This window comes from Pseudomonas sp. GW822-FHT02D10 (genome assembly GCF_058802345.1).
In genome coordinates, this window is sequence record NZ_JBXAOB010000012.1 from 1 (window position 1) to 110,400 (window position 110,400).

Here is a 110,400-nt window from a genome sequence, read left to right on the forward strand (position 1 = left end):
GGGGGCATCGCCTCCGGTCTGCTGCGCGACGACCTCCTCTCGATGTGTCCGGCTTCGCCGTACGGCGCTGCGCGCCACCCCCCTGATGAACACCTCCACTCGGCCTTCCGAAGGGGCGGGTGGATCAAGATCACAAGCGGCAGGCGAGCTAACGCTCGGCCTGTTGAGTGGTGAAGGTGAATTCGATTTCTGTAGGAGCTGCCGAAGGCTGCGATCTTTTGATCAAAGTTGGTATTCCGGCCGTTTGGCCAACCCTTCCTTCAGATAGTCCACCAATTTGCGCACCTTCGGCGACAGATGCCGTTGTTGCGGATACAGCGCCCAGACGGCGGTGTTCGGTGGTTGATGAGCATCCAGCAACGACACCAGCGTGCCCTTGTTCAGATGCTCCAGCACGTAATAGTCCGGCAGCTGACACAACCCAACACCCTGTAGCGCAGCGTCCAATACTGCTTGCCCACTGTTACAACGCCAATTGCCCTGTACTCGCTGGGAAAATTCTCTGCCGTCCTGCTCCAGTTGCCAGATGTCCGAGCTGCCGATCAGGCAATTGTGCCGACTCAGCTCGGACAAACTGTGCGGTCGGCCATATCGTTCCAGATAGGACGGTGAGGCGCACAAGTACATGCGTCGTGGCGCCAGGCGCGTAGCCACCAGCCGTGAGTCTTGCAAACGGCCGAGCCGGATCGCCAGGTCCAGGCCCTCATGCACCAGATCGAGCGGGCGGTTGCTCAACTCGATATCGACACGCAATTGTGGATAAAGCCCCATGAAGCTGGTCACCAGCGGCACGATGAAGCGCTCGCCGTACGCCACGGCACAGGTCATGCGCAGCATGCCTTTGGGTTCGCTGGTGAGGTCGCCGACCGCACGCAAGGCTTCTTCGCGGCCGTCCTGCAGGCGCTGACAGTGTTGCAGAAAGGTTTGCCCGGCTTCGGTCAGCGTCACCCGACGGGTGCTGCGGTAAAGCAGGCGGGTTTGCAGGCGCTCTTCAAGACGTACGATTTGTCGACTGATGTGCGAAGACGAAACCCCAAGGCGTTCGGCGGCAGCCGTGAACTGGTTGCATTCGGCGACGGCGACGAACTCATCGATGCCTTCCCAGCGATTTTCGGACATGAAGATTATCCCTGTGCAGCAATAATGTTTTGCTTTCGACTGGATTATTAATCGTCTGGCGGTGTTTTACACTCCCGGTCTCGTTTTTATTCGCTGGAGAGTCAGGATGATCAAGTCGCGCGCTGCCGTTGCCTTCGAGGCCAAGAAACCCCTTGAGATCGTTGAAGTCGATGTCGCCATGCCCAAGGCGGGTGAAGTCCTGTTGCGTGTGGTCGCGTCCGGCGTTTGCCATACCGACGCCTACACCCTGTCGGGCGCTGATCCGGAAGGCATCTTCCCGTCGATTCTCGGCCACGAAGGTGGCGCGATTGTCGAAGCCATCGGCGCAGGTGTGACCTCGGTCGCGGTCGGCGATCATGTGATTCCGCTGTATACCCCGGAATGCGGGCAGTGCAAATTCTGCAAGTCGGGCAAGACCAACCTCTGCCAGGCCATCCGTGCGACCCAGGGCAAAGGGTTGATGCCAGACGGCACCACGCGCTTCTCCTACAAAGGTCAGCCGATTTTCCACTACATGGGCACGTCGACCTTCTCTGAATACACCGTATTGCCGGAAATCTCCGTCGCGAAGATTCCTAAAGAAGCGCCACTGGAAAAAGTCTGCCTTCTGGGCTGTGGCGTCACCACCGGTATCGGCGCGGTCATCAACACCGCCAAGGTCAAACCGGGCGACACCGTGGCCATCTTCGGTCTGGGCGGTATTGGTCTGTCTGCGGTCATCGGTGCGGTCAAAGCCAAAGCCGGGCGAATCATCGCTATCGACATCAACCCGGCCAAGTTCGAAATCGCCAAGCAGTTGGGTGCCACCGATTGTGTGAACCCGAAAGACTTCGACCGTCCGATTCAAGACGTGATCGTCGACATGACTGATGGCGGCGTCGACTTTTCCTTCGAATGCATCGGCAATGTGCAACTGATGCGTGCAGCGCTGGAGTGCTGTCACAAGGGTTGGGGGGAGTCGGTGATCATCGGCGTTGCCGGTGCTGGCCAAGAGATCTCCACCCGTCCGTTCCAGTTGGTCACCGGCCGCGTCTGGCGCGGTTCGGCATTCGGCGGCGTGCGCGGTCGCACCGAGTTGCCAAGCTACGTGGAAATGGCCCAGACCGGCGAAATCCCGTTGGACACTTTCATCACCCACACCATGGGCCTGGAAGACATCAACAAGGCATTCGACCTGATGCATGAAGGCAAAAGCATCCGCTCCGTCATCCATTTCTGAGGTCGGTCATGAGTTTGGAAAACCTCTCATGCCAGAAGAGCTTCGGTGGCTGGCATAAACGCTACAAGCATCATTCCGAAGTGCTGGGCTGCGACATGGTGTTCGCCGTGTACCTGCCGCCGCAAGCGGAGCAGGGCGGCAAACTGCCGGTGTTGTACTGGCTGTCGGGCTTGACCTGCACCGACGAGAACTTCATGCACAAGGCCGGCGCCCTGCGCATGGCGGCCGAGTTGGGGTTGATCATCGTTGCACCGGACACCAGTCCGCGAGGCGCCGATGTTCCGGGTGACCCGGACGGCGCATGGGATTTCGGCCTCGGTGCCGGGTTCTATCTGAATGCCACGCAGGAACCTTGGGCCAGGCACTATCGGATGCATGACTACGTGGTGCAGGAATTGCCTGCGTTGGTCGAAGCGCATTTTCCGGCATCGGACAAACGCGGCGTCAGCGGCCACTCCATGGGGGGGCACGGCGCGCTAGTCTGTGCCTTGCGCAACCCTGGGCGGTATCAGTCGGTTTCGGCTTTCGCGCCCATCAACAATCCAATGGATTGCCCGTGGGGCCAGAAGGCGTTTTCGCGCTACCTGGGTGAAGAGCGTTCAAAATGGCGCGAATGGGATGCCAGCGTGCTGATCGCTGAGGCCAGCGAAAAGCTGCCGTTGCTGGTGGATCAAGGTGATCGCGATGACTTCCTGGCCACTCAGCTCAAGCCCGAAGCGCTGCAACAGGCGGCGAAACTTGCCGGCCATCCGCTGACCTTGCGTCTGCAACCAGGCTACGACCACAGCTATTTCTTTATCGCCAGCTTCATTGATGATCACTTGCGACATCACGCACACGCTCTAGGCGCCTAATGTCCGCCAAAGCAGGTAGAATCACGCCCTGACTAAATCGGGGCGTTTTTTTATGCGTATTGGCCACGGCTATGATGTGCACCGTTTCGCTGAAGGCGATTTCATCACTCTGGGCGGCGTGCGAATTGCACACAGCTTCGGGCTGCTCGCCCATTCCGACGGCGACGTCTTGCTGCATTCGTTGAGCGATGCCTTGCTCGGCGCAGCGGCGCTGGGTGATATCGGTAAACACTTCCCGGACACCGACCCGCAATTCAAAGGCGCAGACAGCCGCGTACTGTTGCGTCACGTTGTCGCACTGATCCACGCCAAGGGCTGGAAGGTCGGCAATGTCGATAACACCATCGTTGCCCAGGCGCCGAAAATGGCCCCGCATATCGAATCGATGCGCGCGCTGATTGCCGCGGATCTTCAAGTTGAGTTGGATCAAGTGAACGTGAAAGCTACCACCACCGAAAAGCTCGGCTTTGTCGGTCGCGAAGAAGGCATTGCCGTGCACTCCGTTGCCTTGTTGCTGCGCGCATGAATGAACTGCAATTGCTCGGCCCGCGTGCCTACGGTGAAGCCCTCGGTACCGCTGTACTGAAAGCCATCGCGGAAGATTTTCAGGTCGATGAAGTTCTCGACATTCCGCTGACCGGCGAAGGCGAACACCTGTGGATCTGGGTGGAAAAACGCGGTCTGAACACTGAAGAGGCGGCCCGGCGGATTGCCAAGGCTGCGGGCGTGCCATTGCGCACCGTCAGTTATGCCGGTCTGAAAGATCGCCAGGCATTGACCCGCCAGTGGTTCAGCGTGCAGTTGCCCGGCAAGGCCGACCCTGACTTGTCCGCTGCTGAAAACGACACGCTGAAAATCCTCAAGACTGCACGGCACAAACGCAAGTTGCAGCGCGGCGCGCATTCGGCCAACGGTTTTACCTTGCGCCTGACTCAGTTCACCGGTGACAAGGACGCGATTGACGCGCGTTTGCAACTGATCGCCAAGCAAGGCGTTCCCAACTACTTCGGTGCCCAGCGTTTCGGCCATAACGGCGGCAACGTGGTGGATGCCCGCGACTGGGCGGCACGCAAAGCCTTGCCGGAACAACGCAACGTGCGTTCGCGTTTGCTCTCAACCGCTCGCAGCTTTTTGTTCAATCAGGTGCTGGCGGCGCGAGTCGCCGATGGCAGTTGGCAGCGCGCCCAGGTGGGCGACTTGCTCGCATTCACCGACAGCCGCAGTTTTTTCCCGGCCGGTGTTGCCGAATGCAGCGATCCGCGTCTGGCGATCCTCGACCTGCACCCGACCGGGCCGCAGTGGGGCGAGGGCGAGTCACCCGCTGGCGGTGCGACTCATGAACTCGAGCAACAGGTCGCGGCACGCGAAGCGGATCTGCGCGATTGGTTGATAAACGCTGGAATGAGCCATGAACGTCGCATCCTGCGGCTGCCCATTGGCGGGTTGACGTGGCATTATCCCTCGCTGGACATTCTGCAACTGGAATTCGTCCTTCCGGCCGGATGCTTCGCCACCGTATTGGTGCGTGAACTCGTCGATCTGGTGCCGGTGGGGCAGACGGACAGCTCATGCGTATTCTGATTTCTAACGACGATGGGGTAACAGCACCCGGTCTCGCCGCGCTTCATGCTGCGCTGGCGGATTACACCGAGTGCGTGGTTATCGCCCCTGACCAGGACAAAAGCGGCGCCAGCAGTTCGCTGACGCTCGACCGTCCGTTGCACCCGCAAACCCTGGCCAATGGCTTTATCAGCCTTAATGGTACGCCGACCGATTGCGTGCACCTGGGCCTCAATGGTCTGCTGGAGCTCGAGCCGGATATGGTGGTTTCCGGGATTAACCTGGGGGCCAACCTGGGTGACGATGTGCTGTATTCCGGCACGGTCGCGGCGGCGCTCGAAGGGCGTTTTCTCGCGCTGCCATCCTTTGCCTTTTCGCTGGTATCGCGGCAAGTGGAAAACCTGCCGACGGCGGCCTACTTTGCGCGCAAACTGGTAGAGGCTCATGCCGAGCTTGATTTGCCACCGCGCACGGTGCTGAACGTGAATATTCCTAATCTGCCTCTGGATCACATTCGAGGCATTCAACTGACCCGCCTGGGCCACCGTGCCCGTGCAGCGGCGCCGATGAAAGTGGTCGATCCGCGTGGCAAGTCCGGCTACTGGATTGCCGCGGCCGGCGACGCGGAAGATGGCGGACCGGGTACGGATTTCCATGCGGTGATGCAGGGTTATGTCTCGATCACCCCGCTGCAACTCGATCGCACCTTCAATGATGCCTTTAGAAGTCTCGATGGCTGGTTGGAGGGGCTGCGCTGATGGCTCGCGAGCAAGACGATATTCTGCGTCGTGGTATCGGGATGACCTCCCAGCGCACGCGTGAACGGCTGATCCAGCGTCTGTATGAGGAAGGCCTGTCCAACGCCCAGGTGCTGGAGGTGATTCGTCGTACACCGCGTCATCTGTTTGTCGATGAGGCACTGGCGCACCGTGCCTATGAAGACACGGCACTGCCGATTGGCCATAACCAGACCATTTCCCAGCCTTATATGGTGGCTCGCATGAGCGAGTTGCTGCTGGAGGCCGGTCCTCTGGATAAAGTGCTGGAGATCGGCACCGGATCTGGTTACCAGACAGCAGTGTTGTCGCAATTGGTCGAGCGGGTGTTTTCCGTCGAACGCATCAAGGTCTTGCAGGATCGGGCCAAGGAGCGCCTGGTCGAGTTGAACCTGCGCAATGTCGTGTTTCGCTGGGGCGATGGCTGGGAGGGTTGGCCGGCGCTGGCGCCGTACAACGGCATTATCGTCACCGCGGCGGCAACCGATGTGCCTCAGGCGTTACTTGATCAGTTGGCGCCGGGTGGGCGTCTGGTGATTCCAGTGGGTTCAGGGGAGGTTCAGCAATTGATGTTGATCATCCGTGAAGAACAGGGTTTTTCCAGACGTGTTTTGGGGGGGGTACGCTTCGTACCATTGCTCCATGGACCACTGGCTTAAGCATTTATTTAAAAGCGCTGAATTCTGTTCAATTGCCTTGGTCTTACAGCGGCATCGATCACTTAAACGCGATTGAAGGGCGGTCAGCAAACGTGTGCGTGTGTCGATTTTGCTTTGCCGACGGTAAAGCCTGAACGGCCAGTTATACTGGCGACATTTCATGCCTGAACAAGGCGATTTTTTATCTTCAACCACCACAAAGGGAGCGGCGGGTGAGTCTCACAGTCATTGCGCAGCGTATTGGTACAACAAGCTTTCAGCGCCTGGTGACTGGCCTTGTCTTGAGTTCCTTGTTGGTCGGTTGCTCCAGCACGCGTTCGAGCGATGTGCGAGTGGTCGATCGTAATAACGCGGCGGCCCAGCGGCCCGCAGTAACCACCGGCCAATACGTAGTCCGTCGCGGCGATACCCTGTTCTCGATCGCCTTTCGCTACGGCTGGGATTACAAGGCCCTGGCGGCACGCAACAACATTCCTACGCCATACACCATCCATCCAGGTCAGACGATTCGCTTCGATGGGCGTTCCGGTTCAACACCGACAGAGGTGGTAACCCAGTCCGGAACAACGGCTTCTTCTTCGAGCAAATTTACCGTAACCCGGCGTCCGGCATCGGGTGCGAGCCCCGCCAGGGAGACAGCTACACCGTCCGTCGCAAACAAGCCAGCCCCCGCGCCACTGCCTCCGGCAGGGCCTGCACCGACAGGCTGGGGATGGCCATCTAATGGTATTTTGATTGGAAAATTCTCTTCAAACGGTAGTTTGAATAAAGGAATTGATATCGCCGGGGATTTGGGACAGCCTGTTTTAGCTGCGTCTGATGGGACGGTGGTTTACGCCGGGAGTGGCTTGCGGGGCTACGGCGAATTGGTCATCATCAAACACAGCGACACCTACGTCAGTGCCTACGGTCACAACCGAAGGCTGTTGGTTCGGGAGGGGCAGCAGGTCAAAGTCGGACAGACAATTGCCGAAATGGGGTCAACGGGTACAGACCGGGTGAAACTGCATTTTGAGATTCGCCGACAAGGTAAACCTGTAGATCCGCTGCAATTCCTGCCACGTCGTTGATTTGTTTCCAGCCTGTTCCGTCACGTAGAGGGAACAGGCTCCAGCGTTGCCAAGGATAAAGGCGCCGCTTGAGCTTGAGGTCGAACTCACCAAAGGACTATAACAATGGCTCTCAGTAAAGAAGTGCCGGAGTTTGACATCGACGATGAGGTTCTCCTGATGGAGGCCGGCGTCGCATCGGATGAGATGTCGAATGAGGGGTCAGCTACGCCTTCAGTTCGTGCCAAATCCAAGCACTCCGCAACACTTAAGCAGCACAAGTACATCGACTACACCCGAGCGCTCGATGCAACTCAGCTGTACCTCAATGAAATCGGCTTTTCCCCCTTGTTGTCACCGGAAGAAGAAGTTCATTTTGCGCGCCTGTCGCAAAGTGGCGATCCGGCTGGGCGCAAGCGCATGATTGAAAGTAACCTGCGACTGGTGGTGAAAATCGCCCGACGCTATGTCAATCGTGGGCTGTCACTGCTTGACCTGATCGAAGAGGGCAACCTCGGGCTGATCCGGGCGGTGGAAAAGTTTGATCCAGAGCGCGGCTTCCGCTTTTCGACTTACGCTACCTGGTGGATCCGCCAGACCATCGAGCGTGCAATCATGAATCAGACCCGGACTATCCGGTTGCCGATTCATGTGGTCAAAGAGCTCAACGTCTACCTTCGGGCTGCACGGGAGCTGACGCAAAAGCTCGATCATGAACCCTCACCCGAAGAAATCGCCAACCTGCTGGAAAAACCGGTGGGAGAGGTCAAGCGCATGCTGGGCCTGAACGAGCGGGTTTCTTCGGTCGACGTCTCTCTGGGTCCGGATTCGGATAAAACCCTGCTGGACACCCTCACCGATGATCGCCCTACCGATCCTTGTGAGCTGCTTCAGGACGATGACCTGTCGCAGAGCATCGATCAGTGGCTCTCGGAGCTGACGGACAAACAGCGCGAGGTGGTGATCCGCCGCTTCGGCCTGCGCGGCCACGAGAGCAGTACGCTGGAAGACGTAGGCCTGGAGATTGGCCTGACCCGTGAACGGGTCAGACAGATTCAGGTTGAAGGTCTGAAACGCTTGCGTGAAATCCTTGAGAAGAATGGCCTGTCGAGCGAGTCGCTGTTCCAGTAGCAGGAGCGCGTTCGCCTGATAGCAATAAGCCCCGTCTGTTTCGGGGCTTTTTGTTATTCGTATATTAATGCGCTGTTTAAGCTTTATAAGAGCTACTCGGACTCTTTCGCAGGTTAGCGTAAGCCATGGCTTACTCTTTCGTAAGAGTTCGGGTTTTCTACCGGGTAGTAGTCGTCTGTTCCTGTTGAGTTAATTTTATAACTTGTTGATTTTTAATGGTGTTTTTTATCGTTAAACACATCGTTTCGCCCGGGTTTACCCGTGGCAGGTGATTGCTCTTGTCAGGGAACTCTTTAATATCAGCCCTGTGTCGACGGATAGACACAGCCATCAAGGATGATGGTCAAGGAACATCGCAGGGACGTGATTCATCAGGACGATGAAAAGGAACACAAGGAATAGGGAAAAAATGTGGGCGGGTAATACCGCCCCTTTTTTTTGCCTGCGGAAAAGCTACGCAACCGCTGAAGCGCAAAAAGGCCCACAAGGGGCCTTTTCGAGAGCGTAGCAATGATCAGCGTTCGAGGTCTTTGATCTTGCCTTTGACACCATCAAACTCCGCCGCGTCTGGCAGCGGATCTTTCTTCTCGGTGATGTTGGGCCAGATCTCGGCCAGATCAACGTTCAGCTGAATGAATTCTTTCATCTCATCCGGGACTTCGTCTTCGGAGAAGATGGCCACAGCAGGGCATTCCGGCTCGCACAGGGCGCAGTCGATGCACTCATCCGGGTGAATCACCAGGAAGTTCGGGCCTTCGTAAAAGCAGTCCACCGGACACACTTCTACGCAGTCGGTGTACTTGCACTTGATGCAGTTGTCGGTGACGACGAAGGTCATTTCTAATTCTCTCCTCAGGCGGCGGCTTGCTGCGCCCCTTCACGGAGGGGTCGCCAGGTTTGGGAGCGATAGTCTGCAAGCAGGCTAAGCCTGCAGCATCCCAAACCGCGCGAGATTCTAACAGCTTGCAGGCAAGTACGTTAGACCCGTGTCTTTAATGTATAGAGCATTTCAAGTGCCCTACGCGGGGTCATGTCATCCAGGTCGAGCTTGGCCAGTTCATCCAGCACTGGATGCGGCAGGCTGGCGAACATATCGCTCTGTTGCGGCGCGGCCGGCTTGCCTTTGATTGGCTTCGCGGCTTCGTGAGGCAGTGCGGTAGCTTCCAGTCGACCCAGGTGCTCGCGAGCCCGTACGATCACCTCGGTTGGCACGCCGGCCAGTTGCGCAACCGCCAACCCGTAGCTCTGGCTGGCTGGGCCAGGCAGCACGTGGTGCAGGAACACGATGCGCTCGTTGTGCTCGGTGGCATTGAGGTGCACGTTGGCCACCAGCGGTTGGGCTTCCGGCAGTACCGTCAGCTCGAAGTAGTGGGTGGCGAACAGCGTGTAGGCGCGCAGCTGAGCCAAACGCTCGGCGGCTGCCCAGGCCAGCGACAGACCGTCGAAGGTGCTGGTGCCGCGGCCGACTTCGTCCATCAGCACCAGGCTGCGTTCGGTGGCGTTGTGCAGGATGTTCGCGGTTTCGCTCATCTCGACCATGAAGGTCGAACGACCACCGGCCAGATCATCGCTGGAACCGATCCGGGTGAAAATCCGGTCCACCAGCGACAATTCGCAACGGGCAGCGGGCACGAAACTACCGATATGCGCCAGCAACACAATCAGCGCGGTTTGCCGCATGTAAGTGGATTTACCGCCCATGTTCGGACCGGTAATCACCAGCATCCGCGTGCTGTCATCCAGGCTCAGGTCATTGGCCACGAACGGCGTGGTCAATACTTGTTCGACCACCGGGTGACGGCCCTGGCTGATGCGCATGCAGGGCTCGCTGACGAACCGTGGGCAGTTCAGGTCAAGGTTCAGCGCACGCTCGGCCAGGTTGCTCAAGACGTCCAGTTCGGCCAGTGCCGCGGCAGTGTCCTGTAGCGGTGGCAGTTGGCTGATCAGGTCTTCGAGCAGGGCTTCGTAAAGCATCTTCTCGCGAGCCAGCGCACGGCTCTTGGCTGACAGGGCCTTGTCTTCGAAGGCCTTGAGCTCTGGCGTGATGAAACGCTCGGCACCCTTGAGGGTCTGGCGGCGGATGTAATCGGCCGGCGCCTGTTCGGCCTGCTTGCTTGGCAGCTCGATGAAGTAACCGTGAATCCGGTTGTAGCCGACTTTCAAGTTGGCCAGGCCGGTACGAGCCTTCTCGCGCGCTTCGAGGTCAATCAGGAATTGTCCGGCGTTTTCGCTCAGCGATTGCAGCTCGTCGAGCTCGGCGTCGTAACCGGTTTTCAATACACCGCCGTCACGGATCACCGCTGGCGGGTTGTCGATGATGGCTTTTTCCAGCAGGGCGGCCAGCTCGGGATAGGTGCTGGTGGTCGTTGCCAGTTGATTGAGGTGCGGAGCTTCAAGCTCGGTCATCGCCACTTGCAACTCGGGCAGGGCACCGAGCGCATCACGCAGACGAGCCAGGTCACGAGGACGGGCATTACGCAGGCCGATACGTGCCAGAATTCGTTCGATGTCACCGATTTCTTTCAGCTGCGGTTGCAGTTTCTCGAAGCGATAACCGTCGAGCAGGCAGGTGATCGAGGTCTGGCGTGCCAGTAGCACGGTCAGGTCGCGCAGCGGGCGATTCAGCCAGCGGGTCAGCAAGCGGCTGCCCATGGCGGTCTGGCAACGGTCGACCACCGATTGCAGGGTGTTTTCGCGGCCACCGGCGAGGTTGGTGTCCAGCTCCAGATTGCGACGGCTCGCGCCGTCCAGCACCACGGTATCGTCCAGGCGTTCATGACGCAGGCTGCGCAAATGCGGCAGGGCGGTGCGCTGGGTTTCCTTGGCGTAGCTCAACAGGCAGCCGGCGGCACCGATGGCCAGGGTCAGGTTCTCACAACCGAAACCTTTGAGGTCCTGGGTGGAAAACTGCTGGCAAAGACTTTTCAGCGCCGAATCACGTTCGAAATCCCACGGTGCGCGACGACGAACGCCACGACGTTTTTCCGCGGGCAGGTCTTTTGGCCAGTCATCCGGAATCATCAGCTCGACCGGATTGACCCGCTCCAGCTCTGCCAGCAGGTTTTCCCAGCCTTTGATCTCCAGCACGCTGAAGTTGCCGCTGGTGATATCCAGCACGGCAAGACCGAACAGGCGCTCGTCACCCAGCACGGCGGCGATCAGGTTATCGCGGCGCTCATCCAGCAGCGCTTCATCGCTGACAGTGCCAGGGGTGATGATCCGTACAACCTGACGATCCACCGGGCCTTTGCTGGTCGCCGGGTCGCCGACCTGCTCACAGATCACCACCGACTCACCAAGCTTGACCAGTTTCGCCAGGTAACCTTCTGCGGCGTGATAAGGAATCCCGCACATCGGAATCGCCTGCCCAGCCGACTGCCCACGGGCGGTCAGGGTGATGTCCAGCAACTTGGCGGCCTTCTTCGCGTCTTCATAGAAGATCTCGTAGAAGTCGCCCATGCGGTAGAACATCAACTGATCAGGGTGCTGGTTCTTCAGACGCCAGTACTGCTGCATCATCGGGGTGTGGGAAGACAGATCGGAGAGTGCTTTATTCATCAGGTAATCAGGCGAATTCGTTGAAAGGGGTGGGGCAAAGGAGGGGCATCGGCCCGGCTTTTCCGCGATGGGCGCAAGGTTACCATGGGCAGTCCGACCTACGCAGGGATGAAAGGCCCACCACCCCATCGCTACTAACCCCTGCTGCCTGCGTTACGCTCGGCAACTGGCGGAACAAGCCAGGTTGCAGGGTGAGACGCTGAACCAACTGACTTTGGCGGCGGCGAATCAACAGCGCGCCGAACAGGACAAACGCCTGGCCCTGGAGCAACGGCTCCAGGCCAGCGATCAAACTTACTCGAAGGCTTTGAGCGATGCGCAACGTGATCAAGGTCGCCTGCGCGACCGTCTTGCCACTGCTGATCTACGGCTGTCAGTCGTCCTCGACGCCGGTGATGTTGCCAGTGACTGTGCAGTGCCAACCGCCACCGGCGCCAGCGGCGTGGTTCATGGAACCGTACGAGCCCGACTTGAGCCGGCGCATGCTCAACGAATTATCGGCATCACCAACGCAGGCGACCGCGGACTGATTGCCTTGCAGGCCTGTCAGGCCTATGTCAGAGCGCTTGCTCACTAACATTTTGATCTATCTCGTGTCTTGCAAGCGTGATTCGCTCGTGTACGGTAGAGCGCATGCCCGCCTGATCAAGGAGAGAGTCGTGAACGAAATCACCCAGCTTGCCGCGCAACTAGGCCGGCGTTTACAGGTTCTCAATGCCCACGTCAGCACGGCCGAGTCCTGCACGGGCGGCGGGATCGCCGAAGCAATCACCCGGATTGCCGGCAGCTCGGCGTGGTTCGAGGCCGGTTATGTCACCTATTCCAATCGCCAGAAGACCCAACAACTGAATGTGCCGGCCGAGTTGTTCACTCAGGTCGGGGCTGTCAGCCGTGAAGTGGTCGAAGCCATGGTGCGTGGTGCCCAGCACAAAAGCCGCGCGCGTTTTGCCGTGGCGGTCAGCGGTATTGCGGGGCCGGACGGCGGTACGCCGAACAAACCGGTGGGCATGGTCTGGCTGGCCTGGGGGGTTGGAGATGAGGTGTATTCGGAGTGCCGGCGCTTCCCCGGCAACCGCGACGAGGTCCGCCGACAAACGGTGAAGGCCGCGCTAGAGGGGCTGCTGCAACATGCCACCGGAGAAATCTCAAATCAGGGGTAGGCGATCCAGAAACGCTGTGGAATAATACTGGCTACTTATACAGGTGTTGGCCGTCAGGCCTTATTGATTACGTGAGGACTTTAATGGACGACAACAAGAAGAAAGCCTTGGCTGCGGCCCTGGGTCAGATCGAACGTCAATTCGGCAAGGGTGCCGTAATGCGTATGGGCGATCAGGACCGTCAGGCGATCCCGGCTATTTCCACTGGCTCTCTGGGTCTGGATATCGCACTCGGCATTGGCGGTCTGCCAAAAGGCCGTATCGTTGAAATCTACGGTCCTGAATCCTCCGGTAAAACCACGCTGACACTGTCCGTGATCGCCCAGGCTCAAAAAGCCGGCGCGACCTGCGCATTCGTCGACGCCGAGCACGCTCTGGACCCGGAATACGCCGGCAAACTGGGCGTCAACGTTGACGACCTGCTGGTTTCCCAGCCGGACACCGGCGAGCAAGCCCTGGAAATCACCGACATGCTGGTGCGTTCCAACGCGGTTGACGTGATTATCGTCGACTCCGTGGCGGCCCTGGTGCCGAAGGCTGAAATCGAAGGCGAAATGGGTGACATGCACGTGGGCCTGCAAGCCCGTCTGATGTCCCAGGCGCTGCGTAAAATCACCGGTAACATCAAGAACGCCAACTGCCTGGTGATCTTCATTAACCAGATCCGGATGAAAATCGGCGTGATGTTCGGCAGCCCGGAAACCACCACCGGTGGTAACGCGCTGAAGTTCTACGCTTCGGTTCGTCTGGACATCCGCCGTACCGGCGCGGTGAAAGAAGGCGACGAAGTCGTTGGCAGCGAAACCCGTGTCAAAGTCGTCAAAAACAAGGTGGCTTCGCCGTTCCGTCAGGCCGAGTTCCAGATTCTTTACGGCAAGGGCATCTACCTCAACGGTGAGATGATTGACCTCGGCGTGCTGCACGGCTTCGTTGAGAAATCCGGTGCCTGGTATGCCTACAACGGCAGCAAGATCGGTCAGGGTAAAGCCAACTCGGCCAAGTTCCTGCAGGACAACCCCGACATCGCTGCCACCCTTGAGAAGCAGATTCGCGACAAGCTGCTGACACCGACTCCAGACGTCAAAGCTTCGCCGGTCAAAGAGACCGCTGATGACCTGGCTGACGCTGATATCTGATTGATCCGATGACCGCCGTACTCGATACCCTCGTCGCGGTGCGGCGAACCGCAATGGACCTGCTCGCGCGACGCGAGCATGGTCGAGTCGAGCTGACGCGTAAGCTGCGTCAGCGCGGCGCTTCTGATGAGCTGATCGACACAGCGCTCGACCGTCTCACGGAAGAGGGCCTGCTGTCCGAGTCCCGATACCTCGAAAGCTTCGTTTCCTACCGTGCCCGTTCCGGCTATGGCCCTTTGCGCATCCGCGAAGAGTTGAGTCAGCGTGGCTTGCAACGTGCCGATATTGAACTTGCCCTGCGTGAAAGCGGAATCAGCTGGCAAGAAAACCTGGAAGACACCTGGCGGCGAAAATTTGCCGGGCATTTGCCGATAGACGCCCGCGAGCGCGCCAAGCAAGGGCGCTTCCTCGCCTATCGGGGATATTCCATGGAAATGATTGGCCGGCTATTTAGCGGCCGAGGAATGGATGACTGACTGAAAAGGCCCGACTATTGAAATAGTCGGGCCTTTTTTTTGATCAGGTGACCTTGATCTGTTCCCGATTGCGCTGTGGTGTCGGGGGCTGAGCCGTGGCCCAGTTTTCCGGCAGGTTGATGTAGTTGACCAGCTCACGCAGGCGTCCGTGATCGCGGGCGTTGAAGGCGAAGGCCAGTCGCGCCAGGTGACTGAACTGAGCCTCGTCGTGCTCCTCTCCACTGTAAGCATGTTGATGAAAGTGATCGCTCAGGCACAAGTCGGCAAAGGCCTCCTGCATATGCTCGAGCGCTTGGTCGTTGAGTTTGTGATTCATGCGAATTACGAACTGACGTTTCAGCCAGCGGCTGGAGTGGAAGTTGCTGTAGAACTGATTGATCTCCGTCACGGCTTCATCGACGTTGTACACCAGACGAATCAGCTTCAGGTCGCTCGGCAGGATGTAGCGGTTGGCCTCCAGTTGATTGCGGATGAAGTCCAGCGCCCCCTCCCAGAAACTGCCGCCGGGAGCATCCAGCAACACCACGGGAACCAGCGGGCTTTTGCCGGTCTGGATCAGGGTCAGCACTTCCAGGGCTTCGTCCAGTGTGCCGAAGCCGCCCGGACAGAGCACCAGCGCGTCGGCCTCTTTGACGAAAAACAGTTTGCGGGTAAAGAAAAAGTGGAAGGGCAGCAGGTTGGCGGTGCCGTCTACAGTCGGATTCGCATGCTGCTCGAAGGGTAGGGTGATATTGAATCCAAGGCTGTGATCCCGGCCTGCACCTTCGTGGGCGGCGGCCATGATGCCACCACCGGCACCGGTGATGACCATCAGGTTCGATTGGGCGAGTTTTTCGCCCAGTTCCCGGGCCAGGGCGTACAGCGGATGTTCAGCTGGCGTGCGTGCCGAGCCGAAAACGGTCACTTTACGTCGTCCCTTGAACTGCTCCAGCACACGGAAGGCGTGCTCCAGTTCGCGCAGGGCTTGCAGGGTGATCTTGGCGTTCCAGCGATTGTGGTCTTCTTGCGCCATGCGCAAGACCGTCAACATCATGTCGCGATAAATCGGAGTATTCGGGCTATTGGGTGAAACCAGGTTGAGTTGCTCTTCGATCTTGCTGGTGAGATCGACGCCGATGCTTTGAAAATGACGCACCAGAAGGTCATTCGGTTGGTAAGGCATTCAACTTCTCCTTCTACACAGAACCTTCGGCTCGAACGAGAAATTCGCCTGAGCCGCGACACTGCTTGTGTCGCTGTCAGCCCGCAAAGAGGGCTGGGCACTACACCCGACTCGACATGACCATGAAACGTTGAAGTGGCGGTCGAGTCATCCAGACGGGTTCTGTTTATCCCTTGGATGAAAGAAACGTTCGCACTACAGGACTCTGAATGGGCAGCCCCTTTTCTGCCTTGAACATTGAACATCAATACACTGAATCTAGACGCTCGCAGTGAGTTGCGCTGACTTGATCATGGTCCTCGAAAGTCTTCGCTGGCAATAACTGATTACGGGTTTGCGATCGACTTTCACCGCCCGTCAGTACCTGGGCCGGATGGCCAGAGCTCTGATTTACTAAATTACAGGCGCAACAAGACAGCATTGCGTCCAGGGCAAGGCGCAAGGCTTGAGGAGGTGTGGGGAGTCATCGCACAAAGGCAAAGAACGGCGCTCGCCTTATTTGCAGGCGCTGGCGGTAGAGTTGCGCGCCGATGATGAGCAACGACGCGCAGTGATTACTTTTTCTTTTGCGCAGTCTGCACAGGGCAATCCGATTCCTGGTAGCTGGCCGAGCCTACAGGCCGATTGGTTTTGTTTTCCGAGAAGTCGTAACGCATGATCGCGCCCTTGGCCATCAGCTTGCGGTAGTTCGCGTTGCGGCAAACGCTGGCGCCCAGTTGCAGATAAACCGCTTTCGGATTGGCACGCATCTCGTCGGCATAACCTGATTGCACGCTGATGTGGTCGATCAGCTGTTTGCCTTCAACCGTATAGCCTTGGTCGAGAAGGTTTTCGTTGATTTCCCGAGGCAAGCCGACGTTACTTTCCACAGCAACCTTTTCCAGCATCTTGCCCAGATTCAAGTCATTCAGAGAGGCCGCTTGAGCGCTGAAGGGCAGGGCCAGCAGAAGGGCAGCGGTGGGGACGATAAGGCGCAGCATGAAACTCTCCTGGTTCAGTGACTGGGGCTTCGACCAGCTACATGGCGATGCGTTCAGTGGCGGCGGATTATAGGCGAGCGGGGGTAGGCGGTACAGGCTTGGGCGGCCGCTCTGGTAAACTGTCGCGACTTCCTGCCCTGCCGAGTGTTTTTTGTGTCGATATCGCTTCCCTGCCGGTGCTGCCTGCGATGAGCAATGCAGCCTCACGTTTTGCCATGAACGCCGTAGCCCGTCTGCGCGATGAGCGAGAAGAGGAGAGTACCAAACCTTTTCTGGCCCGCGGTTCACGGGCGCCCCGTTGCCATACGTGCCGGGTGATCGAGAGTCACTGCTTGTGTAACTGGCGTCCCTTGGTCGAATCACGGGCCGGTGTTTGCCTGATCATGACCAGGAAGGAAGTGTTCAAACCGAGCAATACCGGCTGGCTGATCGCTGACGTGGTAAGGGACAACTTTGCCTTTATCTGGTCGCGTACTGAAGTCGATCCGCAGCTGATCGAGCTTTTATCCGACCCGCAATGGCAGCCTTATCTGGTCTTTCCCGGTGAATACGTTGCCGCCGAACGCGTGACTCATAGGGTTGAGGCAACGTGCGAGAAGCGCCCGCTGTTCATCCTGCTGGATGCCACCTGGACCGAAGCGAGAAAGATTTTTCGGAAGAGCCCTTATTTCGACGGGTTTCCGATTTTGAGCCTGCTTCCCGAAAAGCTCTCACGGTATCGCCTGCGAAGGTCTACCCGAAGCGAGCATCTGTGCACCGCCGAAGTGGCTGCGTTGTGTCTGGATCTGGCGGGGGATGTGGACGCTGCATCGGCACTGGACGCCTATTTCGATGTGTTCAGCCAGCACTACCTCGATGCTAAACATCAGCTGGAATTGAATGTCTCGACCCCTGCCCATACAGAACTGCTGCCCTTCGTTGAACACACAGTGCCGCTTATGTGCGATGAGTCACCCATACTGACAGACAACCCAGGGTTTGCGGCTTGACCACCCAGGCTTCGCTGGGCATCCTTGGCGCCGATTGGGGGCGGCCAAAGATTGAAACGTCGATTTTATGGGTTCTTGGCGTTGAACGTGCCCTATGGGTGCCGCTGTCTGGCGGTACCTTGAGTTGCTTTGGCAAGGCCTGAATGCATCAGGTCTGCCATAAAAAACAGGATCATTTGAAAAATGGCCACATACGAAATCCTGATCGCCGATGACCACCCTCTCTTTCGCAGCGCACTGCATCAGGCCGTGACTCTGGGCCTTGGCCCCGAGGTTCGTCTGGTAGAAGTGGCGAGCATTGCCGAGCTGGAAACCCGTCTGACCGAAAAGGCGGACTGGGATCTGGTGCTGCTGGACCTGAACATGCCGGGGGCGTACGGGTTTTCCGGGCTGGTGCTGTTGCGCGGTCAATACCCGCAGATCCCGGTGGTGATGGTTTCGGCTCAGGAAGAAGCGTCGATCATGGTGCGTTCCCGTGAATTCGGGGCCAGTGGTTTCATTCCCAAATCCAGTTCACTGGAAGTGATTCAGCAAGCCGTGCGCTCTGTGCTGGATGGCGACGTTTTCTGGCCACCGCAGGCATTTGAAGCGGTCAGCGTTTCGGACGAGGCCAAGGCTGCCAGCGAAGGCCTGGCCAGTCTGACGCCACAGCAGTTCCGTGTGTTGACCATGGTGTGCGAAGGTTTGCTGAACAAGCAGATAGCCTACGAACTGAGTGTTTCGGAGGCGACGATCAAGGCGCACGTGACAGCGATTTTCCGCAAGTTGGGTGTGCGCACCCGGACTCAGGCGGCGTTGCTCTTGCAACAACTTGAGTCCATTTCGAGCCACTGAAGGCGCTTTCATTCACGCTTTTTTAACTTCTGTTGATCTAGCTTTTCTACTCTTTCTGGTTCAGTTGCCTACTCTATGTCGCCTTTCAAAGGTCAAACCGGTCTCAAGCGCATTCTCAATGCGGGTGGTTATTCTCTCGACGGTCTGCGTGCGGCCTTCACCGGCGAAGCCGCTTTCCGTCAACTGGTCCTGCTCAATGTCATCCTGATTCCGCTAGCGTTTCTGCTGAGCGTCAGCCACGTCGAGCGTGCCTTGCTGATTGCTGTCTGTATGCTGGCGCTGATCGTTGAGTTGCTCAATTCGGCCGTGGAGGCGGCCATCGACCGGATTTCCCTTGAGCGGCACCCGCTGTCGAAAAACGCCAAGGACATGGGCAGCGCTGCTCAGTTAATGGCCCTGAGCATGATCGCGCTGGTGTGGGCGGTGATTCTGCTTTAAGCGATCGTCGGCAAAACGATCTCGTCGCTGCGCTGGACCCCTGCGGTGAAAGCGCGGCACAGTTCGAGAAACTCCCGCATGGCTGACGTCTGATATTTCTGTTTGTGCCAGATGAAATAGAACTGCCGCGCCAGATCCAGATCCGGCGTTTCCACCGCCACCAGACTGCCGCGGCGGAACGCGTCACGTAGCGCCAACCGCGAAATACAGCCAATCCCCAAGCCGGACTCCACTGCGCGTTTGATCGCTTCGGTGTGTTCCAGCTCAAGCCGGATATTCAATGCGCTACGGTGATGACGCATGGCCTGGTCAAAGGTCAGACGCGTGCCGGAGCCCTGCTCGCGAAGGATCCACGCCTCAAAGGTCAGCTCCTCCATGCTTGCCTGGCCACGGGCGGCCAGCGGGTGTTGCGGGGCGCAAAACACCACCAGCTCATCCTCGACCCAGCTTTGCACTTCGATGTCCGGGTGGCTGCAGTCGCCTTCGATTAGACCCAGATCAATTTCATAGTGGGCGACTTGTTGCACAATGTTGGCAGTGTTCTGCACGTGCAGCTTCACCTGGCTTTCCGGATGGCGCTGCATGAAGCTGCCAATCAGCAAAGTCGCCAGGTAGTTGCCAATGGTGAGGGTGGCACCGACCGCCAGCGAGCCGAAACCGGACTTGCCGTTGAGCAGGTCTTCGATTTCCTTGGCCTGGTCGAGCAAGGCCACCGCCTGTGGCAACAGTTGTTTGCCCATGGCGTTGAGGCTCAGCCGCTTGCCTGCGCGGTCGAACAATTGGCAGCTGGATTGGCGCTCAAGTTCGGTGATCGAGGTGCTGGCCGCCGATTGCGAAAGGTTGAGCAGACCCGCAGCACGAGACACACTCTCTTGCTGAGCGACGGCGACGAAGACTTGAAGTTGACGTAGAGTAAATCGCATATCTATATAACCGATAACCCTTATCTTAATAATCCATTTAACAGATATTGTCGCTGCCATTAGAATGCTATGCAATTGCGCTCAGCTCATTTGGCGCAGAGCATGCGCAGACAAATCTCCAGGAGTCCCCCGTACATGAGCAACATGAACCACGAGCGTGTCCTCAGTGTTCATCACTGGAACGACACTCTGTTCAGCTTCAAGTGCACCCGCGATCCGGGCCTGCGCTTCGAGAACGGCCAGTTCGTGATGATCGGCCTGCAACAGCCCAATGGCCGCCCGCTTATGCGCGCTTACTCCATTGCCAGCCCGAACTGGGAAGAGCATCTGGAGTTCTTCAGCATCAAGGTGCCCGATGGTCCGCTGACTTCCCAGTTGCAGCATCTGAAGGAAGGCGACGAGATCATCATCAGCAAAAAACCGACCGGCACCCTGGTGCTGGACGATTTGAAGCCTGGCAAGCATTTGTACCTGCTCAGCACCGGCACTGGTCTGGCGCCGTTCATGAGCGTCATCCAGGATCCGGAAACCTACGAGCGTTTTGAAAAAGTGATCCTGTGCCACGGCGTACGTTACGTCAACGAAGTCGCTTACCGCGAGTTCATCACCGAGCACCTGCCGCAGAACGAATTCTTCGGCGAGGCCCTGCGTGACAAGTTGATCTACTACCCGACCGTGACTCGCGAGCCGTTCGAAAACGAAGGTCGTCTGACCGACTTGATGCGCAGCGGCAAGTTGTTCAGCGACATCGGCCTGCCGCCGATCAATCCTGAAGACGACCGCGCCATGCTCTGCGGTAGCCCGAGCATGCTCGACGAAACCAGCGAAGTGCTCAACAGCTTCGGTCTGAAAGTTTCGCCGCGTATGCGTGAGCCGGGTGATTACCTGATCGAGCGTGCGTTCGTCGAGAAGTAAGCCTTTTCCTTTGGGATAGGGCTTTTGTGGGAGCGAGCTTGCTCGCGATGGCGATGTATCAGTCGACATTGATGCTGAATGTCTGACTGTAATCGCGAGCAAGCTCGCTCCCACATAAAAGCAAAAGCCCGCGTTGCCTGAGAAGGCAGCGCGGGCTTTTGCGTTTCTGGCGTTCAGGTTTTCGCGGGGATGACTTCGAGGACGCGGATCAGCCCGGCTTCCGGGTAGTGCCAGCGCACGTCCAGGTCCCAGAACTGTGCGCCGTACTCGCGTTCGGGTGCAGGCGTCTGGTAGGCCGGGCGTGGGTCCTGCGCCAGGCATTGCTCGATCAGCTCGACCAAGGGTTCTTCAAGGCGCTGAGCGTGCGTATGAGCCTGTTGCAGCGCTGCGTCCGCCCACCGCACCGGAATCAGCTGCGGCGCGGCGCTGGCGATCTGGTTGGACGCGGCCGGGATGATGTCGGCGTAGGGCACGTAGGGTTTTATATCGAGAATCGGCGTACCGTCCAGCAGGTCGATGCCGGAGATCCACAGTCGATTGGCTTCAACCTTGTCCAGTTTGACCACCGATTGCCCAATGCCATTGGGCCGATGGGTCGCGCGCGTGGCGAACACGCCCATGGACTTGTTGCCGCCCAAGCGCGGTGGGCGGACTTTGAGTCGCGGCTTTTCTTCCAGCGCCTGATGAAACAGGAACAGCAGCCAGACATGGCTGACCTGCTCCAGGCCTTGCACCGCATCACCCTGATCGAACGGCGCTACCAGTTCCAGAATGCCGCGAGCGGCCGGGGCCAGTTGCGGCTGACGCGGAATGGCGAACTTCTCCTTGAAGCAGGAGCGCACGAAGCCGATGGGGGAAACGCTGTAGGTCATTTTTCAAGCCTCAAGCTACAAGCTTCAAGCGACAAGACAAAAACTGGCAGCTTGAAGCTTGCGGCTGCTTAAGCTCTGACGCGCAGCGTCAGGCCCTTGAGGAAGTTGCGCAGCAACTGGTCGCCGCATGGGCGGTAGTTGGTGTGGCCGAACTTGCGGAACAGTGCGCTCAGCTCAGGCTTGGAGACCGGGAACTCGGCAGCCTTGAGGATCGCGTGCATGTCGTCTTCTTTGAGTTCGAAGGCCACACGCAGTTTCTTCAGGATGATGTTATTGGTGACCGGCAGCTCGATCGGCTGCGGCGGACGGCTTTCGTCCTTGCCGCGCTTGAAGAACACCAGGCCATCGAGGAAATGCGCCATGACGTCGTCCGGGCAGCGTACGAAGCCTTCCTCGTCTTCTTCTTTCTTGTCGAGGTACGTCAGCAGGTCGGGCAGGGTGACATCCATACCGCCGAGCTTGATGATCTCGATGACTTTCTTGTCGCTGATGTCGAGCATGTAGCGCACGCTGCGCAGTACGTCGTTATGAATCATGTGTGCAGTCCTGATATTCAGCAGTGGGCGCCGAGTAAAAAGCGGCGCCGAAATGTAGGGCGGCGTAAAAAGTCTTAGAACTTCTCTTTGCCGGAAAGATAGCGCCATTGCCCCAACGGCACTTTGCCAATGGAAACACCGCCGATGCGGATACGGCGGACGGCGACGACCTTCAGGCCGACGGCCTGGCAGAACAGGGCAATCACGCCCGGTTGTGGGTTTTTCATCGCAAAACGCAGGCGATTTTCGTTCTGCCAACTGGCTTTGACCGGCGGCAGTTCCTTGCCCTTGTAGGTCAGGCCGTGGTTCAAGCGGTTGAGGCCGTGAGCCACCATCTCGCCTTCAACCTCGACGACATACTCTTGCTCTATCTTGGCGGAGTCGGCGGTGAGCTTGCGCAGGATTTTCCAGTCCTGGGTAAACACCAACAAACCGCTGGCATTGGCCTGCAGGTCGGTACTGGCGGTCAGCCGCAGGAAGTGGCCCTTGAGCGGACGTTTGCTGAAGCGGTGTTCTTCGCTCAGGGTCTCGGCGCTGAGGGTTGCCATGGCTGTTTCCGCGTCCATGCCAACAGGCACGTTTAGCAGAATGGTCACAGGCTCCGGGGCGGTGGCCTTGGCTTCGGGGTCGAGTTCGACTTTCTGGGTGTCGACCTTGAACTGCGGCTCATCGATGACTTCGCCGTCCACGGTGACCCAGCCGCCCTCAATGAACAGCTCAGCCTCCCGACGGGAACAGCCGACGAGCTCGATGAGGCGTTTGGAGAGACGAATCGGGTCAGTCATGACAGGGGCCGTTACAAAAGGGGGGAGGCATTGTACCTGCCTCGCGCCGGTTAATCGCGGGTCCATTTTCTTCGTGACGCTTTTAGCCGCGCTGAGCCTGTTGATTGGCCTGCTTCAAACGCATGTGCAGCAGCGGATACGGCTGGCCCATGCCATCGACTTCCGAGCGTCCGATGATTTCGAAACCCTGTTTGAAATAGAACCCCAAGGCTTGCGGGTTCTGCTCGTTGACGTCCAGTTCATCGGCATTGAGGTGTTCCATGGCGTAGCGCAGCAGTTGTTTGCCCAGGCCCTCGCCGCGGTGTTCGGGGGCGATAAAGAGCATTTCGATCTTGCCTGCCGCAACCCCGGCGAATCCGGTGATGTGCTGGCGTCGGTCGCGGGTGCAGATCAGCATGACGGCATCCAGGTAGCGGGTGAGCACCAGATTCTTCAGCAGCTCGATGTAACTGTCCGGTAAAAAGTCATGCGTGGCGCGTACCGACGCCTCCCAGACCCGGGTCAGTTCTTCGTAGTCGCTGTGTTTCGGTGTGTGGATGACCGAATGATGGCGCATGCCCGCCTGCCCCTTGTGCCGTGAGTGAGGTTAAATCCTCTTGCTGAACAATACGATAGACGTAAAAAAGCCCCGCATCTCGTGAAGAGAGCGGGGCTTTTCATATTTTTTGCGTTTAGATCTGTTCAGCCCACAGGTCGTATTCGTCGGCGTCGGTCACTTTGCACCAGACCTTGTCGCCTGGCTTGAGGTTGCTGCCGTTGTCGATGAACACGTTGCCGTCGATTTCCGGGGCATCGAAGAAGCAGCGGCCGACCGCGCCTTGCTCGTCGACTTCATCGACCAGCACTTCGATTTCACGGCCGACGCGCATTTGCAGGCGCGCCGAGCTGATGGCCTGCTGGTGCGCCATGAAGCGGTCCCAACGGTCTTGCTTGACGTCATCCGGCACGATCTCCAGATCCAGATCGTTGGCCGGTGCGCCTTCAACCGGCGAGTACTGGAAGCAGCCGACGCGGTCGAGCTGGGCTTCAGTCAGCCAGTTCAGCAGGTACTGGAAGTCTTCTTCGGTTTCGCCGGGGAAACCGACGATGAAGGTTGAACGGATGATCAGGTCCGGGCAGATCTCGCGCCAGTTCTTGATGCGCGCCAGGGTCTTGTCTTCGAACGCCGGGCGTTTCATCGCCTTGAGGACTTTCGGGCTGGCATGCTGGAACGGGATGTCCAGGTACGGCAGGATTTTCCCGGCGGCCATCAGCGGGATCAACTCGTCGACGTGCGGGTACGGGTAAACGTAGTGCAGACGAACCCAGACGCCAAGGGTGCTGAGCGCTTCGCAGAGTTCGGTCATGCGGGTTTTCACCGGCGCGCCGTTCCAGAAACCGGTGCGGTACTTGACGTCAACGCCATAGGCGCTGGTGTCCTGGGAAATCACCAGCAGCTCTTTGACGCCGGATTTGACCAGGCGCTGGGCTTCGTCGAGCACATCGCCCACCGGACGGCTGACCAGTTTGCCGCGCATCGACGGGATGATGCAGAAGCTGCAGCTGTGGTTGCAGCCTTCGGAAATCTTCAGGTAGGCGTAGTGACGCGGCGTCAGCTTGATGCCTTGCGGCGGCACCAGGTCGATCAGCGGGTTGTGATCCTTGCGCGGCGGCACGACGTCATGCACGGCGTTGACCACTTGCTCGTACTGCTGCGGACCGGTCACGGCCAGCACACTCGGGTGTACGTTGCGGATGGTGCCTTCTTCGACGCCCATGCAGCCGGTGACGATGACCTTGCCGTTTTCCTTGATGGCTTCGCCGATCACTTCCAGGGATTCGGCCTTGGCCGAGTCGATGAAGCCGCAGGTGTTGACCACCACGACATCGGCGTCCTGATACGTGGACACGACGTCATAGCCTTCCATGCGCAGTTGGGTAAGGATGCGCTCTGAGTCGACCAGTGCTTTCGGGCAACCCAGGGATACGAAACCAACTTTAGGGTTGGCCGGCGTGGTGGTGGACATGTCTAACCTCGGTATAAGTAGCGCCTCCGGCCAAAAAGTGCGGGGCGGCAGACGGGCGCTTGACGCGCCTCTGATCAAAAAGTGCGCAATTCTAGCGATGGCCAGCGCACTTGACCAGCTTTATGCAGGGAAATACGACGAGTGCTGCGCTATGCTTCGCGCCGTTACACCCAGGCGTATTTTTTCCATTAATAATTCGTCTGTATCAATAAGTAAAACGGTGCATGCTGCACAGCAGTTTGCGCAGGTTGGCAAAGCGTAGGCGCTTGCTCGACGTCGTGCTTTTTATATGAAGCCCCGGTCTTGGTGGCAGGAGTGGTTGATGGGTCAGGCAAGTAGTCAGGCAGTAGGCTCAGGGCATTCCGGGGCAAAGCCCTTGGGGATGTTAGTAGCGGCGGTCGGGGTGGTTTATGGCGATATCGGTACCAGCCCGCTTTACACCCTCAAAGAGGTGTTTACCGGCGGCTATGGGGTAGCAGTCAACCATGACGGGGTGTTCGGGATTCTGGCGCTGATTTTCTGGTCGCTGGTCTGGGTGGTCTCGATCAAGTACGTGCTGTTCATTTTGCGTGCCGACAACCAGGGCGAGGGCGGGATCATGGCTCTGACCGCGCTGGCGCGGCGAGCGTCGGCATCGTATCCGCGACTGCAGTCGGTGCTGGTGATTCTCGGCCTGATCGGCGCAGCGCTGTTCTACGGCGACAGCATGATCACTCCGGCGATTTCCGTATTGTCGGCGATAGAAGGTCTGGAGCTGGCATTCGACGGGCTCGAGCGCTGGGTCGTGCCGTTGTCGCTGATCGTGCTGGTGGGGTTGTTCCTGATCCAGAAACACGGCACCGACCGCATCGGCAAGTTGTTCGGTCCGGTGATGGTGTTGTGGTTCGTGGTGCTGGGTGTCATGGGAGCGCTTGGCATCTCCCGGTACCCGGAAGTGCTGCAAGCGCTGAACCCGGCCTGGGGCGTACGTTTCTTCGTCGTTCACCCAGGCATGGGCATCGCCATTCTCGGCGCTGTGGTGCTGGCGCTGACTGGTGCCGAAGCGCTGTACGCAGACATGGGCCACTTTGGTCGCAAGCCGATTGCCCGTGCCTGGTTCGCGTTGGTGCTGCCGGCACTGGTGCTCAACTACTTTGGTCAGGGCGCCTTGCTGCTGGAAAACCCGGACGCGGCGCGTAACCCCTTCTACCTGCTGGCGCCGGGCTGGGCCTTGATTCCATTGGTGGTGTTATCGACGCTGGCGACGGTGATCGCTTCCCAAGCGGTGATTTCCGGTGCGTTCTCCCTGACCCGTCAGGCGATTCAGCTCGGTTACATCCCGCGCATGTACATTCAGCACACTTCAAGTGCCGAGCAAGGCCAGATCTACATCGGTGCGGTGAACTGGGCGCTGATGGTCGGCGTTATTTTGCTGGTGATCGGTTTCGGGTCGTCCAACGCTCTGGCCTCGGCCTACGGTGTGGCGGTAACCGGGACCATGTTGATCACCAGTATTCTGGTGGCGGCGGTGATGCTGTTGCTGTGGAAATGGTCGCCCATCCTGACAGTGCCGATCTTGATCGGCTTCCTGCTGGTGGACGGGCTGTACTTCGCCGCCAACGTGCCTAAAATCCCGCAGGGCGGTGCTTTTCCGGTATTGGCGGGGCTTGTGCTGTTTGTCCTGATGACCACCTGGAAACGCGGTAAAGAGCTGCTGGTGGATCGACTGGATGAAGGCGGTTTGCCGTTGCCGATCTTTATCAGCAGTATTCGCGTGCAGCCCCCGCACCGGGTCCAGGGCACGGCGGTGTTCCTCACGGCACGGGCGGATGCGGTTCCTCATGCGTTGTTGCACAACTTGCTGCACAACCAGGTGTTGCATGAGCGGGTGGTGCTGCTGACAGTGGTTTACGAGGACATTCCACGGGTGCCGGTACAGCGACGGTTTGAGGTCGACGCCTACGGTGAAGGCTTCTATCGGGTGATCCTGCACTTTGGCTTTACGGACGAGCCGGATGTGCCACAAGCGCTGAAGTTGTGTCCTCTCGATGAGCTGGACTTCAGTCCGATGCGCACGACGTATTTCCTCAGCCGTGAGACGGTCATTACCTCCAAGCTCGTAGGCATGGCCCGTTGGCGCGAGGTGTTGTTTGCTTTCATGCTGAAGAACGCCAACGGCAATCTGCGGTTCTTCAAGTTGCCGGTGAACCGGGTGATTGAGCTGGGTACACAGGTAGAAATGTAGGTCCGATCAAAAAAGCCCCCGTTGCCAGTTGGGTAACGGGGGCTTTTTCGTCTCTGTGCCTTTAGTTGCTTTCAGGCCGCTGGTCTTCAGATTTGGCTTTTGTCCGGGCAGGTCGCGGGGTCAGGACCTTTACCACATCATCAATCACTGCCTTACTCATTGCCGTCAGATAATGCGCGGCCCAGGCGTGGCGGTCAGTGTTTTTTGCGAAGGCGGCATCCTCGGCGAATGATCGGGCGAGGAACAGTAGATCGGAGGCCTGGGTCAATGCATCCGTTATGGGGACGCCACCGCGGACGTTGAACAGCGCCTGATCCGAGCAGTAAATGAGGGGGGTGAGACCGATGGTTTTCAGGTCTGAAGGTGAGGGGGAATCTGTTTTGGTCATGGTGTTACTCCTGGGTTCAAGGAGCCGCCACTTTCGTTTCCAAGCGAATGGGTGACGGCTGTACGCAGGTTGGAAAACCGGGAACCTAGGAACCGGCACGCCCGAAGGCGTCCCACGCACAGCCGCCATAACACAGGATTGCAGTCGTAAAAACCTCTGCAGTCATGGTGGGGTGCTGTTGCGCTACGGTTCGACGGGTTTCCAAGCCCGATCGCTGAATGGTCAGCGACGTCCGGAGAGTATCCCGTCGAAGAAAAGCGCAACAAGGCATCAAAGTGCCCAAACGCAAGATTCGGAGTGTGCCTACAAGGTCTGCGGCCGTCATCCGATATTGCGACACCTTAAGTAAACGAAAGTAAACGCGGCGAGCGATTTACAAGTCGTTGGGGGGCTTGCGCAGTTGTTTTTCCAGCGATAGTGCGTTGACGTTTCATTTGACCTAGGTTAGCGACTGTCCTTTGTCCTGGGACTGAGGACAGTGCTCATAAAATGGGTAAGTCACGAACGATTCGCTCGATGTGGGAGCGAGTCTGCTCGCGATGCAGGCGCCTCGATGTGTCAGGCAATCCAAGGTGATGCTATCGCGAGCAAGCTCGCTCCCACAGGTGAACTGTGTCGTCCGGTCGAGCCGGGCGTGGCATGAAAAAGCCCCCGTTACCTTGCGGCAACGGGGGCTTTTTGTTGGGCTCGGCTCAGGTCACTGTTCGGCGACCTTGTCCTTGGCCTGACGCTTCACGATGGCGTCGACCAGACGCTGGGCCAGAGCCGGGTAGTTCTCGTCGAAGTGGTGGCCGCCTGGCAGCTTCATGGTTTCGCCAACAGCGGTCTTGTCGGTGCAGCCACTCTCGGCGATTTCTTCTGCGCCGTAGATGCACAGCACCTTATCGGCCGGCAGCTTGGCCATTTCCGGGCCGGTGGCGGCTTCTTTACCGGCATTGCCGAGCCAGCCGTCGACCTGAATTTCAAAGCTGCCGGTGCGGGCGAAGGCCAGCAGGATGATTGCATCGACCCGCTGTTGCTCACTTTCCGGCATGCGGTTGTAGATCGCCGGCAAGACGTCAGCGCCGAACGAGTAACCCGTCAGGATGAAGCGTTTGGTGCCCCACTTCTGGCGGTAGTGCTGCATCAGTTCGGCAAGGTCGATGGCGCTTTGCTCAGGGCTCTTGTGCTGCCAGTAGTAGCGCAGGGTGTCGATACCGACCACCGGGTAGCCGATCTTCGCCATTTCACCGGCCACGTCACGGTCCAGGTCGCGCCAGCCGCCATCACCGGAGAGGAACAGGGTGACGGTGTCCTTGGCCTGGCCGGCAGGGACTTCGACCACCGGGATGTTCAGGCCGCCGTTGCCCTTGTCGGAGCCAACGAGGATTTTGCGCAATTCGTTGTTGAGGACCTGCGGCAGATTGATGTCGTAGTCGCTGATGCTGGTTTCGGCGTTGGGTTGATCGCGTACGAAACCGGCGCTGGTGTCGTCCGGGTTGTCGTTCCATGCGACCAGCCAATGACCGTGAGCTGCACTTTTCGGCAGCAGATGGGTGCAGCCGGGTTTTTCCAGGGCCAGGTCCACCGAAACGGCCTGGGACTTGTCGTCTTTTTGCTCGACCAGCCAGCGCCAGGCCAGGACGGCACCAGGGCCGATACCGCTGACCAGGGTCGCAGGGCCTTTTAGCTGTTGAAGGGCCGACTGCAGGGCGAGACCTTGCTGTATGCAATCTGTGGGCAGGATCACCTGAACGATTTGCGCGGCACCGCCACGGCTCAGGGTCATCAGTTGCTTGTCGCTGAGCTTCTGGTCTTGGTTTACCGCGACCACCACCTGGGCGCGCGGCGTGGTGCCGGGAATGACCCGGGTCATCGCCGGGCCATCGGTCGGCGTCAGCAGTTCAAGTGTGGGCTCTGGGGCCGGGCGGTTCCAGTACCAGTAACCGCCACCGAGGATCACAGCCAGCACCACCAGAGTGGCCAATACATACCGCCAGGAGCGTTGAATCATCAGCGTTTCACCAATCCAGTCAAGCCGCCCGCAATCAGGGCGGCAGTATCGGCCAGCGCCACCAGCGGATCGAGTCCGGCGGGCACGGCCATGTAACGAGGTTCCCAGTCAGGCTGGAATTTATCTTTGAAGCGGCGCAGCCCCTGGAAGTTATAGAGCTGCTCGCCACGGCGAAACACCATCGAGCCGAGGCGTTGGGTCAGTGGTGCGCCACGACGGGGTTGCAGACCCGACAGCGGCACCATGCCCAGACTGAAGCGTGTGTATCCATGATTTTTATAATGTTGAATCAGGCCGACCATCATGAACTCCATGGTCAGCTTGGGGGCGTCCGGGTGTGCACGCATCAGGTCGAGGCTGGCCAGGTCATGGCTATACGTCTCGAGCAGGTTGGCGAATGCCACCGGGCGACCTTCAAAATGAATGATCGCGATCCGGAAGTGCTTGAGGTAATCATCGCTGAAACGGCCGAGGGAGAAGCCTTTCTCTCGAACGTTCTTGCCGGTCAGCCAGGCATCGGAAATGACCCTCAGTTCTTCCATCGGTGCGTGACCCGGTTCGTAGATTTCCAGCGACAGGCCATCGCGGGTACCACGGTTCCAGGTGTAGCGCAGGTCCTTCATCTCTTTGCCCTTGGCTTCGAGATCAAAACGACGCAGGTCGACCCGGGCTTCTTCGCCCAGCTTGATCGCGGTCAGGCCGATGTCCATGTAGTACGGCAGGTTTTCGGCTCGCACCTGATAGAACACCGGACGGGCGTGATGAAGGTCGCAGAGGTCACGGAACTGCCAGATCATCTCCGCGCGTTGCTGGGTCGGTCCGATCGGGTCGTACAGGGCCACCAGACTGCGGCCACGACGCGCATACATCAAGAACGCTTCGTCGTCAGGGTGAAACAGCAGCGCCTTGTCACCCGTCAGGGCGAGGCCGCCGTCCGGTTGTGATGAGGACATCAGAATCTTCAGCGCCTTATCCAGCTCTTCGGTGTCTGGCAGGTGAATGATCGGGCGCGCGGTGCGCAGCAGCCAGGTCAGTGACACCACCACCAGCAAGACCGCCGCGCCGAGCAGCGAGCGCAGGCCACGTGGGGCATCGGAGTCCAGGGTGAACTGCCACCACAGTTGATGGCTGTACGGCACATCCTGGTAGGCGAACAGCAACAGCCAGATCGAGGCGCCCAATACGCACAGGCTGGCCACCAGGTACAGCGGCGAGAACGGCACCTCGGTCAAACGGCTTGGACGGTAGAAGGAGCGACGGAAGATCGCCAGCAGGCTGGCGGTCAGGATCATCAGGCAGGCTTCTTCCCAGTCGAACCCCTTGAGCAGCGAGAGCACGGCACCCATCATCAACAGAATGGTGGTCAGCATCCACGCGGCCGAGAGACGACGACGCAGGCCTTGAGCCAGCAGCAGGCAGAGCACGCCGATCAGGCTGGCACCGAAGTGCGAGGCATCGACCAGGCGATGGGGAATCAGGAAACCGATGTGCTCCAGGCGAGTGTCGATTTCCGGCGTGGCGCCAGAGAACAGCAACACGACGCCAGACAGGAACACCAGTATCGCCAGCACCGGCGCGGCCATGCCCGAGGCGGCGCGCAGCGATTGACGAGTGTTGAACAGACGTTGCGCTTCATTGATCAGCAGCAGGACACAGGCCACCAATAGCGGCAGAACCACATAAATCAGACGGTACAGCAACAGGGCGGCAGCCAGTGGCGCAGCACCGAGTTTGTCGGCAAAGGCCGCCAGCAGAATCGCTTCGAATACCCCGACACCGCCCGGTACGTGACTGAGCACGCCAGCGGCCAGGGCCAGCAGATAGACCAGCAGGAAGGCGCCGAACGGTGGCGCTTCCGGCAGCAGCAGATACAGCACGGTCGCGGCGGCTGCCACGTCCAGTGCGGTAATCACCAATTGCAGGAAAGTCAGGCGACGGCCAGGCAAGCGCAGCGTGCGTCGACCGGCGCGAACCAACAGGTTATCCGGGTACGGTTGATCCGGCAGGCGACGGCGGTAAATGCCGATGGCCAATACTGCGCAGAGCAGCAGTACCGCAACCGCGATCCCGCCCAGCAATGGCTGTGACAAATGCAGCGCGGTGGAGGCGGCCGGCAGGTCGCTGAGCGTCGCCAGGGCAGCGAGCGGCGGCAAAGCGCAGCCCAATGACAGGCTGGCAAACAGCGTCATGTGAGCGACTTCTGACGCCCCGAGACCGTGGCGGGCGTATAAGCGGTAACGCACCGAACCGCCGGACAACAGCGAAAGGCCAATGGCGTTGCCGATGGCGAATGCGGTGAAGCCACCCAGAATCATGGTGCGCGGCGGCAAGCTCACGCCAGCGTAACGCGTGGCTGACCACTCATAGCCGAGCAATATGATGAAGCCTGCAATGGTTGCGCCCAATGCGCCGAGCAGGGCCGGCTTCGGCACTTCCAGAATCGAGTCGTGCAGGGCGTAGAGATCGAGTTCGCTTAATAGATGGCGACAGGCAATCAACGCGATAGCGAACAATAGCAACGTGACCGCCAGGCCAATGGGCTGACGGTACTTGCTGACCAGATCCAGCCAATGCAGACGTGTGGCAGTAATCGGTTGTGTCGCTGTGACGGTGTCTTGTGAATCAGACGAGTTGGCGCGCATCAATCACCTCTTGGATTGTGCGCGACAGGATGGGGGTATCCAGCCAAGTTACCAATCCCTGTAGAAAAAAATAATCACAAATATTAACGCGTATCACCGAGCATCGGGGATTACGCACACTCAATAGTAGAGGGGCTTGCCTGCGACTCAGCATAGCCTGATCTGGTGGACCCTGAAGAGCGCCAAAGGTTCGTAGCACGTTGCCAGATCATTGTTGCGAAAGGACTTTTCTACAGATACAAAAAAGGCCGCTCTTTCGAGCAGCCTTTTTTGATGTTTGGTTGCGGGGAGCCGGATTTGAACCGACGACCTTCGGGTTATGAGCCCGACGAGCTACCAGACTGCTCCATCCCGCGTCTGTGTGGCGGCATTCTACAGGCGATCGCCTGAGTGTCAACCGTTAATGATCCGCTTGGTCAAATAAACATTAATTAGCGTCAAACGGTCGCTGGTCTTAAGTTAAGTATAAGAAGCGCAAAGTGTTTTTTCTCGGCTCTGGCGACGAGAGGGGAGGAAGAGAGACGAAAAACAGACGCGCACAAAAAAGGCCACTCTTTCGAGTAGCCTTTTTTGATGTTTGGTTGCGGGAGCCGGATTTGAACCGACGACCTTCGGGTTATGAGCCCGACGAGCTACCAGACTGCTCCATCCCGCGTCTGTGTGTCGGCATTCTACAGAGGATCGCTGGGCTGTCAATTGCTAATTCAGAAAAATCTGTTCCTGTTCAATCGCTTAGCGTATCAAGCAGGAACTCGAATAGGCCTGGAGGGCTTGCTGCACAAGGCTTTCAGCTCTATTGGCAGGTTGGTTTCGATTGAAAAAATAAATCCAGTGAAGGCGTTTCCTACGGCTAGTAGAGAAGAAACAAAGTACTGGTGCTATATACAGTTGTCGGTGAGATACTGGCGATTCGTTTCAAAATATCCCCTTTTCCTTCATTGAACACCGCCTTATATGACGCAGCGCAAAATCATCCACGTCGATTGTGACTGCTTCTATGCCGCCATCGAGATGCGTGACGACCCGACTCTGGCGAGCAAACCGCTGGCTGTGGGTGGCTCCGCGGATCGGCGTGGTGTTATCGCGACGTGCAACTATGAGGCGCGGGCTTATGGGGTGCGCTCGGCCATGTCATCACGGCATGCCTTGAAGCTGTGTCCGGACCTGGTCATCGTCAAGCCGCGCATGGATGCCTATAGAGAGGCGTCGAAAGAGATTCAGACGATTTTTCGTGATTACACCGACCTGATCGAGCCTTTGTCGCTGGATGAGGCGTACCTCGACGTGTCCGAAAGCCCGCATTTCGCCGGCAGTGCCACGCGAATTGCCCAGGACATCCGGCGTCGGGTCTCCAATCAACTGCACATCACCGTCTCGGCGGGTGTGGCGCCGAACAAGTTTCTCGCGAAGATCGCCAGTGACTGGAAAAAGCCCAACGGATTGTTTGTGATCACACCGGATCAGGTCGAAGACTTTGTCTCGCAGTTACCAGTGAGCAAGCTGCACGGCGTCGGCAAAGTCACCGCCGACAAGCTGGCGAAGCTCGGTATTGTCGATTGCCTTCAATTGCGCGACTGGAACAAGTTGGCGCTGGTGCGCGAATTTGGCAGTTTTGGCGAGCGTTTGTGGAATTTGGCGCGTGGGATTGATGACCGGCCGGTGCAGAACGATAGTCGCCGACAATCAGTGAGTGTCGAAAATACCTACGATGTGGACCTGCCGGATCTGGTCAGTTGCCTGGATAAACTGCCGGAGTTGCTGGAAACCCTGAGCGGGCGTATGGCGCGGATCGATAGCAGCTACCGTCCGGGCAAGCCGTTCGTCAAAGTGAAGTTCCATGACTTTACTCAGACCACGCTGGAGCAGGCCGGGGCAGGGCGGGATCTTGGCAGCTATCAGCTGTTGCTGACGCAGGCTTTCAATCGGGGTGGGAAGCCCGTGCGTTTATTGGGGGTTGGCGTGCGCCTGGAGGATCTGCGTGGCGGGTTCGAGCAGTTGGATCTGTTTGATCGGTAGTGTCAGGTTTTTGAGGTGGCGATGGATGTCAGGCCGCCTTCGTCGGATCGCCGCCCGGACCAAGCCCGCTCCCACAGGTGCTGCATTGTCCTTGTGGGAGCGGGCTTGCTCGCGAAGCTTTTCGCTTTTAATTCGGTCCTGGATCCGCCACCAGTCGCCCGGCATCCTTGGTCAGCGACTTGAGAAACTCGCTTTGCAACTCGGGATCGTTGCGGGTCAGTTCGATCAGGCTTTGTTCCAGCTCGCTGGCTTCTTCTTCCAGGCCCAGCTCCGACAGACGTTTGACCCGATGCACCCACTGGCTCACTTCGTCGTCTTCGAGGTCGTCGTAAATCAGTGCGTGAGCTTCCAGCAGCTTACTGCGCAAGGTGCTGCTGATCGTCAGGGATGAATCGGTATGCACGTCGTCCTGAGCATCTTCGACAGTGATCTGCAGTTTGCCGATATGACTCAGGTCCTGCTCCGCGAACGGGCTGTCGAGCAGGTTCAAGCGCAACACGCCGTTGCGGTCGGTGGTGAGCTCGAAGGTCTGCTTGCCGGCCTTGACCTCTACCGGGCGCTCGTTCCATGGCAGGCTCGAATATTCCATGCGTTTATCACGCTGGACTTCATCGATGCCGGCCAGGTTCTGTTGTGCGCGACCGTGGGATTGCACGTTCATGAACGGGTTCAGCCCGTCGACGCCAGTGCTGATCCAGTCCCTTGTCATGCTGTCTGGCAGGTTGCCCAGGGCGAACACGTTGACGATGTTCGCGCCGACGCCGGCCACCAAAGCCGCCGCGCCCAGCGGGATCTCGTAGACCTTGCGCCAGGGTTGGTACGGTGTGTAGCGATCGTAGCGACGAGTGACGTCGTACTCGGTGACTTCGAAAGTCTTCTGCTCGTGAATCCGTACCCGGCGTTGCGGCAGCTCAAGCACCTTAGGCTCGCCGACATCGATCTGCAGGCTGTGATCGAGCAGTTTGCGCTCGACGCGCTCCTCGTGCTCGCTGCGTTGTGACATCTGATTGGCACAGCCGCTGAGCAACAGGGTGCCGCACAGGGCGGCACCACCGAGGCTTAAGGTGTTTCGCTTGAACATGACTTCTCTATCTGGTGTCAGCGGCGGATACGAGCCTGGAGGAAAGGCAGGACGTCAGCGACCGGCAGCGCTTGCGGCTCGGCCTCGGTACGGCTCTTGTATTCCAGGTTGCCGTCGGCAAGGCCGCGGTCACTGACCACGATCCGGTGAGGAATGCCGATCAGCTCCATGTCCGCGAACTTGATGCCCGGGCTGGTTTTCTTGTCGCGATCGTCCAGCAGCACTTCGAAGCCGGCCGCAGTCAGTTCTGCGTAGAGCTTGTCGGTGGCTTCGCGAACCAGGTCGGTCTCGTAGCGCAACGGCACCAGGGCGATCTGGAAGGGGGCGAGGCTGTCGCTCCAGATGATGCCTTTCTCGTCGTTGTTCTGCTCGATGGCTGCAGCCACCACGCGGGAAACGCCGATGCCGTAGCAACCCATGGTCAGAGTGACCGGCTTGCCGTTCTCACCGAGAACCTGGCATTTCATCGCTTCGCTGTACTTGGTGCCCAGCTGGAAGATGTGCCCGACTTCGATGCCGCGTTTGATTTCCAGCGTGCCTTTGCCGTCCGGGCTTGGGTCGCCGCTGACAACGTTGCGCAGGTCGGCCACGGTCGGAACCGGCAGGTCGCGTTCCCAGTTGACGCCGAAGTAATGCTTGTCGTCGATGTTGGCGCCGATACCGAAGTCGCTCATCAGCTCGACCGAACGGTCGATGATGATGGGCAGCGGCAGGTTCAGCGGGCCGAGGGAGCCTGCGCCAGCGCCGATGGCGTCACGCAGCTCGGCTTCGGAGGCCATGACCAGTGGGCTGGCAACGCCAGGCTGGTTGGCGGCCTTGATTTCGTTGAGTTCGTGGTCGCCACGAATGATCAGTGCGATCAGCTTGCCGGCTTCTTCGGCGTGAACCACCAGGGTCTTGATGGTTTTTTCGATGGGCAGATTGAAGCCTTCCACCAGTTGCGCGATGGTTTTCGCGTTCGGGGTATCGACCAGTCGCAGCTCTTCGGAAGGTAGCGAACGTGAGGTTTCCCGTGGAACGGCTTCGGCTTTCTCGATGTTCGCCGCGTAGTCGGAGCCGTTGCTGAAGACGATGTCGTCTTCGCCGGATTCGGCCAGTACGTGGAACTCGTGGGAGCCGGCGCCACCGATGGAGCCGTTGTCGGCTTCAACCGGGCGGAACTTCAGGCCCAGACGGGTGAACACGTTGCAGTAAGCCTGGTGCATGCGGTCGTACGTGACCTGCAGCGATGCCTGGTCAGCATGGAAGGAGTAGGCGTCCTTCATGATGAACTCGCGGCCGCGCATCAAGCCGAAGCGTGGGCGGATTTCATCGCGGAATTTGGTCTGGATCTGGTACAGGTTGATTGGTAGCTGTTTGTAGCTGCTCAACTCGTTGCGGGCCAGGTCCGTGATCACTTCTTCGTGAGTCGGGCCGGCGCAGAAGTCGCGACCATGGCGATCCTTGAAGCGCAGCAGTTCAGGGCCGTATTCTTCCCAACGGCCGGATTCCTGCCACAGCTCAGCCGGCTGGGTGCTCGGCATCAACACTTCGAGAGAGCCGGCGGCGTTCATTTCTTCGCGAACGATGGCTTCAACCTTGCGCATGACTCGCAGGCCCATCGGCAGCCAGGTGTACAGGCCGGAGGCGAGTTTGCGGATCATGCCGGCGCGCAGCATCAGCTGATGGCTGATGACGACCGCATCGGAAGGCGTTTCTTTCTGTGTGGCGAGCAAATATTGACTGGTACGCATGGTAGGCCGTTGTCGGTTGCTGAAGACTAGAAATGACAGAGCATTGTACGGGCGAGATTTGCTGGCGTACAGGATTGCGGCTGGCGGCGTGGCTCGAGTGCGGGGAAACCCCCGCACCCTCGGGTGTTCTTATGATTCTTCGACGGCGGTGGTGGTCTGGACTGGCTCGGCTGGCTCGGGCGTTGGTGTCGGCCCTTCGCGGCGGCTTTCCTGGAACCAGTGCAGAGCAATCAACAGCAGGGTTGGCACGCCAAGCAGCGTCGTGATGATGAAGAAGTTGTGATAACCGAATTTCTCTACCATGACCCCCGAGTAACCGCCGATCAGGCGTGGCAACAGCAGCATGATCGAGCTGAGCAGGGCGTATTGGGTGGCGGAGAATTTGAGGTTGGTCAGGCTCGACAGGTAGGCCACGAAGGCCGAAGTGGCCATGCCTGAGCTGAAGTTATCCAGCGAGATGGTGACGATCAGCATCTCCAGGTTCGCCCCCATGTCGGCGAGCATCACGAACAATAGGTTGGTGGCAGCGGACGCGAAGCCGCCGATGAACAGAATCGGCAGAATGCCGAAACGCACGATCAGCAGGCCGCCCATGCCAGCGCCAATCAGGGTCATGATCAGGCCGAAGATCTTGCTGACGCCGGCGATCTGATCCTTGGTGAACCCCAGGTCGATGTAGAACACGTTGGCCATCACGCCCATGACGGTGTCGGACATCCGATAGGTGGCAATCAGGCCCAGCAACAGAAAGGCCTGCCAGCGGTAGCGCACGACGAAGTCGTTGACCGGTGTCAGCACCGGGGCCAGGCCGCGGCGACCCATGGCCGACAGGCACAGGGTCGTCAGGGTGATATAGAGAATGGCACGCAGGAACGCCCGGTCTTCGAGTAGCAGGTCGAGCGGGCTGATCGCGCCGGAAAGCACGCTGGCAAAATCGGTGTTGTAGAGCTGGGTGAACATCGCCGGGACTGAGACCAGCAACACGATCAGCACGAACACCGACACCAGTTGGTGGACGAAACTGTAACGACCGGCAGACAGTTGTGTGCGCAGTGGTACCGGTGGTTCACGCATAAAGAGGGTGGTCAGCAGCGCCGGGATCATCAACAGGCCGAACAGCGCATAGGTGCCGGTCCAGGCGGAGTGCTTGTAATTGAAGCCTGTGGAGCCGAAACCCTCGGCAATGAACAGTGCGCCGGCCGTTGCCAGCAGCGCGGCGACCCGATAGCCGGACATATAGCTGGCAGCCAATGCAGCCTGACGCGTGTCGTCGACAATTTCCAGGCGATAGGCATCGACGGCGATATCTTGGGTTGCGGAGGCGAATGCGACCAGAACGGCAATCGCAATCAGCCAGGACAGGTGTTTTTGCGGGTCGCAGAAGCCCATGCCGATCAGGCCGAGGATCAACAAGCCCTGCGCCAGGACGAGCCAGGAGCGTCGTCGGCCGAGTTTGCCGAGCAATGGCAGGCGCCATTGGTCGAGAAGTGGCGACCACACCCATTTGAAGGCGTAGGCCAGCCCGATCAGGCTTGCATAGCCAATCGTTTCTCGGGCCACGCCGGCTTCACGCAACCAGACGGAAAGCGTTGAGAATACCAGCATGTAGGGCAAGCCAGCGGCGAAACCCAGCAGCAACAGTACGAGCGTCGAGGGGCTGGCATAAGCGGCGAGCGCGGCGCGCCAGGTTTTACGGGGCATGGGCTGGAGTCTGCCTCAAAATTGCGAAAACAAAGCGCGCACTCTAACCGCTGTGCTCTACCGGACGCCAGCCATGACGCTGAATATCAACACGATTGTTCAGGATACTGACGCCTTCCAGGCGCAAGCGTGCCCGCTGTTCGTCGCCTGAGGGGCTCCCCACTGGCAAGCTGAGGCGACCGCCGGCACCCAATACGCGGTGCCAGGGCAGTTTGGTGTCGCCGGGCAACTGGCTCAATGTGCGCCCCACCCAGCGTGCGGCCCGCCCTAAGCCTGCCAGTTCGGCGAGCTGGCCGTAACTCACCACTTTGCCTTCCGGAACCTGGGCCAGGGTCAGATAGAGCGTGGCTCGGCGCATCTGTGCCGGGGTTTCGGTTGCGTTGTTGGCGTCAGTCACATTGCCGCTTCCTGATGAAGGTGTTGAGGCTTTCTCTAGAGTAAATCTTCGGGGAGCGAATGAGAATCTCGCCAATGGTGAGGTCGGCAAGACCCGTTACACCGCAGGGTTGGTGTGGTCTGTAAAAACAGGCGGGCACAAAAAAGCCCCGCTTTTGAGGGCGGGGCTTTTTACTGGATCAGGACAAGTTAGATAACTTGAACTTCTTCAGCTTGCATGCCTTTCTGACCGCGGGTAGCGATGAAAGAAACCTGTTGGCCTTCTTTCAGGCTTTTGAAGCCGTCGGATTGGATAGCTTTGAAGTGAACGAACAGGTCGTCACCGGATTGTGGAGTGATGAAGCCGAAGCCTTTTTCATCGTTGAACCACTTAACGGTACCGGTTTGGCGATTAGACATGGTGTAACTCCTTGAACAAAGATAACTGCGACTCAGGAAGAACCCTGGCCGAGACTGAGTGCAAAGAGCAGGAAAAATTCTTGTAGATGGTTGGATCGAAATTCAACATATCGTGTAGAGATTCTCAGTGACACAAGCAGCACAGTGACGCCACCTTAACCCTTTTTCCCGAACGTGCCAATGGTCTTTACGAAGGTTTCTCTGTTTTCATGACTGACGGTGCGCTGTATTGCTGCGAAGGCCTGGAAGTCGTGGGGGATCGGCGAGAATTGTCCCCCGGACTTTGAACCGGCGGCGCGCCCCGGTAAGATGCCGGACAGAATTTTTCCACCTCGCTATTCAGGACACCCGCCATGAGCATCAAATCGGACAAGTGGATTCGCCGCATGGCGCAAGAGCACGGCATGATCGAGCCCTTCGTAGAGCGCCAGATGCGTGGCGAAGGCGCCGACCGGCTGATTTCCTACGGCGTATCGAGCTACGGCTATGACGTGCGTTGCGCCGATGAATTCAAGGTGTTCACCAACATCAATTCGGCAACTGTCGATCCGAAAAACTTCGACGAGAAGAGCTTCGTCGACGTCAAAAGCGACGTATGCATCATTCCGCCAAACTCCTTCGCGCTGGCCCGTACCGTCGAATTCTTTCGTATTCCGCGCAACGTGCTGACGATCTGCCTGGGCAAGAGCACCTACGCGCGCTGCGGCATCATCGTTAACGTCACGCCGCTGGAACCGGAATGGGAAGGTCACGTGACCCTGGAGTTCTCGAACACCACCACGTTGCCGGCGAAGATCTACGCCAATGAAGGTGTGGCACAAATGCTGTTCTTCGAGTCTGACGAAGAGTGTGAAGTGTCTTACAAGGACCGTGGCGGCAAATACCAGGGCCAACGTGGCGTGACCCTGCCGCGCGCCTGAGTCAGCCGTCTGACAAACCGTTGGAATTCCTGAGCGGGGGGTACACTCTATGGAGTGTACTGCTCCGATTCGCGCAAGGCGGATCGGGCCATCGCTCAGGAGTGCTTCATGAAGATCGATCCGCGAATCAGTGCCGAACTGGCAAGGCTTGAGCCCAATCAAGTGGGCCTGCTGGCCTGGTCATTGCTGGCGCATCCGCCTGTCACGCTGGCCGGCGGAATTCCTGGTCAGCCCGACCCCGATACCCCGAACGAACAACCGACCGAACCTGGCGAGCCTGGCGAACCCACCTTGCCGGATAAGCCGCCTCCCGCGCCGGTTGCCTGATTTCCCCGCGATGAGCGATCACGCGGTTTACAAATAAACCGCGTCGCCCCCATCGCGGGCAAGCCACGCTCCCACAGGGATGCCGTGTTACTTGAGGTTGCCGCTCAGGAACTGCTTGAGGCGTTCGCTTTTCGGGTTGCCGAGCACGTCTTCAGGCGCCCCTTCTTCCTCCACCAATCCCTGATGCAGAAACAGCACCTGATTGGAAACCTTGCGGGCGAAGCTCATTTCGTGGGTCACCATGATCATGGTCCGGCCTTCTTCGGCCAGGCCCTGGATCACCTTGAGCACTTCGCCCACCAGTTCCGGGTCCAGCGCCGAGGTCGGTTCGTCGAACAGCATGACTTCCGGTTCCATCGCCAGTGCGCGGGCAATGGCCACCCGCTGTTGCTGGCCGCCGGAGAGGAACGCCGGGTACTGATCCGCCACACGGGCCGCCAGGCCGACCTTGTCCAGATAACGCCGGGCGCGATCTTCCGCGTCCTTCTTGCTGACACCCAGCACCCGGCGCGGGGCCATGGTGATGTTTTCCAGCACGGTCATGTGGCTCCACAGGTTGAAGTGCTGAAACACCATCGCCAGTCGGGTGCGGATCCGTTGCAACTCGGCTTCATCGGCCACCCGCATGCCGTGGTGGTCCTTGATCATGCGGACCGCTTGACCGTCCAGGCTCATGGCGCCGTCGTTGGGTTGTTCGAGAAAGTTGATGCAGCGCAAAAAGGTACTTTTGCCCGAGCCGCTGGCGCCGATCAGGCTGATCACGTCGCCGGTCTTGGCTTTGAGCGACACGCCTTTGAGCACTTCATGGTTGCCGTAGCATTTATGCAGGCCTTCGATGGTCAGTTTGTACATGGGGCATGCATCCTCAAGGCGAAAGTAGGTAACCGGTGCGATAGGCTTCGAGCCCCGCAACATGGGCGATCACCATGCCGGCAGTGGCCATCCGGCGAGTCGAACGGGCATAGAGCAGGCCGGCGTTGGCGCAATGAACCGGGGTCACGCGGTCGCCGATCGGGTCGATGATTTCGGCGATCAATTGTCCCGCCTCAAGGTATTCGCCGGGCAGCACGCTGTACACCAGCAATCCGCCGACCGGTGTCGCGACCGGCTCTACCGCGGCCAGCGGAGTGGCAGGGTAGGGCAGTTCGGGCAAGGGCGGCGCTTCGCCTTCGATGGCGCCGAAATGAATCAGATAGTCGATCAGTGCCTGGCAATCGAGGCTGGCCAGTGGATGATTGACGTCGCCCTGACCACGCAACTCGACGGTCACCGAGAAGCTGCCCAGCGGAATATCGAAGCGCTCACCAAAGCGCTCCTGCATTTGCCACCAGACCAGAGTGAAACACTCGTCGAACGAATGACCGCCGGAGTCGGTGGCCAGCAGGCTGGCTTCGGCGCCGATGTAACGCGCCAGTGGCTCGACCTGCGGCCAGGCTTCGGGCGTGGTGTAAAGGTGCGCGACGGCTTCGAAATCACAATGCAGGTCCAGCACCATGTCGGCATCGCAGGCCAGTGTTTGCAAAGTCAAACGCAGGGATTGCAGTTGCGTGCTGGCGGTTTGCCGAGCCAGCGCGTTGCGCAGGCCGCTGCGGATCAGCTCAAGATTGTGTTGCGGGTCGTCGTTCAGTTGCCCTTCGATCTCGTTGCCGATCTCTTCACCGAGGTCAACGAACCAGCGGTTGAAGTTCTGTCCGCTCTCCAGCTCGTAGCGGCCCAGGGGTACGTCCATCAGCACTTGTTCGAGGCCAATCGGGTTGGCCACGGGCACCAGCACGATCTCGCTGCGCAGACGGCCGGCGGCTTCGAGCTCCGCCAGACGCAGCTTGAGGTGCCAGGCCACCAGCATGCCGGGCATTTCGTCGGCGTGCAGCGAGGACTGGATGTAGATCTTGCCTTTGGCCTGGGTCGGGCCGAAGTGGAAGCTGTGGATCTGTCGTGCAGTGCCCGGCAGCGGGGCAAGCAGGTCATGGATCTGGTGGCGCATTTGCTTTTGTGTCCTGAAGCAGGAGAGCTAGTGGGTCGGCCCGAGAAAGGCCAGCCATCGGCGTTCAGCGAGGCGGAACAGGCCGACCAGCGCAAAGGTGACGGTCAGGTAGATCAGTGCGGCAATGCCGAACGACTGGAAGGTCAGGAAGGTCGCCGAGTTGGCGTCGCGCGCGACTTTCAAAATATCCGGGACGGTGGCGGTGAAGGCGACGGTGGTCGAGTGCAGCATCAGGATCACTTCGTTGCTGTAATACGGCAGCGAGCGGCGCAGTGCCGACGGCATGATCACATAGGCATAGAGCTTCCAGCCCGTCAGGCCATAGGCCTTCGCGGCTTCGACTTCGCCGTGGGCCATGCTGCGAATCGCCCCGGCGAAAATCTCCGTGGTGTAGGCGCAGGTATTCAGGGCAAAGGCGAGGATGGTGCAGTTCATCGCATCGCGAAAGAACGCATCGAGCACCGGTTGCGCACGGACCGCAGCCAGGCTGTAGATCCCGGTGTAGCAGATCAGCAACTGGATATACAGCGGCGTACCGCGAAACAGGTAGGTGTAGAACTGCACCGGCAAACGCACGTAGAGCTTGCGGGAAACCCGGGCAATCGACAGCGGGATCGACACCAGAAAGCCGATGAAGATCGAGGCGCTGAGCAGCCACATGGTCATCGCCAGGCCGGTGATGTGGTAACCGTCGGTGTAAAGGAACGGCCTCCAGTAGTCCTGTAGAAGTTCGATCATCGTATGGCCTCCCGGGCACCGGCGGCATAACGGCGTTCAAGCCTGCGCAGGAAATAATTCGACGCGCTGGTGATCAGCAGGTAGATCAAGGCGGCCAGCACCAGGAAATAGAACAGTTGATAGGAGCTTTTACCGGCGTCCTGCGCGGCTTTGACCAGATCGGCCAGGCCGATGATCGACACCAGCGCGGTGGCCTTGAGCATCACCATCCAGTTGTTACCGATGCCCGGCAGGGCGAAACGCATCATTTGCGGGAACACCACGAAGCGGAACCGCTGGCCGCGTTTGAGGCCGTAGGCAGTGGCGGCTTCGACCTGACCTCTGGGCACGGCAAGGATCGCGCCGCGAAAGGTCTCGGTGAAATAGGCGCCGTAGATGAAGCCCAGGGTGATGACCCCGGCGCTGAACGGGTTGATTTCGATGTATTCCCATTCCATCAAGTCGGTCAGGGAGGTCAGCCAGGTTTGCAGGCTGTAGAAAATCAGCAGCATCAACACCAGGTCCGGCACGCCGCGAATCAGTGTGGTGTAGACCTGAGCGGGAACCCGGAGCAGTTTGACGCTGGAGAGTTTGGCAGTGGCACCGATCAGGCCGAGCAACACGGCCACCAGCAGCGACAACACCGATAATTTGATGGTCATCCAGGTGCCTTGCATCAGCAGCGGGCCAAAGCCCTTCAAGCTGAAGGCAGAAAGCCCCAGGTTTTGTAATAGCTCTTCGAACATAAAATCTGCGACCTGATAACGTGAAAAAAGCGCCCATCACGAGGATGGGCGCCGGGCATTATTTGCCGCTGTACAGATTCAGATCACCGAAGTGTTTCTTTTGAATGGTCGTGTAGGTGCCATCATCGTGTAACGCTTTGATACCTTTATCGAGAAGGGCTTTGAGCTCTTTGTTACCTTTCGAGATACCGACAGCTGTTTTGGCTGGCAGCAAAGGATCGTTGACCGGCTTGCTGACTTCGTAAGCAGAACCTTGTGGCGACTTCAAAAAGCCCAGTTGGGCTTGCAGCATGTCCTGAATCGAGGCGTCCAGACGACCGGAGGTCAGGTCAGCGTAGACCTGGTCCTGGTTGGCGTAGGCCTGAGTGGTGACGCCAGCCTTGTCCAGCACGGCCTTGGCGTAGGCTTCCTGGATGGTGCCTTGCTCGTAGCCGACCTTTTTGCCCTTGAGCGAGGCCACGTCAGAAACGCCGGAGCCTTTCTTGTAGACCAGTGCGGTAGGGCCGGAGAACAGCTCGCTGGAGAAGTCGATGACTTTTTCGCGGGCTTCGGTGACGGTCATGGAGGAGATCACACCGTCGAATTTATTGGCCTTGAGGCCCGGAATCATGCCGTCGAAATCGCTTTCGACCCATTTGCACTTGACCTTCAGCTCGGCGCAGATTGCGTTGCCCAGATCGATGTCGAAGCCCACCAGGCTACCGTCGGCCGCTTTGGACTCGAACGGAGCGTAGGAAGGGTCAACGCCAAAACGCAGTTCTTTGTATTCCTTGGCCAGTGCGGAACCAGCGGCCATGCACAACGCCAGTGCAGAAAGGGTCAGCAATGCTTTTTTCATTATTCAATCCCTAAGAACCAATTTGAGCGCTTGTGGCGCGGAATTATTGTTACTGGAAAGCGTAAGACCTTATGAAAGTAGCAATTTCCGAACCAGAGTCCCGAACAAGCGTTTTAAAAGATGATTCAGGACACGTCTGGAAAGGAATTGTGCCCGAAAACGGGCGCTGACAGTTTGCTGCACCAAAGTAGAGCGATCTGTGGCGAAGAAGCAAGCCCTGCTGCCACAGATCACCGTCGCGTTACTTGCTAGGCACCAGCGTCAGCCGCGTCTTGCCATACACCTTGTCGAAGTTCTGCGGTTGCATTGGCAAGCTCATGTATTGGCCTTTGAGCCACGGGTCGATGCTGTCGATATAGTTCGGGCTGGCCGGGTTTGCGGATTGGCCGGTGCCGTTCTGGCCCATCAGCGGTTCTGCCTGGCCGAAGTCGACAATGAAGCGCATGGCCGGCACCTGCGTCACGTTGAAGTCCTGCCCCCACGTGTAGGCAGCAGCGTTCAGCGTTGAGTGGTCGCCTCCTGCAGATATGGCACTGCGTACGGTCTGGCCGCGGGTGCTTTTCCATTCGTAATGGTGCAGTTTTCCCCACTGCCAGGCTGTGTGATCGGCGCCCATCTGACGCTCGCCGGCAGTAATGGCCGCGGCCAGGCTGCGGGCGAGAATGGTCGGTTTGTCTTCTTTCTGCGGTGTGCGGATGTCATCCCAGAACGGGCTGTCTTCGCGGCCCAGCAAATGGTCGGCCTGGGCCGAGTAGGACAATTTGCCGTTGGCGACGAAGGCCTTCCACGTTGGGCTGGACTCCGGGCCGAGTTCGTCGAGGAAGATCTGCTTCATGCTTTCTTGCAGGAACAGCTCGTAGATCGCTGCGTCGGTCGAGGTCGGGCTGAGCTTGCCGTCGAACGCCATCAAGCGGCTGTAAGCCTCGCGCGCTTTGCCGGCTTCAGCAGCCGGCAGGGCGTTGATCGCCTGTTTGAGCGGCTGGGACATGCCCGGCGCTTCAAACATCTTTTTCAGTTTGGCGGCGAACAGCGTGGTCTGGTCGTACTGCATGGCAATCATGCTGCGGCTGTCGTGCTTGCCGGCACCCGCCAGCTCGGCGATACGCTCGCCGCGCTCAGGTGCGGCCCAGGAATTGGACAGTTGCATGCCGTAACCGTGGGGGATGACCCGCTGGTTGGCGGTGCCGATCCAGCCTTGGGCCGGGTCCTGGTCGTAAGGGTGGAGCATCGGGTCGGCGTAACCGTCCCAGTCATAACGGCCTTCCCAGCCCGGCGACGGCAGCAAACCCTCGCCTTCGCGGCGGTTCGGGAAGCGCCCGGTGACTTGCCAGCCGATGTGGCCGGCGTCGGCGAACACCATGTTCAGCGCGATCGCACGGATCTCACGACTGGCGTCCGAGGCTTTCTCTGTGTTCTGCGCACGGGACAGGTCGAAGAAGGCGTCCAGGCTCTTGTCGTCCGTAAGGTTCGGCATCTGCAATGCCAGACCGAAACCATTGTCCAGGGCATTGCCTTGGGCGCTGTTGAGCAGTGGGCCGTGGCGGGTTTCGTACACGACTTCGCGAATCGGCCGCTGACCTTTGACGAAATAGGTTTCGTTACGAACCATCGCCGGTTGCCATTTGCCAGCGACTTCGTAGCTCAGGCCATTACCCTGACGCTTGAGTTTTTCAAGGAACAGGTCCTGATTGTCGCCCATGACCGCAGTCATGCTCCACGCCACCTTACCGTTGAAACCGGCAAGGACCATCGGAATACCGGCAATGGAAACCCCGGAAGCCTGGTACTTCGGCGCACGAATCTGCACGTAGCTCCACAGTGACGGCACGCCAATCGGGAATTGGCTGTCACTGGCCAGCAGGCTTTTGCCACTGCGGCTGCGTTGCGGGGCAATCGCCCAGTTGTTTGATGCGGTGGCGCCGAGCAGATTCAGCCCGGATAGCTGCTCGCTGGCTTTCGTCAGCTCGGTCAGGCCCGGGATCGTACCGTTGAGCTTCACGCCTTTAAGCTTTTCAGCTTCGGCCAGCGGCAGTTTTTCATCTGGATAGGACGGCGACAGCCACGCGAGTTTGTCTGTAGTGACGGTTTGCGCCATCACCAGCGAGGCGATTTCTTGCGGCAGGTTGGCCGACTGGCTGAAGTTCAGCAGGCAGAACATCAGCGCCGAATCTTCCGGTTTCCAGTATTCCGGGTTGTAGCCAGTGGCGGCCAGGTCTGATGGCAGTTTGTCGCGATAACGGAACAGGTAGGCGTTGACCCCGCGTGCATAGACTTCAAAGAAGCGTTTCAGGCGGGGTGAGGAAGCTTTGTAGAGCTCGTCGGCGCTTTTCTTCAGGTTCACTGCGCGCATGTAGCGGTCAGCGTCCAGCATCTCTGCGCCGGACATCTCCGACAGACGACCCTGAGCCAGCAGGCGCAGGGTGACCATCTGGCTGATGCGATCACTGGCGTGTACGTAACCGAGGGTGAACAGCGCATCGTGGAACGTGTTGCTCTCGATCAGCGGCATGCCCATGGCATTGCGGCGCACCGAAACGTTCTGCGCCAACCCTTTGAGCGGCTGCACGCCTGCGGTGGGTGGCAGGCTGTCCTGGGCATTCCAGGTCTGGCAACCGGTGAGGCTGAGCACACTGGCCACTGCTGCGGCAACGCCGAACCGGGGAAGAAAAGATGTAAGGGCTGGCGAGGCCATGGCAAAGCTCCTGCGGGGGGGTCGTACCGATAAAGGCGCTACGTTAGTGAGCAGCAGAGGGCCGCGCAAGCGGGGGTCGATCTTATTTCAAGGTTTGTCCGATAAATCACCGAAAATGACGCTGTACCTGTGGCGAGGGGATTGGCGATCACGATGACTTGCCTATCGGAAGCCGTGATGCTCAAGTGTGGGAAACTCAATGAACCGCGCAAGAGAAAACTCGCCATGGAACTTCAGGCTAACGCAGCGCTTATCCTTATCGATCAGCAAAAAGGTATTCATCATCCCAAACTGGGACCGCGCAACAACCCTGACGCCGAGGAGCACATGGCGCAGTTGCTGAGCGAATGGCGGCGCATGGCGCGCCCGGTGATTCATGTGCAGCACTTGTCTCGCTCGCCGGAGTCAGTGTTCTGGCCAGAGCAGTCAGGTGTCGAGTTTCAGGAACGGTTCGAGCCGCAATCGGGTGAGCACGTGATCCAGAAACAGGTCCCGGATGCATTCTGTGGGACGACGCTTGCGGCGGGTTTGCGTGAGGCGGGGATCGAACAACTGATCATTGTCGGCGTGGCGACCCACAACTCGGTCGAATCCACGGCGCGTACGGCGGGTAATCTGGGGTTTGAAACCTGGGTCGTGGAAGACGCCTGCTACACCTTCGACAAGGTCGACTTCTTCGGCAAGATGCATTCGGCGCAGGAGGTGCATGCCATGTCGCTGGGCAATCTGCACGGGGAATACGCAACGGTGATCCGCACCGCACACATTCTGTAGGCGCGCGGGGCGCCTACAGGGGGATGCGTTCGGCTAGAGAATCAAGCGCCGTGGCACTTCTTGAACTTCTTGCCGTTGCCGCATGGGCAAGGGTCATTGCGGCCGACGTCTTTCAACGCATTGCGCACCGGCTCCTGGTGAGCGTGGCCGCAGTTCGGGCCGTGAACATGGCCATGGTCGTGATCATGGTGGTCGTGATGGTCATGATCGTGGTTGCAGTCAGGGCCATGGACATGAGGTTGCTGGGTCATCGAGGTTACTCCGGAATAAAATCGCCGGGAATTATCTCGCCATAACGGGCCTGGTGCACGTCATTGCCAAACAATAATCCGGTTTTCAGTTCACCCTCCAGGCGATAGGGGATCGGCTGGTCGGGTTTCTTCAGCAGTTTCACCACGTCGCGCAGGTGCTGCCAGAGGTTGGTGCGGATTGGTACCTGGAAATAGCTGCTGCTTTTCGGATCGACGGTGAACCATTCGCTGGACTCGCCTTCGGCCAGCAGGAACTCGCTTAAATGAATCCGGTACTCCAGGCCGCGAACCCTAAGGTCGGAGTCGTTGGGGTTGTCGACGCGAAAATACAGCATGAATTTCTGCTCAAGGAGTTTGGCGCGCACCACTTCGACTTTGAGCAGATGGACTTGCGGGTCGAGGGTGTCGTCAGTGAACCAGGACGCGCAGCCGCCGAGGCTCAGGACCATGAACAGACTGAATGTCCGTAATGCGCGCCACTCGCTGAGCATGGTGTGACTCCCTTTCTTTGCACTCGCTGGAAGATCGCAGCGCTTGACCGTTCCTAAACGAAATACCCCGAACAGCACTTCTTGAATTTCTGCCCGCTGGCACAGGGGCATGCATCATTGCGCCCTGCCTTGAGCTGCACAGTCGGGTCGATGAAGTACCAGCGGCCGGCGTTTTGCACAAACGATGAACGTTCGCGGTGGCTGTGTTCGCCGGTGCTGTCGTGCCAGCGTGCGGTGAAGGTGACGAACGCATGTTCGGGCTGGCCGCCGAATACCTCGGAGCTTTCCACCTCAAGGCCCAGCCAGGTGCTTTGCGTGCTCCAGTCGCTGATCGACTGGCGATCCAGACCCGTCTGTTGGGCGGGCAGGGTGGTGGTCACCAGATAGTCGATCAGGCCCAGCACATAGGCGCTGTAGCGCGAGCGCATCAAGGCTTCGGCACACGGCGCCGGGTGGCCGGCGTGGTAGTGACCGCAGCAGGCATCCAGCGGGGTGCCGCTGCCGCACGGGCAAATGGACGTACTCATCGTGTTACCACCAGTATTTTCCGAAGTTTTCCGGATTGGCCCAGAACCGTGAATTGAGCCAGTCAGGCACTTGTTTGTAGTCAAGCAGATCGTAGGTGAACAGTGTCAGGACCTGTTCGTCGCGCTGGAAGCGCTCGCTGGCTTGCAGTGCGAGGGAAAAGAAGTCGGTGTCTTGCCAGCCGCAGGCTTTCAGATCTGCAAGCACGGCAATGCGGCTGGCGTTGAGATTGCGAATCCCGCCGAGCAGGTTCAGGCCATCACGTTTGGGCAGATGCTCAAGGCAATCGAGCGCCAACGCCAGGTCGAAGCGCTGCGCGGCAAGCGCAGGTGGCAGCGGACCGGGTGCGACTTGAGCGACGCAGGCATCCGGGTGGGCGAGCTTGAAGGCTTCCAGCGCGGGAAAGTCGCTGGCGCCGATCAGCAACAGACGTTGTGGCGCATAACGCTCGAGCAAGGCGGCGAGCGCTTGCTGTGGCGTGCGTGAAGAAATACCTGCGGTCATCGAAGATCCTCAATCAGATGTGCGAAGACTAGCCTGCTCAAACGTCCGGGCCTAGAGCCGGTTTGCAGACAATGGCGAGGCCTGCCGTAAATACGCGGTAAAAACTGTCGGGTCGAGCGGGTGATTGGCCGCTGATCGACAGTTGCGACGCTCTAAACTGCCCGTTCAGAAGAATTTTCGCTGGCCTCTGGCTTATTCCTTGCCGAAGTCGGTACTGTGCGCGCAAAGAATAATGTTCTGTGGGGGGCGTGTATGAAGGTGCTTTGGGGCTTGGGCAAGTGTTTGACCCTGCTGTTCTGGCTGGTGGTGCTGGTCAATCTGATCAGTCCGTTGATTAACCCGTTTCATCTTATGATCAATCTGATCGCTAGCCTGTTGCTGATGACCCATTTTGTGGAGCTGGTGCTCTATAACCGCAACCTCAACGAGCGGGCTCATCCGTGGCGTGATCGCTTGCAGATCCTCGTTGTCGGTATCTTCCATTTACAAACCATTGCGACCCCTTCAGCTGCGGAGGTCCGCCATGCGTAAACTCTGCCTGCTCGCCGCTTTGGTCAGCCCGTTGGCGACGGCCCAGGTGGTCACAGTCGAGACCAACTCGCTGCTGCGTTTGCCCAATACCGCCAGCACCTTGCAGCTGGAGCGCCTGGAGGTTGCCGACTATGGCACGTTGCTGATCCCCTCCAACGTGACTGAACTGAGCGTTGGTGAGTTGCGACTGGGGCGCGAGGCGCGGATCGCTATCGTCCCAAGTGAACAAAGCCTGCAACTGAAGATCAGCCACGCGCAGCTTTCCAGTGGCAGTCAGATCACCTCCCGAGGCGCGCCTGGCACCTATCTCAAGGCCGCCCGCGCCGGGCGAAACCTGAATTTGCGGATTGCTTCGCTGAACGCTCCCGAGTTGTCGGTGGATGCACGCGGCGGTGCCGGTGCGCCGGGTTACGTCGGGCTCGATGGGGGTAATGGTGAGGAGCCGGGTTGCACGTGGGGCCAGGCCGGGCATGGGGCTGATGGTGATAATGGTGGCGATGGTCATGCCGGGGCGCCGGGTGCGCAGGTGCGCGTGGAACTGCCACGTGATTACCCGGCCCCGCAGATCAAAGTGCTGGTCGACGGTGGCGCCGGTGGCTTGGCCGGTGCCGGTGGCAAGCCGGGCGCAGGTGGCAAGGCCAAAGGTTGTTTCGTCTACCGTACCGACGGCGGCAAAAGCGGCCGTGCCGGTGCGCAAGGTCAGCCAGGCCCTGTCGGCGCGGCAGGTGCTGTGACGGTGCAGCGGTTGTAAGCAGCCTGTGTAATGATCGTTCCCACACGCGTGGGAACGATCAAGCAAAGGGAATCAGAACATCGGCCGAGCCGAAGCCACCGCCACCAGCAACAAACCCAGTAGCAAGTTGATCCCCACCAGACGCCGAATCTTGCCCAAAGTCGCCGCACCCGTCGGCCAATCCTCGGCCAGCACCGCTTTACGCAACTCCGGCAGCTTCAATGCCTGAATGCGGATAAACAGCGCGGTCATTACCAGATACAGCCCCATCATGATCTGCACATAACGCGGCGCGGTTTCAAAACCGCTGAAGCGCAGATGGATCAGCCCGACGCCACTGATCGGCAAGATCACCACGGCGACCCAGACCCAGACAAAGAAACGTTGAAACACTTCTACCCAGAGCTTCAACCGTGCCGGCCCTTCAAGTGCCTTCATGGCGGCGGGGCGCAGGACCATCCAGGCGAAAAACATGCCGCCGACCCAGATCAGGGCGGCCAGTACATGCAGGGTGTAAATGAAGGCGAAAGGTGTCATCGGGGTACTCCGTTCTGCGCGGGATTAATTAGCGGGGTATGATAGCCGTCGATCCGAACCACTGAAAATTTATCCAGCGTTTTTTGCGCCCGACAATCCATGATCAGCACTGAACTCAAAACCACGATCCAGGGCGCCTACTCGCGTTTTCTCGAAGCCAAGAGCCTCAAGCCGCGTTACGGCCAGCGCCTGATGATCGCCGAAATTGCCAAGGTCCTCGGTGACATCGACACCGACGATGAAGGCCGGCGCAGTGGCGACCCCGCGATTGTCGCGGTGGAAGCCGGCACCGGTACCGGGAAAACCGTGGCCTACAGCCTGGCAGCGATTCCGACTGCCAAGGCCGCCGGCAAACGCCTGGTGATCGCCACCGCGACCGTCGCCCTGCAAGAACAGATTGTCTACAAGGACCTGCCGGACCTGATGCGCAACAGCGGGCTGAACTTCAGCTTCGCGCTGGCCAAGGGCCGTGGCCGCTACATGTGCTTGTCCAAGCTCGACATGCTGTTGCAGGAAGGTCACGCGCAAACCGCTACCGCGCAGCTGTTCGAGGAAGAAGGCTTCAAGATCGAGGTCGATGAAGCCAGTCAGAAGCTGTTTACCAGCATGATCGAAAAGCTTGCCGGCAATAAGTGGGACGGTGACCGCGACAGCTGGTCCACGGCCCTTGAAGATGCGGACTGGGCACGCCTGACCACCGATCACAGCCAGTGCACCAATCGTCATTGCCCCAACTTCGGTCAGTGCGCCTTCTACAAGGCCCGCGAAGGCATGGGCAAGGTCGACGTCATTGTCACCAACCACGACATGGTCCTGGCCGATCTGGCATTGGGCGGCGGTGCCGTTCTGCCCGACCCGCGAGACACCATCTACGTGTTCGACGAAGGCCATCACCTGCCAGACAAGGCGATCGGCCACTTCGCCCATTACACCCGTTTGCGCTCCACCGCCGACTGGCTGGAAGCGACCGCCAAGAACCTCACCAAATTGCTGGCCCAGCACCCGCTGCCCGGCGATCTGGGCAAGCTGATCGAGCAAGTGCCGGAGCTGGCACGCGAGATCAAGACCCAGCAGCAGTTCATGTTCACCGCCTGCGAGCAGGTCGCCGACTTCAAGCCCGGCGAAGACGTCGAGGGGCGTGAACGGCCGCGTCATCGTTTCGTCGGCGGGGTGATTCCCGAGCATATGCGCGAGATGGGCATCGAACTGAAGAAAGGCTTTGCACGCCTGACCGATGTCTTTACCCGGCTCACCGAGTTGCTCAAGGAAGGCATGGATGGCGAGGTCAACATCGGCATCGCCAGCAATCAGGCCGAAGAATGGTATCCGCTGTTCGGCAGCCTGTTGTCCCGCTCTCAGGGCAACTGGGAGCTGTGGACGGCATTCACTGCTGAAGACCCGGAAGACAACCCGCCAATGGCGCGCTGGCTGACCCTGGCCGAAAGTGGTTCGCTGTTCGACATCGAGGTCAACGCCAGCCCGATCCTGGCGGCGGAAATGCTCCGACGTAACCTGTGGAATGTGGCTTACGGTGCGCTGGTGACCTCGGCCACCTTGACCGCACTGGGCACCTTCGACCGTTTCCGCATGCGCGCCGGTCTGCCGAAAAAAGCCGTGACGGCCGTAGTGCCGAGCCCGTTCCATTATGCCGACGCTGGTGTGCTGCGGGTTCCGGACTTGCGCGCCGACCCACGGGACGCCGCAGCTCACACCGCGGCGATCATCCGCGATCTGCCGGAGCTGGTCGAAGGCTCGCGCGGCACACTGGTGCTGTTTTCTTCGCGTAAACAGATGCAGGACGTGTTCGACGGCCTGGACCGTGACTGGCGCAAGCAAGTGTTCATTCAAGGCAACCTGTCGAAGCAGGAAACCCTGAACAAGCACAAGGCGCGGGTCGATGGCGGCGACTCCAGCGTGTTGTTCGGTCTGGCGAGTTTCGCCGAGGGCGTCGACTTGCCGGGCGCTTACTGCGAGCACGTGGTGATCGCCAAGATTCCGTTCTCGGTCCCGGACGATCCGGTCGAAGCGGCATTGGCCGAATGGATCGAAGCCCGAGGCGGCAATCCGTTCATGGAGATCTCCGTGCCGGACGCCTCGCTCAAGCTGGTTCAGGCTTGCGGGCGCTTGCTGCGCACCGAAGAAGACCGCGGCACCATCACTTTGCTTGACCGGCGTCTGGTCACGCAACGCTACGGCAAAGCTATCCTCAACGCGCTGCCGCCGTTTCGCCGCGAAATATCTTGAGACACGGTGGGCGATTTCGCCCACTTCGTTGTCTATCCCCCCGTCACCGATTTCACACTGGCCGTTCACCGGTCGTTAGGGAGCACCTGGTTCATATGATTCGCCGTTCGTTACCCGCTGTTTTTGCCCTGATGTTCGCTGCGCCCCTGCTGGCGGCTCCGGCCGGACAACAGACGCTGTTCAACTTTGTCCGGCCTGCCGATGTGGTTCAGGTGGCGACTCAGGACGCCAGCCTGCCGCAGTCCAATGCGGAGCAAACGGCCGAGGGTGAAGTGCTGCGCCGGGTGACCTTCAACCCGGCGGCTCAACCGAATCTGCGCCTGACCCCGCAAACCGGTGCCTGGGACTGGTCGCAATCGGGTGTCATGAGCTTGCGGATCCAGAGCGCGATGAACTGGGCGGTGACGCTCGATGTGAACATTCAGAGTAACGACGGCAAGACCCTGGTCAGCCGCATCGATCTGCCGGCCGGCCCTGCGCAAACCTTGCTGATACCGCTGACACCGAGCTCGCCGCTGAGCCAAGGCATGAAAGCCGGGCCGCCGATGCCGATGACTGTCGAAGGCCAGCGCGTATTGCTGGCCAGCAGCGCGGGTGAACTGGATCGCAGCCAGGTGGTGTCGGTCACGTTGTCGATGGATCAGCCAAAAGTCGCCCAGAGCATCATGCTTGAGCGCTTTGGCGTGCAGGACGGCGAGGCGGTATTCAAAGCCGTCTACGGCTCGTTAGTGGACGCTTATGGTCAGTCCACGCGAGCAAAGTGGCCGGAAAAGGTCGCCAGCGACGAGCAGCTCAAAGCTGCGGCGAATAAAGAACAACAGCAACTGAAAACCTGGCTGGCCGAGCGTGAGCGCTCGTCCCTGGACACGTTCGGTGGCTGGAGCAAAGGCCCGGCCTTCAAGGCCAGCGGCTTCTTTCGTACTGAAAAGCGTGATGGTCGCTGGTATCTGGTGACACCGGAAGGTCACCCGTTCTATTCCCTGGGGGTCAATACAGTGACCGCCGATACCAGCCAGACTTATGTCGCTGGGCGCGAAGCCATGTTCGAGTCGTTGCCCGCTAACGACGAGCCATTGGCCAGCCATTACGGTGACGGTGACCACCGCAGTGGCAATGGTGCCGATCAGGGGCGTGGGTTCAATGCCGGTCGCTGGTATGACTTCTACGGTGCCAACCTGCAGCGCACTTATGGCCAGCCGTGTGCGGTGGTGAGTGAAACCAAGGCTGATGAAGCCAAGGCTGACACCGCCACAACTCCGTGCGCTTCCCATACATTCGATGAAAAGCGCTGGACCGGCCATACCCTCGACCGCCTGCAAGCCTGGGGATTCAATACCATCGGCGACTGGAGCGCTCCGGCGCTGGGCCTGAATGATCGCGTGCCGTACACCTTGCCGCTGTCCATCGTCGGCGATTACGCCAGCATCAGCACCGGCACCGACTGGTGGGGCGGCATGCCCGATCCGTTCGACCCGCGTTTCGCCATGGCCACCGAGCGCGCCGTGGCCATTGCGGCTCGCGATCACCGCGACGACCCATGGCTGATCGGTTACTTCGCCGATAACGAACTGGCCTGGGCCGGTCCCGGCGATGACCCGAAGGCCCGTTATGCCTTGGCGTACGGCACCTTGAAAATGACCACCGACGTGCCGGCCAAACGGGCGTTCCTCAAGCAATTGCGCGACAAGTACCGTAACCAGGAAGGGCTGTCGAAAGCCTGGGGCATTGATCTGCCCGCCTGGGAACTGATGGAAGACCCGGGGTTCGTGGCGCCGTTGCCAAGTCCGGAGCACCCGGAAATCGAAGCCGACTTCAAAAATTTCCAGAAAGTCTTCGCCGATACCTACTTCAAGACCATTGCCGATTCGCTGAAATGGCACGCTCCCAACCACCTGCTGCTCGGTGGTCGGTTTGCCATCAGCACACCTGAGGCTGTCGAGTCTTGCGCGCAGTATTGCGACGTCCTGAGCTTCAACCTGTACACGCTCAAACCTCAGGACGGTTATGACTTCGCCAGGCTACAGGCGTTGGACAAACCGGTGCTAATCACCGAATTCAACTTCGGCTCGCGTGATCGCGGCCCGTTCTGGGGCGGTGTGACGGAACTGGCCAAGGAAGAGGACCGTGGGCCGGCCTACGCCAATTTCGTCAAGCAAGCGGTGAGTGAGCCGTCGATTGTCGGCGTGCATTGGTTCCAGTACCTCGATCAGCCGGTATCCGGCCGTCTGCTGGACGGTGAAAACGGCCATTTTGGTCTGGTCGGGATCACCGATCTGCCGTTCCAGGGCTTTGTCGAGAGCGTGCGCAAGGCCAACTTGCAGGCCGTCGATGAGCTCGGCAAAGCAGCCGAGAAGGCCAAGGCTGCGGCCGATAAAGCCGAAAGCGCCAGTCATGCGGACGAGGGTGGAAAAAAAGCTCATGCCAGCAAGGGCGCCGGGCAGGGCGGGCATGCCGGTGGGCATTCGGCCAACGGCCATTAATCACGCAGGCCGCGAGCTTTTCGCGGTCGACCACCGAGCCTGAGCGGGTTCCCAAATCCCTCAAGGGCTGGAACAATGCAGGTCATTGTGGCGAAACGTTTTTCTGGGGAGTTGCGGGTGCAGATTCAGGGTCATTACGAGCTTAAATTCGAAGCTGTGCGCGAAGCCTTCGCTGCACTCTTCGACGATCCCCAGGAACGTGGTGCGGCGTTGTGCATTCAAATCGGCGGTGAAACCGTCGTCGACCTCTGGGGCGGTACCGCCGACAAAGACGGTAGCGAGGCCTGGCACAGCGATACCATTGCCAACCTGTTCTCCTGCACCAAGACCTTTACCGCGGTGACTGCCCTGCAACTGGTCGCCGAAGGCAAGTTGCAGCTCGATGCTCCAGTCGCCAGGTACTGGCCGGAGTTCGCCGCGGCCGGCAAGGAAGCGGTCACCTTGCGCCAGTTGCTCTGCCATCAGGCCGGTCTGCCGGCCCTGCGTGAGTTGCTACCACCTGAAGCCCTCTACAACTGGCAAACCATGGTCGACGCGCTAGCCGCCGAAGCCCCTTGGTGGACGCCGGGCGAAGGCCATGGTTATGCGGCGATCACCTATGGCTGGCTGGTCGGGGAGTTGCTGCGCCGCGCCGATGGCCGGGGTCCGGGCGAGTCGATCGTGGCGCGTGTTGCACGACCGCTGGGGCTGGATTTCCATGTCGGCCTGGCGGATGAAGAGTTTCATCGCGTGGCGCACATCTCTCGCGGCAAGGGCAATGTTGGCGACGCGGCGGCGCAGCGCTTGCTGCAAGTGACCCTGCGTGAGCCGACCGCCATGACCACCCGGGCCTTCACCAACCCGCCGTCGATCATGACCAGCACTAACAAGCCCGAATGGCGTCGTATGCAACAACCCGCAGCGAACGGCCACGGCAATGCTCGTAGCCTGGCCGGGTTCTACAGCGGCCTGCTCGATGGCAGCCTGCTTGAAAGCGAGATGCTCCAGGAACTGACTCGCGAGCACAGCCTGGGCGAAGACAAGACTTTACTGACCCGGACCCGTTTCGGTCTGGGTTGTATGCTCGATCAACCGGACGTACCCAACGCGACCTTCGGCCTCGGCCCTCGGGCGTTTGGTCATCCGGGTGCTGGTGGCTCCATCGGTTTCGCTGACCCGGAACACGATGTGGCCTTCGGTTTTGTGACCAATACCCTTGGGCCATACGTGTTGATGGACCCGCGTGCGCAGAAGCTTGTGCGGGTTTTAGCCGCTTGTCTGTAAAGGGTGGCTGTAAGGCATTTTTTCGAAAAAAACTTGCCCAATGGTCGCAGGACGGAACCCTGTGGCTTCTATAGTTTCAAAGCGTCTGTTTTATACGGGTCGTAGTGACCCACAGCTTTCTATCTCATTGTGTGGATATCCCCCATGTCACCGAACAAATCTCTAGCCTTGGCACTGTGTCTCAGCATTACTGGCTGCGCGCAAACTCCACAAAATGATGCAGACGGGGGCCACTGGTGGTCATTCGGTTCCGGTTCGGACAAGGTCGCGGACAAAGGCGCTGCCAAACCGGACGTTAAACCGGACGCCAAGGCGGCTGAAGCCGCTGCCGCTGCCAAGGCCAAATCGACTGCAAGTGCTGCTGCGCCAGCCACCTCAGCTGCCGCAGCGGCCAAAGCCGATAGCGAAAGCAAATGGTGGTGGCCGTTTGGCGACCAGCCAAAGGCCATAACCAAGGCCGATATCAAAGATGTGCCAATGCCTGATCCGAAAATCACCCAGGCCTGGCTGGACGATTACGAACCACGTCTGCGCGCTGCCGTCCAGGGCAGCCGCCTGCAAGTAGAGCGTCGCGAGAATGTGTTGGTCGTGGTGGTCCCGGTGGATGACGCCTTCAACCCGAAACGTCCGACCATGTTGCTGCCTTCGGCCCTTGGTGAGTTCACCAAAGTGTCCAAGCTGGTTGAAGGTGATACCAAGACTTCCGTGCTGGTACTGGGTCACGGTGACAACACGGGAACGAGTGCCGAGACTAAACAGCTGAGCAAGGACCGTGCGACTTCCGTTGCGTCGATCTTCAGTCTCGGTGGCTTGAAGAATGATCGTCTGATGTTGCGTGGTATGGGTGACTTGATGCCGCGCGCCGCCAATGACAGCGCTCAGGGCCGTGCCTTGAACCGTCGTGTGGAAATCATGCTGACCCAGCGCACCACTATGCTGGCGTTGCTGAACAAATACAGCCAGCCGACGCCACCGCCGGTGGAAATGGTTGCAGCGCAGCCCGCGAAACCAGCAGCTCCAGCCGTGGCCGAGAAAAAAGCGACTTCGAAGAAGAAAGGCGCTGCCTCGAAAAAGGCTGCGGCGAAGAAAACTCCGGCCAAAAAACAGCCAGCCAAGAAGCCAGCTGCAGCCAAAGCGGATAAAGCGGATACGGCGGCAAAAACCACCAGCGGCCAGTAATCAGGCCAGGAACTGACTGACCAAGCACAAGGAAAACGCCATGCCCCGGACTTTGGCTGATATGCGTCGTGACTACACTCGCGATGGTTTGACCGAGGCTCAGGCCCCGGCCGAGCCGTTCGCGCTGTTTCATCAGTGGTTCGCCGAGGCGGTGAATACCGAACAACCTCCGGTCGAGGCGAATGCCATGACCTTGGCCACAGTTGATCAGGACGGTCGCCCGCATTGCCGGATCCTGTTGCTCAAGGGACTTGATGAGCAGGGTTTTACCTTCTTCACCAACTACGACAGCGCCAAGGGGCAGCAGCTGGCGGTCAATCCGTTTGCTGCCATGACCTTCTTCTGGCCGACCCTGGAGCGCCAGGTGCGCATCGAGGGTCAGGTGGTGAAGGTCACGCCGCAGGAATCCGATGCCTATTTCCAGGTGCGGCCGCTGGGCAGTCGCCTGGGGGCCTGGGCGTCGCCGCAGAGTCAGGTGATTGCCGATCGTGCCGAGCTGGAAGGGTTGCTCAAGACTACCGAGCAGCGCTTTAGCGATAGTCAGCCGGATTGCCCGGAACATTGGGGCGGCTATCGTTTGCTGCCAGAGCGCATCGAGTTCTGGCAAGGTCGGGCGAGCCGTTTGCATGATCGTCTGAACTATCGTCTGCAAGGCGCCGACTGGCGTCGCGAACGCCTGGCGCCGTAAATCGGTTACACAGTGGGGTAGGTGGCTGCGGCCGCCTCCAGCCACTGTGGCAGGTCCCGGCGTTTGATCTTTTGCTGCCTGGCACTGGCCAGTTGTTGCAGCATGAACGCCTTTTTCTGCTCATCTTTGCCGGCGAGTGCCAGCGCCAGATCACGGTCCATCCAGCGTTTGATCCGCACGTACAGCCACCCATGGAAGTACAGCCCGGCAACGGTAGTGACGACGATGATAAAGTAATCCATGGAAATCCTTGGGGCGGTGGCGCAGGTTCTGGAATTTGGCGCTACTGTGTGATGAGTTCTCAAGTGCGACTGTACTGCACCTGAATGAAACCAATTTTATCCGGGCAGTGCCGTGACAGGCGTCAAGCTGCGGAGTTTAATGAATACCTGTCCTTTGGAGTTGATGCTATGCGTAAGTCTGTTTTGCTGGTTGCTTCTTTTTCTACGATGGCGATGTTGCTCACTGGTTGCCAATCGAGCCTGACCGGTGACTCCTACTCCCGTGACGAAGCACGTCGGGTGCAGACGATTCGCATGGGTACCATCGAATCCCTGCGTCCGGTGAAAATCGAAGGCACCAAAACCCCGATCGGTGGCGCAGCCGGTGCGGTCGTTGGCGGCGTTGCCGGCAGCTCCGTTGGCGGCGGCAAAGGCAGCATCGTTGCTGCGGTGGTCGGCGCGGTGGCCGGCGGTCTGGCGGGCTCTGCCATCGAAGAAGGTGTGACCCGTACCCAAGGCGTGGAAATTACCGTTCGCGAAGACGACGGCAGCATGCGCGCCTATGTCCAGGAAGTTCAGCCAAACGAAGTGTTCCGCGTTGGCGAACGTGTTCGCATCTCCACCGTGGGTGGTACCAGCCGCGTTTCGCACTAAGTTTTACGCGGTTAAAACAAAACCCCGATCAGGTGACTGGTCGGGGTTTTGTGTTTTTGGGTGGTTGTTTTACGCGCTACACATTACAGCTGAGCTGAAAGAGGTATGCTGAGTCGTAGATTTTCTTGCCCAGTATTTCCTCTATGGCTGAAAGCTGGGAGCTTGAGAGGTCATACCCCTCCCAACCTTGTTGATCTGTAGTCCAGCCCATTATTGCTCTTAGCTGCTCATCGCATCCCTTCGGTAGTTCTTCCTCAAAAACCAGAAGCTCCGTTACTTTGTCATAAGCTTCTACGAGATAAATCATGGTTCAACACTCCTTGTGCTATCCACGGGTTTAGTCTGTTTCCCTGTAATCGGGTCATATTCACCGAGGTGCTTCCCTCGCTTGTCATACATTTACTGATTTTCTTCAGTGGCAGCAGCCCGGATTCATCCGCCTCACGTGCACCCAGAAGGATCAGGTCGCCGTAGTCTTTCAGGCTGTCGGTGGGGACGACGCCCGAAGGACTCGAGTAGTCGATGATTGCATCCGGCAGTTTGCAGGACTTGGCGAAGACGCACCCGGCCCGGGTAGGGTAGGTTTGTTTGACAGCGAGCTGGCGATGCTTTTCGAAGGCTGCTTGCTTTGCGAGCATGTCGTCGTAGGCTTTTTGTCTGGCGTCACGTTCTGCCAGCTCGGTAGCAGTCATGTACCGTTCGGTGACGTGGTGTCCATCGCCTGATGGTGGATTTCGAGCCTTGGGAATGTCCTTGTTAACAGCCACTGATTGTCCTTGCTCGGTTTGTCCATCGGCAGCCCCGTGAGAGGGGCTGCGCGACGTTATCGAATGTGACCAATCGTGGCTGTAGGACGAGTCTTGAATGTGCTTGGGCGCTTTCTCTGCTGATTACGAGGAGAGCGTCGCGTTTTTGCTGCTTGCCCCAGCCATCAAGGCGTAACCGATCAACGCGGCGAGGATCGAACCGGTGAGGATGCCCATGCGGTCCATGCCCGCGTATTCGCTGCTGCCCGGTACAAAGGCCAGGGAACCGACAAACAGGCTCATGGTGAAACCGATACCGCAGAGAACCGCCACACCGAGTACCTGACCCCAATTGGCGCCAGCGGGAAGGCCCGCGATACCTGTTTTGATGGCCAGCCAGGTCAGGCCGAAGACACCGACGGTCTTGCCCAGCAGCAGGCCGACGGCGATACCCATAGGCACGTGGTGAGTGAAGCTCTCGACGGTCACGCCGGTCAGCGACAGGCCGGCGTTGGCAAAGGCAAACAGCGGCAGGATGCCGAAGGCTACCCACGGATGCAGCGCGTGCTCCAGGGTCAGCAGCGGCGAAGGCTCGGCATTCCGGGTTCGTAACGGGATACAGAAGGCCAGGGTTACACCAGCCAATGTGGCGTGGACACCGCTCTTGAGCACGCAGACCCAGAGGATCAGACCGATGATCATGTACGGCCCGAGCTTGACCACGCCGAGACGGTTCATCGCTACCAGCGCAACAATGCAGGCGGCGGCCAGCATCAACGACAAGGTCGACAGCGTCCCCGAATAGAAGATCGCAATGACGATGATTGCACCCAGGTCATCGATGATCGCCAAGGTCATCAAAAACAGCTTCAACGACACCGGCACACGCTTGCCCAGCAAGGCGAGCACGCCCAGGGCGAAGGCGATATCAGTGGCCATCGGAATGGCCCAGCCGCTCAGGGCTGGCGGGTTGTCCTTGTTGAGGAACCAGTAGATCAGCGCCGGCACGACCATGCCGCCGATGGCCGCACCACCCGGCAAGACGATCTGCGAGGGTTTGGACAGATGGCCTTCAAGGATTTCGCGTTTGACCTCAAGGCCGATCAGCAGGAAGAACATCGCCATCAGGCCGTCGTTGATCCATAACAACAGCGGTTTAGCGATTTTCAGGGCGCCGATCTGGGCGACCACGGGAGTGTCCAGCAGGCCGTTGTAGAGCCAGGACAGCGGTGAGTTGTTGATGATCAGGGCAAGAGCTGCGGCGGCAATCAATAACAGACCGCTGGCAGCTTCCAACTGAAAGAAACGCGTGAAAGTGCTACGCAGAGGCAAGGTCGCTCTCCATCTATCGATTCAAAAGGTGGACCACCCTAACCCGTACGGTTAGTTGTTAAAACAAAAGTTATATTCTTTTTTGTTATATGTCGTTACAACGATGTCTACCGGGCTGAGCCTAGCAGTTGCACGGCGTATTGAACCTCAGCTGTACCTGTGCGTTATGTAGGTTTTTTCCTAAGCTTACTGATTGAGCCTTTCGACAAGGTCAATTCGTTGCCTGTTGTCACCGTCAGGTTTCCCTATGCCTAATCGATTCAACGAGAAAAAGACCATGAGCGACAACCGTCAGTGGGCCCGCGAAGCCATCCGGATCATCGAAGCCGACTTCCAGCGCAGCGCCGATACGCACCTGATCCCTTTGCCACTGCCGGGATTACCGGGCATCGAGTTGTACTTCAAGGATGAATCCAGTCATCCCACCGGTAGCCTCAAACATCGGTTGGCGCGCTCGCTGTTCCTTTATGCATTGTGTAACGGCTGGCTCAAGCCGGGGGCGCCGGTGATCGAGGCGTCCAGCGGTTCGACGGCGATTTCCGAGGCGTATTTCGCCCGGTTGCTCGGCTTGCCGTTCATTGCCGTGATGCCGGCCACGACCTCCCGGGAGAAAATTGCGCAAATCGAGTTCTACGGCGGCAAAAGCCATCTGGTGCAGGATCCGACGCAGATCTACGCCGAGTCCGAGCGTCTGGCCCGGGAGCACGATGGTCATTTCATCGACCAGTTCACCTATGCCGAACGTGCCACAGACTGGCGGGCGAACAACAACATTGCCGAGTCGATCTTTCAGCAGATGCGTTTCGAACGTCATCCTGAACCGAGCTGGCTGATTTCCAGTCCTGGCACGGGCGGCACCACCGCGACCTTGGGGCGCTATGTGCGCTATCGCCAGCATTGCACCCGCGTGTTGTGCGCCGATGCCGAGCGTTCGGTGTTCTTCGAGTACTACCAGACCGGCGACGCGAGCTTGCGTCTGGACTGCGGTTCGCGGATCGAAGGGATTGGCCGGCCACGGGTCGAGGCATCGTTCTTGCCGAAGGTCATCGACGCGATGGTCAAAGTGCCGGATGCGCTGTCGCTGGCGGCCATGCATTACCTGGCGCAGCGTCTGGGCCGGCACGTGGGCGGTTCCAGCGGGACCAACCTGATCGGGGCCCTGATGGCGGCCCAGCAGATGATTGCAGCAGGAGAGAGTGGCTCGATCGTGGCGATTCTGTGTGATAGCGGCGAACGCTACGCGACCACCTATTACGATCAGGAGTGGCTGAAGGCTCAGGGTTATGAATTGAGTGGTCTGATCGAGGCCGTTGCGGCCAGTGTCGAACGCGGCGAGCCGCTGCCGGCCAGCGTGTTGCGCGCCAATATCTGAGATCGCTCAGGCGCTGAACACTCCTGTGGGAGCGAGCTTGCTCGCGATAGCGGCGGATCAGTCAACATCTCTGTTGAATGTTAATCCGTCATCGTCGGAACGCCGCCCGGAGCAAGCTCGCTCCCACAGGTTCTGTTTGGCTTCAGTGATTGTGTATCAGGCCTCGATACCGAGGATGTCTCGCGCCACCGCTTCGGCAATACGAATCCCGTCGACACCCGCCGACAGAATCCCGCCGGCATAACCGGCGCCTTCACCGGCCGGGAACAGGCCTTTGACGTTCAGGCTCTGCATCGACTCGTTGCGGGTAATCCGCAGCGGCGAAGAGGTGCGGGTTTCGATCCCGGTCAGCACTGCGTCATGCAGCGAGTAGCCGCGAATCTGCTTCTCGAAGGCCGGCAAGGCTTCACGAATGGCGTCGATGGCAAATGCCGGCAAGGCCAGCGCCAGATCGCCCAGTGCAACCCCGGGTTTGTAGGACGGTTCGACGCTGCCCAAGGCGGTCGACGGCTTGCCTGCGATGAAATCACCGACCAGTTGCGCCGGCGCTTCGTAGTTGCTGCCACCCAGCACAAAGGCGTGGGACTCCAGACGCTCCTGCAACTCGATCCCGGCCAGCGGGCCGCCCGGATAGTCAACTTCCGGGGTGATACCCACAACAATCCCGGAGTTCGCGTTACGTTCGTTACGCGAATACTGGCTCATGCCGTTGGTCACCACACGGTTCGGCTCGGAGGTCGCCGCCACTACGGTGCCGCCCGGGCACATGCAGAAGCTGTAGACCGAGCGACCGTTCTTGGCGTGGTGCACCAGTTTGTAGTCAGCGGCACCGAGTTTCGGGTGACCGGCATATTTGCCCAGGCGCGCGCTGTCGATCAGCGATTGTGGGTGTTCGATGCGGAAACCCACCGAAAACGGCTTGGCTTCCATGAACACGCCACGACCATGGAGCATGCGGAAGGTGTCGCGGGCGCTGTGGCCGAGGGCGAGGATCACGTGTTTCGAGTGGATCTGTTCGCCGCTGGCAAGCTCGATACCGGTCAGTTGACCGTCTTCGATCAGCACATCGGTGACGCGCTGCTGGAAGCGTACTTCACCGCCCAGCGCGCGAATCTGCTCTCGCATGTTTTCGACGACGCCGGTCAGACGGAACGTACCGATATGCGGCTTGCTGACGTAGAGGATCTCTTCCGGCGCACCGGCTTTGACGAATTCATGCAGGACTTTGCGGCCGTGGTGCTTGGGATCCTTGATCTGGCTGTACAGCTTGCCGTCAGAGAATGTCCCCGCGCCGCCTTCACCGAATTGCACGTTGGACTCAGGGTTGAGCACGCTTTTGCGCCACAGGCCCCAGGTGTCTTTGGTGCGCTGACGCACTTCTGTGCCGCGCTCAAGAATGATCGGTTTGAAACCCATCTGCGCCAGCAGCAATCCGGCGAAAATCCCGCACGGGCCGAAACCGACCACGATCGGCCGTTGGCTCAAATCCATCGGGGCCTGGCCAACAACTGTGTAGCTGACATCCGGCGCCGCATTGACATTACGGTCGTCGGCGAACGTGTGCAGCAACTTCGCCTCATCGCGCACGCTGAGGTCGATGGTGTAGATGAAGCACAGTTCGGAGGATTTTTTGCGCGCGTCGTAGCTGCGCTTGAACAAGGTGAAATCGAGCAGGTCATCACTGGCGATGCCCAGGCGCTGCACGATGGCAGGGCGCAGGTCTTCTTCGGGATGGTCGATCGGCAACTTGAGTTCGGTGATTCGTAACATGACGGGATCCGGTTCGCGGGGGCGCACAACTGCGCCAAAGGCGTTTCACAAACCGGCGATTATAAGCCTCAAAGGCCCGTTCCGGTGAGGCTAAAACAGCAGCTCGTCGAACAGGCCCTGTTATCAGTCGTTACGCGAACCACCGAAATACGCACAGCCACGTTGTACCTGACCATTGATTCGCAGTTCGGCGCTCATGAATTGAACGCTGCTGCGGGTGCTGTCGACGCAGCGTTGTGGTGCGATCCAGAGTTCAACGTGTTGGTCATTGGCTTCACTACTGAGGCTGAAACGCCCGTCACCGAGTTGTTCTTCCAGAAACGGCAAGGCCAGCGCTGGCTGGCCGGCGCGTTCGATCACCATGCCCTTGGTGTTGACCTTGACGTTCCAGTCAGGCGTGTTCCCGCTGGCGCGCAGGATCAGCCGCTGGAAGTTGGGGTCTTCGCAGGCTGTAGCAGAACGTTCGACGCGGTAGAGCTGCTGCACGTCGAGCTGGGCGCCAGTGTCAGAGGATTTGCCAGTGGCAACCCGACCACGTATATCGGCGAAAATCTTGTGCTGCGTGCCTGCCAGCGTTGCAGCTTCTTGCAGGACACTGGTGCTGCCAGTGTCATTGACGACATACAGCTTATTCTCCTGGCATGGCTGAAACACCAGTTTGCCGCTGGCCATGCTGAGTTCGCCCTGCAGGCGGGTCAGGCCCGCCGTGGACGGTTTTTCAGGCTGGCTCTGCAGCAGCTGGCAACCGGCGAATACAGGAAGCAGGGCGACAAACATCAGGGAACGGGCAGCACGCATCGTTAGGTCTCCAGACAAGTGCCGCCACGTTACTTAGCATGAGTGGCGATCACAAGGCATGAGTTGGGCTTGTTCAGGATCTGATGTGCGTTCAGGTTACATTCGGCAGCATTTCAGGTGCCGGTGGTAAAAGTGTTTGGGGATATCTTGCTGGTCTGTCTCGACTGAAGGAGGTTTTATGACGGGTATATGGAGGGCGTTTTTCGTGGCGCTGGGGATGGCGGCCGCGTTGCAGTGTCTGGCGGCAGAAATCGCGTTTTCGTCGGCCTCTGATTTTACCGCGATGAGTCTGGAGCTCAGGACAGTAGACAATCTCAATCCACAGTCCGTAGGGCTTCGTGTCACGCTGAGTCCAGATGCGCAAGGCCGATTGGCGCAAGTGACTCGTCAGGAGCTGCACCAGCCCTTGAGGCTGTTCATCAATGGGCTACAGATATCGACCACGACCATTCAATCGGTTATTGAAGGACCGGGTCTGGTGATATCCGTGCCGCGCGAGATCGCCCGCAAGCTTGTTCCAACGCTATTGGAGCTTCCCGCACCTTAGTGCGGCGCTGATGCCGCGCCGCACTTGGGTGTCATCATCCGACGTTGTAGATCTGCCCGGTCTGCAAGCCTTCCACGCTTTTGGCATAGGCCAGCGCTACATCGGCGGCCGGAACCGGCTTGAAACCACGGAAGTACGGCGCGTAGCTGCCCATGGCTTCAACCAGTACGTTCGGGCTGACCGAGTTGATCCGCAGGCCACGAGGCAATTCGATAGCCGCCGCGCGGACGAAGCTGTCCAGGGCGCCGTTGACCATGGCAGCCGAGCTGCCGGTACGAATTGGATCGTGGCTGAGAATGCCGGTGGTGAAGGTGAATGACGCACCGTCATTGGCGAATTCACGGCCGATCAGCAGCAGGTTGACCTGCCCCATCAGCTTGTCCCGCAAACCCAGCTCGAAGTCTTTTTCGGTCATGTTGGCCAGCGGCACGAAGTTGACGCTGCCGGCGGCGCAGATCAGCGCATCGAAGTTGCCGGTCTGTTCGAACAGTTTGCGGATCGAGGCACTGTCACTGATGTCGACCTGGAAATCACCGCTCTTGCGGCCGATACGGGTGATTTTGTGGCGCTGGGACAGTTCTCGGTCAATGGCCGAGCCGACGGTGCCGGAGGCGCCAATCAGTAGAATTTTCATCGTGCTGTTCCTCAAGTGAATGAATGTGGTTTCAGTCTAGTGTGGTTTTTTTTATTGATAAGCGCGCTAATGGGCAACCTTTGGTTTTCAAATGGAAACAATCCATGAGCGAAATGGACGATCTGGCGGCGTTTGCGGTGTTGATCGAAGTCGGTAGTTTCACTCTGGCCGCACAGCAACTGGGGTGTAGCAAGGGGCAGCTGTCCAAGCGCATCAGCCTGTTGGAAGCACGCTTCAGCGTGGTGCTGTTGCAGCGCACCACCCGACGCTTGAGCCTGACGGCGGCCGGTGCGGCGTTGTTGCCGCAAGCGCAGGCACTGGTGATTCAGGTTGAGCGGGCGCGTCAGGCTCTGGCACGTCTGAAGGACGATATGGCGGGTCCCATTCGGATGACGGTGCCGGTGTCGTTGGGGGAGACTTTTTTCGATGGGCTGCTGTTGGAGTTTTCCCGGGAATATCCCGAGGTGCAGATCGAACTCGATCTGAATAACAGCTATCACGATCTGTCACGGGATGGCTTCGATCTGGCGATTCGTTCAGAAGTGGCCAATGATCAGCGGTTGGTCGCCAAACCACTGTTGGCCTGGCATGAAATGACCTGCGCCAGCCCGGCTTATCTTGAGCAGTTTGGCGAGCCGCAGACACCTGCGGACCTGGCCGATCATCGTTGCCTGCTCAACAGTCACTACAGCGGCCGGGAAGAGTGGCTGTATCACCAGCAACATGAACTGTTGCGAGTGCGGGTCTCGGGGCCGTTCGCCAGCAACCACTACAACCTCTTGAAGAAAGCCGCGCTGGCCCATGCGGGAATCGCGCGCCTGCCTTCTTACTTGCTTCAGGCTGAACTGGCCGATGGCCGTTTGCGCTGGCTGCTGCGCGACTATCAGACCCGCAGCATGCCGATGTATCTGGTGCACCCGTATCAGGGCGGTTTGCCCAAACGCACGCAGGTGCTGGCTGACTACCTGATGGGGTGGTTCAAGCGCAGCGGCGAAGCGCTGGATCGGCTTCAGCGATAACGCTTGGCGATCAGATGATCGATCGACAGCACGCCCGGCCCCCTGGCCATCAGGTACAACAGAATCGCCGCCCAGGTGCCGTGAGTCGGGTAGGCGCCCGGGTAGACAAAGATCTGAATGGTCAGGGTCATGCCCAGTAATGCCAGGGCCGAAAAGCGCGTGGCGAAGCCGACGAGGATCAGGATCGGGAAGAAATGCTCGGCGAAGGCCGCCATGTGCGCCGCCAGTTCCGGCGATAGCAATGGAACGTGGTATTCGCTCTGGAACAACGGAATAGTCGAGTCTGCCAGGCGTGGAATACCGAGCTGGAAGGTGCCGTCGAACAGGTCGACGGCCAGGCCCTCGACCTTGGTTTGCCCGGACTTCCAGAACACCGCTGCAATGGAGAAACGCGCAACGAAGGCGATCAGGCTGTGAGGGATTCTCTTGAACACTTCGATGATCCGCTCCATCAGACGGGCGATGGCGTTCGGGTGTTCAGTGCGCGCGTTCATGGCGATACCTTGTCGTGTTGTAAGTGGGTAATGGCGTTGTGGCCAATCAACAGTGCCAGGCACTGGCTCAGGTCAAACGCCGGTGCAACGTTCAGGGCATCGGCCGCGGCCTCTCCCAGTGGACGGCTGTTTTGCAGGCTGTGGATGAAGGTCGTTGTGCCGACATCGACGGCGAAGACCTCGACCTCCAGACCGTTGCGCAGCACCAGCGCGCTTTGCCGGTGATACGGCTCAAGGTTCTGGGGAGGGGTGTCTGCCTGATGGGCGGCCCACAGCGTAACCATGGCGTACGCCGAGGTCAGCGTGAACGTTGAGGGATGCAGATCAATGCGTAGCTCGGCGAGGGCTTCGGGCGCGCCCAACGCCGCTGCAATCTGTGCAGACTCGACGGCGCTTGCATCCGCCGCGTGATAGGCCCTGACCCGTAAGCGCTCCAACCGTGCAACGTCCGCGAGATACGGCACCGAAGCGGCTGGCGCAAAGTGTTCAATGAAACCGGCAAAGTCGCTGCCGTAGTCGTTGATCAGCGCACTGGTCGGTGGAAAAACCTGCACATAGAACTGGGCCATGGCCCGAAAAAACTCATCCCCGACCAACTGCGAAACCACCGGATAACTGTCGGCCAAGGCGTTGATCAACGAGTTCTGTACGTTATTGCGATACACCGCGAAGCGGCTGGCCGGATCAGCCCCGTTGGCGCTGAGCAAGCCGTCAGGGCAGGGTCGTTGAGGATCGAGCAGGGCGGCGGCGAAATCGGCTTGAGCGCTCATCGGCGAACCTCGGCGTAACCCAGCAGCTCATCGGCCTGACGGGCCTCGGCGTGCAGCACGGAAAACGCAGGTACCTGATTGTCGCGCTCAATCAGCGTGGCCACCGGGCCGATACGCTCCAGAACGCGCGCGTACAGCGCCCACACGGCGTTATCGATGGACGCGCCATGATCGTCGATCAACAGGCGATCGCCGAGGCTGTCGGTGTCTTCGGCAAAGCCGGCCAGATGAATCTCGCCCACGGCGTGCAGCGGCAGTGCGTCGATGTAGGCCAATGGATCGCGCTGGTGATTGATGCAGGACACGTAGACGTTGTTCACATCCAGCAGCAGTCCGCAGCCAGTGCGGCGGATGACTTCAGTGATGAAGCTGGCTTCTTCCATGCTGGAGCGCTGGAACTGCAGATACGTCGCCGGATTTTCCAGCAGCATGGGACGTTTCAGATGGTGCTGGACCTGGTCGATATGCTCGCAGACACGGTTGAGTGTCGATGGGTCATAGGCCAGCGGCAGCAGGTCATTGAGAAACACCGGGCCGTGGCTCGACCAGGCCAAGTGTTCGGAAAAGGACTGGGGTTGATAGCGCTCGATCAGTTTGGCGAGGCGGTCGAGATGCTCGGTGTTCAATGAGCCCTCGGCACCAATCGACAGGCCAACGCCATGCAGCGACAGTGGGTACTGTTCGCGGATCAATCCCAGGTAGTGATGGAACGGGCCGCCGGCGACCATGTAGTTTTCGGCGTGGACTTCGAAGAAACCGATGTCCGGGCGGGTGCCGAGTACTTCACCGAAGTGCCCGGTCTTGAGCCCCAGCCCCGCGCGGGGCGGGAGCCCGGACGCCAACGCCTGAGTGTGAGGATGTACGTTGTGCAGCGATGAAGTGGTCATCATCAACACTCAGGCAGAGGAGGGGTTACGACTTGGCTTTGTAGGCGGCCAGTTGACCGAAGCCGGTCGGTGAGGTCGGGCTGGGAGTCTTCACGCAAGTGCCTTTAGGCACCAGCTTGAAGTGGTTGCTCTCGTAGTCGACTTTTGAGGTGCCAGCACAGGTGGTGCCAGCGCCTGCGGCGCAATCGTTCTTGCCTTTCATGGCGACGCCAAAGCATTGTTCCATGTCAGTGGCTGCGGCATGGGCGGTGGTCGGCAGAGCGGCGATGCTCAGGGCAGAACCAAGCGCCAGGGCGAGGGCGGCGGCGGACAGGGTGCGAGTGGTAGCAGTCATGATGTTTCTCCAGTAGTGGGCTTGGTCAAGGAAGCGTTTGCGCTTGCTTACCCTAGTAGAGCAAGGTCATCCGGGTTCGTTACAGCGCGGCAAAAAATAATGGGTTCACACAAAAAAATGTGGGAGCGAGCTTGCTCGCGATGAGGGCCTGACAGTCAACATTGACGTTGCCTGACAGTCCGCCATCGCGAGCAAGCTCGCTCCCACATAGGCCGTTTTTCACGGTTGCAGCAGTACTTAACCGCCCAGATACGCGTCGCGCACTTTAGGGTCGTTCAGCAGGGCTTCACCGGTGCCTTGCATCACTACCCGGCCGTTTTCCAGCACATAGGCGCGGTCGGCGATTTTCAACGCCTGGTTGGCGTTCTGCTCGACCAGGAACACCGTCACACCATCCTTGCGCAGCTGTTCGATGATGTCGAAGATCTGCTGGATGATGATCGGCGCCAGACCCAGCGACGGCTCGTCGAGCAGCAGCAGCTTGGGTTTGCTCATCAGCGCCCGGCCGATGGCGAGCATTTGCTGCTCGCCGCCCGACATGGTGCCGCCGCGCTGGGCGAAGCGTTCTTTCAAGCGTGGGAACAGTCCCAGGACCTTATCCATCTGCTCCTGATAATCGCCCTTGTCGGTGAAGAACCCGCCCATGGCGAGGTTTTCTTCCACGGTCAGACGGGCAAATACCCGACGACCTTCCGGGACCACGGCGATGCTTTTACGCATGATTTGCGCGGACTCCTGGCCGACCAGTTCCTCGCCCATGTAGCGAATGCTGCCGCTATGGGCTTGCGGCGAACCGCACAGGGTCATCAACAGGGTGGACTTGCCGGCGCCGTTGGCACCGATCAGCGTGACGATCTCGCCCTGACGGACTTCGACGTTGACGCTGTGCAGGGCCTGGATCTTGCCGTAGAAGGTGGAAACGTTTTCGAACTGCAGCATTTACGCTTCCCCCAGGTAGGCTTTGATCACTTCAGGATTGTCGCGGATCTGTTCCGGCGTGCCATTGGCCAGAGGCGTGCCCTGGTTGATCACGAAAATGTGGTCGGAGATGCTCATGACCAGTTTCATGTCGTGTTCGATCAGCAGCACGGTGACGTTATGCTCTTCACGCAGGGTGCCGATCAGGGCCTTGAGGTCGTCGGTTTCCCGTGGGTTGAGGCCGGCGGCCGGTTCGTCGAGCATGAGGATGCTTGGACGGGTCATCATGCAGCGGGCGATTTCCAGGCGGCGCTGCTGACCATAGGCCAGGGTGCCAGCCGGACGGTTGGCGAACTCTTTGAGGTTGACCTTGTCGAGCCAAAACTCGGCGTAATCCATGGCCTCGCGTTCGCTGCGGCGAAACGCCGGCGTCTTGAACAGACCGGCCAGGAAGTTGGTATTCAGGTGCCGGTGCTGAGCGATCAGCAGGTTTTCCACGGCGGTCATTTCCTTGAACAACCGCACGTTCTGGAAAGTCCGCACTACGCCTTTACCGGCGATCTTGTGACCAGGCAGGCCTTCGATCGCTTCACCGTTGAGCTGGATGGTGCCGGCGGTGGGTTTGTAGAAACCGGTCAGGCAGTTGAACACGGTGGTCTTGCCGGCGCCGTTAGGGCCGATCATCGAGACCACCTGTTTCTCTTTCACGCTCAGGGCAACGTTATTGACCGCCAGCAAGCCGCCGAAGCGCATGCTCAGGCCATCTACTTTCAGGATCTCTCTGCTCATTTACGCAGCTCCATGTGAGGACGTTGCATGGGCAGCAGACCTTGTGGACGCCAGATCATCATCAGCACCATCAAGGCGCCGAACATCAACATGCGGTATTCGCTGAAGTCACGCATCAGCTCGGGCAACAGGATCATCACGACAGCCGCGAGGACCACGCCCAATTGCGAGCCCATGCCGCCCAATACCACGATGGCAAGGATGGTGGCTGACTCGATGAAGGTGAACGACTCCGGTGTTACCAGACCCTGACGTGCGGCGAAGAAGCTACCGGCGAAACCGGCGAAACAGGCACCCAGGGTGAAGGCCGACAGCTTGATCACGGTCGGGTTCAGGCCCAGCGCACGGCAGGCGATTTCGTCTTCACGCAGCGCTTCCCAGGCACGGCCGATCGGCATGCGCAACAGGCGGTTGATCACGAACAGTGCGAACAGCGCCAGCAACAGTGCAACCAGGTAGAGGAAAACCACCTTGCTGATCGGGTTGTACGTCAGGCCGAAGAACTCGTGAAAGGTCTGCATGCCTTCGGCAGCCGTTCTTTCGAAGCTCAGGCCGAACAGCGACGGTTTGGGAATGTTGCTGATGCCGTTCGGTCCGCCCGTGAGGCCGGTCAGGTTACGCAGGAACAGACGGATGATCTCGCCGAAGCCCAGGGTCACGATCGCCAGATAGTCACCGCGCAGACGCAGCACCGGGAAACCGAGCAGGAAGCCGAAGGTCGCAGACATCATCCCGGCGATTGGCAAACAGATCCAGAAGCTCAGGCCGTAGTAGTGCGACAGCAGCGCATAGCTGTAGGCGCCCACCGCGTAGAAACCGACGTAGCCCAGGTCGAGCAGACCCGCCAGACCGACCACGATGTTCAGGCCCAGGCCGAGCAGCACATAGATCAGAATCAGCGTGGCGATATCCACTGCACCGCGCGAGCCAAAGAATGGCCAGACCAGAGCGACGACGATCAATCCCATGATGACCCAGCGCTGGGTGCTGGGCAGGGTCAGGAAGTAGCTCGCGCCGGCCGGGATCAATTTACCTCTGGGCACGGAGCGCATGGCGGCCGTGTATTGGCGGTCGAACAGCACCCGCAGGAACATCAGTACCGAGCAGGCGGTGATGATGATCAGCGTGGAGGTACTGGCACCCTGCACTTCAAGGTTGATGCCGGCGATGGACAGTTTCAGACCGAGTACCGGGTACGCCACAGCCCAGACCAATAGCGCGCTGAAGAGCGCCTGTTTAAGATTCCTGATCATACTTTCTCAACCTCCGGACGGCCCAACAGGCCGGTTGGCCGGAATAACAACACCAGAACCAGAAGGCCGAAAGCCACCACGTCCTTGTACTGGTCACCGAATATATCGGCGCCGAATGCTTCGGCCACCCCCAGCACCAGACCACCGAGCATGGCGCCCGGAATGCTGCCGATGCCGCCCAGAACCGCTGCGGTAAAGGCCTTGAGGCCCACCAGGAATCCGGCGTTCGGGTTGATCACGCCATACTGCATGCTCAGCAGCACAGCCGCCACGGCCGCCAGGGCGGCACCGATGACGAAAGTCAGGGCGATGATGTTGTTGGTGTTGATGCCCAGCAGGTTGGCCATCTTGATGTCTTCGGCACAGGCCCGGCAGGCACGACCCAGACGTGAACGCGAGATGAACTGGGTGAGGCAGAGCATCACCACCAGGGTCACGACGAACACCAGGATCTGCATGTAGGAGATCAGCACTTCCTGTGCGCCGCCCGGACCGAAGCTGAAGCTGCCCGGAATCAGGTTGGGGATCGATTTGTCCTTGGAGTCCTGCGAGAGCAGTACGGTGTTTTGCAGGAAAATCGACATGCCGATGGCCGAGATCAGCGGGATCAGTCGGTTACTGCCCCGCAGAGGGCGGTAGGCGATCCGTTCGATACTGTAGCCGTAGGCACTGGTGACAACGATGGTCGCCAGGAATGCGGCGGTCATCAACAGCGGTAGGGAATGGATACCCAGCATGGCCAGTCCGGCAAGGACGATGAAGGCCACGTAGGAACCGATCATGTAGACCTCGCCATGGGCGAAGTTAATCATTCCAATGATGCCGTAAACCATCGTATAGCCGATGGCGATCAGGGCATACGTGCTGCCAATGGTCAGACCATTAACCAGCTGTTGGAAAAAGTGATAGATCTCAGGCATTACAGCGCTCCTAAAAACCTGATACGCATTTCACTGGTGGAGTCATTTTCCCGCTCAGGCCCCGTGGATCTGCATCCACTTCGAACGTGAGGTTTGCCAGCGAACCGCTGATGACGGTTTTGAGATTTTCAGGTGGGGAGGCTTCCGGATCACGGAGGCACGGCCCAATACGTTCGTAAAACAAAGCCCACGGCACGCCGTGGGCTTTATTGGCAGTCAGTCTGGCAGCGCCTTACTGAGGTGTAACTTCGGTTTTAGGTTTGCCAAAGTGCCACTGGTAGACCACGAACTTGAAGTTCTTCAGGTCGCCCTTCGAGTCGAACGACAGGTCGCCGGTCGGGGTCTTGAAGGTGCCGGCGCGAATAGCGGCGGCCACTTTGGCGGTGTCTTCGCTCTTCGCTGCCTTGATACCTTCAGCGATCACTTCGACTGCCGAGTAGGCCGGGAACACGAACGGACCGCTCGGGTCCTGCTTCTTGGCGGCGAACGCGTCAACCAGTGCCTTGTTGGCCGGATCCTGGTCGAAAGACTTCGGCAAGGTCACCAGCAGGCCTTCGGAAGCGTCCTGGGCGATCTGCGAGATGGAGTCGTTGCCGACGCCTTCCGGCCCCATGAACTTGGCGTTCAGGCCTTTTTCCTTGGATTGACGCAGGATCAGGCCCAGTTCCGGGTGGTAGCCGCCGTAGTAGACGAAGTCGACGTTGGCTTGCTTGAGTTTCTGGATGATCGAGGAGAAGTCCTTGTCGCCGGCGTTCAGGCCTTCGAACACGGCAACCTTGACACCTTTGCCTTCGAGGGTTTTCTTCACGGCGGTGGCGATGCCTTCGCCGTATTGCTGTTTGTCGTGCAGCACAGCAACGATTTTCGGTTTGACGTGATCGGCAATGTAGTTACCGGCGGCAGGGCCCTGGGCGCTGTCCAGGCCGATGGTGCGGAACACCATTTTGTAGCCACGGTTAGTGATGTCCGGGCTGGTGGCTGCTGGGGTGATCATGATCACGCCTTCGTCTTCGTAGATGTCGGACGCTGGCTGAGTGGAGCTGGAGCAGAGGTGACCGACCACGAACTTGACGCCGTCGTTGACCACTTTGTTGGCGACGGCAACGGCCTGTTTAGGGTCGCAGGCGTCATCGTATTCCTTGGCTTCGAGCATCTTGCCGTCGACACCGCCCTTGGCGTTGATCTGCTCGATGGCCATTTTAGCGCCGGTGAACTGCATGTCACCGTACTGGGTCACTGGACCGGTTTTAGGGCCGGCGATGCCGATCTTGATGGTGTCAGCTGCGAACGAATGGCTGGCGACTCCGGCCAGAACCATAGCGGCAAACAGTTTGGAAATCTGCTTAGTAGCCTTATTCATAGTGCTCCACTCTTACTGTTGTAATTTTTATAGTCCTGGCGGCCTGGGCCACAGAACCGGATTGATATCCTGGATATCCTCCGGAAATGCCCCCGGCAACTGTACCGGTACAGTGTAGAGCGCCGATTGTTCGCTTGGAAAGCTGGCGCTCAGGGGCAAAACCTGAAGGTGTCGCATTATTGAAAGAAAAAGACAGAATTGCGGCGTGATTTTGGCTGGTAGTGCCTGATTCAGCGGCTATCCTTGGCTTTCCTGCAGTTCTCGATCAATGACTCTATTGCATCCGGGTTTTTCTGCCAGAGCACCGACGTTATGATTGCGCCGATTTCTTTTCCGGACAGGGCCCATGACTCAAGAACCTAGCACCCTCTATGCCAAGCTGCTTGGTGAAACCGCATCTATTACCTGGAAGGAACTCGAACCGTTCTTCGCCAAGGGTGCCCTATTGTGGGTCGAAGCCGATCTGGATTTGATCGAAGCGGCTGAAGCCGTGGCCGAGGATCAGGGCGAGAAAGTGGCTGCCTGGCTGGCTGCCGAGAAGGTTGCCAAGGTGTCTGCGACGCGGGCGCTGGATTTGGTCGAGCGCGACCCGCCGCTCTGGGCGGTGGTGGTTTCGCCATGGATTCTGATTCAGGAAAGGGCACAGGCCTGAAGGTCGCACCGATTTGGTGCTGATGGGGCTCGGGCAAAAGTGTGTAGCCGAGTAGCGTGATGGCACGATGCCGTAGAGAAACGCCACAGGCGGTAGGGGGGAAGGTTACGTAAACGTAACGGGAACAGTTGAGAGAGCAGCCGAACGGCTGCTTAATTGTTTCTGGATGTTGGATATTTGCTGGATGTGAGGACGCCATCGTCGGAACGCCGCCCGGAGCAAGCTCGCTCCCACAGGATTCAGTGGCGTTCACAGAGTTTGTGTTCGACATCGATCAATGTGGGAGCGAGCTTGCTCGCGATTGGCCGTGACGCGGTCAGGCCGTCTTGCCGGTATGGTTATTCAGCGAGATAACCTTGGTCTTGCCGATGCGGTGACGGTAGATCTCGCGCAGGTACTTGATGGCCTTTTTCACGCAATCGCGCGACAGGCGGATGTCGTTGATCGAGACAAACTTGTCTTTGTCGTTGATCAGCTCGCGGTACTTCTTCTCGTACATCGGCTTGATCGCGTACCAGTTGGTGTCGAGGATCTTCGCCGGGTTTTCGAACTCGTTGAGCAGCTCGTCGATTTTGGCCTCGTCGAAGTCTTCATGAATGATGAAGTCGAGGATCGAGTTGTCCAGCGTTTCGTCGAAGCGGTACGGGTTGCGCGCAAAGCAGCGTTTGATGAAGGCCACGATCAAGGTCAGGAAATCGTCCGACAGGCACGGGCTCTTGGCGATCAGAGTGGTCAGCGAAAGGTTGGCCGAGGCGCCGATCACCAGTGCATAACGCTTGAGCGTGGTATTGGGGAACAGGCTGTTGAGGTGGGTCTTCAACCGGTTCAGGTCCATGTAGGACAGCTTGTAATCCTTGGGCAACGACACGATCGACACCACCGACGAGCAGTTCTTGAAGAAGTGCAGGTCATGCAGGGCCGCAGCGTCGTAACCCGAATTCTTGTATTGCTCCAGCGACGCGCGATACCGCTTGGACTCGATCGGCAACAGGCTGATGCCTTCGATGGCCTGGGTCACTTTGTTGAAGTGCGGCAGGTCGATGGAGCGGAAGAACAGGTCGTCGATGTTCAGGCGTTGCGGTTCTTTGTCGAACACCTTGAACTTGTCACTGCTCGGTGCCGGTTGTTCTGGTACCACCGACTCTGCGTAGGCAATCGCCACTGGCCCGGCCAGACTCATGAACAGATCGTTGGCGTCCAGGCGAATGGTTTCGCCGATGTCGATGCCCGCCCGACGGAAGTAGTTCTGGTCGTAGTCGGTGGTGACCGCCTGGGCCGTCAGAATGTTGAAGATCTGCTGCGAGATGTACTGGTTGGCGTGCTTTTCCATGGCATTGACATCAATGTTCTGGATATTGCCGTCATCGTTCTCTTCGGCGTAACGCATGATGTCGTTGGAGATCAGCATCATCGCGTTCCATGGACGGATGCGGCCCATGACGCTGGCTTCGCTGCTGTCTTCGTTGGCGAAGTTGTACGAGAAATCCCATTCTTCCGACAGGTACTTGCACAGCAGGCGACCGGCGTTGATGTGCAGTGCTTCAGACATTTCGCTGCGGTGATCGGAAATGTTCGGCAGTACGCAAATGCCGCTGGTGAAGATCGGCTCGAAAACAAAGGAGTGGCCGCTCTTGCTGTCGTGCTCGTCCACCGGTTTGGTGTCGAACGTCTTGTTCATGTACGAGTGCTGCTGGGCCAGGCCGAACTCCGAGGCCATGCCCGAACCGGTACCGCCGCCGGCGCTGAAGATCGAGAAATACAGGCGCGACTGGTTGGCCTTGATGCCGCAGCTGTCGATCAGGTACGAGTGGATCATCTTCCAGTCGGGGCTGGAGAAACGCTGGGTGTCCTTGTTCAGGATGATCTTCGCCAGGTACTGGCCGAGGATCGGCGCGTTACCGGCGCCACCGGCGTGGACTTCCGAGAGGTCCATGATCTTCATTTTGCTGTAGTCGCGCAGGAAGCCGCTTTTTTCGCCCTTGCGTGAGAAGCGGATACGTCCGGCGATGTCTTTGTCCAGGTCGCCGAGCATCACCAGCGGCTCGACCAGGAACACCGGTTTGGTGACCTTGCCGGCACCCAGTTTCAGGTTGTTACGAATCCATTGCGCAGGGCTGTAGCCCTTTTCAGCATAGGGCTTGTCTTCGTTGTTGAACTCGTTGAGGTAGAACTTGCGGGCGTTGTACACCAGCTCTGCGACGTCCAGCGCAATGTTTGAACCGCAGCGACCCAGACCGATCAGGCACACCGAGGGGAACTCCTGCTGATGCAGTTCGTGGGTGTCTTCCAGGTGCGGTGGCTTTGGGAACACCAGATCGCGCAGGCCATCGAGGTTGTCGAGGATACGATCGGTATTGGTCTCGGTGAAATACAGGTACTGCTGAGTCGCAAGCGGGCGTGAGCTGGTCAATGGCTTCGGGGCTGAGGGTTTATCCGTGGCGGCGGTGAGCGTCAGTTCGGATACCGCTGGGGCAGGATTATTTTTAGAAGTCATTGTGCGCCATATACCTGGACGGGTTGGTTCGGCGGCGAGATGTCATCAAGCCATCACGAATAAAGAACTCGCGACTTTACAGCGCGATTTTGTCCCCTGCGATAGGGCTTTACCTGAGTGTCGCTAGGGGGAATCCTTTCCTTAGTCATGATGAATCGGCCAATATTTGGCGATCTTTAATCGAACGGAGGCAAATTGATGGCCGCGTTACCTTCCCTGGCGTTTGCCGGTATTGGCTTGATGGGTTTGCCGATGTGTCGGCGTTTGTTGACTGCGGGCTATCCACTGACCGTCTGGAACCGCAACCCCGACAAGTGCACGCCCTTGGTCGAGGCCGGGGCGCGACAAGTGGCCACACCTGCCGAGCTGTGTCAGCACGCCGAGCTGGTGATGTTGTGCCTGGCCAATACCGAGGTGGTGCGCGAAGTGGTGTTCGGCGCTAGCGGCGTTGCGTCCGGTGCGAAAGCCGGTCAGTTGCTGGTGGATTTTTCCAGCCTGGAACCCACGGCGACGCGGGAAATGGCTGCTGAACTGGCCAGCCGTACCGGCATGGGCTGGCTGGATGCGCCGGTATCCGGTGGTGTGGCGGGGGCCGAGGCCGCCAGCCTGGCGATCATGGTCGGCGGTACATCGGCGGAGGTTGAGCGAGTGCGTCCGGTATTGTTGTGTCTCGGGCAACGGGTCACGCACATGGGCGCGGTCGGCGCGGGGCAGGTAACCAAGGCCTGTAACCAGATGATTGTTGCCTGCAATGCGTTGGTGATCGCTGAAGTGGTGGCGCTAGCCGAACGTTCGGGCGTGGATGCGAGCCTGCTGGCCGAGGCGTTGAGCGGCGGGTTTGCCGACTCGAAACCCTTGCAGATGCTCGCCCCGCAAATGGCCGAGAGCCGTTTCGAACCGGTGAAGTGGCATGTTCGAACGCTGCTCAAGGACCTGGACGGCGCGGTGAAGTTTTCCCGCGAGCAAGGCTCGGCGACGCCGATCAGTGGACTGGCCGCCCAGTTGATGCGCCTGCATGGTGCTAAGGGCTATCTGGAAAAAGATCCCGCGACACTCATCCATCTATACCGCGAGCCAGACTCAAAGGGTTGAGGGGGTAGCATCGCCACAAAGGCTGCCAGGTCTGGCCGCGATGGGCGGGTATCAGCCTTGCGAATAATGACAGACAGCGGCCATGGCGCTGACTAGATTGCAGGTTCCGGGCCCGAATGCCGTCGGCAATGAAGCCCTCATAACAATAAAAGAGACGGACCCATGCAGAACTCGACCCAAGCGGCGAATGCCTGGCGCATTCTGTTCCTGCTGTTCCTGGCCAACCTGTTCAACTTTTTCGACCGCACGATCCCGGCGATCATCATCGAGCCGATCCGCATGGAATGGCACCTCAGCGATTTTCAACTGGGAATTATCGGGACTGCGTTCACCCTCGTTTATGCCGTTGCCGGTCTGCCGCTAGGGCGAATGGCCGACACCGGTTCGCGCAGCAAACTGATGGGCTGGGGGCTGGCGGTATGGAGCGGGCTGACGGCGGTCAACGGTCTGGTGGGGAGTTTCTGGAGTTTTTTGATCGTGCGCATGGGGATCGGCATTGGTGAGGCCAGTTATGCGCCGGCCGCCAATTCGCTGATCGGTGATTTGTTCCCGGCGCACCGTCGGGCGCGGGCCATGGGCATCTTCATGTTGGGGTTGCCGCTGGGCCTGTTGCTGGCGTTCTTCACCATCGGCGCGATGGTCAAGGCGTTCGACAGCTGGCGTGCGCCGTTCTTCATCGCGGCGATACCAGGTTTGATTCTGGCGATCTTCATGTTTTTCATCAAAGAACCCAAGCGCGGCGCGGCGGAAACCGTGCAAGTGTCCCAGGAGCGAGTGGATCGGCCGATTCGCCGGGTGCTGGCGATTCCGACCTTCCTCTGGCTGGTGATGGCAGGGCTGTGCTTCAACTTCGCCACCTATGCGTGTAACTCGTTTCTGGTGCCGATGCTGCAACGCTACTTTCAGATGCCGTTGCAGCAAGCTGCAGTGGCGACCGGAATGATCGTCGGTGTGACCGGGTTGTTCGGTCTGACGCTGGGCGGTTGGGTGGCCGACAAGATTCACCAGCGCGTGGCCAACGGTCGACTGCTGTTTGCCGCGTTCAGTCTGATCATCTCGACCCTGTGCACGGCGTGGGCACTGCACGCCGGACGGATTGAAATCGGGGTGTTCGTGGCGGTGTTCAGTGTCGGTTGGTTGTTTGCCTACAACTTTTATACCTGCGTTTACACGGCCATTCAGGACGTGGTCGAACCGCGCTTGCGCGCCACGGCGATGGCGTTGTTTTTTGCCGGTTTGTATCTACTGGGGGGCGGTCTTGGGCCGGTGGTGGTGGGCGGTTTGTCCGATCACTTCGCCCATACCGCGATGCTGGCGGCCGGTGCCGAGCAAATGAGCGAGGCATTCAAGGCGGTAGGGCTGCATGGCGCGATGTACCTGATTCCGGTGGCGCTGTTTTTCACCATGGTGTTTCTGTTCCTGGCTTCGCGGTGTTTTGTCCGTGATGCCAAGTGGATGAAGGAAGGGTTGGTGGCGGTGGTTGAGCCCGGGATTGCAGTGGCGACTGCCTGATTGCCATCGCGAGCAAGCTCGCTCCCACATACAAAGAGTGAACACCCGAGATCAAATGTGGGAGCAGCCGGTCGACGCTCGATTGCTCGTGATGAGGTCATCAGCAACAACACAACAATCAAGTATAAAAAAGGCCCGCATCGCTGCGGGCCTTCTGTTTTTAACGGGGTAAAGAGGAGGGCTTAACCCGCCACCAGCACCCGGATCGCTTCCAGTCGCAGTGCCGCTTTGTCGAGCATGGCCAGACCTTGCTCGCGCTGTTGACGCAGGGCAACCAGTTCGCTGTCGCGCACCGTTGGGTTGACTGCTTGCAGGGCGGTCAGGCGCGCCAGTTCTTCTTCGGTATCGGCCGCCAGACGGCGTTGCGCTTCGGCTACACGTTCGGCGTGGCGCGGGGTGATCTTCTCTTCACCGGCATTGATGCGCGGGGTCAGTTGATCACGCTGGGCCTGGACAAACTTGTTGGCGCTGGCACGTGGCACGCTTTCGAGCTGGTCGTTGAGGGTCTCGAACGAGACGCGGCCCGACAGGTCGTTGCCGTTGGCGTCGAGCAAGCAGCGCAGGGCGGCCGGCGGCAGGTAACGGCCCAGTTGCAGCGAGCGCGGAGCAACCACTTCGCTGACATAGAGCAGTTCCAGCAACACGGTGCCAGGCTTGAGTGCCTTGTTCTTGATCAGCGCGACGGCGGTGTTGCCCATCGAGCCAGACAGGACCAGGTCCATACCACCCTGAACCATCGGGTGCTCCCAGGTGATGAATTGCATGTCTTCGCGAGACAGCGCCTGGTTGCGGTCGTAGGTGATGGTCACGCCTTCGTCGTCGCCCAACGGGAAGCTGGCGTCGAGCATTTTTTCGCTCGGCTTGAGGATCAGCGCGTTTTCCGAATGGTCTTCGCTGTCGATGCCGAACGCGTCGAACAGGGTTTCCATGTAGATCGGCAGGGCGAACTGATCGTCTTGCTCAAGGATCGCCTCAACCAGCTCGTCACCTTCGCCAGCGCCGCCGGAGTTGAGTTCCAGCAGGCGGTCACGGCCGCTGTGCAACTCGGCTTCGAGGTTTTCACGGGTGGTACGGGCTTCGTCGATCAGCGCTTGCCACTCGCCGTCATCGGCGTTTTCCAGCAGCGGCAGCAGGCGTGGGCCGAACTGATGCTGCAAGGCGTTGCCGGTCGGGCAGGTGTTGAGGAACGCATTCAGCGCTTCGTGGTACCACTGGAACAGACGCTCTTGCGGACTGGTTTCCAGGTACGGCACGTGCAGTTCGATGACGTGCTTCTGACCGATCCGGTCGAGACGCCCGATCCGCTGCTCCAGCAGGTCAGGGTGCGATGGCAGGTCGAACAGCACCAGGTGGTGGGAGAACTGGAAGTTGCGACCTTCACTGCCGATTTCCGAACAGATCAGCACCTGGGCGCCGAACTCTTCGTCCGCGAAGTAGGCGGCCGCACGGTCACGCTCAAGGATGTTCATGCCTTCATGGAACACCGTGGCAGGGATACCGGAACGTACGCGCAGGGCGTCTTCCAGGTCCATCGCGGTTTCGGCGTGGGCACAGATCACCAGCACTTTGGTGCGCTTGAGCATTTTCAACTGGTCGATCAGCCACTCGACCCGTGGGTCGAAGCGCCACCAGCGTTGTTCTTCATCGATATCCGGTTGAGCCTGGAAACTGACTTCCGGGTACAGCTCGGCGTGTTCGCCCAGCGGCAATTCCAGGTATTCGTCCGGGCACGGCAGCGGGTACGGGTGCAGTTTGCGTTCCGGGAAACCTTGCACCGCAGCGCGGGTATTACGGAACAGCACGCGGCCAGTGCCGTGGCGATCCAGCAGTTCGCGCACCAGACGGGCGCTGGCTTCAGCGTCACCCTCGTTGACGGCGGTCAGCAGCGCTTCGCCTTCGTCACCGAGGAAACCCTGGATGGTTTTGTGCGCGGCCGGGGACAAACGCCCCTGGTCCATCAGTTCCTGAACGGCTTCGGCTACCGGGCGATAGTTTTCGCTCTCGGCGCGGAAGGCTTTCAGGTCATGGAAACGGTTTGGATCGAGCAGGCGCAGGCGCGCGAAGTGGCTGTCCTGACCCAGTTGCTCTGGGGTCGCGGTCAGCAGCAGTACACCAGGAATGGTTTCGGCGAGTTGCTCGACCAGCGAGTACTCAGGGCTGACCTGATCTTCGTGCCACACCAGGTGGTGAGCTTCGTCGACCACCAGCAGGTCCCAGTCGGCAGCGAACAGCGCGTCCTGGGCCTTCTCGTCGTCCACCAGCCATTCCAGAGCCACCAGCGCGAGCTGAGTGTCTTCGAACGGGTTGCTGGCATCGCTTTCGATGAAACGTTCTTCGTCGAACAGCGCGACTTGCAGGTTGAAACGACGGCGCATCTCCACCAGCCACTGGTGCTGGAGGTTTTCCGGCACCAGGATCAGCACGCGGTTGGCGCGACCCGAGAGCAGCTGGCGATGGATCACCAGACCGGCTTCGATGGTTTTACCCAGACCGACTTCGTCCGCCAGCAGGACCCGCGGTGCGATACGGTCAGCGACTTCACGGGCGATGTGCAATTGGTGGGCGATGGGCTGCGCACGCACGCCACCCAGGCCCCAGAGCGAGGATTGCAACTGGCGGCTGGTGTGTTCCAGGGTGTGGTAACGCAGGGAGAACCAGGCCAGTGGGTCGATCTGCCCGGCGAACAAACGGTCGCTGGCCAGACGGAACTGGATGAAGTTCGACAGCTGGGTCTCAGGCAGGGTTACCACTTCGTTCTGTGCGTTGAGCCCGTGATAGATCAGCAAGCCGTCGACGTCATCGACTTCGCGCACGGTCATTTTCCAGCCTTCGAAGTGAGTGATCATGTCACCCGGCGAAAACCTCACACGAGTGAGGGGCGCATTCCGTAGCGCGTACTGGCGAGTGTCGCCAGTGGCCGGATAGAGCACGGTCAGCAAGCGACCGTCCTGTGCCAGAACGGTGCCTAAACCTAGCTCGGCTTCGCTGTCACTAATCCAGCGTTGCCCCGGTTGATACTGCTGCGCCATGCTGCCTGACTCCCGCCTTGAAAAAGCCGACTATATTAACGGATGCAGGTCACGAGGCCAAAGGGTTACTCGCGTAGGCGCTGCCGAAGGCTGCGATCTTTTCAGGCTTTGAAGATCAAAAGATCGCAGCCTGCGGCAGCTTCTACGTGTGTGTTGGGCTGCAGTTTGCGACCAGTGGTTCAAGTCGCGGCCTCAGCAGCCGACAGCCTGCCGTCAGGAGACTAATACCATGCTGCCACCGATGCTCCCCTTGAGTGCCGTGCCGATCACTTCCCAGCAGGATCCGATTCGCCAGCGGCCGGATATTCCGCCGGTGGTGCCGGTGGAGGCGAGCTCCAGTGAAAGCACGATCGACATGCACAAGCGTCATGGCGAAGAGTCGGCGCTGTTGTTGCGCGAAGAGCAGCGGCGTCAGCAGGAACGCGACAGGCGTCGTCGCGAAGCCGAAGATGATCCTGAGGAGCACCTGGCCGTGCCGGGTGACGAGTTGAACGCCGACAATACGGTGCCGGTGGTCCCGTTGATGGACGATCAGCCGCGTCAGGGGTTGTGGGTCGATATCGAGGTCTGACGCTTGCACACTTTTTGTTGCGCTCTGATGTGGCTGGCGGCTGGTCAGCGCCGGCCATTGGCCGCATCATTGGCAAACCTTGAGCGGGGCAGGGCGACGGTGGTCGCTGTGCTGCGCCTGTATTGACTACGAAGATGTAAGCCACGCCATGAGCCAAGACGACAAGCTGATCGACCTCAACACCGAGCGTGCCAAGCGCGTGCATGACCTTAATGAAAAGCGCCTGAACGAAGTGCGTCAGGCTTTCGAGCAGGCTATGCCTTTGGGCGAAACGAAGAAAAAGCCGAAAAACAAACCGAAAAAGCGTTGATCCCCCCCTGTATTTGTTGATGCAGGTCAGTTATTTCCCTTCCTTTGCGTTCTGTCTTGGGCGGCATTGATCCCGGTCAATTTTCTCTCGTGCCTGATTGGTTAACTTAGCCCCATCGCAACAGGGCAAGTGCAGGAGGCCAGTCATGTTTTTCGATAATGTGGTGATCGCCGGAGTGCTGACTGTCGGCCTCATGGTTCTGTTTTTTGCCGGTTTTGGATTCTTTATCTGGAAAGACGCACATAAGCGTAAAAAGTCTTAGGTCTTTCTGGAAGCACGAGCACGCAAGGCATTTTGGGCGACTTCGGTCGCCCTTTTTTTTGCCTGCGATTTTGTGCTGTACCCATTGTTGAGGATGTACACCAATCAAAACTGTGGGAGCGAGCCTGCTCGCGATGGCGGCCTGACAGTCGCCCCGTCTTTTGCAGGTGTATATATCCATTGCTGCGGTAACGGCCACTTAGGGTTTCGCCCTTACGGCGCCTCGCTTTTCCAAACGATGAAAAGTAAGCAAAAGTCTTCGCCCCAAGCGTACGGCTCGTCGCTAAAGCTCCGAGTTCCCTCACTCCGGTGTCCATCAGGGGGCATCGCCTCCGGTCTGCTTCGCGACGACCTCCTCTCGATGTGTCCGGCTGCGCCGTACGGCGCTGCGCGCCAACCCCCTGATGAACACCTGCGCTCGGCCTTCCGAAGGGGCGGGTGGATCCAGATCAAAAGCTGCAGGCGAGCTAACGCTCGGCCTGTTGAGTGGTGGGGCGCCACCGGTGATTTTCGTAGGAGCTGCTGCAGGCTGCGATCTTTTGGGACGCACGGGCATAAAAAAAGCGCGACCTCCGGGAGGGCGCGCTTTTTTGTACGGCTATGAATCAGCTACCAAGTGCCTTCGATGCCAGCCAGAACAAGCCGGCCGACAGGGCCACCGTCGCCGGCAGGGTCAGGACCCAGGCCAGGAGGATGGTTTTCACGGTGCCGCTTTGCAGGCCGCTTTTGTTGGCGATCATGCTCCCGGCCACACCCGAAGACAGTACGTGGGTGGTTGATACCGGCAGGCTGAAGATGTTCGCCAGGCCGATCATGCCCGCAGTGGTGATCTGCGCCGACATGCCCTGAGCGTAGGTCATGCCTTGCTTGCCGATTTTCTCGCCGATGGTCAGTACCACGCGTTTCCAGCCAACCATGGTACCCAGGCCGAGCGCCAGGGCGACCGCCAGAATCACCCAGAAAGGCGCATATTCGGTGGTGGTGGTCAGGTCTTTACGCAGTTTGTCCAGGTCAGCCTTTTCGCGGGCTTCGAGGCCAGGCAACTTACCGACTTTCTTCGCGGTGTCGTCCAGGCAGAGCAGGTAGCGACGCACTTCGATGCGGCTTTCCTGCGACAACGAGTGGTAGTCCGCTACGCCCTTGAGGGTGCCGAGCAGGGCGGAAATGGTCGGTTCGGTCTGTTGCGGGTTGCAGCGGAATTTCTCCGGCAAATCGCCATCCAGGCTTTTGCCCAAGGCCAGGAACTCACCCAGCGTATCGGCATTGCGCTTATAGAACTGGCTCAGGTGCAGGGTCGCATCGCGAGTCCGTTCGATCTGGTAGGTGGTGCTGCTCAGGTCGAGAACGAACTGCGCCGGCACGATACCGATCAATACCAGCATGATCAGGCCGATGCCTTTCTGGCCATCGTTGGAGCCGTGAACAAAGCTGACAGCCATCGCCGAGATCACCAGAACCAGGCGGTTCCAGAACGGCGGGTGTTTCTTGTCATCTACCTTGCGGCGCTGGTCCGGTGTCTTGTGCATCTTGGACAGCGGACGCCACCATTTCAGGCCAATCAGCACCAGCGCGGCTACCAGGAAGCCGGCTATTGGCGAGAACACCAAGGATGCGCCGATATCGATCGCTTTCTGCCAGTTAACGCCGTCAGCCAATGGAATGTCGTTGATCAGGGCGTTCGCCAGGCCCACACCCAGGATCGAACCGATCAGGGTATGAGAGCTGGAGGCCGGGATACCGAAGTACCAGGTCCCCAGGTTCCAGGTGATGGCCGCAGCGAGCAACGAGAACACCATCGCCAGCCCGTGGCCGGTGTTCACATTGATCAGCAACTCTACCGGCAGCAGGTGGACGATGGCATACGCCACGCCAACGCCGCCCAGCAACACGCCGAGGAAATTGAACACGCCGGAAAAAAACACCGCCAGATGAGGCGGCATGGCTTTGGTGTAGATAACAGTGGCAACCGCGTTAGCGGTGTCATGAAAGCCGTTGATGAACTCGAAGGCGAGGACAAAGGCGAGGGCGAGGAAGAGGCTCACAAGCACCCAAGCATCCAGTCCGCTGAATAAATCGATCATGAAGGTTTTCTGACCCGGTCATAAGGGGGCGCGATTATGCCAGAAAACCCTGCTAATCAATGCACTTGCTGCTCATCGGTTCCATTCTTCAACGATTTAGTTTGTAACAAGGCCCTAAACCCCAGCGTTGTCGTAGGTTTTTCAAGTCATTGATTTCATTGGCTGTTGTGGCACATGTCGGCATTTCAGTTGCTTCGATGGGAAACTGAAATGGGTGTGTGAAATATCTGTAAGGAGGGCCATCCAAGCGCCATTTACCTCATTCGGTGGGAATGAGGTGGCAGTCGCCCGCTTTTAGCGGGCGCGATAGGGAACGCCAATCCATTCAGCGTGTGGCTGAAGGCGACGCAGGCCCGGAAGATCTCAAACCGGAGCGATTATGGCTCTTCGGCTTTGAGTTCTTTTTCCATCTTCTGCAGTTCCTGGGTAAAGGCCTGATCGAGGATGCTGGCGCGTTTACGCCAAGGTTTACGTTCCGGGTCAGGTTGAGCGGCGTAGGTGGTGACTTCCCCGCCGTAAACTTCCTTGTAACGTTGTTCCTGGCGCTCAAGTTCCGCGCGCAGTTCGTCTTTCGTCACAGTGTTACCTAATTGAGTTGAGATAAATTCTGGTGATACGCACTGCATTCGTTGCGTCGGTCACAAGCGTCTCGAGCAGAGTGTCCGGCAAGACACCCATTCTGACTGCGTTGTGCTTGACAGCTTCCTTCTTGCAGGCGGCCACGGCACCAGAGCAGAACCACCGACGTAGCATCAGTTTTCTTGTTTTTTTGCAAACGCATTGGCCGGGCATTCGAAATGAGCGACAAGCGCTTGCCAGCAGGAAGCGGGGTTGAAAACTCGCACTGCCTGAGTGATTGGATCCCGTAGTTGCAAAAAATGCGGTCATCACTGAAGTGCATTATAGCGGCCGATCGGCAGAACACTATCTCGAATAACTTAAAAGTGCTTCGTCTTGTGAATTTGTTTTGTTCCCCGCAAGTTTTGTGCGCAAGTGCACTTTTGGGCAATGCTTTTACAAGCCCATTTCCTGGCGCCATTAAGTCGTCCACATTGAGCGGATTAGAAATCGGCTGTTATTCAGTGTCAGGAAAAGTGTGAAAACCTGTAATGAAAGATTCCGAGCCTTATAGGAAAACGTACACGCGGTCGCCCGCAGCCTTCATCCCATATAGCTCTCCAGCCAGTTGATTGCGATTATCGATTAATGGTTCGATAATCGCCCAACCTTGGCTGCTCGTGCTTGTGTGCAAGATCCGGAGCGGCTTGTAATAGCTGTCAAACTCTGGGGAATGAGCTGAAATGAACGATCAATTGCGTAACTCCTTCGCTTCAGTGGCGCCGCCGATCGTTGCCTCGCCGGCCAAACGGATTCAGGCGTTCACTGGCGATCCGGACTTCATGACTTCTCTGGCCCGTGGCTTGGCCGTGGTGCAGGCCTTTCAGGAGCGCAAGCGGCATCTGACCATCGCCCAAATCAGCCATCGTACGGAAATTCCCCGCGCCGCCGTGCGCCGTTGCCTGCATACGCTGATCAAACTCGGCTACGCCACCACCGACGGTCGAACCTATTCATTGTTGCCCAAAGTCCTGACCCTCGGTCATGCCTATCTGTCCTCGACGCCGCTGGCGGTGTCGGCCCAGCCGTATCTGGACCGCATGAGCGAGCAACTGCACGAGGCCTGCAACATGGCCACGCTGGAAGGTGATGACATCTTGTACATCGCCCGTTCGGCGACGACCCAGCGTCTGATCTCCGTTGATCTGTCGGTGGGCGGGCGTTTGCCGGCTTATTGCACCTCGATGGGCAGGATTCTTCTGGCGGCACTAGACGATGCATCGCTGCACGATTACCTCGAACATGCCGAGTTGCAGGCCAAGACCAGCCGCACACTGCATACACGCGAGTCGTTGCTCGAATGCCTTCAGGAAGTTCGGCAGCAAGGCTGGTGCATTGTCGACCAGGAACTCGAGCAAGGTCTGCGTTCGATTGCCGTTCCGGTGTACGACGCATCTGGCCAGGTGCTGGCTGCGCTGAATGTCAGCACCCACGCAGGACGCGTCAGCCGCAACGAACTGGAGCAGCGTTTTTTGCCCGGATTGTTGAGTGCCAGCCGTGAGTTGAGTGCCCAACTGTTTGCGTAAGCTGTTCGATAAACGCACAGAGTAGCCTTTGGTGAATTGACGCTGTTTCCCTTGCCTCATTAATGTCGCGGCAGCGATCTTTTGGCCCTCTTCAGAACCGATAGCCTGACAACAATCTGTTCGATAAACGAACACTTAGTCGATTATCGGATTGTTTGGGTTTTTTCGGCGGCTTAACCTTCAGTCATTCCGGCGCTGCTCAACGCGCCTTGTCCTCCACATCGGTTTACTGAGAATCGGGAGTCCAACCCCATGGCTGAAATCCTTTCGCTGCACGACGCAGTGAAGCAATTCGTCAACGACGGCGATACCGTCGCACTCGAAGGCTTCACTCACTTGATTCCGACCGCCGCGGGTCATGAAATCATTCGTCAGGGCAAGAAAGACCTGACGCTGGTGCGCATGACCCCTGATCTGGTCTACGACCAGTTGATCGGTGCCGGTTGCGCTCGCAAGCTGATTTTTTCCTGGGGTGGTAACCCGGGCGTGGGTTCGCTGCACCGTCTGCGCGATGCTGTCGAGAAACAGTGGCCGCATGCGCTGGAAATCGAAGAACACAGTCACGCCGATCTGGCCAATGCCTACGTCGCGGGTGCCTCCGGTCTGCCATTCGCAGTGTTGCGGGCCTACGCCGGTTCCGACTTGCCAAAGGTCAACCCGCTGATTAAAAGCGTGACCTGCCCGTTCACCGGAGAAGTGCTGGCAGCGGTGCCATCGGTGCGCCCGGACGTCACGGTGATCCACGCGCAGAAGGCCGATCGCAAGGGCAACGTCTTGCTCTGGGGCATTCTTGGTGTGCAGAAGGAAGCTGCATTGGCCGCCAAGCGCTGCATCGTTACGGTTGAAGAAATCGTCGACGACCTGAACGCGCCAATGAATGCCTGCGTATTGCCGACCTGGGCCTTAAGCGCCGTTTGCCATGTTCCTGGCGGTGCGCATCCGTCCTACGCCCACGGTTATACCGAACGCGACAACCGCTTCTACCAGGCCTGGGACCCGATTGCCCGCGACCGTGAAACCTTCACCGCGTGGATCAACGAATACATCCACGGCAGCGCTGACTTCAGTGAATTCCAGGCCAAGCTGGCCAAAGCGTCGGAGGTTCAATAATGGCTTACTCCACCAATGAAATGATGACCGTCGCCGCCGCTCGCCGACTGAAGAATGGCTCGGTGTGCTTCGTCGGCATCGGCCTGCCGTCGAAAGCGGCCAACCTGGCACGCCTGACGTCTTCGCCGGATGTGGTTCTGATCTACGAATCGGGTCCGATCGGTGCCAAGCCGACGGTATTGCCGCTGTCGATCGGTGACGGCGAGCTGGCGGAAACCGCCGACACCGTCGTCCCGACCGGTGAGATTTTTCGCTACTGGCTGCAAGGCGGGCGCATTGACGTCGGCTTTCTCGGTGCCGCTCAGGTCGACCGCTTTGGCAACATCAACACCACCGTGGTCGGCGATTACCATCAGCCGAAAGTCCGTCTGCCGGGTGCCGGCGGTGCTCCAGAGATCGCTGGCTCGGCGAAAAGCGTGTTGATCATCCTCAAGCAGTCGGCCCGTTCGTTCGTCGACAAGCTCGATTTCATTACCTCGGTCGGCCATGGCGAAGGCGGCGACTCGCGCAAGCGCCTCGGCCTGCCGGGTGCCGGTCCCGTGGGGATCATCACTGACCTGTGCATCATGGAACCGGAAACCGGCAGCAACGAATTCGTGGTCACCGCGCTGCACCCAGGTGTCACCCGTGAGCAAGTGATCGCCGCCACCGGCTGGGCAATCCGCTTCGCCGATCAGGTGGAGCACACCGCCGAACCGACCGACATTGAGTTGACCGCGCTGCGCGATCTGGAAGCGCGTACCGCTGCCGCCCACGGCCAAGCACCGGGAGAAGCCTGATGCGCGAGGTTTATATCTGTGATGCGATCCGCACCCCCATCGGCCGTTTTGGTGGCGGTTTGTCGACGGTTCGTGCTGACGACCTGGCTGCGGTGCCGATCAAGGCGCTGATGGAGCGCAACCCGAGCGTCGACTGGAGCGCAGTGGACGAGGTGTTCCTCGGTTGCGCCAACCAGGCCGGCGAAGACAACCGCAACGTGGCGCGCATGGCATTGCTGCTGGCCGGGTTGCCGGAAAGCATTCCTGGCGTGACCCTCAATCGTCTATGCGCCTCGGGCATGGACGCCATCGGCACCGCGTTCCGGGCGATTGCCAGCGGTGAGATGGAGCTGGCGATTGCCGGCGGCGTCGAGTCGATGTCCCGCGCACCGTTCGTGATGGGCAAGGCCGACGCGGCGTTTTCGCGCACCATGAAACTCGAAGACACCACCATCGGCTGGCGCTTCATCAACCCGTTGATGAAGGCTCAGTACGGCGTCGATGCGATGCCGCAGACCGGTGACAACGTGGCTGACGATTACGCGGTTTCCCGCGCCGATCAGGATGCTTTCGCACTGCGCAGTCAGCAACGGACGGCGGCCGCGCAAGCTGCCGGCTATTTCGCCGAAGAAATCGTTCCGGTGCGCATTGCCCACAAGAAGGGTGAAAGCGTGGTCGAGCAGGACGAGCATCCACGCGCCGACACCACCCTGGAAACCCTGAGCAAACTCAAACCGGTCAATGGCCCGGACAAGACCGTCACCGCTGGCAACGCCTCAGGCGTGAACGACGGTGCGGCGGCGCTGATTCTCGCGTCTGCCGACGCCGTGAAGAAACACGGTCTGACCGCCCGCGCTCGGGTGCTGGGTATGGCCAGTGCGGGTGTTGCGCCGCGAGTGATGGGCATCGGCCCGGTGCCGGCGGTGCGCAAGTTGACCGAACGCCTGGGCGTGGCGGTCAGCGATTTCGATGTGATCGAACTCAATGAAGCCTTTGCCAGCCAAGGCCTGGCGGTGTTGCGTGAGCTCGGTCTGGCCGACGACGCGACGCAGGTCAACCCGAACGGTGGCGCCATTGCTTTGGGGCATCCGCTGGGCATGAGCGGTGCGCGGCTGGTGCTGACGGCGCTGCATCAGTTGGAAAAGACCGGTGGCAAGAAAGCGCTGGCGACCATGTGCGTTGGCGTTGGCCAAGGTCTGGCATTGGCAATCGAACGGGTCTGACGCGCACTCGCGCTAGCGAACAAGAAAAGAGGACAGTTTCATGACTGACAAGCCTGGTTACCGTCGCCCGCAAGCGGGCACTCAGCCGGAATATCTGCACCCGGCCTATCAATCGACCAACCGTCGTTCGCCATCCAAACCGTTGGTGTTTTTGCCTCACTCATTGTCGGAAATCACCGGCCCGACCATCGGCGCCGAGTACCTGCAAGAGCAGGACAACGACCTGACAGCCCAACATCAGGGCGAGCCTTTGGGTGAGCGGATCATCATTCACGGCCGCGTGCTGGATGAGAACGGCTTGCCGGTGCCGGGGATTTTGCTGGAGATCTGGCAGGCCAACGCGGCTGGTCGCTACAACCATCAGCGCGATCTGCATGACGCGCCGCTGGACCCGAATTTCACCGGTACCGGTCGCACCGTGACCGACGCCGATGGCGGGTATCAGTTCCAGACTATCAAGCCCGGCGCTTACCCGTGGGGCAACCACCACAATGCCTGGCGCCCGGCGCATATCCATTTCTCACTGTTCGGGCCGAGCATCCTGACCCGGTTGGTCACCCAGATGTATTTCCCCGGTGATCCGTTGCTGGCCTACGACCCGATTTACAACTGCGTGCCGGATACCAGCGCTAAAGAACGCTTGATCGCCAGTTTCGATCTGGAAAAAACCATCCCGTCCTACGCCCTCGGTTATCGCTGGGACATCGTTTTGCGCGGCCGCGATGCCACGCCGATGGAGAAATAAGATGACGCTGAACGCGACGACGTCCCACACCGTCGGGCCGTATTACCACATCGGTCTGACTTGGTTGAACCGTGAGAATCTGACCGTCGAAGAAACGCTTGGTGAGCGCGTGACGATCACCGGGCAGGTGGTTGATGGCAACGGCGATTTCGTCAATGACGCGATGCTGGAAGTCTGGCAGGCGAATGCCGCCGGCAAGTATGACCATCCAGAAGACGAGCAGGACAAACCACTGGACCCGAATTTCGAAGGGTTTGGCCGGGTGCCGGTGGACGCAGAAGGGCGATTCCGTTTCACCACCATCAAACCGGGGACGGTGCCGGGGCTCAAGGGCAGCACACAGGCGCCGCATCTGGTGGTGCTGGTGTTTGCCCGTGGCCTGGTCAAGCACTTGCTGACGCGGATCTACTTCGACGGCGAACCGGCCAACGCCAGTGACCCGCTGCTGGCCTGCGTTCCTGAAGAGCGCCGCACGACCTTGATGGCGAAAGCCGATGGGACGGGCGCATTGCAGTGGAACGTGATCCTGCAAGGCACCGAGGCCGAGACGGTGTTTTTCGATTATTGAGATTAAGGTCAAAAGATCGCAGCCTGCGGCAGCTCCTACAGGCTGCGATCCTCTCGATACCGGTAGAACGGGGCTGTTGCAAAGTATGTCTAGACTCTCACTGTCCCCATCGAGTGAAAAAACATGACAACAATAACCAGTCTCTACACCGCTGAAGAGCGTGGCAAAAGGATCTTTGCAATTGTCGGGGCCTCTTCCGGCAACCTGGTCGAATGGTTCGACTTCTATGTTTACGCTTTCTGCGCGATCTATTTTGCCCCGGCGTTTTTCCCTTCCGACAACCCCACGGTGCAACTGGTTAACACCGCCGGGGTGTTCGCCGCCGGGTTTTTGATGCGTCCCATCGGCGGCTGGCTGTTTGGCCGGGTGGCCGACAAGCACGGGCGCAAGAACTCGATGATGATTTCGGTGCTGATGATGTGCGCCGGCTCACTGCTGATTGCCTGCCTGCCAACCTACAAGGACATTGGCGTCTGGGCGCCGATCTTTCTGCTGGTGGCCCGCCTGATCCAGGGTGTGTCGGTGGGCGGTGAATACGGCACCACCGCGACCTACATGAGTGAAGTCGCGCTCAAGGGCCAGCGCGGTTTCTTCGCCTCGTTCCAGTATGTGACCTTGATCGGCGGCCAACTGCTGGCGGTGTCGTTGGTGGTGATCCTGCAACAGTTCCTGACTGAAGACGACCTGCGTGCCTGGGGCTGGCGGATTCCGTTCGTGGTCGGTGCGCTTGCCGCATTGATTTCGCTGTTCCTGCGCCGTTCGCTGAAAGAAACCACCAGCAAGGAAATGCGCGAAAACAAGGACGCCGGCAGCATGGCCGCGTTGTTCAAGCACAACACCGCCGCCTTTATTACCGTGCTCGGTTTCACCGCCGGTGGTTCGCTGATTTTCTACACCTTCACCACCTACATGCAGAAGTACCTGGTGAACACTGCGGGGATGCCCGCCAAGACAGCCAGTTACATCATGACCGGCGCACTGTTTCTATATATGTGCATGCAGCCGTTGTTCGGCACGCTCGCCGACAAGATCGGCCGGCGTAATTCGATGCTTTGGTTCGGTGCTCTGGGAACACTGTTCACCGTGCCGATCCTGCTGAGCCTGAAGTCGGTGACCAACCCGTTCCTGGCGTTTGGGCTGATCACCGTGGCACTGGCGATCGTGAGTTTTTACACCTCGATCAGTGGTCTGGTGAAAGCCGAAATGTTCCCGCCGCAAGTCCGTGCGCTGGGGGTGGGCCTGGCCTACGCGGTGGCCAATGCGATCTTCGGCGGTTCGGCCGAGTACGTGGCCTTGAGCCTGAAATCGGTGGGTATCGAAAACTCCTTCTACTGGTACGTGACCGCGATGATGGCGGTCGCCTTCCTCTTCAGCCTGCGTTTGCCGAGAGAGGCAGCGTATCTGGAACACGAACTTTGACTTGTCGGCGCGCGCCTGAAGCGGGCGCGCGCCGCGTAAGGAATTCCCTATGCAACGACCGGGCAATCAATTGTTCGACGCCTATTTCACGGCCAGAAATATGCGTGAGGTGTTTTGCGATCAGGGCCGGGTTCAGGCCATGCTCGATTTTGAAGCCGCATTGGCCCGGGCCGAGGCGCGGGTCGGACTGATTCCGGCGTCTGCGGTTGCACCGATCGAGGCGGCCTGCCGGGCCGAGCACTACGACTTTTTTGCCCTCGGCGAGGCGATTGCCACCGCAGGCAACTCGGCGATCCCGCTGGTCAAGGCGCTGGGCAAGCAGATCGCTGCGCATGACCAGGACGCTGAACGTTACGTGCATCTGGGCGCGACCAGTCAGGATGTGATGGACACGGGCCTGGTGCTGCAACTGCGTCGGGCACTGCACTTGATCGACAGCGATCTGGCGCAACTCGGCGAAGCGTTGGCGATTCAGGCCCGGCGTCATGTGCTCACGCCGCTGGCCGGCCGTACCTGGCTGCAACATGCGACGCCGGTTACGCTGGGGATGAAAATCGCCGGTTGGCTGGGGGCGGTGACCCGCAGCCGGCAACGTCTGCACGCACTCAAACCGCGCCTGTTGGTGCTGCAATTTGGTGGCGCCAGCGGAACCCTCGCGGCCCTCGGCGAGCAGGCCATGCCGATTGCCGAAGCGCTGGCGCAGGAGCTGCAACTCACGTTGCCGGAACAACCCTGGCACACCCAACGTGATCGTTTGGTGGAGTTCGGCGCGGCGCTCGGATTGATCGCCGGCAGCCTCGGCAAACTGGGCCGCGACATCAGTCTGCTGATGCAGACCGAGGCGGCGGAAGTCTTCGAACCTTCGGCGCCAGGCAAGGGCGGTTCCTCGACCATGCCGCACAAACGCAACCCGGTGGGCGCGGCGGTGCTGATCGGTGCTGCGACGCGCATTCCCGGATTGCTGTCAACACTGTTCAGCGCCATGCCCCAAGAGCACGAACGCAGCCTGGGGTTGTGGCATGCCGAGTGGGAAACCCTGCCAGAGATCTGCTGCCTGGTGTCCGGTGCCTTGCAGCAAGCGCTGTTGATAACAGAAGGGCTGGAGGTCGACGCTGGGCGCATGGCGCAGAACCTCGATTTGACCCAAGGTCTGGTGCTGGCCGAAGCGGTGAGCATCGTCCTCGCCCAACGGATCGGTCGCGACAGCGCGCACCATCTGCTGGAGCTGTGCTGCAAACGCGCGGTGGCCGAGCAGCGACATTTGCGTGCGGTTCTCGGCGATGAACCGCAAGTAACCGCCGAGCTTTCGAGTGCTGAACTCGATCAATTGATGAATCCTGCGCATTACCTCGGTCAGGCTCAAACCTGGGTCGAGCGTGCGCTGGCCGAGCATTTTGCCCTGACTGCCTGAAGGAGAATTTCTGTGGGATTCGTACAACTCGCCGACGGCGAACTGAACTACCAGCTCGATGGCCCTGAAAATGCCCCGGTGCTGGTGCTGTCGAACTCGTTGGGCACCGACCTGCACATGTGGGACGTGCAGATTCCGGCGTTCACCGAGCACTTTCGGGTACTGCGTTTCGACACCCGGGGTCATGGTCGTTCGCTGGTGACGCCGGGGCCGTACAGCATCGAGCAGTTGGGCCGTGACGTGCTGGCGCTGCTGGATGCCTTGCACATCGAGCGCGCAGATTTTTGCGGTTTGTCCATGGGTGGGTTGATCGGTCAGTGGTTGGGGATCAACGCCGGTGAGCGTCTGCGCAAACTGGTGGTGTGCAACACCGCAGCGAAGATCGGTGATCCTTCTGGCTGGAACTCGCGTATCGAAACCGTCCTGCGTGACGGTCCGGCGGCGATGGTTGCACTGCGCGATGCGTCGATTGCCCGTTGGTTTACCCCGGATTTCGCCGAGGCCAATCCGGCGGTGGCCAAGCAGATCACCGACATGCTCGCCGCCACCTCGCCACAAGGTTACGCGGCCAATTGCGCAGCGGTACGCGATGCTGATTTTCGCGAGCAACTGTCCTTGATCAACGTGCCGACCCTGGTTGTCGCCGGCACTGAAGACGCAGTCACGCCGCCTTCCGGCGGGCACTTTATTCAAGAGCAGGTGAAGGGCGCCGAGTACGCCGAGTTCTACGCCGCGCACCTGTCCAACGTTCAGGCCGGTAGTGCGTTCAGTCACCGGGTGCTGAGTTTTCTGTTGGCTGAACAGTCTATCTGAGGAGCGATTTGTGGACGAGAAACAACGTTACGCCGACGGCATGCAAGTGCGTCGCGCGGTGCTCGGCGATGGGCATGTCGATCGTAGCCTGGCAACCCTGACCGAGTTCAATTCGGAATTTCAGGAAATGATCACCCGCCACGCCTGGGGTGATATCTGGACCCGCCCCGGTCTGCCGCGTCACACCCGCAGCCTGATTACCATCGCCATGCTGATCGGCATGAACCGCAGCGAAGAGCTGAAAATGCACCTGCGTTGCGCGGCGAACAACGGCGTTACCCGCGCCGAGATCAAGGAAGTACTGATGCAGAGTGCTATCTACTGCGGCATCCCGGCGGCCAATGCGACTTTTCATTTGGCCGAGTCGGTGTGGGACGAGTTGGGCGTTGAATCGCGTGAGTAACGACCTCAGGCCCTGACACGACTGTCAGGGCCGCAACGCTTCAGCGCGGACTCATCGTTTACACGGTGTGCCTCAATGGGAGTTGCTGTCCCAGAACCAGCTCCACACGCCGGGCAAATGCACCGGTTGGTTGGCATCGCGCACCGTGCGGGCCATGGCGGCCCGTTGCACGGCTGCCTGGTCGTCGTAAAAAGGTTTGGCGGCGGTCGTCACGCCGGTCTCGCGGGCGCTGTCGAGCAGAATCTGTAGATATTCCCCCATATGCCAGGACGTGTAGCGATTGAGGTCGTGAAACGTCACCACCACTGGAATAACACCGTCGACCGTCGGCAGTTCGCCGGCCGCAATCCGTTCGCGCACCTCGGACATTTGCCTGAGCATGTTCGAACGCCGGCGTGGGCTGCCATTGAAGCCCCATATTTTGCCGTCATTGGCGCTCAGATCGGTCAGCAATACATGCAAGCCATGTTGTTGATACGCGGCGAACGTGCGTTTGTCGTAATTCCAGAACGGCGGCCGCACCAGTACCGGCGCGCTGCCGGTGATCGCCGCAATGTCCGCAGAGCCTTGGGTGAGCGACTGTTCGAGTTCCTCCGGGGAGAGCGAGCGGTGATTGGTATGCCACTGCGTGGCGGTGTGGAAGCCCAGGGTCTGGCCCTCGGCATGTTCACGCTGCATGATTTTTTTGCCCAGTTCGCTGCCACCGGCCCGGGGGGCTTGTGTCTGCACGAAGAACACGGCCTTGATACCCGGTTCAATCGGGTTGTTGGCCAGCACGTCGAGAACGGCGCTTGTTGGATTGAAAAAACCGGACGCGCTTGGACCGTCGTCGAAGGTCAGCAGAAAACGGATCGGCGGGGTCGAGCGCAGAATCTGCTCGGTCTTCGGGGTCAGTTCGATCGGCGGGCCGATGCAGCCACTGAGGCCGACCGTAACGGCAAGGACTGATAAGACAGCAGCGATCAGTTTCATGTTTTTGCTTTGGCCTACGACAGATCAGGACGAATGCAGACTGTCGGCGCGCAGTGATTCACCACGCTGCCAAACCGCCGCTCCTATGGAAGTCTCCATAGGAGCATAACGGTGCTGAACGGTTCATGTCCTCGCGGTATTTTTATCGAGTCAGAGCAGGCTGATCGGATAGCTGACGATCAGGCGGTTTTCGTCGAACTCGTTGTTGCTGTAGTCGCGACGCATGGTCGAGTTGCGCCACCGGACGTTGAGGCTTTTCAGGCTGCCACTTTGCACGGTGTAACCGACTTCGGTTTCGCGGCCCCACTCCTTGCCGTCGGTGATGGTCCCGGTGTGCACGTTGTCGCCGCTGATGTAGCGGTTCATCAGGGTCAAGCCGGGAATGCCTGCGGCGGCGAAGTTGTAGTCGTGGCGCAGTTGCCAGGATTTCTCTTTGGCGTTGTCGTAGCTTGAGTTGTAGCTGTCGTTGGCCAGCGTTCCGCCGCTGGTGCCGTTGACCCTCATCCAGGCGTTGTCGCCCGTGAGCTTCTGCAAGCCGACATAAAAAGTGTTGCCGCCATATTTGGCCGAGAACAGCCCGGACCAGGTTTTGTTATCAAGTTCGCCCGCCCGTGCACTGCCATCGTCCTTACCATAGAAGAAGCCCAGGTTGGCGCCCAGGGTCCAGTCGCCCAATGGCTGGGTGTGGACCAGGTTGATGAATTGCTGACTGTAGATGTCCTTGAGTTGGGCGTTCCACACACCGATTTGCGTACGTTTGTCGTTGAAACTGTACTCGCCACCCTGGAAGTTGAAACGGTCGGAGGTGACGGCCGGTTTGCCGGTCATCGACAGGTCGCTCATGCTGCTGTCGTCACGTGGACTGTTGCCACGGAACTGACCGCCGTAGAGCGTCAGGCCGTCGATTTCCTTCGAGGTGATCTGGCCGCCGCGAAAGGTTTGCGGCAATGAGCGACCGTCATCGGAGCGCAAAATCGGCAGTACCGGCATCCATTCGCCGACCTTTACTTCGGTCTGTGAAAGCTTCGCTTTGAAGGCCACACCCAATCGGCCGAAATTGTCGGCCGGCCGCCCGTCGTGATCCAGCGGTAGCAATTGCGTACCACCGGTACCACGTCCGCCGTCGAGCTTGACCGAATACAGCCCCAGTACATCCATACCAAAACCGACCGTGCCTTGAGTGAATCCCGATTTGGCATCGAGGATGAAGCTTTGCGTCCACTCTTGGGCCAAGCCCTGAGCTTTGGTCGGGTTGGTGAAGTTGCGGTTGAAGTAGAAGTTGCGCAGGTTCAGGTTGGCGCTGGCGTCTTCGAGAAAACCCGATTCTTGAGCCATGACGGGCAGAGTCGCGGTCAGCAGGCTCGGTAGAATAAGGGCGGTTGTCAGAGTGAATGGCTTCATGTGCTGGGTTTCTCTAATTGTTAGGAATGAAGCAGGGCGCAGCCGCAACCTTGGGGTCGCAGTCAAAAAAATGAATTCGCAAAGGGCGTGGTCGGCGGAATCAGTCGGAGCGGGCAGGGTGCGCAGTCATGGTGTCGAACCTGTTGTTATTGGTTTTTGTAGGTGCGGGGGAATGGTGCAGGGGATCGACGAGGGGATTCAATCAGATGAACGGGGTTTTGGGCGATTAACGAACACTAATCGACACCTGCCGGGCCGCTGCCAGTATGAAACATTGTTAATTAAAACCCATAGTTATCCGGGTCAATAATGGCTGTTTGGCGTTGTGTTCTATTCATGGCGCCTGTGTTCTTTTGGTGGATATTAATTAGAAGTGCTTATTGCTTTGGTTGTAAGAAGTTTCCTACAGTTCTGGTTGTCATTAAACAGCTATCGATAATCGCCAGTTAACCTTAAGAATCGGTGTTATCGATTATCGTGAAACGGTTTAAAGGTACCGTGTGTATGGCTGGAAAAGAACAGAGGCCTTGCTATATTCAAAGTCCTCAGGGCGGGCAAGGAAAAATCTCATGCGTCGTCAGGAGGTACGTTTTCGTCATGCGGAAATAACAAGGAGAAGTACCATGAGCAATAAAGTCAATCAGCAGACCTTGGCCACGGTTGTTGGACGTGCCGTGTTGGATCCGGGTTTTGCCGATGCACTTCACAATGATCCTGCCACGGCAGCTAAAAATATCGGTGTGCATCTAAGTGCTGATGAAATTGCGGCGGTTAAAGGCATTGATGCTGCAAAACTGACGGCCGCCTCTGCCGGTATTCGAAGCAATCTGGGGACGCGTGCCATATTTGATACCCAGCAACAGCAAGCGCGCATGGATTAACGGCCGGTGATGCCATTTGGCGTGCCCCGAAAGGTGGGTTTTTCACGGTGGTACGCCGAATGGCTTTATGAAATGTCATGAGGCACAGCGGTCGAGCGCGGAGTGAATGACTGATGTCTGTCACCTTGGCTCCAATGGATAACGCGGACTTTGTTGTTTTCGCCGACAGAGCCGTTGCTGAATATGGCGACGGGATGGTCGTCGCGGGTGAGTGGGCCCATGAAGAGGCCTCGCAAAGGGCACGTAGTGTCTTCGAGCAATTGTTGCCGCACGGGCGACTGACTGAAAAAAACCAACTCTGGGTGATCAAGGATCAAGAGCGTCGTATCGGCGAGTTGTGGGTCGCTGAACGACACACCGGTGTCGGCAAGAGTGCCTTCATTCTGGATATTTACATTGACCCTGGAGAGCGCCACCAGGGTTATGCGAAACAATCACTGTTGGCCCTCGAGTCATGGGCACGCCAGGCAGGATGCGTGGAAGTGCGACTGCATGTCTTTGGTCGCAACGAAGCGGCGCGTCGTCTATATGAACAATCAGGGTATGGCATCGCCAGTCTGACGATGGCGAAGCCGTTGCCGCCTACCTAAGGGAAGGTTGAAAAATGGAAATCGGGAACAGTGGTCTGCGTGAGCTATCCGATGACGAGTTGTTTCAGGGTACGACATTTCTGCCGGACACGGAGCTTTCACGATTTGAAGTATTGCTGGAACGTGTCAGTCGAAATCGCTACACAAGTTTTGTTGCGCTGTACACCGAGCTTTTTCAACTGTTTCCCAATGCTCCGCAGTTGGCGGAGTTTTTCGAGCAGGCGTTTAATCTTATCGTGCCGCCGACCCGCGAGCAGCGCTTGATTATTAATGATCCGGTGTTTCAAGTGTGGAATGTATTGACCGCGCATTATGCCAACCTGGTCATCACGAAAAAGGCGGCGGATACCGATGCATTAGACAAGATGCTGATCGAGTTCCCGCAGATGTTGGCGCGGGTGAAAAAAGCCGACAGTGTTCACACGAACGATTATTGCCCCCCGGTGTATCGGTTTGATGTTGATCCGTTAGTGGCGAGAGTGGCGCCGCCTAGTTATCAGTTTCCAGAAGATGAAGCGACCCGCAAACCGTTGGAGCGTCATGGTCATTCCGTGAGTTTCTTTTGCGATGTGGTGAATATTGCGCTGTTGCGGATAGAACACACATGGCCCGCCTGTCGCGAACAGTTTAGAAAACTGGTCAAGTCCATTTGTTATTTGCCCGATGGTTCATTTCGAAGCTGTTCGGCTTCGCGCTTCACCGGGATCATCCTCATCTCGAACCGGGATGATTCGATACTCGACCTGGAAGAGTCGCTGGTGCATGAGGCCACTCATCAGTTGCTCTACAACATTGTCGAAGTGTGCCCGGTCGTCAGGGATGAGACCTCGCGGGAGGCGTTGTTCACCTTGCCGTGGTCGGGGCAGAAGCGTGACCTCTATGGCTATTTCCATGCGTTTTTCGTGTACGTCGCGTTGGTCAAATACCTGGAACGGGTTCGTTCGCGCTCGTCCCTCGAACTGCAACGGGCGCAAAAACGGCTGGTGTTCATCCTGCAAGGCTTGATCAAGGCGTTGCCGGATTTCGAAGCCAACACTGATTTCACACCTCAAGGACGCCAACTACTGGAAAACCTGATCAAAGAAGTCAGAGAACTGGAAAGTCAACATGCCGGGTTGTTGGCGATATCGGGAGCTGCGGCGGGGGCTAAACGCATGCTGGGCCTGACCGGTTGACGCCAGGGAGGCGACATGGCGATGTTTGATGCTTCGCAATTTCCCGAGGCCGGCGTCGGGCTGGAATACCATTTGCCACGGCTCACGCCTCAGGATGAGTTATCGGCGGAGGGGCTCGACCCGACCGTCGAACGGATTCTCGCTGAGGGTTTGCCGCACTTCGATTACGTCGAGTTTCAACCGACGCACTGCATTCTGGAACCGCGTCTGCTTGAGCTCGGTGAGCAAGTACCGAGCTTGCTGCATTCTTCCAGTTTGTCCCTGGGCAGCGTGGGCATCGCGATGGACCGCGAGTTTCTGCAAATGACTCGGCGGCTGTGCGAGAAAACCCGCTCGCCCTGGCTGGCCGAGCATATTTCCTGGTCGCGGTTCCACGGTGGCGACACTCAGCATTTCATTTTGCCGACCCTGGCCCAAGAGGTGGCTGACACGGTGGTGGCCAACGCCATTGAATTGCGTGACCTCACGGCAACGCTACTGGTGCTGGAAAACGCACCGCGGTTGTTTTCGTTGCACGATGCACAAGAACAATCTGAAGGCGAGTTCATCTCCAGAGTGGTGGAGCGCAGTGGCTCGGGCTTTCTGCTGGACCTCGACAGCGCGATCGCGACTGCCAGAACCCTGGGTTACGACCTGCACAACTACTTGCGTTCGTTGCCGCTGGACCGGCTGATTGAAATACATACCGGCCATCCGCGGCGGGATTGGGGCATCTTGCGTCAGTTGCTCGCCTCCTCGCCGGTGAAAGCCATTACTCTGGAGTGGGATATTTCCCGCAAAACCGATGACGCAGAACTGTTGACGTTGATCACGGCCATCAAGTCCCTGCGACCCAAGGCCTTGTTCTGGCGGGGTTGTGACCGGCAAGAGCGGCAAACGCCATCCGAGCAGGGGGCGCAAACCCTGTTGAAACTCAGGGAAAGCACCTGGCTGAGCGTCGGCTCGGCATCGTTTTTTATCCGGGATCGACAGTGGGACCTGAGTCTGGAGTTTGGCGTGACGTTTCTGCCGCTGCTACGCCATTTCCTGAGTCCTCAGACACTGGGCAGTGCGTTGTTGCTGCCGGGTGTTTTGCAGAGTCCTGAGCAGGACGACAATCTGGCGTTCCTGCGGGAACTGATCAGCCACGGTGTGCTGCTGCCGGTCGCGAATCAATCGGACATTGCCCCATCCGACGAGTGCAAAAATCCGCTCAACCTTTGGGCCCATTGGGACGCGGCGCTGGAGTTTTACCTGAGCACCCGGACCGGCTCGCACACGCCCTACATCAGTGTCAGCGATCTGGAAACGCAGCTTGAGCAAAAGGCCTCGACGCGACGTCAGCCATCGGCGTTCAAGGATTATTTCTCCCATCCTTTCGTTGCCCTGGAAAACCCGCTGCTGGTGCCTTCCTGCGCGATCGCCCAATCGACATTGCTCGACTCGCTGTGCGAGCGCCGCACGTCGCGAACCTTCAGCGACCAACCGCTGAGCGCGCAGCAACTGTCCCTGTTGCTCTACTACACCTGGGGCGCGACCGTCATGCAAGAGAACCGCATGGGGGATTATTTCCTGAAGAAAACCTCACCGGCCGGCGGTTCGCTGCAGGGCACCGAGGTCTATGCGGTGCTGATGAATGTGCAAGGTTTCGAGCGCGGTCTTTACCATTATTCGGTCCGCCGCCACGGGCTTGAGCTGCTTTCCCGGGAAGATCCGCGAGCCTGGATCAGCGAGGCCTGTGGCGAGCAACCGTGGATCAAGGACGCGGCGGCGGTGTTTGTTTCCACGGCGCGAGTCGAGCGGATGGCCTGGAAATACGAGTTCAGCCGGGCACTGCGGGTAGCGTTGATGGATGCCGGGCATCTGAGTCAGACCTTTTCACTGGTGGCCACCGCCTTGGGTCTGGGCTGTTTCACCACTGCAGCATTGCGCGATGAAATGTTTGAAAACCGCTTGGGGCTCAACTATCTGGAAGAACCGGTGTTTCTGGTCAACGGGGTTGGAGGGTGACGCCAGCTTTTTCATGGATAACAAAAAGCCCACCATCAGGTGGGCTTCGTTTTTGCGGGTGTTATCAGAACATTGTTATCAGAACATCTTCAGCTTCGGTGCTTCTTCTTTCACCGGCTCGTTCTTCGCGGTTTGCGCATTCCAGCCACCGCCCAGTGCCTTGTACAGGTTCACTTCACTGACCAGTTGCGAGAGGCGGTCGGTGATCAGCGATTGCTGAGCGCTGAACAACTGGCGCTGGGCGTCGAGGAAGGTCAGGTTGCTGTCGACACCGATGCGGTAGCGACGCTCGGCCAGACGGTAGTAGTTCTGGTTGGCGGCCACCAGATCACGCTGGGCCTGCAACTGTTCGTTGTAGGTCAGACGAGCGGCGAGGCCATCGGAGACTTCCTGAAAGGCGGTCTGAATCGACTTCTCGTACTGCGCGATGGTGATGTCTTTCTGGATTTTCGAGTAATCCAGGCTGGCGCTCAGGCTACCGGCATTGAAGATCGGCAAGTGGATTTGCGGCTGGAACAACCAGGTCCCCGAACCACCCTTGAACAGACCGGAGAGATCCGGGCTCAGGGTGCCGGCATTGGCGGTCAGGCTGATGCTCGGGAAGAACGCGGCCCGCGCCGCGCCGATGTTGGCGTTGGCGGCCTTGAGCTTGTGTTCGGCTTCAAGGATGTCCGGGCGACGTTGCAGCAGGTCCGAAGGCAGACCGGCCGGCACTTCGCTGAGCAGGTCGTCCGACAGCGGTTGGCCGGCGGTCAGGTTGGCCGGCACACCAGTACCGAGCAGCAGCGTCAGGTTGTTTTCATCCTGGGCAACCAGGCGCGTGTATTTCGCCTGTTGTACCCGGGCGGTCTCCACGGCCGTACGCGACTGGCTCAGGTCCAGCGCCGAAGCCACGCCGACTTCGTTGCTACGGGCGGTGAGCCGGTAGCTTTCTTCGAAGGTGGCGAGGGTGTCCTGGGACAGTTTCAGCAGTTCCTTGTCGGCCTGCCAGGCCAGGTAGGCGTTAGCCACGCTGGCTACCAGGCTGATCTGGGTGCTGCGACGTGCTTCTTCAGTGGCGAAGTACGATTGCAGCGCTTGTTCGTTCAGGCTGCGAACGCGACCGAACAGGTCGAGTTCATAGGCGCTGACACCCACGGTGGCCGAATAGGAACTGGTGATACCTGCTTGACCGGTCTGCGAGGCTCGCGCCGGAACCCGCTGACGGCTGCCGCTGCCGGTCGCCGAGACGGCCGGGAACAGGTCTGCGCGCGAGATGCGGTATTGAGCCGCAAAAGCGTCGATGTTCAGCGCCGCGACACGCAGGTCGCGGTTGTTCTCCAGAGCGGTCTGGATCAACTGCTGCAGCGCCGGGTCACGGAAAAACTGCTTCCAGCCCTGTTCGGCGGCTGCCTGGCTTGCGGCCTGGGCCGGCGAGTACGCCGGACCTTGTGGGTATTGCGGCGCAATCGGTGCGGCAGGCTGCTGATAATCCGGTATCAGCGAGCAGCCACCGAGCACGAACGCGGCGATGGCCAGGGAGAGTAGCGACTTGCTCATTTGCCAGCCTCTTGAGGAATTTCAGTAGCATCGTCCTGATCCGCAGTTTTGCGTTGACCCATCGACGACACGGTAACAAAGAACAGTGGGACCCAGAAGATCGCCAGAACCGTGGCCGTCAGCATACCGCCGATCACCCCGGTACCGATCGCATGCTGGCTGCCCGAACCTGCACCGGTGGAAATGGCCAGAGGTACCACACCGAGGACGAAGGCCAGCGAGGTCATGATGATCGGTCGCAGACGCATCCGGCAGGCTTCGATGGCTGCCTCCGTCAGGCTGTGTCCCTGTTCATGCAACGCCTTGGCGAACTCGACGATCAGAATGGCGTTTTTCGATGCCAGACCGATGGTCGTCAACAGGCCCACCTGGAAGTACACGTCGTTGGACAGGCCGCGCAGGCTGGTAGCGAGCAGGGCACCGATGATCCCCAGCGGCACCACCAACATCACCGCAATCGGAATCGACCAGCTTTCGTACAGCGCTGCCAGACAGAGGAAGACCATCAGCAACGACAATGCGTACAGCGCCGGTGCTTGCGAGCCAGACAGACGCTCCTCATAGGACAGACCGGTCCAGGAAATACCGACACCAGCCGGCAGTTTCTGGGCCAGGGCTTCGACTTCGGCCATGGCCTCACCGGTACTGTAACCAGGCGCCGGGGCACCGAGGATTTCCATCGCCTCTACGCCGTTGTAACGCGCCAGCTTCGGCGAGCCGTAGACCCACTCGCCCCTGGCGAATGCGGAGAATGGAACCATGGTGCCCTTGCTGTTGCGTACGTACCATTTCTTCAGGTCTTCAGGGCTCATGCGAGCACCCGGCTGGCCTTGTACGTAAACCTTTTTCACTCGGCCACGGTCGATGAAGTCGTTGACGTAGCTACTGCCCAGCGCGATCGACAGGGTGTTGTTGATGTCGGTCATCGTGATGCCCAAGGCACTGGCCTTTTCATCATCGATTTCCAGCTGGTACTGAGGTTCGTCGTTCAGACCGTTCGGACGGACCTGCGACAGCACCTTGCTCTGCGCCGCCATACCGAGGAACTGGTTACGGGCAGCCATCAATTTGTCGTGACCGATGCCGGCGCGGTCCTGCAGGAACACGTCGAAACCGGTGGCGTTACCCAGTTCCAGTACCGCAGGTGGCGCGAATGCGAACACCATGGCGTCACGGAAGGTGAAGAAGTGCTGTTGGGCGCGGGCAGCGACCTTGAACACGCTGTTGTCGGCGTTCCGTTCGTCCCATGGCCTGAGCATGATGAACGCCATGCCCGAACTCTGGCCACGACCGGCGAAGTTGAAGCCGGTCACGGTAAACACCGAGTTCACCGCATCGCCTTCACCGCCATCCTTGCCAGGGCGCAGCAGGAATTCACGCATCTCGTCCACCACCACTTGCGTGCGCTGGGAGGTTGAGCCGGCCGGGGTCTGGACCTGGGCAAACAGTACACCCTGGTCTTCTTCCGGCAGGAACGCCGTTGGAATACGGGTGAACAGCCAGATCATGCCGACCACGATGATAATGTAGGCCAGCAGGAACGGGACCTTGTGCTTGAGCATGTTGCCGACACCGCGCTCGTAGCTTTTGACGCTACGGTCGAAGTTACGGTTGAACCAGCCGAAGAAGCCACGTTTCGGTGTGCCGTGCTCGCCTTTCGGGATCGCCTTGAGCATGGTGGCGCAGAGCGCCGGGGTGAAGATCAAGGCGACCATGACCGACAGCGCCATGGCCGAAACGATGGTGATGGAGAACTGCTTGTAGATCACCCCGGTCGAACCGCTGAAGAACGCCATCGGCAGCAGTACCGCCGACAGAACCAGGGCGATACCGACCAGTGCACCCTGGATCTGTCCCATGGATTTCTTGGTGGCTTCCTTGGGCGAGAGTCCTTCCTCGCTCATCACCCGTTCGACGTTTTCCACCACGACGATGGCATCGTCCACCAGCAAGCCGATGGCGAGCACCATACCGAACATGGTCAGGGTGTTGATGCTGAAACCGAACGCCGCGAGGATCCCGAACGTACCCAGCAGAACCACCGGTACGGTCATGGTCGTGATGACCGTGGCGCGGAAGTTTTGCAGGAACAGGAACATCACCAGGAACACCAGCACGATCGCTTCGACCAGGGTTTCAACCACACCCTTGATCGACTCGGTCACCACCGGAGTGGTGTCGTACGGGAACACCACTTCCATCCCTTCCGGGAAGAACGGCTTGAGGTCGTTGATGGTCTTGCGTAGCGCTTTGGCGGTGTCGAGGGCGTTGGCACCGTTGGCCAGTTTTACCGCAAGACCGGAAG

General features: G+C 59.0%; 105 protein-coding genes, 2 tRNA genes and 2 pseudogenes (1 of these 109 only partly in view). 52 read left to right on the forward strand and 57 right to left on the reverse strand.

The window, feature by feature from the left end:
• Positions 1–222: 222 nt before the first annotated feature.
• Entirely contained in the window at positions 223–1,119 is an 897-nt protein-coding gene (locus tag AC1RPZ_RS18900; protein ID WP_493138466.1) for a LysR substrate-binding domain-containing protein, read from the reverse strand.
• A 106-nt stretch (positions 1,120–1,225) separates the two neighbouring features.
• Here AC1RPZ_RS18900 and AC1RPZ_RS18905 point away from each other — a divergent pair, with 106 nt between their 5' ends.
• The 8 genes from AC1RPZ_RS18905 (at position 1,226) to rpoS (ending at position 8,367) form a co-directional block, all read left to right on the forward strand.
• Complete coding sequence (locus AC1RPZ_RS18905; RefSeq protein ID WP_493138467.1) at positions 1,226–2,338, forward strand: S-(hydroxymethyl)glutathione dehydrogenase/class III alcohol dehydrogenase; 1,113 nt, start codon at positions 1,226–1,228, stop codon at positions 2,336–2,338.
• An 8-nt stretch (positions 2,339–2,346) separates the two neighbouring features.
• Positions 2,347–3,192, forward strand: coding sequence for an S-formylglutathione hydrolase (gene fghA / locus AC1RPZ_RS18910; RefSeq protein WP_493138468.1), 846 nt, complete (start codon positions 2,347–2,349; stop codon positions 3,190–3,192).
• Between the two features lie 52 nt (positions 3,193–3,244).
• Complete coding sequence (ispF, locus tag AC1RPZ_RS18915) at positions 3,245–3,718, forward strand: 2-C-methyl-D-erythritol 2,4-cyclodiphosphate synthase (RefSeq protein ID WP_071551620.1); 474 nt, start codon at positions 3,245–3,247, stop codon at positions 3,716–3,718.
• Complete coding sequence (truD, locus tag AC1RPZ_RS18920; protein WP_493138469.1) at positions 3,715–4,773, forward strand: tRNA pseudouridine(13) synthase TruD; 1,059 nt, start codon at positions 3,715–3,717, stop codon at positions 4,771–4,773. The genes ispF and truD overlap by 4 nt, the downstream gene beginning before the upstream one ends.
• Positions 4,761–5,510 carry a 5'/3'-nucleotidase SurE gene (gene surE / locus AC1RPZ_RS18925; protein ID WP_493138470.1) on the forward strand — a complete coding sequence of 250 codons (750 nt, stop codon included), beginning with the start codon at positions 4,761–4,763 and terminating at the stop codon, positions 5,508–5,510. Before truD ends, surE begins: the two co-directional genes overlap by 13 nt.
• A gap of 41 nt (positions 5,511–5,551) precedes the next feature.
• On the forward strand, positions 5,552–6,187 hold the full coding sequence (locus AC1RPZ_RS18930) for a protein-L-isoaspartate(D-aspartate) O-methyltransferase (RefSeq protein WP_493138607.1): 636 nt from the start codon (positions 5,552–5,554) through the stop codon (positions 6,185–6,187).
• Between the two features lie 212 nt (positions 6,188–6,399).
• Entirely contained in the window at positions 6,400–7,257 is an 858-nt protein-coding gene (locus AC1RPZ_RS18935) for a peptidoglycan DD-metalloendopeptidase family protein (protein WP_493138471.1), read from the forward strand.
• Positions 7,258–7,362: 105 nt separating this feature from the next.
• On the forward strand, positions 7,363–8,367 hold the full coding sequence (gene rpoS, locus AC1RPZ_RS18940) for an RNA polymerase sigma factor RpoS (RefSeq protein WP_123428458.1): 1,005 nt from the start codon (positions 7,363–7,365) through the stop codon (positions 8,365–8,367).
• A gap of 514 nt (positions 8,368–8,881) precedes the next feature.
• On the opposite strand, the gene fdxA is transcribed toward rpoS, so the two are convergent.
• Together fdxA and mutS are read right to left on the reverse strand one after the other, a co-directional pair.
• Entirely contained in the window at positions 8,882–9,205 is a 324-nt protein-coding gene (gene fdxA, locus AC1RPZ_RS18945) for a ferredoxin FdxA (RefSeq protein WP_493138472.1), read from the reverse strand.
• 140 nt (positions 9,206–9,345) lie between these two features.
• Positions 9,346–11,925 carry a DNA mismatch repair protein MutS gene (gene mutS / locus AC1RPZ_RS18950; RefSeq protein WP_493138473.1) on the reverse strand — a complete coding sequence of 860 codons (2,580 nt, stop codon included), beginning with the start codon at positions 11,923–11,925 and terminating at the stop codon, positions 9,346–9,348.
• A 151-nt stretch (positions 11,926–12,076) separates the two neighbouring features.
• Here mutS and AC1RPZ_RS18955 point away from each other — a divergent pair.
• From AC1RPZ_RS18955 to recX, 4 genes and pseudogenes are all read left to right on the forward strand, one after another.
• Positions 12,077–12,502, forward strand: a pseudogene (locus tag AC1RPZ_RS18955) (lysis system i-spanin subunit Rz); the annotation flags it as partial.
• 82 nt (positions 12,503–12,584) lie between these two features.
• Entirely contained in the window at positions 12,585–13,085 is a 501-nt protein-coding gene (locus AC1RPZ_RS18960; protein WP_493138474.1) for a CinA family protein, read from the forward strand.
• 83 nt (positions 13,086–13,168) lie between these two features.
• Positions 13,169–14,221, forward strand: coding sequence for a recombinase RecA (gene recA, locus AC1RPZ_RS18965; RefSeq protein WP_054595966.1), 1,053 nt, complete (start codon positions 13,169–13,171; stop codon positions 14,219–14,221).
• Positions 14,222–14,229: 8 nt separating this feature from the next.
• The gene (recX, locus tag AC1RPZ_RS18970; RefSeq protein WP_493138475.1) at positions 14,230–14,697 is read left to right on the forward strand and encodes a recombination regulator RecX; all 468 of its coding nucleotides are present in this window, start codon (positions 14,230–14,232) and stop codon (positions 14,695–14,697) included.
• Between the two features lie 43 nt (positions 14,698–14,740).
• On the opposite strand, the gene AC1RPZ_RS18975 is transcribed toward recX, so the two are convergent.
• Positions 14,741–15,859: an LOG family protein gene (locus AC1RPZ_RS18975; RefSeq protein WP_493138476.1), complete on the reverse strand. Its 1,119-nt coding sequence runs from the start codon at positions 15,857–15,859 to the stop codon at positions 14,741–14,743.
• A 554-nt stretch (positions 15,860–16,413) separates the two neighbouring features.
• Positions 16,414–16,839 (reverse strand): PA3611 family quorum-sensing-regulated virulence factor, encoded by a 426-nt coding sequence (locus AC1RPZ_RS18980; RefSeq protein WP_493138477.1) that lies wholly within the window; start codon positions 16,837–16,839, stop codon positions 16,414–16,416.
• 188 nt (positions 16,840–17,027) lie between these two features.
• Between AC1RPZ_RS18980 and AC1RPZ_RS18985 the strand changes: the two genes are divergently transcribed.
• From AC1RPZ_RS18985 to AC1RPZ_RS18995, 3 genes are all read left to right on the forward strand, one after another.
• Positions 17,028–17,828 (forward strand): tRNA-uridine aminocarboxypropyltransferase, encoded by an 801-nt coding sequence (locus AC1RPZ_RS18985; RefSeq protein WP_493138609.1) that lies wholly within the window; start codon positions 17,028–17,030, stop codon positions 17,826–17,828.
• 183 nt (positions 17,829–18,011) lie between these two features.
• Positions 18,012–18,662, forward strand: coding sequence for a response regulator transcription factor ErdR (gene erdR, locus AC1RPZ_RS18990; protein WP_262114422.1), 651 nt, complete (start codon positions 18,012–18,014; stop codon positions 18,660–18,662).
• A 75-nt stretch (positions 18,663–18,737) separates the two neighbouring features.
• Positions 18,738–19,100, forward strand: coding sequence for a diacylglycerol kinase (locus AC1RPZ_RS18995; protein ID WP_493138478.1), 363 nt, complete (start codon positions 18,738–18,740; stop codon positions 19,098–19,100).
• Here AC1RPZ_RS18995 and AC1RPZ_RS19000 read toward each other — a convergent pair.
• Positions 19,097–20,023, reverse strand: a complete 927-nt coding sequence (locus tag AC1RPZ_RS19000) for a LysR family transcriptional regulator (protein WP_493138479.1) — start codon at positions 20,021–20,023, stop codon at positions 19,097–19,099. The genes AC1RPZ_RS18995 and AC1RPZ_RS19000 overlap by 4 nt on opposite strands.
• A 135-nt stretch (positions 20,024–20,158) precedes the next feature.
• On the opposite strand from AC1RPZ_RS19000, the gene fpr reads away from it, so the two are divergent.
• Positions 20,159–20,938, forward strand: a complete 780-nt coding sequence (fpr, locus tag AC1RPZ_RS19005; RefSeq protein ID WP_003189055.1) for a ferredoxin-NADP reductase — start codon at positions 20,159–20,161, stop codon at positions 20,936–20,938.
• A gap of 173 nt (positions 20,939–21,111) precedes the next feature.
• Here fpr and tsaA read toward each other — a convergent pair whose 3' ends face one another.
• The 5 genes from tsaA to rimO all read right to left on the reverse strand — a co-directional run bounded on the left by tsaA (position 21,112) and on the right by rimO (position 25,137).
• A complete protein-coding gene (gene tsaA / locus AC1RPZ_RS19010; protein WP_493138480.1) occupies positions 21,112–21,810 on the reverse strand; it encodes a tRNA (N6-threonylcarbamoyladenosine(37)-N6)-methyltransferase TrmO in 699 nt (232 codons plus the stop codon).
• 68 nt (positions 21,811–21,878) lie between these two features.
• A complete protein-coding gene (locus AC1RPZ_RS19015; protein ID WP_493138481.1) occupies positions 21,879–22,346 on the reverse strand; it encodes a YehS family protein in 468 nt (155 codons plus the stop codon).
• Between the two features lie 74 nt (positions 22,347–22,420).
• The gene (locus AC1RPZ_RS19020; RefSeq protein ID WP_493138482.1) at positions 22,421–23,131 is read right to left on the reverse strand and encodes an rRNA pseudouridine synthase; all 711 of its coding nucleotides are present in this window, start codon (positions 23,129–23,131) and stop codon (positions 22,421–22,423) included.
• A gap of 82 nt (positions 23,132–23,213) precedes the next feature.
• On the reverse strand, positions 23,214–23,687 hold the full coding sequence (locus tag AC1RPZ_RS19025; protein ID WP_493138483.1) for a GNAT family N-acetyltransferase: 474 nt from the start codon (positions 23,685–23,687) through the stop codon (positions 23,214–23,216).
• A 115-nt stretch (positions 23,688–23,802) separates the two neighbouring features.
• A complete protein-coding gene (gene rimO / locus AC1RPZ_RS19030; RefSeq protein ID WP_493138484.1) occupies positions 23,803–25,137 on the reverse strand; it encodes a 30S ribosomal protein S12 methylthiotransferase RimO in 1,335 nt (444 codons plus the stop codon).
• Positions 25,138–25,459: 322 nt separating this feature from the next.
• Between rimO and AC1RPZ_RS19035 the strand changes: the two genes are divergently transcribed.
• Positions 25,460–27,361 carry a potassium transporter Kup gene (locus AC1RPZ_RS19035; protein WP_493138485.1) on the forward strand — a complete coding sequence of 634 codons (1,902 nt, stop codon included), beginning with the start codon at positions 25,460–25,462 and terminating at the stop codon, positions 27,359–27,361.
• 61 nt (positions 27,362–27,422) lie between these two features.
• Here AC1RPZ_RS19035 and AC1RPZ_RS19040 read toward each other — a convergent pair whose 3' ends face one another.
• From AC1RPZ_RS19040 to AC1RPZ_RS19060, 5 genes are all read right to left on the reverse strand, one after another.
• A complete protein-coding gene (locus tag AC1RPZ_RS19040; protein WP_493138486.1) occupies positions 27,423–27,749 on the reverse strand; it encodes a DUF3077 domain-containing protein in 327 nt (108 codons plus the stop codon).
• 697 nt (positions 27,750–28,446) lie between these two features.
• Positions 28,447–29,742: a virulence factor family protein gene (locus AC1RPZ_RS19045; protein ID WP_493138487.1), complete on the reverse strand. Its 1,296-nt coding sequence runs from the start codon at positions 29,740–29,742 to the stop codon at positions 28,447–28,449.
• Positions 29,742–32,384 (reverse strand): bifunctional lysylphosphatidylglycerol flippase/synthetase MprF, encoded by a 2,643-nt coding sequence (gene mprF, locus AC1RPZ_RS19050; RefSeq protein WP_493138488.1) that lies wholly within the window; start codon positions 32,382–32,384, stop codon positions 29,742–29,744. Before mprF ends, AC1RPZ_RS19045 begins: the two co-directional genes overlap by 1 nt.
• 278 nt (positions 32,385–32,662) lie before the next feature.
• Positions 32,663–32,740 (reverse strand) — tRNA-Met (locus AC1RPZ_RS19055).
• 222 nt (positions 32,741–32,962) lie between these two features.
• Positions 32,963–33,039, reverse strand: a tRNA-Met gene (locus AC1RPZ_RS19060).
• A 299-nt stretch (positions 33,040–33,338) separates the two neighbouring features.
• Between AC1RPZ_RS19060 and dinB the strand changes: the two genes are divergently transcribed.
• Positions 33,339–34,400: a DNA polymerase IV gene (dinB, locus tag AC1RPZ_RS19065; protein ID WP_493138489.1), complete on the forward strand. Its 1,062-nt coding sequence runs from the start codon at positions 33,339–33,341 to the stop codon at positions 34,398–34,400.
• 127 nt (positions 34,401–34,527) lie between these two features.
• On the opposite strand, the gene AC1RPZ_RS19070 is transcribed toward dinB, so the two are convergent.
• From AC1RPZ_RS19070 to AC1RPZ_RS19090, 5 genes are all read right to left on the reverse strand, one after another.
• Complete coding sequence (locus AC1RPZ_RS19070) at positions 34,528–35,481, reverse strand: hypothetical protein (protein ID WP_493138490.1); 954 nt, start codon at positions 35,479–35,481, stop codon at positions 34,528–34,530.
• Between the two features lie 17 nt (positions 35,482–35,498).
• Entirely contained in the window at positions 35,499–37,214 is a 1,716-nt protein-coding gene (locus AC1RPZ_RS19075; protein WP_493138491.1) for a proline--tRNA ligase, read from the reverse strand.
• Between the two features lie 129 nt (positions 37,215–37,343).
• Positions 37,344–38,915 carry an AmpG family muropeptide MFS transporter gene (locus tag AC1RPZ_RS19080; protein ID WP_493138492.1) on the reverse strand — a complete coding sequence of 524 codons (1,572 nt, stop codon included), beginning with the start codon at positions 38,913–38,915 and terminating at the stop codon, positions 37,344–37,346.
• 43 nt (positions 38,916–38,958) lie between these two features.
• A complete protein-coding gene (locus AC1RPZ_RS19085; protein ID WP_493138610.1) occupies positions 38,959–39,273 on the reverse strand; it encodes an MGMT family protein in 315 nt (104 codons plus the stop codon).
• A 227-nt stretch (positions 39,274–39,500) separates the two neighbouring features.
• Positions 39,501–39,710 (reverse strand): cold-shock protein, encoded by a 210-nt coding sequence (locus tag AC1RPZ_RS19090; RefSeq protein WP_002554837.1) that lies wholly within the window; start codon positions 39,708–39,710, stop codon positions 39,501–39,503.
• 353 nt (positions 39,711–40,063) lie between these two features.
• On the opposite strand from AC1RPZ_RS19090, the gene dcd reads away from it, so the two are divergent.
• Positions 40,064–40,630 carry a dCTP deaminase gene (dcd, locus tag AC1RPZ_RS19095; RefSeq protein ID WP_493138493.1) on the forward strand — a complete coding sequence of 189 codons (567 nt, stop codon included), beginning with the start codon at positions 40,064–40,066 and terminating at the stop codon, positions 40,628–40,630.
• Between the two features lie 108 nt (positions 40,631–40,738).
• Positions 40,739–40,957, forward strand: a complete 219-nt coding sequence (locus AC1RPZ_RS19100) for a hypothetical protein (RefSeq protein WP_071551564.1) — start codon at positions 40,739–40,741, stop codon at positions 40,955–40,957.
• 87 nt (positions 40,958–41,044) lie between these two features.
• Here the strand turns inward: AC1RPZ_RS19100 and AC1RPZ_RS19105 are convergent, their stop codons facing one another.
• The 6 genes from AC1RPZ_RS19105 to AC1RPZ_RS19130 all read right to left on the reverse strand — a co-directional run bounded on the left by AC1RPZ_RS19105 (position 41,045) and on the right by AC1RPZ_RS19130 (position 47,934).
• Entirely contained in the window at positions 41,045–41,809 is a 765-nt protein-coding gene (locus tag AC1RPZ_RS19105) for an ABC transporter ATP-binding protein (RefSeq protein ID WP_493138494.1), read from the reverse strand.
• A 13-nt stretch (positions 41,810–41,822) separates the two neighbouring features.
• Positions 41,823–42,941, reverse strand: a complete 1,119-nt coding sequence (locus AC1RPZ_RS19110) for a succinylglutamate desuccinylase/aspartoacylase family protein (protein ID WP_493138495.1) — start codon at positions 42,939–42,941, stop codon at positions 41,823–41,825.
• Positions 42,942–42,968: 27 nt separating this feature from the next.
• On the reverse strand, positions 42,969–43,679 hold the full coding sequence (locus tag AC1RPZ_RS19115; RefSeq protein ID WP_493138496.1) for an ABC transporter permease: 711 nt from the start codon (positions 43,677–43,679) through the stop codon (positions 42,969–42,971).
• On the reverse strand, positions 43,676–44,404 hold the full coding sequence (locus tag AC1RPZ_RS19120) for an ABC transporter permease (protein ID WP_493138497.1): 729 nt from the start codon (positions 44,402–44,404) through the stop codon (positions 43,676–43,678). Before AC1RPZ_RS19120 ends, AC1RPZ_RS19115 begins: the two co-directional genes overlap by 4 nt.
• 58 nt (positions 44,405–44,462) lie before the next feature.
• A complete protein-coding gene (locus AC1RPZ_RS19125) occupies positions 44,463–45,242 on the reverse strand; it encodes a transporter substrate-binding domain-containing protein (protein WP_493138498.1) in 780 nt (259 codons plus the stop codon).
• Between the two features lie 241 nt (positions 45,243–45,483).
• Positions 45,484–47,934: a penicillin acylase family protein gene (locus AC1RPZ_RS19130; protein ID WP_493138499.1), complete on the reverse strand. Its 2,451-nt coding sequence runs from the start codon at positions 47,932–47,934 to the stop codon at positions 45,484–45,486.
• A gap of 225 nt (positions 47,935–48,159) precedes the next feature.
• Between AC1RPZ_RS19130 and AC1RPZ_RS19135 the strand changes: the two genes are divergently transcribed.
• The gene (locus tag AC1RPZ_RS19135) at positions 48,160–48,708 is read left to right on the forward strand and encodes a cysteine hydrolase family protein (protein ID WP_493138612.1); all 549 of its coding nucleotides are present in this window, start codon (positions 48,160–48,162) and stop codon (positions 48,706–48,708) included.
• Positions 48,709–48,749: 41 nt separating this feature from the next.
• Here AC1RPZ_RS19135 and AC1RPZ_RS19140 read toward each other — a convergent pair whose 3' ends face one another.
• Genes AC1RPZ_RS19140 through AC1RPZ_RS19155 form a run of 4 tightly spaced genes read right to left on the reverse strand, consistent with a single transcriptional unit; the run spans position 48,750 to position 50,479 of the window.
• Positions 48,750–48,959, reverse strand: coding sequence for an SEC-C metal-binding domain-containing protein (locus tag AC1RPZ_RS19140; protein WP_007906737.1), 210 nt, complete (start codon positions 48,957–48,959; stop codon positions 48,750–48,752).
• Positions 48,960–48,964: 5 nt separating this feature from the next.
• Complete coding sequence (locus tag AC1RPZ_RS19145) at positions 48,965–49,450, reverse strand: LEA/WHy family protein (RefSeq protein ID WP_493138500.1); 486 nt, start codon at positions 49,448–49,450, stop codon at positions 48,965–48,967.
• Positions 49,451–49,503: 53 nt separating this feature from the next.
• A complete protein-coding gene (locus AC1RPZ_RS19150; RefSeq protein ID WP_493138501.1) occupies positions 49,504–49,977 on the reverse strand; it encodes a YchJ family protein in 474 nt (157 codons plus the stop codon).
• A gap of 4 nt (positions 49,978–49,981) precedes the next feature.
• Positions 49,982–50,479 carry a DUF6231 family protein gene (locus AC1RPZ_RS19155; protein ID WP_493138502.1) on the reverse strand — a complete coding sequence of 166 codons (498 nt, stop codon included), beginning with the start codon at positions 50,477–50,479 and terminating at the stop codon, positions 49,982–49,984.
• Positions 50,480–50,731: 252 nt separating this feature from the next.
• On the opposite strand from AC1RPZ_RS19155, the gene AC1RPZ_RS19160 reads away from it, so the two are divergent.
• Together AC1RPZ_RS19160 and AC1RPZ_RS19165 are read left to right on the forward strand one after the other, a co-directional pair.
• Positions 50,732–51,010 carry a DUF1145 domain-containing protein gene (locus AC1RPZ_RS19160; RefSeq protein WP_493138503.1) on the forward strand — a complete coding sequence of 93 codons (279 nt, stop codon included), beginning with the start codon at positions 50,732–50,734 and terminating at the stop codon, positions 51,008–51,010.
• Positions 51,003–51,761: a collagen-like protein gene (locus AC1RPZ_RS19165; protein ID WP_493138504.1), complete on the forward strand. Its 759-nt coding sequence runs from the start codon at positions 51,003–51,005 to the stop codon at positions 51,759–51,761. The genes AC1RPZ_RS19160 and AC1RPZ_RS19165 overlap by 8 nt, the downstream gene beginning before the upstream one ends.
• 54 nt (positions 51,762–51,815) lie before the next feature.
• Here the strand turns inward: AC1RPZ_RS19165 and AC1RPZ_RS19170 are convergent, their stop codons facing one another.
• Complete coding sequence (locus AC1RPZ_RS19170; RefSeq protein ID WP_493138505.1) at positions 51,816–52,280, reverse strand: CopD family protein; 465 nt, start codon at positions 52,278–52,280, stop codon at positions 51,816–51,818.
• Between the two features lie 99 nt (positions 52,281–52,379).
• On the opposite strand from AC1RPZ_RS19170, the gene dinG reads away from it, so the two are divergent.
• The 5 genes from dinG (at position 52,380) to pdxH (ending at position 60,134) form a co-directional block, all read left to right on the forward strand.
• Positions 52,380–54,524, forward strand: coding sequence for an ATP-dependent DNA helicase DinG (dinG, locus tag AC1RPZ_RS19175; protein WP_493138506.1), 2,145 nt, complete (start codon positions 52,380–52,382; stop codon positions 54,522–54,524).
• Between the two features lie 95 nt (positions 54,525–54,619).
• Complete coding sequence (locus AC1RPZ_RS19180) at positions 54,620–57,004, forward strand: beta-agarase (RefSeq protein WP_493138507.1); 2,385 nt, start codon at positions 54,620–54,622, stop codon at positions 57,002–57,004.
• A gap of 117 nt (positions 57,005–57,121) precedes the next feature.
• A complete protein-coding gene (locus tag AC1RPZ_RS19185; RefSeq protein ID WP_493138614.1) occupies positions 57,122–58,267 on the forward strand; it encodes a serine hydrolase domain-containing protein in 1,146 nt (381 codons plus the stop codon).
• Between the two features lie 144 nt (positions 58,268–58,411).
• Positions 58,412–59,446, forward strand: a complete 1,035-nt coding sequence (locus tag AC1RPZ_RS19190) for an OmpA family protein (protein ID WP_493138508.1) — start codon at positions 58,412–58,414, stop codon at positions 59,444–59,446.
• 40 nt (positions 59,447–59,486) lie between these two features.
• Positions 59,487–60,134 carry a pyridoxamine 5'-phosphate oxidase gene (pdxH, locus tag AC1RPZ_RS19195; RefSeq protein ID WP_493138509.1) on the forward strand — a complete coding sequence of 216 codons (648 nt, stop codon included), beginning with the start codon at positions 59,487–59,489 and terminating at the stop codon, positions 60,132–60,134.
• A 5-nt stretch (positions 60,135–60,139) separates the two neighbouring features.
• Here pdxH and AC1RPZ_RS19200 read toward each other — a convergent pair whose 3' ends face one another.
• Positions 60,140–60,376, reverse strand: a complete 237-nt coding sequence (locus AC1RPZ_RS19200; RefSeq protein ID WP_493138510.1) for a hypothetical protein — start codon at positions 60,374–60,376, stop codon at positions 60,140–60,142.
• A 168-nt stretch (positions 60,377–60,544) separates the two neighbouring features.
• Between AC1RPZ_RS19200 and AC1RPZ_RS19205 the strand changes: the two genes are divergently transcribed.
• Positions 60,545–61,009, forward strand: coding sequence for an outer membrane lipoprotein (locus AC1RPZ_RS19205; RefSeq protein WP_493138511.1), 465 nt, complete (start codon positions 60,545–60,547; stop codon positions 61,007–61,009).
• Positions 61,010–61,085: 76 nt separating this feature from the next.
• On the opposite strand, the gene AC1RPZ_RS19210 is transcribed toward AC1RPZ_RS19205, so the two are convergent.
• The 4 genes and pseudogenes from AC1RPZ_RS19210 to nhaA form a co-directional block, all read right to left on the reverse strand.
• Positions 61,086–61,316 (reverse strand): DUF7683 domain-containing protein, encoded by a 231-nt coding sequence (locus AC1RPZ_RS19210; protein ID WP_493138512.1) that lies wholly within the window; start codon positions 61,314–61,316, stop codon positions 61,086–61,088.
• A complete protein-coding gene (locus tag AC1RPZ_RS19215) occupies positions 61,313–61,408 on the reverse strand; it encodes a colicin E3/pyocin S6 family cytotoxin (RefSeq protein WP_493138616.1) in 96 nt (31 codons plus the stop codon). Before AC1RPZ_RS19215 ends, AC1RPZ_RS19210 begins: the two co-directional genes overlap by 4 nt.
• A gap of 2 nt (positions 61,409–61,410) precedes the next feature.
• Positions 61,411–61,776: pseudogene (locus tag AC1RPZ_RS19220) on the reverse strand (toxin); the annotation flags it as partial.
• A 123-nt stretch (positions 61,777–61,899) separates the two neighbouring features.
• On the reverse strand, positions 61,900–63,087 hold the full coding sequence (gene nhaA, locus AC1RPZ_RS19225) for a Na+/H+ antiporter NhaA (protein ID WP_493138513.1): 1,188 nt from the start codon (positions 63,085–63,087) through the stop codon (positions 61,900–61,902).
• A 277-nt stretch (positions 63,088–63,364) separates the two neighbouring features.
• Between nhaA and AC1RPZ_RS19230 the strand changes: the two genes are divergently transcribed.
• A complete protein-coding gene (locus tag AC1RPZ_RS19230) occupies positions 63,365–64,459 on the forward strand; it encodes a PLP-dependent cysteine synthase family protein (RefSeq protein WP_493138618.1) in 1,095 nt (364 codons plus the stop codon).
• A 156-nt stretch (positions 64,460–64,615) separates the two neighbouring features.
• On the opposite strand, the gene AC1RPZ_RS19235 is transcribed toward AC1RPZ_RS19230, so the two are convergent.
• Entirely contained in the window at positions 64,616–66,229 is a 1,614-nt protein-coding gene (locus AC1RPZ_RS19235) for an NAD(P)/FAD-dependent oxidoreductase (RefSeq protein ID WP_493138514.1), read from the reverse strand.
• A gap of 123 nt (positions 66,230–66,352) precedes the next feature.
• Entirely contained in the window at positions 66,353–67,027 is a 675-nt protein-coding gene (locus tag AC1RPZ_RS19240; RefSeq protein ID WP_493138515.1) for a COG3650 family protein, read from the reverse strand.
• A gap of 178 nt (positions 67,028–67,205) precedes the next feature.
• Here AC1RPZ_RS19240 and AC1RPZ_RS19245 point away from each other — a divergent pair, with 178 nt between their 5' ends.
• Positions 67,206–67,574 carry a hypothetical protein gene (locus AC1RPZ_RS19245; protein ID WP_493138516.1) on the forward strand — a complete coding sequence of 123 codons (369 nt, stop codon included), beginning with the start codon at positions 67,206–67,208 and terminating at the stop codon, positions 67,572–67,574.
• A 34-nt stretch (positions 67,575–67,608) separates the two neighbouring features.
• Here the strand turns inward: AC1RPZ_RS19245 and AC1RPZ_RS19250 are convergent, their stop codons facing one another.
• The gene (locus AC1RPZ_RS19250; protein WP_493138517.1) at positions 67,609–68,208 is read right to left on the reverse strand and encodes a short chain dehydrogenase; all 600 of its coding nucleotides are present in this window, start codon (positions 68,206–68,208) and stop codon (positions 67,609–67,611) included.
• A 104-nt stretch (positions 68,209–68,312) separates the two neighbouring features.
• Between AC1RPZ_RS19250 and AC1RPZ_RS19255 the strand changes: the two genes are divergently transcribed.
• The gene (locus tag AC1RPZ_RS19255; RefSeq protein WP_493138518.1) at positions 68,313–69,227 is read left to right on the forward strand and encodes a LysR family transcriptional regulator; all 915 of its coding nucleotides are present in this window, start codon (positions 68,313–68,315) and stop codon (positions 69,225–69,227) included.
• Here the strand turns inward: AC1RPZ_RS19255 and AC1RPZ_RS19260 are convergent.
• From AC1RPZ_RS19260 to AC1RPZ_RS19300, 9 genes are all read right to left on the reverse strand, one after another.
• Positions 69,218–69,679 carry a DoxX family protein gene (locus AC1RPZ_RS19260; protein ID WP_493138619.1) on the reverse strand — a complete coding sequence of 154 codons (462 nt, stop codon included), beginning with the start codon at positions 69,677–69,679 and terminating at the stop codon, positions 69,218–69,220. The genes AC1RPZ_RS19255 and AC1RPZ_RS19260 overlap by 10 nt on opposite strands.
• 38 nt (positions 69,680–69,717) lie before the next feature.
• Positions 69,718–70,491, reverse strand: a complete 774-nt coding sequence (locus AC1RPZ_RS19265) for an HvfC/BufC N-terminal domain-containing protein (RefSeq protein ID WP_493138519.1) — start codon at positions 70,489–70,491, stop codon at positions 69,718–69,720.
• Entirely contained in the window at positions 70,488–71,381 is an 894-nt protein-coding gene (gene bufB, locus AC1RPZ_RS19270) for an MNIO family bufferin maturase (RefSeq protein WP_493138520.1), read from the reverse strand. Before bufB ends, AC1RPZ_RS19265 begins: the two co-directional genes overlap by 4 nt.
• A 22-nt stretch (positions 71,382–71,403) precedes the next feature.
• Positions 71,404–71,712, reverse strand: coding sequence for a BufA1 family periplasmic bufferin-type metallophore (locus AC1RPZ_RS19275; RefSeq protein ID WP_493138521.1), 309 nt, complete (start codon positions 71,710–71,712; stop codon positions 71,404–71,406).
• Between the two features lie 237 nt (positions 71,713–71,949).
• Positions 71,950–72,651, reverse strand: coding sequence for an ABC transporter ATP-binding protein (locus tag AC1RPZ_RS19280; RefSeq protein WP_401118723.1), 702 nt, complete (start codon positions 72,649–72,651; stop codon positions 71,950–71,952).
• Positions 72,652–73,419 carry a high-affinity branched-chain amino acid ABC transporter ATP-binding protein LivG gene (gene livG / locus AC1RPZ_RS19285; protein WP_493138522.1) on the reverse strand — a complete coding sequence of 256 codons (768 nt, stop codon included), beginning with the start codon at positions 73,417–73,419 and terminating at the stop codon, positions 72,652–72,654.
• Positions 73,416–74,672: a high-affinity branched-chain amino acid ABC transporter permease LivM gene (locus AC1RPZ_RS19290; RefSeq protein ID WP_493138523.1), complete on the reverse strand. Its 1,257-nt coding sequence runs from the start codon at positions 74,670–74,672 to the stop codon at positions 73,416–73,418. The genes livG and AC1RPZ_RS19290 overlap by 4 nt, the downstream gene beginning before the upstream one ends.
• Entirely contained in the window at positions 74,669–75,592 is a 924-nt protein-coding gene (livH, locus tag AC1RPZ_RS19295; RefSeq protein ID WP_493063386.1) for a high-affinity branched-chain amino acid ABC transporter permease LivH, read from the reverse strand. Before livH ends, AC1RPZ_RS19290 begins: the two co-directional genes overlap by 4 nt.
• Before the next feature lie 232 nt (positions 75,593–75,824).
• The gene (locus AC1RPZ_RS19300; RefSeq protein ID WP_493138524.1) at positions 75,825–76,952 is read right to left on the reverse strand and encodes a branched-chain amino acid ABC transporter substrate-binding protein; all 1,128 of its coding nucleotides are present in this window, start codon (positions 76,950–76,952) and stop codon (positions 75,825–75,827) included.
• A 346-nt stretch (positions 76,953–77,298) separates the two neighbouring features.
• Here AC1RPZ_RS19300 and AC1RPZ_RS19305 point away from each other — a divergent pair, with 346 nt between their 5' ends.
• A complete protein-coding gene (locus tag AC1RPZ_RS19305; protein WP_493138525.1) occupies positions 77,299–77,604 on the forward strand; it encodes a DUF2288 domain-containing protein in 306 nt (101 codons plus the stop codon).
• Positions 77,605–77,920: 316 nt separating this feature from the next.
• Here AC1RPZ_RS19305 and AC1RPZ_RS19310 read toward each other — a convergent pair whose 3' ends face one another.
• Positions 77,921–80,098, reverse strand: a complete 2,178-nt coding sequence (locus AC1RPZ_RS19310) for a hypothetical protein (RefSeq protein WP_493138526.1) — start codon at positions 80,096–80,098, stop codon at positions 77,921–77,923.
• A 195-nt stretch (positions 80,099–80,293) separates the two neighbouring features.
• Here AC1RPZ_RS19310 and AC1RPZ_RS19315 point away from each other — a divergent pair, with 195 nt between their 5' ends.
• Positions 80,294–81,190: an NAD(P)-dependent oxidoreductase gene (locus AC1RPZ_RS19315; RefSeq protein ID WP_493138527.1), complete on the forward strand. Its 897-nt coding sequence runs from the start codon at positions 80,294–80,296 to the stop codon at positions 81,188–81,190.
• Positions 81,191–81,352: 162 nt separating this feature from the next.
• Entirely contained in the window at positions 81,353–82,702 is a 1,350-nt protein-coding gene (locus tag AC1RPZ_RS19320) for a spinster family MFS transporter (protein ID WP_493138528.1), read from the forward strand.
• Positions 82,703–82,884: 182 nt separating this feature from the next.
• On the opposite strand, the gene rapA is transcribed toward AC1RPZ_RS19320, so the two are convergent.
• The gene (rapA, locus tag AC1RPZ_RS19325; RefSeq protein ID WP_493138529.1) at positions 82,885–85,731 is read right to left on the reverse strand and encodes an RNA polymerase-associated protein RapA; all 2,847 of its coding nucleotides are present in this window, start codon (positions 85,729–85,731) and stop codon (positions 82,885–82,887) included.
• A 229-nt stretch (positions 85,732–85,960) separates the two neighbouring features.
• Here rapA and AC1RPZ_RS19330 point away from each other — a divergent pair, with 229 nt between their 5' ends.
• The 3 genes from AC1RPZ_RS19330 to ccoM all read left to right on the forward strand — a co-directional run bounded on the left by AC1RPZ_RS19330 (position 85,961) and on the right by ccoM (position 86,874).
• Positions 85,961–86,302: an aspartate-semialdehyde dehydrogenase gene (locus AC1RPZ_RS19330; RefSeq protein WP_493138530.1), complete on the forward strand. Its 342-nt coding sequence runs from the start codon at positions 85,961–85,963 to the stop codon at positions 86,300–86,302.
• A 148-nt stretch (positions 86,303–86,450) separates the two neighbouring features.
• Entirely contained in the window at positions 86,451–86,612 is a 162-nt protein-coding gene (locus AC1RPZ_RS19335) for a hypothetical protein (protein ID WP_493138531.1), read from the forward strand.
• A gap of 145 nt (positions 86,613–86,757) precedes the next feature.
• A complete protein-coding gene (ccoM, locus tag AC1RPZ_RS19340; RefSeq protein WP_493138532.1) occupies positions 86,758–86,874 on the forward strand; it encodes a cytochrome c oxidase subunit CcoM in 117 nt (38 codons plus the stop codon).
• Between the two features lie 604 nt (positions 86,875–87,478).
• Here the strand turns inward: ccoM and AC1RPZ_RS19345 are convergent.
• Positions 87,479–88,954, reverse strand: coding sequence for an inorganic phosphate transporter (locus AC1RPZ_RS19345; protein ID WP_493138533.1), 1,476 nt, complete (start codon positions 88,952–88,954; stop codon positions 87,479–87,481).
• A 377-nt stretch (positions 88,955–89,331) separates the two neighbouring features.
• Complete coding sequence (locus tag AC1RPZ_RS19350) at positions 89,332–89,532, reverse strand: hypothetical protein (protein WP_071551521.1); 201 nt, start codon at positions 89,530–89,532, stop codon at positions 89,332–89,334.
• A 723-nt stretch (positions 89,533–90,255) separates the two neighbouring features.
• Here AC1RPZ_RS19350 and pcaR point away from each other — a divergent pair.
• The 10 genes from pcaR to pcaC all read left to right on the forward strand — a co-directional run bounded on the left by pcaR (position 90,256) and on the right by pcaC (position 99,548).
• Positions 90,256–91,098, forward strand: a complete 843-nt coding sequence (pcaR, locus tag AC1RPZ_RS19355; RefSeq protein ID WP_054596029.1) for a pca regulon transcriptional regulator PcaR — start codon at positions 90,256–90,258, stop codon at positions 91,096–91,098.
• 252 nt (positions 91,099–91,350) lie between these two features.
• A complete protein-coding gene (locus tag AC1RPZ_RS19360; RefSeq protein ID WP_493138534.1) occupies positions 91,351–92,208 on the forward strand; it encodes a CoA transferase subunit A in 858 nt (285 codons plus the stop codon).
• Positions 92,205–92,987, forward strand: a complete 783-nt coding sequence (locus AC1RPZ_RS19365; RefSeq protein ID WP_493138621.1) for a CoA-transferase subunit beta — start codon at positions 92,205–92,207, stop codon at positions 92,985–92,987. Before AC1RPZ_RS19360 ends, AC1RPZ_RS19365 begins: the two co-directional genes overlap by 4 nt.
• Entirely contained in the window at positions 92,984–94,189 is a 1,206-nt protein-coding gene (gene pcaF / locus AC1RPZ_RS19370; protein WP_493138623.1) for a 3-oxoadipyl-CoA thiolase, read from the forward strand. The genes AC1RPZ_RS19365 and pcaF overlap by 4 nt, the downstream gene beginning before the upstream one ends.
• Before the next feature lie 40 nt (positions 94,190–94,229).
• A complete protein-coding gene (gene pcaH / locus AC1RPZ_RS19375) occupies positions 94,230–94,934 on the forward strand; it encodes a protocatechuate 3,4-dioxygenase subunit beta (RefSeq protein ID WP_493138535.1) in 705 nt (234 codons plus the stop codon).
• Position 94,935: 1 nt separating this feature from the next.
• Positions 94,936–95,502: a protocatechuate 3,4-dioxygenase subunit alpha gene (pcaG, locus tag AC1RPZ_RS19380; protein ID WP_493138536.1), complete on the forward strand. Its 567-nt coding sequence runs from the start codon at positions 94,936–94,938 to the stop codon at positions 95,500–95,502.
• A 123-nt stretch (positions 95,503–95,625) separates the two neighbouring features.
• Entirely contained in the window at positions 95,626–96,921 is a 1,296-nt protein-coding gene (locus AC1RPZ_RS19385) for an MFS family transporter (protein WP_493138537.1), read from the forward strand.
• Between the two features lie 49 nt (positions 96,922–96,970).
• Positions 96,971–98,332 (forward strand): 3-carboxy-cis,cis-muconate cycloisomerase, encoded by a 1,362-nt coding sequence (locus tag AC1RPZ_RS19390; RefSeq protein WP_493138538.1) that lies wholly within the window; start codon positions 96,971–96,973, stop codon positions 98,330–98,332.
• 12 nt (positions 98,333–98,344) lie between these two features.
• Positions 98,345–99,145, forward strand: a complete 801-nt coding sequence (pcaD, locus tag AC1RPZ_RS19395; protein WP_493138539.1) for a 3-oxoadipate enol-lactonase — start codon at positions 98,345–98,347, stop codon at positions 99,143–99,145.
• 10 nt (positions 99,146–99,155) lie between these two features.
• Positions 99,156–99,548: a 4-carboxymuconolactone decarboxylase gene (gene pcaC, locus AC1RPZ_RS19400; RefSeq protein ID WP_493138540.1), complete on the forward strand. Its 393-nt coding sequence runs from the start codon at positions 99,156–99,158 to the stop codon at positions 99,546–99,548.
• Between the two features lie 72 nt (positions 99,549–99,620).
• On the opposite strand, the gene AC1RPZ_RS19405 is transcribed toward pcaC, so the two are convergent.
• Together AC1RPZ_RS19405 and AC1RPZ_RS19410 are read right to left on the reverse strand one after the other, a co-directional pair.
• Positions 99,621–100,520 carry a polysaccharide deacetylase family protein gene (locus AC1RPZ_RS19405; protein WP_493138541.1) on the reverse strand — a complete coding sequence of 300 codons (900 nt, stop codon included), beginning with the start codon at positions 100,518–100,520 and terminating at the stop codon, positions 99,621–99,623.
• 150 nt (positions 100,521–100,670) lie between these two features.
• Positions 100,671–101,921, reverse strand: coding sequence for an OprD family porin (locus AC1RPZ_RS19410; RefSeq protein ID WP_493138542.1), 1,251 nt, complete (start codon positions 101,919–101,921; stop codon positions 100,671–100,673).
• Positions 101,922–102,544: 623 nt separating this feature from the next.
• Between AC1RPZ_RS19410 and AC1RPZ_RS19415 the strand changes: the two genes are divergently transcribed.
• From AC1RPZ_RS19415 to AC1RPZ_RS19430, 4 genes are all read left to right on the forward strand, one after another.
• A complete protein-coding gene (locus AC1RPZ_RS19415) occupies positions 102,545–102,802 on the forward strand; it encodes an Os1348 family RiPP precursor (protein WP_493138543.1) in 258 nt (85 codons plus the stop codon).
• 113 nt (positions 102,803–102,915) lie between these two features.
• Positions 102,916–103,392, forward strand: a complete 477-nt coding sequence (locus AC1RPZ_RS19420) for a GNAT family N-acetyltransferase (protein ID WP_493138544.1) — start codon at positions 102,916–102,918, stop codon at positions 103,390–103,392.
• Between the two features lie 14 nt (positions 103,393–103,406).
• Positions 103,407–104,567, forward strand: coding sequence for an aKG-HExxH-type peptide beta-hydroxylase (locus tag AC1RPZ_RS19425; RefSeq protein WP_493138545.1), 1,161 nt, complete (start codon positions 103,407–103,409; stop codon positions 104,565–104,567).
• Positions 104,568–104,582: 15 nt separating this feature from the next.
• Positions 104,583–106,556: a multinuclear nonheme iron-dependent oxidase gene (locus AC1RPZ_RS19430; RefSeq protein WP_493138546.1), complete on the forward strand. Its 1,974-nt coding sequence runs from the start codon at positions 104,583–104,585 to the stop codon at positions 106,554–106,556.
• 78 nt (positions 106,557–106,634) lie between these two features.
• Here AC1RPZ_RS19430 and adeC read toward each other — a convergent pair whose 3' ends face one another.
• Together adeC and emhB are read right to left on the reverse strand one after the other, a co-directional pair.
• Positions 106,635–108,095: an AdeC/AdeK/OprM family multidrug efflux complex outer membrane factor gene (adeC, locus tag AC1RPZ_RS19435; protein WP_493138547.1), complete on the reverse strand. Its 1,461-nt coding sequence runs from the start codon at positions 108,093–108,095 to the stop codon at positions 106,635–106,637.
• On the reverse strand, positions 108,092–110,400 hold the 3' portion of the coding sequence (gene emhB / locus AC1RPZ_RS19440) for an efflux RND transporter permease subunit EmhB (protein ID WP_493138548.1). It continues 856 nt past the right edge of the window; only the last 2,309 of its 3,165 coding nucleotides appear in the window; its start codon lies beyond the right edge, outside the window — the gene reads right to left on this strand; it ends in the stop codon at positions 108,092–108,094. The genes adeC and emhB overlap by 4 nt, the downstream gene beginning before the upstream one ends.

Excerpts from the sequence above, each read along its gene's own strand:
- AC1RPZ_RS18900 (WP_493138466.1), bottom strand. The coding sequence starts at position 1,119 with ATGTCCGAAAATCGCTGGGAAGGCATCGATGAGTTCGTCGCCGTCGCC.
- AC1RPZ_RS18905 (WP_493138467.1), top strand. The coding sequence starts at position 1,226 with ATGATCAAGTCGCGCGCTGCCGTTGCCTTCGAGGCCAAGAAACCCCTT.
- fghA (WP_493138468.1), top strand. The coding sequence starts at position 2,347 with ATGAGTTTGGAAAACCTCTCATGCCAGAAGAGCTTCGGTGGCTGGCAT.
- ispF (WP_071551620.1), top strand. The coding sequence starts at position 3,245 with ATGCGTATTGGCCACGGCTATGATGTGCACCGTTTCGCTGAAGGCGAT.
- truD (WP_493138469.1), top strand. The coding sequence starts at position 3,715 with ATGAATGAACTGCAATTGCTCGGCCCGCGTGCCTACGGTGAAGCCCTC.
- surE (WP_493138470.1), top strand. The coding sequence starts at position 4,761 with ATGCGTATTCTGATTTCTAACGACGATGGGGTAACAGCACCCGGTCTC.
- AC1RPZ_RS18930 (WP_493138607.1), top strand. The coding sequence starts at position 5,552 with ATGACCTCCCAGCGCACGCGTGAACGGCTGATCCAGCGTCTGTATGAG.
- rpoS (WP_123428458.1), top strand. The coding sequence starts at position 7,363 with ATGGCTCTCAGTAAAGAAGTGCCGGAGTTTGACATCGACGATGAGGTT.
- fdxA (WP_493138472.1), bottom strand. The coding sequence starts at position 9,205 with ATGACCTTCGTCGTCACCGACAACTGCATCAAGTGCAAGTACACCGAC.
- mutS (WP_493138473.1), bottom strand. The coding sequence starts at position 11,925 with ATGAATAAAGCACTCTCCGATCTGTCTTCCCACACCCCGATGATGCAG.
- recA (WP_054595966.1), top strand. The coding sequence starts at position 13,169 with ATGGACGACAACAAGAAGAAAGCCTTGGCTGCGGCCCTGGGTCAGATC.
- recX (WP_493138475.1), top strand. The coding sequence starts at position 14,230 with ATGACCGCCGTACTCGATACCCTCGTCGCGGTGCGGCGAACCGCAATG.
- AC1RPZ_RS18975 (WP_493138476.1), bottom strand. The coding sequence starts at position 15,859 with ATGCCTTACCAACCGAATGACCTTCTGGTGCGTCATTTTCAAAGCATC.
- AC1RPZ_RS18980 (WP_493138477.1), bottom strand. The coding sequence starts at position 16,839 with ATGCTGCGCCTTATCGTCCCCACCGCTGCCCTTCTGCTGGCCCTGCCC.
- AC1RPZ_RS18985 (WP_493138609.1), top strand. The coding sequence starts at position 17,028 with ATGAGCAATGCAGCCTCACGTTTTGCCATGAACGCCGTAGCCCGTCTG.
- erdR (WP_262114422.1), top strand. The coding sequence starts at position 18,012 with ATGGCCACATACGAAATCCTGATCGCCGATGACCACCCTCTCTTTCGC.
- AC1RPZ_RS18995 (WP_493138478.1), top strand. The coding sequence starts at position 18,738 with ATGTCGCCTTTCAAAGGTCAAACCGGTCTCAAGCGCATTCTCAATGCG.
- AC1RPZ_RS19000 (WP_493138479.1), bottom strand. The coding sequence starts at position 20,023 with ATGCGATTTACTCTACGTCAACTTCAAGTCTTCGTCGCCGTCGCTCAG.
- fpr (WP_003189055.1), top strand. The coding sequence starts at position 20,159 with ATGAGCAACATGAACCACGAGCGTGTCCTCAGTGTTCATCACTGGAAC.
- tsaA (WP_493138480.1), bottom strand. The coding sequence starts at position 21,810 with ATGACCTACAGCGTTTCCCCCATCGGCTTCGTGCGCTCCTGCTTCAAG.
- AC1RPZ_RS19015 (WP_493138481.1), bottom strand. The coding sequence starts at position 22,346 with ATGATTCATAACGACGTACTGCGCAGCGTGCGCTACATGCTCGACATC.
- AC1RPZ_RS19020 (WP_493138482.1), bottom strand. The coding sequence starts at position 23,131 with ATGACTGACCCGATTCGTCTCTCCAAACGCCTCATCGAGCTCGTCGGC.
- AC1RPZ_RS19025 (WP_493138483.1), bottom strand. The coding sequence starts at position 23,687 with ATGCGCCATCATTCGGTCATCCACACACCGAAACACAGCGACTACGAA.
- rimO (WP_493138484.1), bottom strand. The coding sequence starts at position 25,137 with ATGTCCACCACCACGCCGGCCAACCCTAAAGTTGGTTTCGTATCCCTG.
- AC1RPZ_RS19035 (WP_493138485.1), top strand. The coding sequence starts at position 25,460 with ATGGGTCAGGCAAGTAGTCAGGCAGTAGGCTCAGGGCATTCCGGGGCA.
- AC1RPZ_RS19040 (WP_493138486.1), bottom strand. The coding sequence starts at position 27,749 with ATGACCAAAACAGATTCCCCCTCACCTTCAGACCTGAAAACCATCGGT.
- AC1RPZ_RS19045 (WP_493138487.1), bottom strand. The coding sequence starts at position 29,742 with ATGATTCAACGCTCCTGGCGGTATGTATTGGCCACTCTGGTGGTGCTG.
- mprF (WP_493138488.1), bottom strand. The coding sequence starts at position 32,384 with ATGCGCGCCAACTCGTCTGATTCACAAGACACCGTCACAGCGACACAA.
- dinB (WP_493138489.1), top strand. The coding sequence starts at position 33,339 with ATGACGCAGCGCAAAATCATCCACGTCGATTGTGACTGCTTCTATGCC.
- AC1RPZ_RS19070 (WP_493138490.1), bottom strand. The coding sequence starts at position 35,481 with ATGTTCAAGCGAAACACCTTAAGCCTCGGTGGTGCCGCCCTGTGCGGC.
- AC1RPZ_RS19075 (WP_493138491.1), bottom strand. The coding sequence starts at position 37,214 with ATGCGTACCAGTCAATATTTGCTCGCCACACAGAAAGAAACGCCTTCC.
- AC1RPZ_RS19080 (WP_493138492.1), bottom strand. The coding sequence starts at position 38,915 with ATGCCCCGTAAAACCTGGCGCGCCGCGCTCGCCGCTTATGCCAGCCCC.
- AC1RPZ_RS19085 (WP_493138610.1), bottom strand. The coding sequence starts at position 39,273 with ATGCGCCGAGCCACGCTCTATCTGACCCTGGCCCAGGTTCCGGAAGGC.
- AC1RPZ_RS19090 (WP_002554837.1), bottom strand. The coding sequence starts at position 39,710 with ATGTCTAATCGCCAAACCGGTACCGTTAAGTGGTTCAACGATGAAAAA.
- dcd (WP_493138493.1), top strand. The coding sequence starts at position 40,064 with ATGAGCATCAAATCGGACAAGTGGATTCGCCGCATGGCGCAAGAGCAC.
- AC1RPZ_RS19100 (WP_071551564.1), top strand. The coding sequence starts at position 40,739 with ATGAAGATCGATCCGCGAATCAGTGCCGAACTGGCAAGGCTTGAGCCC.
- AC1RPZ_RS19105 (WP_493138494.1), bottom strand. The coding sequence starts at position 41,809 with ATGTACAAACTGACCATCGAAGGCCTGCATAAATGCTACGGCAACCAT.
- AC1RPZ_RS19110 (WP_493138495.1), bottom strand. The coding sequence starts at position 42,941 with ATGCGCCACCAGATCCATGACCTGCTTGCCCCGCTGCCGGGCACTGCA.
- AC1RPZ_RS19115 (WP_493138496.1), bottom strand. The coding sequence starts at position 43,679 with ATGATCGAACTTCTACAGGACTACTGGAGGCCGTTCCTTTACACCGAC.
- AC1RPZ_RS19120 (WP_493138497.1), bottom strand. The coding sequence starts at position 44,404 with ATGTTCGAAGAGCTATTACAAAACCTGGGGCTTTCTGCCTTCAGCTTG.
- AC1RPZ_RS19125 (WP_493138498.1), bottom strand. The coding sequence starts at position 45,242 with ATGAAAAAAGCATTGCTGACCCTTTCTGCACTGGCGTTGTGCATGGCC.
- AC1RPZ_RS19130 (WP_493138499.1), bottom strand. The coding sequence starts at position 47,934 with ATGGCCTCGCCAGCCCTTACATCTTTTCTTCCCCGGTTCGGCGTTGCC.
- AC1RPZ_RS19135 (WP_493138612.1), top strand. The coding sequence starts at position 48,160 with ATGGAACTTCAGGCTAACGCAGCGCTTATCCTTATCGATCAGCAAAAA.
- AC1RPZ_RS19140 (WP_007906737.1), bottom strand. The coding sequence starts at position 48,959 with ATGACCCAGCAACCTCATGTCCATGGCCCTGACTGCAACCACGATCAT.
- AC1RPZ_RS19145 (WP_493138500.1), bottom strand. The coding sequence starts at position 49,450 with ATGCTCAGCGAGTGGCGCGCATTACGGACATTCAGTCTGTTCATGGTC.
- AC1RPZ_RS19150 (WP_493138501.1), bottom strand. The coding sequence starts at position 49,977 with ATGAGTACGTCCATTTGCCCGTGCGGCAGCGGCACCCCGCTGGATGCC.
- AC1RPZ_RS19155 (WP_493138502.1), bottom strand. The coding sequence starts at position 50,479 with ATGACCGCAGGTATTTCTTCACGCACGCCACAGCAAGCGCTCGCCGCC.
- AC1RPZ_RS19160 (WP_493138503.1), top strand. The coding sequence starts at position 50,732 with ATGAAGGTGCTTTGGGGCTTGGGCAAGTGTTTGACCCTGCTGTTCTGG.
- AC1RPZ_RS19165 (WP_493138504.1), top strand. The coding sequence starts at position 51,003 with ATGCGTAAACTCTGCCTGCTCGCCGCTTTGGTCAGCCCGTTGGCGACG.
- AC1RPZ_RS19170 (WP_493138505.1), bottom strand. The coding sequence starts at position 52,280 with ATGACACCTTTCGCCTTCATTTACACCCTGCATGTACTGGCCGCCCTG.
- dinG (WP_493138506.1), top strand. The coding sequence starts at position 52,380 with ATGATCAGCACTGAACTCAAAACCACGATCCAGGGCGCCTACTCGCGT.
- AC1RPZ_RS19180 (WP_493138507.1), top strand. The coding sequence starts at position 54,620 with ATGATTCGCCGTTCGTTACCCGCTGTTTTTGCCCTGATGTTCGCTGCG.
- AC1RPZ_RS19190 (WP_493138508.1), top strand. The coding sequence starts at position 58,412 with ATGTCACCGAACAAATCTCTAGCCTTGGCACTGTGTCTCAGCATTACT.
- pdxH (WP_493138509.1), top strand. The coding sequence starts at position 59,487 with ATGCCCCGGACTTTGGCTGATATGCGTCGTGACTACACTCGCGATGGT.
- AC1RPZ_RS19200 (WP_493138510.1), bottom strand. The coding sequence starts at position 60,376 with ATGGATTACTTTATCATCGTCGTCACTACCGTTGCCGGGCTGTACTTC.
- AC1RPZ_RS19205 (WP_493138511.1), top strand. The coding sequence starts at position 60,545 with ATGCGTAAGTCTGTTTTGCTGGTTGCTTCTTTTTCTACGATGGCGATG.
- AC1RPZ_RS19210 (WP_493138512.1), bottom strand. The coding sequence starts at position 61,316 with ATGATTTATCTCGTAGAAGCTTATGACAAAGTAACGGAGCTTCTGGTT.
- AC1RPZ_RS19215 (WP_493138616.1), bottom strand. The coding sequence starts at position 61,408 with ATGTATGACAAGCGAGGGAAGCACCTCGGTGAATATGACCCGATTACA.
- AC1RPZ_RS19230 (WP_493138618.1), top strand. The coding sequence starts at position 63,365 with ATGAGCGACAACCGTCAGTGGGCCCGCGAAGCCATCCGGATCATCGAA.
- AC1RPZ_RS19235 (WP_493138514.1), bottom strand. The coding sequence starts at position 66,229 with ATGTTACGAATCACCGAACTCAAGTTGCCGATCGACCATCCCGAAGAA.
- AC1RPZ_RS19240 (WP_493138515.1), bottom strand. The coding sequence starts at position 67,027 with ATGCGTGCTGCCCGTTCCCTGATGTTTGTCGCCCTGCTTCCTGTATTC.
- AC1RPZ_RS19245 (WP_493138516.1), top strand. The coding sequence starts at position 67,206 with ATGACGGGTATATGGAGGGCGTTTTTCGTGGCGCTGGGGATGGCGGCC.
- AC1RPZ_RS19250 (WP_493138517.1), bottom strand. The coding sequence starts at position 68,208 with ATGAAAATTCTACTGATTGGCGCCTCCGGCACCGTCGGCTCGGCCATT.
- AC1RPZ_RS19255 (WP_493138518.1), top strand. The coding sequence starts at position 68,313 with ATGAGCGAAATGGACGATCTGGCGGCGTTTGCGGTGTTGATCGAAGTC.
- AC1RPZ_RS19260 (WP_493138619.1), bottom strand. The coding sequence starts at position 69,679 with ATGGAGCGGATCATCGAAGTGTTCAAGAGAATCCCTCACAGCCTGATC.
- AC1RPZ_RS19265 (WP_493138519.1), bottom strand. The coding sequence starts at position 70,491 with ATGAGCGCTCAAGCCGATTTCGCCGCCGCCCTGCTCGATCCTCAACGA.
- bufB (WP_493138520.1), bottom strand. The coding sequence starts at position 71,381 with ATGATGACCACTTCATCGCTGCACAACGTACATCCTCACACTCAGGCG.
- AC1RPZ_RS19275 (WP_493138521.1), bottom strand. The coding sequence starts at position 71,712 with ATGACTGCTACCACTCGCACCCTGTCCGCCGCCGCCCTCGCCCTGGCG.
- AC1RPZ_RS19280 (WP_401118723.1), bottom strand. The coding sequence starts at position 72,651 with ATGCTGCAGTTCGAAAACGTTTCCACCTTCTACGGCAAGATCCAGGCC.
- livG (WP_493138522.1), bottom strand. The coding sequence starts at position 73,419 with ATGAGCAGAGAGATCCTGAAAGTAGATGGCCTGAGCATGCGCTTCGGC.
- AC1RPZ_RS19290 (WP_493138523.1), bottom strand. The coding sequence starts at position 74,672 with ATGATCAGGAATCTTAAACAGGCGCTCTTCAGCGCGCTATTGGTCTGG.
- livH (WP_493063386.1), bottom strand. The coding sequence starts at position 75,592 with ATGCCTGAGATCTATCACTTTTTCCAACAGCTGGTTAATGGTCTGACC.
- AC1RPZ_RS19300 (WP_493138524.1), bottom strand. The coding sequence starts at position 76,952 with ATGAATAAGGCTACTAAGCAGATTTCCAAACTGTTTGCCGCTATGGTT.
- AC1RPZ_RS19305 (WP_493138525.1), top strand. The coding sequence starts at position 77,299 with ATGACTCAAGAACCTAGCACCCTCTATGCCAAGCTGCTTGGTGAAACC.
- AC1RPZ_RS19310 (WP_493138526.1), bottom strand. The coding sequence starts at position 80,098 with ATGACTTCTAAAAATAATCCTGCCCCAGCGGTATCCGAACTGACGCTC.
- AC1RPZ_RS19320 (WP_493138528.1), top strand. The coding sequence starts at position 81,353 with ATGCAGAACTCGACCCAAGCGGCGAATGCCTGGCGCATTCTGTTCCTG.
- rapA (WP_493138529.1), bottom strand. The coding sequence starts at position 85,731 with ATGGCGCAGCAGTATCAACCGGGGCAACGCTGGATTAGTGACAGCGAA.
- AC1RPZ_RS19330 (WP_493138530.1), top strand. The coding sequence starts at position 85,961 with ATGCTGCCACCGATGCTCCCCTTGAGTGCCGTGCCGATCACTTCCCAG.
- AC1RPZ_RS19335 (WP_493138531.1), top strand. The coding sequence starts at position 86,451 with ATGAGCCAAGACGACAAGCTGATCGACCTCAACACCGAGCGTGCCAAG.
- ccoM (WP_493138532.1), top strand. The coding sequence starts at position 86,758 with ATGTTTTTCGATAATGTGGTGATCGCCGGAGTGCTGACTGTCGGCCTC.
- AC1RPZ_RS19345 (WP_493138533.1), bottom strand. The coding sequence starts at position 88,954 with ATGATCGATTTATTCAGCGGACTGGATGCTTGGGTGCTTGTGAGCCTC.
- pcaR (WP_054596029.1), top strand. The coding sequence starts at position 90,256 with ATGAACGATCAATTGCGTAACTCCTTCGCTTCAGTGGCGCCGCCGATC.
- AC1RPZ_RS19360 (WP_493138534.1), top strand. The coding sequence starts at position 91,351 with ATGGCTGAAATCCTTTCGCTGCACGACGCAGTGAAGCAATTCGTCAAC.
- pcaH (WP_493138535.1), top strand. The coding sequence starts at position 94,230 with ATGACTGACAAGCCTGGTTACCGTCGCCCGCAAGCGGGCACTCAGCCG.
- pcaG (WP_493138536.1), top strand. The coding sequence starts at position 94,936 with ATGACGCTGAACGCGACGACGTCCCACACCGTCGGGCCGTATTACCAC.
- AC1RPZ_RS19385 (WP_493138537.1), top strand. The coding sequence starts at position 95,626 with ATGACAACAATAACCAGTCTCTACACCGCTGAAGAGCGTGGCAAAAGG.
- AC1RPZ_RS19390 (WP_493138538.1), top strand. The coding sequence starts at position 96,971 with ATGCAACGACCGGGCAATCAATTGTTCGACGCCTATTTCACGGCCAGA.
- AC1RPZ_RS19405 (WP_493138541.1), bottom strand. The coding sequence starts at position 100,520 with ATGAAACTGATCGCTGCTGTCTTATCAGTCCTTGCCGTTACGGTCGGC.
- AC1RPZ_RS19410 (WP_493138542.1), bottom strand. The coding sequence starts at position 101,921 with ATGAAGCCATTCACTCTGACAACCGCCCTTATTCTACCGAGCCTGCTG.
- AC1RPZ_RS19415 (WP_493138543.1), top strand. The coding sequence starts at position 102,545 with ATGAGCAATAAAGTCAATCAGCAGACCTTGGCCACGGTTGTTGGACGT.
- AC1RPZ_RS19420 (WP_493138544.1), top strand. The coding sequence starts at position 102,916 with ATGTCTGTCACCTTGGCTCCAATGGATAACGCGGACTTTGTTGTTTTC.
- AC1RPZ_RS19425 (WP_493138545.1), top strand. The coding sequence starts at position 103,407 with ATGGAAATCGGGAACAGTGGTCTGCGTGAGCTATCCGATGACGAGTTG.
- AC1RPZ_RS19430 (WP_493138546.1), top strand. The coding sequence starts at position 104,583 with ATGGCGATGTTTGATGCTTCGCAATTTCCCGAGGCCGGCGTCGGGCTG.
- adeC (WP_493138547.1), bottom strand. The coding sequence starts at position 108,095 with ATGAGCAAGTCGCTACTCTCCCTGGCCATCGCCGCGTTCGTGCTCGGT.